This is a genomic window from Streptomyces sp. O3 (genome assembly GCF_054788135.1).
In genome coordinates this window covers 1-115343 of sequence record NZ_JBTVYK010000008.1, presented here as the reverse complement: position 1 = coordinate 115343, position 115343 = coordinate 1, and the positions used below count along the sequence as shown (strand labels likewise).

Sequence of the window (115343 nt, the reverse complement as noted above, 5' to 3'; positions counted from 1 at the left end):
CTCCGCCGTGGTCGTCGACGCCGGGCCCGACCCGGCGCTCGCCGACCGCTGCCTGCGCGCTCTGGGCGTCACCCGGATCTCGCTGGTCGTGCTCACACACTTTCACGCGGATCATGTGGCGGGGCTGCCGGGAGTGCTGAAGGGCCGTGCGGTCGGCGCGATCCAGGGCACGGTCGTTCAGAAACCGGCGGGACAGGCCGATTTCGTGCGCGCGCTGGCGGCGGGCCGGGGGATCCCGCTGACCAGCGCCAAGGCGGGGGAGCGCCGTCGTGTCGGCGCGCTGCGCTGGCAGGTGCTGTGGCCTCCGGCGCCCCCGTGGCCCGTTCCCGAGGACGCCAACGACGCGAGCGTCGCCCTTCTGGTGCGTGTGCAGGGCTTGACTCTGCTGTTGCCGGGCGACCTTGAGCCTCCCGCGCAGCGGGAACTGCTGCGGGCCGCTCCTGGGCTGGGGCCGGTCGACGTGCTGAAGGTCGCCCATCACGGGTCCGCGTACCAGGACCCCGAACTGCTGCGCCGGGTCCGGCCCCGGCTGGCCCTGATCTCCTGCGGCGCGGACAACTCCTACGGTCACCCCGCCCCCAGCACCCTGACCGCGCTCCGGGCCCAGGGCGCGGCCGTGCTGCGCACCGACACGGACGGTGCGATCGCGGTCACCGGCGCGGGAGCGGGGCTGCGCGCGATAGCACGGGGCTGAGACGCGATAGCGCGGGGCTGCGCGCGGTAGCGCGGGGCTGCGCGCGGTAGCACGGGGCTGCGCGCGGTAGCACGGGGCTGAGAGAAAATGGCCGTGTGAGTGATGTGAGGCATGTGCTGGTGCTCCCTGACCGTGACGGAGCCGAGGAGGCGGCGCGGGTCGTCGGCGAGCGCTTCGGGGTCGCCGATGAACCTCAGCTCGTCCGGGACGCGCTGGCCGGTGAGGACGACGCCGAGGACGCGCAGTGGCTGGTGGTGATCGAGGACCCGCGGGGGCGGCTGGACCCGGCGGAGCTGGACGAGTTCGCGGCCGAGTGGGACGGCTGGCGCGAGGAGCCGTAGGCCTGCGTTGTCAGTGGGGCGTGGGATGCTTGGCCGTGATGGCCAGGAAACCCGGAAACGACGACCCGCTTGCTCCTGTCACGCTTGCCGTGGGCCAGGAGGACCTGCTGCTCGACCGTGCCCTGCGGGAGGTGGTGACGGCCGCGCGCGCGGCCGACGCCGACACGGACGTGCGTGAGCTCACCCCCGACCAGCTGCGGCCCGGCACGCTCGCCGAGCTGACCAGTCCCTCGCTGTTCGCCGAGCGCAAGGTCGTCGCGGTGCGCAACGCCCAGGACCTGCCCGCCGACACCGTCAAGGATGTGAAGGCGTATCTCGGCGCGCCCGCGGATGAGATCACCCTGGTTCTGCTGCACGCTGGCGGGGCCAAGGGCAAGGGGCTCCTGGACGCCGCGCGCAAGGCGGGCGCCCGTGAGGTCGCCTGCCCGAAGATGACCAAGCCCGCCGACCGGCTCGCGTTCGTGCGCGGTGAGTTCCGCACGCTGGGGCGGTCGGCTACCGCGGAGGCCTGCCAGACCCTGGTCGAGGCGATCGGCAGCGATCTGCGGGAGCTGGCGTCCGCGGTCAGCCAGCTCACGGCGGATGTCGAGGGCACGATCGACGAGGCCGTCGTCGGCCGGTACTACACGGGGCGTGCCGAGGCTTCCAGCTTCACCGTCGCGGACCGGGCGGTGGAGGGCAGGGCGGCCGATGCGCTGGAGGCTCTGCGCTGGTCGTTGGCTACGGGGGTCGCGCCCGTGCTGATCACCAGTGCGCTGGCGCAGGGGGTGCGGGCCATCGGCAAGCTGTCTTCGGCTCGGGGTGGGCGGCCCGCTGACCTGGCGCGTGAACTGGGGATGCCGCCGTGGAAGATCGATCGGGTGCGGCAGCAGATGCGGGGGTGGACCCCGGACGGTGTCGCGGTCGCGTTGCGGGCTGTCGCGGAGGCCGATGCGGGGGTCAAGGGCGGGGGGGACGATCCGGAGTACGCCTTGGAGAAGGCCGTGGTCGCCATTGCCCGTGCCGCGCGGAGCCGCGACGTCCGCCGCTGAGCGTTCTGTCTCGTGGTGGGGCGGGGGTGGGGGGGGGGGTACGTGCTCACGGCGACTGGTTGCCCGGAAGCTGCGAACCGCGTGCTGCCCAGGTCACAGTCCCCGCTCCGCTCGCACCCCCCACCCCACCCCCTCACGCCCGAGGGCGGCTTTCCGTTGTGGGCATACGTTCCGCAAAGGCGGAACGGGTGGGCACAACCCCACCGACCCCGGTGACCGATCTCGCCTGGGCCGCAGGGCGACACCCTCCCCGGAGGGGGTACGGGGTAACCCGTGAGACCTGGGCCCGAAGGGCCCTGGGCATGCCGAAGCCCCGGCGGGGGGTTCTGGGGAAGAACGCCCGCCGGGGCTTCCGGTCAAGCTGGTTGGCCCGTACCCGCGTGGCGAACGCAGATCGCGTACGGACCGGGGTGCCGGTCGGGAGCGGATGAGAGGGCCCGCTGAGTCCCCACCGGCGATCAGATCGAGAGCTCAGCCCTTGAGGGAGGCAACCTTGGTAGCCAGCGCCGACTTCTTGTTGGCAGCCTGGTTCTTGTGGATGACACCCTTCGAGACGGCCTTGTCGAGCTGGCGGTTGGCGTCGCGGAGGGCCACGGTGGCCTTCTCGACGTCACCGGCGGCGGCAGCCTCGCGAGCCTTGCGGACAGCGGTCTTGAGCGAGGACTTGACGGCCTTGTTACGCAGGCGCGCCTTCTCGTTCGTCTTGATCCGCTTCATCTGGGACTTGATGTTCGCCACGAAAAGAGCCTTTACAGGTTCGATGATCTTGATGAGTGCCACGTCGCTTGAGAGGGCCACGAGGCACAGCTGCCCAGGCTACCAGTAGCGTTCTTGGCGGCCCAAACCGAGCGCCGGGCGCCGCTCATGGGACGATAGGGGCTACGTAATGATCCGAGGCTGCAGAGAGCTGCAGACGTTCTCAAGAATCAGGACCCTGCGTGCCCGCGACTCCTACCCACGTGCCCGAGCCGAGTCGGACCGACCCGGCGTTGATCCGCAACTTCTGCATCATCGCGCACATCGACCACGGCAAGTCCACGCTCGCCGACCGGATGCTTCAGCTGACCGGGGTGGTCGAGCAGCGGCAGATGCGTGCTCAGTACCTCGACCGAATGGATATCGAGCGCGAGCGCGGCATCACGATCAAGTCCCAGGCGGTCCGGCTGCCCTGGGCGCCCACCGAGGGTGAGGGCCGGGACACGACCCACATCCTCAACATGATCGACACTCCGGGCCACGTGGACTTCACGTACGAGGTGTCCCGCTCCCTCGCCGCCTGCGAGGGGACGATCCTGCTGGTCGACGCCGCCCAGGGGATCGAGGCCCAGACCCTCGCCAACCTGTATCTGGCGATGGAGAACGACCTCACGATCATTCCGGTGCTCAACAAGATCGACCTGCCGGCCGCCCAGCCGGAGAAGTTCTCGGAGGAGCTCGCCAATCTGATCGGCTGCCAGCCGGAGGACGTGCTGAAGGTCTCCGCGAAGACCGGTGTGGGCGTGGACGCGCTGCTTGACCGGGTAGTGCGGGACGTTCCGGCTCCGGTCGGTGTGGCGGACGCTCCGGCTCGCGCGATGATCTTCGACTCGGTCTATGACTCGTATCGCGGTGTGGTCACTTATGTCCGTGTTGTCGACGGGCAGCTCAACAAGCGTGAGCGCATCAAGATGATGTCTACTGGTGCGACTCATGAGCTGCTGGAGATCGGGACCAACTCGCCGGAGATGCTCCCGGCCGACGGTCTCGCCGTCGGTGAGGTCGGCTATCTGATCACCGGGGTGAAGGACGTACGGCAGTCCAAGGTCGGTGACACGATCACCAGTCTTTCCAAGGGTGCGACCGAACCGCTGGGCGGGTACAAGGACCCCAAGCCCATGGTGTTCTCGGGGCTGTACCCGCTGGACGGCTCGGAGTATCCGGACCTGCGCGAGGCCCTGGACAAGCTCCAGCTGAACGACGCCGCGCTGGTCTACGAGCCGGAGACCTCCGCGGCCCTCGGCTTCGGCTTCCGGGTGGGTTTCCTCGGGTTGCTGCACCTGGATGTCATCCGGGAGCGGCTGGAGCGGGAGTTCGGGCTCGACCTGATCGCCACGGCCCCCAACGTGGTCTATCGCGTGATCATGGAGGACGGCACCGAGCACACGGTCACCAACCCGAGCGAGTTCCCCGAGGGCAAGATCGACCAGGTGTACGAGCCGGTCGTGCGGGCCACCATTCTCGCCCCCAGCGAGTTCATCGGCTCGATCATGGAGCTCTGCCAGGGGCGTCGCGGTGTGCTGCTCGGCATGGACTATCTGTCCGAGGACCGGGTCGAGATCCGCTACACCCTGCCGCTCGCGGAGATCGTCTTCGACTTCTTCGACCAGCTGAAGTCAAAGACCCGCGGGTACGCCTCGCTGGACTACGAGCCCACCGGCGAGCAGAGCGCGTCGCTCGTCAAGGTCGACATCCTGCTGCACGGCGACAAGGTCGACGCCTTCTCGGCCGTCACCCACAAGGACCAGGCGTACGCGTACGGGGTGCGGCTGGTCGCCAAGCTCAGGGAACTCATCCCGCGCCAGGCCTTCGAGGTCCCGGTGCAGGCGGCGATCGGTTCGCGGGTCATCGCCCGCGAGACCATCCGGGCCATCCGCAAGGACGTGCTCGCCAAGTGCTACGGCGGCGACATCTCCCGTAAGCGGAAGCTCCTGGAGAAGCAGAAGGAGGGCAAGAAGCGGATGAAGATGGTCGGTTCCGTGGAGGTTCCGCAGGAGGCCTTCATCGCGGTGCTCTCCAGTGACGAGGGTGCGTCCAAGAAGAAGTAGGGCGTGAGGAATGTGTGACGGGCCTGCCGCGCTGACGCGCGGTGGGCCCGTCGGCTGTTCGGGGTTTGTGGAAAGTGACAGGTCGCGGCCTCTTACGCGTCGGGCGAACGGGCTCTACCCTGATCACTGCTCAAGGTTACTCGCCAGTTAAACAAGTGGCCGCAGTCGACTGCACTGCCGCGGGCCCGGAGGATGTTGTGAGCGACAGTCAGACTTTGATCGAGAACCGACCGCCCAGCGTCGCCACCCTGTTCCAGGAGCGGGTCGCGGCCACGCCGGACGGGGAGGCCTACCGCTATCCGGTGCCCCCGGCCTCGGGCGAGGGCCCGGACGACTGGAAGTCGCTGAGCTGGGCGCAGGCGGCCGAGCGGGTCTACGCCATCGCCGCCGGACTGATCGACCTCGGCGTCAGCCCCGAGGAGCGCGTCGCCCTCGCGTCCAACACCCGTGTGGAGTGGATTCTCGCCGACCTCGGCGTCCTGTGCGCGGGTGCGGCCACTACCACGGTTTATCCCTCGACCAACACCGAGGACTCCGCGTACATCCTCGCCGACTCCGGCAGCAGGGTGCTGATCGCCGAGGACGCCGAGCAGCTGGCCAAGGTGCGGGAGCGCCGCGCCGAGCTGCCCGAGATCCAGCACGTCGTGGTGATCGACGAGGCGGACGCCCAGGCGGCCGAGGGCGACCCGGAGGGCTGGGTGCTCTCGCTCGCCGAGCTGGAGACCCGCGGAGCGGCGTACCTCGAGAAGCACCCCGACGCCGTCAGCGAGCGGATCGCGGCGATCGCCAAGGACCAGCTCGCCACGCTGATCTACACCTCCGGCACCACCGGCAGGCCCAAGGGCGTCCGGCTGCCGCACGACAACTGGTCGTACATGGCCAAGGCGATCGCCGCGACCGGGCTGCTCGGGCCCGACGACGTGCAGTACCTCTGGCTGCCGCTCGCGCACGTCTTCGGCAAGGTCCTCACCTCGGGCCAGATCGAGATCGGCCACGTCACCGCCGTGGACGGCCGCATCGACAAGATCATCGAGAATCTGCCGGTGGTCCAGCCGACCTATATGGCGGCCGTGCCCCGCATCTTCGAGAAGGTGTACAACGGCGTCGCGGCCAAGGCGCGGGCCGGTGGCGGCGCCAAGTACAAGATCTTCAAGTGGGCCGCGGGCGTCGCCCGCGAGTACGCCCAGGTCTCGCAGGACAACTTCCGCCGCACCGGCTCGGCCTCGGTGCCGTTCGGGCTCTCCGCCAAGCACAAGGTCGCCGACACCCTCGTCTACGGCAAGCTGCGCGAGGCGTTCGGCGGGCGGCTGCGGGCCGCGGTCTCCGGCTCCGCCGCGCTCGCCCCGGACATCGGCTACTTCTTCTCCGGCGCCGGGATCCACATCCTGGAGGGGTACGGACTCACCGAGTCCAGCGCCGCCTCCTTCGTCAATCCGGGCGAGGCCTACCGCACCGGCACCGTCGGCAAGCCGCTGCCCGGCTGTGAGGTGCGGATCGCGGACGACGGCGAGATCCTGCTGCGCGGCCCCGGCATCATGCAGGGCTACCACGGGCTGCCCGAGAAGACCGCGGAGGTCCTGGAGCCGGACGGCTGGTTCCACACCGGCGACATCGGCGAGCTCTCCGCGGACGGCTATCTGCGCATCACCGACCGCAAGAAGGACCTCATCAAGACGTCCGGCGGCAAGTACGTCGCCCCCGCCGAGGTCGAGGGACAGTTCAAGGCCGTCTGCCCGTACGTCTCCAACATCCTGGTGCACGGCGCGGACCGGAACTTCTGCACCGCGCTGATCGCCCTCGACGAGCCGTCGGTCATGGGCTGGGCCGAGGAGCAGGGGCTCAGCGCCAAGACGTACGCCGACGTGGTGGCGGCGCCGGAGACGGTCGCCCTCATCGACGGCTATGTGCGGCAGCTCAACGAGGGGCTCCAGCGCTGGCAGACGATCAAGAAGTTCCGGCTGCTCCCGCGTGACCTCGACGTGGAGCACGGCGAGCTCACGCCCAGCCTTAAGCTGAAGCGTCCGGTCGTCGAGCGTGAGTACCGTGCGTTGATCGATGAGATGTACGCGGGTACGCGTGAGGACTGACTGACTGGCTGGCTGACGGTCTGGTCGGATCTCGGTGGGAGCGGTCCTGCGCGGGCCGCTCCCGCCGTGCCGGACAATGGGGGCATGCCCTCCGTACTGCCTGACGGCGAACCCGTGCCCGACGACGGGTCGCTGCCCGCATCCGCGCTGACCGGCGCCGCCGAGCGGCCCCTCGGGTTCTATCTGCACGTCCCGTACTGCGCGACCCGCTGCGGCTACTGCGACTTCAACACGTACACCGCCAGCGAGCTGCGCGGCACCGGCGGCGCGCTCGCCTCGCGCGACAACTACGCCTCGATCCTCGTCGAGGAGATCCGGCTCGCCCGCAAGGTGCTCGGCGACGACCCTCGCCCGGTGCGGACCGTCTTCGTCGGCGGCGGCACGCCGACGCTGCTCGCCGCGTCCGACCTGGTCGCGGCGCTCGGCGCGATCCGCGACGAGTTCGGACTCGCGGACGGCGCCGAGGTGACGACGGAGGCCAACCCCGAGTCCGTCGACCCCGCCTACCTCGCCGAGCTGCGCGCCGGAGGCTTCAACCGGATCTCCTTCGGGATGCAGAGCGCCCGGCAGCACGTGCTGAAGGTCCTGGACCGTACGCACACGCCGGGACGGCCCGAGGCCTGCGTCGCCGAGGCGCGCGCGGCCGGGTTCTCGCATGTCAACCTCGACCTGATCTACGGCACGCCGGGCGAGTCCGACGACGACTGGCGGGCGTCCCTGGACGCGGCCGTCGACGCCGGGCCCGACCATGTGTCGGCGTACGCCCTGATCGTCGAGGAGGGCACCCAGCTGGCCCGCCGCATCCGTCGCGGCGAGGTGCCGATGACGGACGACGACGTCCACGCGGACCGCTATCTGATCGCCGAGGAGACGCTGTCGCGGGCGGGCTTCTCCTGGTACGAGGTGTCCAACTGGGCCACCTCGGACGCCGGGCGCTGCCTGCACAACGAGCTGTACTGGCGCGGGGCCGACTGGTGGGGCGCGGGGCCCGGCGCGCACAGCCACGTGGGCGGGGTGCGGTGGTGGAACGTCAAGCATCCGGGCGCGTACGCGCAGGCGCTGGCCGAGGGGCGCTCGCCCGGAGCCGGACGCGAGGTGCTGCCGGACGAGGACCGGCGGGTCGAGCGGATCCTGCTGGAGCTGCGGCTCCGCGAGGGATGTCCGTTGACGTTGCTGCGAGCGGAGGGGCTGGCGGCGTCCCGGCGGGCGCTGGCGGACGGGCTGCTGGAGGCTTCCGCGTACGACGCCGGGCGCGCCGTCCTCACGCTGCGGGGGCGGCTGCTCGCGGACGCGGTGGTGCGGGACCTGGTCGACTGAGCGCCGCCGCCGCTCAGGGCGTCGGCGCTGTGACGAAGTCGATCAGTTCCTCGACGCGGCCCAGGAGCTGGGGTTCCAGGTCCTTGTAGGAGTGGACGGAGGAGAGGATCCGCTGCCACGCGGCCCCCGTGTTCGGCGGCCAGCCCAGCGCCGCGCACACCCCCGCCTTCCAGTCCTGCCCACGCGGCACCCGAGGCCATGCGTCGATACCCACCGACGAGGGCTTCACGGCCTCCCACACGTCGATGTACGGATGGCCGACGATCAGCGCGTGCTCGTGCGAGACGGCGGCCGCGATCCGGGACTCCTTGGAGCCGGGGACCAGGTGGTCGACCAGGACGCCGAGCCGCGCGTCGGGGCCGGGGGCGAACTCCGCGACGATCGCGGGCAGGTCGTCGACCCCCGACAGGTATTCGACGACGACGCCCTCGATCCGCAGGTCATCGCCCCACACCCGCTCCACCAGCTCCGCGTCATGGCGGCCCTCCACATAGATCCGCCCCGCGCGGGCGACTCGGGCCCGCGCGCCGGGCACGGCGACCGAGCCGGACGCCGTGCGGGCGGGGCGCGCCGGCGCGGCGGGGGAGGGACGGACCAGGGTGACCGCCTGGCCGTCCAGCAGGAAGCCGCGCGGTTCGAGCGGGAAGACCCGGTGCTTGCCGAAGCGGTCCTCCAGGGTGACCGTGCCCGCCTCACAGCGGACCACTGCGCCGCAGAAACCGGTGGCCGCCTCCTCGACCACCAGGTCGCGGTCGGCCGGGATCTCCGGGACGGCCTGCCGCTTCTTCCAGGGCGGGGTCAGATCGGGATGGTAGCTGCGCATTCGGACGACGATAGGAAGATCTCGGGGCCGCCGCTCACGACACGCCGAAGCGGGCCGCCAGCTCCTCGCGCTGCGCGCGGACAAAAGCCGCATCCACCACGGATCCATGGCCGGGTACATACAGCGCGTCCTCGCCGCCCAGCTCCAGGAGCCGGTCCAGGGCGTGCGGCCACCGCGTGGGCATCGCGTCGCGCCCCGCCTGCGGCGGACCCGACTCCTCCACCAGGTCGCCGCAGAAGACGATCTCCGGAGCGTCCGTGCCCTGGACCAGCACGGCCAGGTCGTGCCCGGTGTGTCCGGGGCCGACGTTCGCCAGCAGCACCCGCACCCCGCCCAGGTCCAGGGTCCACTCGGCGCACACCAGATGGTGCGGGCGCACCAGGAGGTCCACCGCCTCGGCCACACCGGGCCGGTCCGCGCCATGCCGTACCGCCTCCGCGAGAAGGTCGTCCCGGCCCTGGTCGAAGACCGCGTCGAGACCGACCGCCCCGTACACCTCGACGCCCGCGAAGGCCGCCGCGCCCAGCACATGGTCGAAGTGCGGGTGGGTCAGGGCGAGGTGGGTGACCCGGCGGTCGTCGCCCAGCAGCCGCTGGGTCTGCGCGCGCACCTCGGCGCCCTCGCGCAGCGTGGACCCCGCGTCAACCGCCAGAGCGGCCCTGTCACCCGCGACCAGGCCGACGGTGCAGTCCCAGATCGGCAGCCGCCGCCTGGCCACCGATGCGGACAGTCGCTCCCAGCCCGGCTCTTCCTGAGTCAACCCCATGGGGAGACGCTAACCCCAGGCAGCCGGGGCGGCACGGCACCAGACCCGACCGCCCTTGCCTGGCCGGTACCCGTCGGCCGTACACTGGCTGCGGGAATGTTGGCACTCGCCCGTGGTGAGTGCCAAGCGAAAGCCGTGACAGCGACCGGGGCGGGGCCGCGGGGGAAGACAACTGGAGGTGTGCGCGGATGCTCAGTGAACGAAGGCTCGAGGTGCTGCGCGCCATCGTCCAGGACTACGTCGGAACCGAGGAGCCGGTCGGCTCCAAGGCGCTCACCGAGCGGCACCACCTCGGGGTGTCGCCCGCGACCGTACGCAACGACATGGCCGCGCTGGAGGACGAGGGCTTCATCGCCCAGCCGCACACCAGCGCCGGGCGGATCCCGACGGACAAGGGCTACCGCCTGTTCGTCGACAAGCTCGCGGACGTCAAGCCGATGACCGCGCCCGAGCGGCGCGCCATCCAGAGCTTCCTGGATCACGCGGTGGACCTGGACGACGTCGTGGCCCGCACGGTCCGGCTGCTCGCGCAGCTGACCCGGCAGGTCGCGGTGGTGCAGTACCCCTCGCTGACCCGCTCGACGGTCCGCCATGTCGAACTGCTCGCGCTCGCGCCCGCCCGGCTGATGCTGGTGCTGATCACCGACACCGGCCGGGTCGAGCAGCGTCATGTGGACTGCCCCGCTCCGTTCGGCGAGGCCTCGCTCGCCGATCTGCGGGCCCGGCTCAACAGCCGGGTCGCCGGGCGCCGCTTCACGGACGTACCGCAGCTGGTGCAGGATCTGCCCGAGTCCTTCGAGGCGGAGGACCGCGGCACGGTCTCGACCGTGCTCTCCACCCTGCTGGAGACCCTGGTCGAGGAGACGGAGGAGCGCCTGGTCATCGGCGGCACCTCCAACCTCACCCGCTTCGGGCACGACTTCCCGCTCGTGATCCGGCCGGTGCTCGAGGCGCTTGAGGAGCAGGTCGTGCTCCTCAAGCTGCTCGGCGAGGCCAAGGATCCGGGCATGACCGTACGAATCGGGCATGAGAACGCCCATGAAGGCCTCAACTCCACGTCCGTCGTGTCGGTCGGCTACGGTTCGGGCGGCGAGGCAGTCGCCAAGCTCGGCGTGGTCGGACCGACCCGCATGGATTACCCCGGAACGATGGGAGCAGTACGCGCAGTGGCACGTTACGTCGGACAGATCCTGGCGGAGTCGTAAGTGGCCACGGACTACTACGCCGTACTCGGCGTGCGCCGCGACGCTTCCCAGGATGAGATCAAGAAGGCGTTCCGCAGGCTCGCGCGCGAGCTGCACCCGGACGTCAACCCCGATCCCAAGACGCAGGAGCGCTTCAAGGAGATCAACGCCGCGTACGAGGTGTTGTCGGACCCGCAGAAGAAGCAGGTCTACGACCTCGGCGGGGACCCGCTTTCGCAGGCGGGCGCCGGTGCTGGTGGCGCGGGCTTCGGAGCCGGTGGCTTCGGCAACTTCTCCGACATCATGGACGCGTTCTTCGGGGCCTCCTCCCAGCGCGGCCCGCGCTCGCGCACGCGGCGCGGCCAGGACGCGATGATCCGCCTTGAGGTCGAGCTCGACGAGGCGGCCTTCGGCACCACGAAGGACATCCAGGTCGACACCGCGACGGTGTGCTCGACCTGCTCTGGCGAGGGCGCGGCGCCCGGCACATCGGCGCAGACCTGCGACATGTGCCGCGGCCGCGGTGAGGTGTCGCAGGTCACCCGGTCCTTCCTGGGCCAGGTCATGACCTCGCGGCCGTGCCCCCAGTGCCAGGGCTTCGGCACGGTGGTGCCGACGCCGTGCCCGGAGTGCGCGGGCGACGGACGGGTGCGCTCGCGGCGCACCCTGACCGTGAAGATCCCGGCCGGTGTGGACAACGGCACCCGGATCCAGCTGGCGGGCGAGGGCGAGGTCGGCCCCGGCGGCGGCCCCGCCGGCGACCTCTACGTCGAGATCCACGAGCTGCCGCACCCGGTCTTCCAGCGGCGCGGCGACGATCTGCACTGCACGGTGACCATTCCGATGACGGCCGCCGCGCTCGGCACCAAGGTGCCGCTGGAGACCCTGGACGGCCTGGAGGAGATCGACATCAGGCCCGGCACCCAGTCCGGGCAGTCGGTCCCGCTGCACGGGCGGGGCGTCACGCATCTGCGCGGCGGCGGCCGGGGCGACCTCATCGTCCACGTCGAGGTGCTGACCCCGACCAAGCTCGACGCCGAGCAGGAACGCCTGCTGCGGGAACTGTCGGCCCTGCGCGGTGAGGAACGCCCGACGGGCCAGTTCCAGCCGGGGCAGCAGGGGCTGTTCTCGCGCCTGAAGGACGCCTTCAACGGGCGGTAGGCGCGGGGTTCGCGGTCGTTTCTCCTGGCCGGGGGCGATGCCTTCGACGAGGCCGGGGGAGGGGCGGAGCGTTCGATTCGGTGCTGTGTGGGGGACGTGGCACGATGCTGGCATGTCCTCCGCGCTGACCGATCTCTGCCGGTACCCGATCGTGCAGGCTCCCATGGCGGGCGGAGCCGCCGCCCCGCCGCTGGCGGGCGCGGTGTGCGAGGCCGGCGGCCTCGGCTTCCTCGCGGCCGGGTACAAGACCGCCGACGGCATGTACCAGGAGATCAAACAGCTGCGCGGGCTCACCGCGAGACCCTTCGGCGTCAACCTGTTCCTGCCGCAGCCCGACCAGGCCGACCCGGCCGCCGTCGAGGTCTACGCGGAACAGCTCGCGGGCGAGGCCACCTGGTACGAGACCCCGCTCGGCGACATCGCCGAAGGCGGACTCGACGACGGCTACGACGCCAAGCTCGCCATCCTCCTGGAGGACCCCGTACCGGTCGTGTCCTTCACCTTCGGCTGCCCGACCCGCGACGTGCTGGACGCCTTCGCGCGGGTCGGGACGTTCACCGTCGTGACGGTCACCACACCCGAGGAGGCGGCCGCCGCACAGTGGGCGGGCGCCGACGCGCTCTGCGTGCAGGGCATCGAGGCGGGCGGCCACCAGGGCACCCACCGCGACGTCCCCGAGGCCGACGGCGGCGGTATCGGGCTGCTCTCCCTGATCGCGCAGGTACGCGAGACCGTACAGCTGCCGCTCATCGCCACCGGCGGCCTGATGCGCGGCGCGCAGCTCGCCGGAGCCCTGGCGGCCGGCGCCGACGCGGCCCAGCTCGGCACCGCGTTCCTGGCCTGCCCGGAGTCCGGCGCGCACCCCCTGCACAAACAGGCCCTGACCAACCCGCTGTTCGTCCGCACCGAACTCACCCGCGCCTTCACCGGCCGCCCCGCCCGCGGCCTGGTCAACCGCTTCCTGCGGGAACACGGCCCCTACGCCCCGGCCGCGTACCCCCAGATACACCACCTGACCAGCGGCCTCCGCAAGACCGCCGCCCGCACCGGCGACGCGCAGGGCATGGCGCTGTGGGCCGGGCAGGGCCACCGCATGGCCCGCGAACTCCCGGCCGGCCGCCTCGTCGAGGTGCTGGCGTCCGAACTCGCGGCCGCCAAGGGGACCTTGACCGAAGGGAACGCGTCATGACGGCGCCGGTGTTCGTGGTGGACCAGGTGCCGGACGGGCCCGAATTCGTCCTGGACGGCCCCGAGGGGCGGCACGCCGTCTCGGTGAAGCGGCTGCGCCCCGGCGAGCACGTCGTCCTCACCGACGGCAGGGGCCGCTGGACCGAGGGCGTGGTGCGGGCCGCCGAAGGCAAGGACCGGCTCGTCGTGGCGGACCTGAGCGCCGCCGCCGACGAGCCCGAGCCCGCCCCCCGGATCACCGTCGTCCAGGCGCTCCCCAAGGGCGACCGCGGGGAACTCGCCGTGGAGACCATGACGGAGACCGGGGTCGACGCGATCGTGCCGTGGTCGGCGTCCCGCTGCATCACCCAGTGGAAGGGCGACCGCGGCCTGAAGGCGCTCGGCAAGTGGCGGGCCACCGCACGCGAGTCGGGCAAGCAGTCGCGTCGAGTGCGCTTCCCGGACGTCGCGGACGCCGCGACCACCAAGCAGGTCGCGGCGCTCCTCGCGCGGGCCGACCTCGCCGCCGTCCTGCACGAGGACCGCGACTGCGCCAGCGAGCCGCTGGCCACCGCCGAACTCCCCGCCTCCGGCGACATCGTGCTCGTGGTCGGACCTGAAGGAGGCGTGTCCCCCGAGGAGTTGGCGCTGTTCGCCGAGGCCGGGGCGCGACCGTACCGGCTGGGCCGCAGTGTCCTGCGCACCTCGACGGCGGGCACCGCGGCGACCGCACTCCTCCTGGGCCGCACCGGCCGCTGGGCGTAACCCGGTCGGCGACCACGCACGCGACGCGCGAGCGGCGACGCGCGAGCGGCGACGCGCGAAGCGAGCGAAACCACTGGCCGCCGCGCACGCCCGCTGCCTAGGGTGACCTCGTGACGCACCCTGCCTACCTCCGGTTTCCGCATATCCAGGGCGACTTGATCGCCTTCACCGCCGAAGACGACGTCTGGGTCGCGCCGCTCGGCGGCGGCCGGGCCTGGCGCGTCAGCGCCGACAACACCCCCGTGAACCACCCCAGGATCTCCCCGGACGGCACCCAGGTCGCCTGGACGTCGACCCGCGACGGCGCCCCCGAGGTCCACCTCGCGCCCGTCGACGGCGGCCCCGCCGAGCGGCTCACGCACTGGGGCAGCTGGAAGACCTCCGTACGCGGCTGGACCCGAGACGGCGAGGTGCTCGCCCTCACCACCCACGGGCAGGCCTCGCTGCGCCGCAGCTGGGCCCGCGCCGTCCCGCTGGACGGCGGACCCGCGGCCACCCTCCCGTACGGCCCGGTGGGCGGCGTGGCCCACGGGCCCGACGACCGGGTCCTCCTGCTGTCCGCCCCCATGGGGCGTGAGGCGGCCTACTGGAAGCGCTACCGCGGCGGCACCGCGGGCAAGCTCTGGACCGGCACAATCGGCACGACCGGCACGACCGGCGCAACCGGCGGGGACTTCACCCGGATACACGAAGACCTGGACGGGAACATCGAATACCCCCTGTGGGTCGCCGAGGGGGCCGCGGGCGGACGGATCGCGTTCCTCTCCGACCACGAGGGCGTCGGCGCCGTCTACTCGTCCCTGCCCGACGGCGCCGACCTGCGCCGCCACACCCCGGTCGACGGCTTCTACGCCCGGCACGCCGCCACCGACGGCACCCGCGTCGTCTACGCCTCCGCCGGTGAACTCTGGCTCCTGGACGACCTCGACGGCAGCGAACCCCGCCGCCTCGACCTCCGGCTCGGCGGCCAGCGCACCGACCTCCAGCCCCACCCCGTACGGCCCGCACGGCACCTCTCGGGCGCCGCCATGGACCACACCGGACGCGGCAGCGCCGTCTCCGTACGCGGCGGCGTCCACTGGGTCACCCACCGCGAGGGCCCCGCCCGCGTCCTCGCCGCCGAACCCGGCGTACGCGCCCGGCTGCCCCGCACCTTCCGCGTCGACGGCGACGAACACGTGGTGTGGGTGACGGACGCCGACGGCGAAGACGCCCTGGAGTTCGCCCCCGCCGCCGGCGTCGCCCCCGGCGCGTCCGTGCGCCGGGTCGCCGCCGGACAGCTCGGCCGCGTCCTGTCCCTGGCCGTCGCCCCGGACGGCAGCCGCGCCGCCGTCGCCGCGCACGACGGCCGCGTCCTGCTCGTCGAGCGCGAGACCGGCGACGTACGCGAAGTCGACCGCAGCGAACACGGCGACGCCACCGGCCTGGTCTTCTCGCCCGACTCCGCCTGGCTCGCCTGGTCGCACCCCGGACCCGACCCGCTGCGCCAGCTCAAACTCGCCAACGCCGCCGACCTGACCGTCACCGAGGCCACCCCGCTGCGCTTCTGCGACTTCTCGCCCGCCTTCACCCTGGACGGCAAACACCTCGCGTTCCTGTCGGCGCGCTCCTTCGACCCCGTCTACGACGAGCACGTCTTCGACCTGGCCTTCGTCGGCGGCAGCCGCCCGCACCTGATCACCCTGGCCGCCACCACCCCCTCGCCGTTCGGACCACAGCGCCACGGCCGCCCCTTCGACGCCTCCGACAAGAGCGGCGATCAAGCCGACGACGACACCCCGGCCACCCGCATCGACCGCGACGGACTGGCCGACCGCATCGTCCCGTTCCCCGTCGAAGCCGCCCGCTACACCTCGCTCCGGGCCGCCAAGGACGGCCTGCTGTGGCTGAGCCACCCGGTGCGCGGCGCACTCGGCGTCTCCCGCGCCACACCCGACGACCCCGGCCCCAACACCGTGCTCGAACGGTACGACCTGGCCCAGCGGAAGGCCGAGGAGATCGCCCCGGACGCCGACGACTTCTCCGTCAGCGGCGACGGCAAGCGCGTCCTGCTGCACACCGACGGCAAGGTCAGGGTGGTGCCCAGCGACCGCCGAGCGTCCGGCGACGACGACAGCGACGGCACCGTCACCGTCGACCTCTCCCGCATCCGGCAGGTCGTCGACCCCGCCGCCGAATGGCGTCAGATGTACGAGGAGAACGGCCGCATCATGCGCGACCACTTCTGGCGTCAGGACATGAGCGGCACCGACTGGACCGGCGTACTGGATCGCTACCGCCCCGTGCTCGACCGCGTCGCCACCCACGACGACCTGGTCGACCTGCTGTACGAGGTACACGGCGAACTGGGCACCTCACACGCCTATGTGATCCCCGCCGGCGGCGCGGGCGGCACGGCCCGCACCCGACAGGGCCTGCTCGGCGCCGACCTGTCCCGTCATGAGGACGGCCTGTGGCGGCTCGACCGCATCCTGCCGTCCGAGACCTCCGACCCGCACGCCCACTCGCCGCTGGCCGCGCCCGGCGTCGCGGTACGCGCCGGGGACGCCGTACTCGCCGTGGACGGCCGCCCGGTCGACCCGGTCACCGGCCCCGGACCCCTCCTGGTCGGCGCTGCGGGCAAGCCCGTCGAGCTGACCATCTCACCGTCCGGCGGCGGCGAGGTACGGCACGCCGTCGTCGTCCCGCTCGACGACGAGGAGCCGCTGCGCTACCACGCCTGGGTCGCCGACCGGCGCGCCTACGTCCACCAGATCTCCGACGGCCGCCTCGGCTATCTGCACATCCCCGACATGCAGGCGCCCGGCTGGGCCCAGATCCACCGGGACCTGCGCGTCGAGGTCGCCAAGGAAGGCCTCATCGTCGACGTACGCGAGAACCGCGGCGGCCACACCTCGCAGCTGGTCGTCGAGAAACTGGCCCGCCGCATCGTCGGCTGGGACCTGCCGCGCGGCATGGCGCCCTCCAGCTATCCGGCGGACGCGCCGCGCGGCCCGGTCGTCGCGGTCGCCAACGAGTTCTCCGGATCCGACGGCGACATCGTCAACGCGGCCATCAAGGCGCTCGGCATCGGCCCGGTCGTCGGCACCCGCACCTGGGGCGGCGTCGTCGGCATAGACAGCCGCTACCACCTGGTCGACGGCACCCTCGTCACCCAGCCCAAGTACGCGATCTGGCTGGAGGGCTACGGCTGGGGCGTCGAGAACCACGGCGTCGACCCGGACGTCGAGGTCGTCATGACCCCCCAGGACCATGTGGCCGGACGCGACCCCCAACTCGACGAGGCGGTCCGGATGGCGCTCGCCGTCCTCACCGAGAACCCGGCGAAGTCCCCGCCCAGCCTGCCCGAACTGGACTGACCGCCGGGCGCGTTCGCGGCGGGCGGGGTGGGTGCGGACGCCGTGCTCACCCCGCCACCGGATACAGCGCCCCCCGCCGCCCCTCCGGCGGGGCGAGCCATTCCACCTTCCGCGCCGTGTCGGTGCGCGGCTGCGGCGCGTGCAGCACGATCTGGCCCTGGACGCGGCGATCGTCCTGGCCGCGGCGGCGGCCGCGGCGTCGGTGGCGGTGGGCCTGCGAGGGCGCGGCGCGACGCGTGCGTAGGCGGGCGTGTAGGCGGGCGCGCGTGAGCGGGCGTCAGCCCCGGTCGAGCCGCAGCCGCTCCGACCTCGGCAGCCCTGCCACCACCAGATCGTAGGAGTCCTCGATGAGCTCCCGGACCATACGGGCCGGGAGCTCGGACACCGTCACCGTGTTCCAGTGCCGCTTGTTCAGGTGGTACCCCGGAACGATCGCGGGGTACTGGGCGCGCAGCCGGACCGCGTTCTCCGGCTCGCACTTGAGGGAGACCGTCAACGGCCGCCCGTCCAGCGCACTCAGCGCGAACATCTTGCCGCACACCTTGAAGACCGACGCCTCGGGCGTGAACGGGAACTCCTCCACCGCCGCGTTGAACGACAGACAGAACGCCTTGAGCTGCTCCGGTGTCACGCCTCGTCCTCCCCGGCCGCCGCCGAGTCGGCCGGCTCCACCAGCACGGTCATGATCTTGTTGCGGCGTCCGGCGGCGGCCTCCGCGGTCAGCCGCAGGGCCCGGCCGTCCGGCAGGTCGACCACGGTCGTGGCGCCCGCGATCGGCACCCGGCCCAGGGCCTTCGCCAGCAGCCCGCCGATCGTCTCCACATCCTCGTCGTCGAACGCCTCGACGCCGTACAGCTCACCGAGGTCCCCGATGTCGAGCCGCGAGGTCACCCGCAGCCGACCGCCCCCGAGCTCCTCGACCGGCGGCAGCTCACGGTCGTACTCGTCCGTGATCTCCCCGACGATCTCCTCCAGGATGTCCTCGATGGTGACGATCCCCGCGGTGCCGCCGTACTCGTCGATCACCACGGCCACGTGGTTGCGCTCCTGCTGCATCTCGCGCAGCAGGCCGCCCGCGTTCTTGGTGTCCGGCACGAAGGCCGCGGGCCGCATCACCGTGGAGACCAGTTCGGACTCGGACTCGCGGTTGATATGCGTCCGGCGGGCCAGGTCCTTCAGATACACGATGCCGACGACGTCGTCCTCGCTCTCGCCGGTGACCGGGATACGCGAGAAACCGGACCTGAGGGCGAGGGTGAGCGCCTGCCGGATCGTCTTGTAGCGCTCGATCGCGATCAGATCGGTGCGCGGCACCATCACCTCGCGCACCAGCGTGTCACCCAGCTCGAACACCGAGTGCACCATACGGCGCTCCTCGTCCTCGATCAGCGACTCCTGCTCCGCCAGGTCGACCATCGCCCGCAGCTCCGCCTCGGACGCGAACGGCCCCCGGCGGAAGCCCTTGCCGGGAGTGAGGGCGTTGCCGATGAGGATGAGCAGGGCCGGGACCGGGCCCATCACCCGAGCCAGCGGCAGCAGCACATACGCCGCGGCCGTGGCCGTGTTCAGCGGATGCTGGCGGCCGATCGTCCGTGGCGACACCCCCACCGCGACATACGACACCAGGACCATCACGGCGATCGCCACGGTCAGCGCCTGCCAGGTCTCGTCGAAACCCCGCAGACAGACATAGGTGACCAGGACCGCGGCCGCCATCTCGCAGCCGACCCGCGCCAGCAGCGCCACGTTCAGATAGCGGGTCGGGTCGGCCGCGACCTGCGCCAGCTTCGCGCTGCCGCGCCGCCCCGAGCGCACCGCCTCCTCGGCCCGGAAACTGGAGACCCGCGCCAGGCCCGCCTCCGCGCAGGAGGCGAGCCAGGCGACGACGACCAGCAGGACCGCGCCGAATACCAGTTGGGCGGTCACGACACGGTCGGGGCCGGGGACGGCCCGGTGATCCCCTGCTCCTGCCGCCATCCGTCGACGATCGCCGACTGAAGGCCGAACATCTCGGCCTTCTCGTCCGGCTCCTCATGGTCGTACCCGAGCAGGTGCAGTACCCCGTGGACGGTCAGCAGTTGCAGCTCCTCGTCCATGGAGTGCCCCGTCGGGGCCTCGCGGCCCTGCCGCTCGGCGACCTCCGGGCACAGCACGATGTCGCCGAGCAGCCCCTGCGGGGGCTCCTCGTCGTCCTTCAGCGGCGGACGCAGCTCGTCCATCGGGAAGGACATCACATCCGTGGGGCCCGGCAGGTCCATCCACTGGATGTGCAGCTGCTCCATCGCCTCGGCGTCCACCACGATCACCGAGAGCTCGGAGAGCGGGTGGATGCGCATCCGCGCCAGGGCGTAGCGCGCGACGTCGAGGATCGCCTGCTCGTCGACCTCGGTGCCGGATTCGTTGTTGACGTCGATCGACATGGTGCTTGCTGGTCTACTTCCGCTTGTGCGAGCCGTTCTCGGTGCCCTGCTCGCTGTCATACTTCTCGTACGCGTCGACAATACGGCCCACCAGCTTGTGCCGGACGACGTCGTGCGAGGTGAGCTGCGAGAAGTGCACGTCCTCCACACCCTCCAGGATGGCCCGCACCTGCCGCAGCCCGCTCTTGGTGCCGCCCGGCAGGTCGACCTGGGTGACGTCGCCCGTGATGACGATCTTCGAGTCGAATCCGAGCCGCGTCAGGAACATCTTCATCTGCTCGGGGCTGGTGTTCTGCGCCTCGTCCAGAATGATGAACGCGTCATTGAGGGTGTTGTGCGTCAGCAGGTAGTCCTGTGTGACGTACAGCGAGTCCTCGGCCGCGACCTGGATGCAGACCGTCTCCTCGCGCCCTGCGGGCTCGATGCTGTCGATGAAGCGCATCGGGCGACCACCACCTCCGGCGGCGTGGTACTTCTCGCGCTTGCGGGTGAGGCGGAAGGGCTCTACGCCTTCGGGGAGGCGGATGTCGATGCGATGCGCGTCGCGGCGGTGGTGCACGTCCCGGCCGTTGACCCGGCCAGGCTTCCGGCCCTCAGCAGCTCGGTGGCTCGTATACGCGATGCCGCCCAGTGACTGGACGAGTGCGATGACGTCGTCCCGGAGCAAGATCGACGTGGTCGAGAACTGGACTCGGCAGGTGCGATCCTTCTGCGTAACCGGGCCGCCGTCAGAGTCAAGCAGGCCTTGGAGTACCGAGAGGCGGACCTCGGGTGAATTGTACAGGTAATCGTCGGGGACGAACTTCGAGCAAGACCTGGTTCCCATCAGATCCAGGCTTCGCAGCACCCTGGTGACCGGGTTCACCACCGCGACTGATCCTGGGGCCTCGCCTGGCGCTGGCACGCGGTTGAGGAAGTAGTCATACCCACCCCGGTGGCGTACCGAGACTCCCGGAAGTGTGGCTTCCAGCGCCTTGGCCAACTCCGGGTCGTCCGTTGAGAAGGAGGGCGTGGTGGAGCCGGTCAGGCAACCGTCGCCGAGCAGCAGACCCAGCGCATACGGGTCCATGGGGACCTCGCGCTCCGGGAAGCGGACCGGCGCTGTAAGCAGCGGTAGCTCGTACCGGTGATAGTGCGCCGCCCGCAGGTTGCCGATCATCTCCTGGGTCTCCAGGACCCGCCACGGCTTGTCACGGCGCTTGTCGTCGCGCGTCCTGACCGTCCACAGGTGCTCGCCACAGCACAGGGTCCAGGAACCGTCCTGGGAGGACACCCGGTAGATGTCTCTCTCGCCCTGCGGGTAGACGCCCAGCACCGGGGTCGGCTCGCCGTTCGAGCCGATGACCAGGTCGCCGACCTGGAGGTCACCGATGGGGTGCCAGCCGACCGGGGTCAGGACGTTCGTGAAGCGCGGGTGCGCACGTCCCCTCATGTACGCCAGCGGCGCTACCTCGATGGTCCCCGCCGCCATCAGCCGCGGAATCGAGTCCGGGTCCAGCATGTCGTGCAGGGCGTCGTACAGCGGGCGCAGGTACGGGTCGATCTTCTCGTACAGGGTGCCGGGCAGGAAGCCGAGTCGCTCGCCCGCCTCGACCGCGGGGCGGGTCAGGATGATGCGGTTGACCTGCTTGGACTGGAGGGCCTGGACCGCCTTGGCCATCGCCAGGTAGGTCTTGCCCGTACCGGCCGGGCCGATGCCGAAGACGACCGTGTGCTGGTCGATGGCGTCGACGTACCGCTTCTGGTTGAGCGTCTTGGGGCGGATGGTGCGGCCGCGGGACGAGAGGATGTTCTGGGTGAGTACCTCGGCGGGGGTCTCTTCCGCGCCTTCGCCGTTCTCGCTCGCCCTGAGCATGGCGATCGAGCGTTCCACCGCGTCCTCCGTCATCGGCTGTCCGGTGCGGAGCACCAGCATCATCTCGTCGAACAAGCGCTGGAGGAGTACGACTTCGGTCGCCTCGCCCACCGCGCTGATCTCATTGCCCCGGACATGGATATCGACCGCGGGGAAGGCCTGCTCGATCACACGCAGCAACACGTCCCCGGAGCCCAGTACGGTCACCATGGGGTGCTTGGCCGGGACGGTGAAGTGGGCGCGTGACTGCCCCTGCGCTGGGTTGTTCGCCCCGTTGTTCCGGGTTGTGGGTGTCTGAGTCATGGGCTGGCCCTGGGCCTGCTCATCCTCCTCGGTGCGGGGTTCTGCCGCTCGACAGCCTTGCACTGCCAAGGGTACGACGCCCCGCTGACATCACCGAGGGGTTTTCCGGGCCGCCCTGGAGCGGCCCCTTCCGCCGGTCCGGCGGAAGGGGCTCGCGGAATCCGCAGGCCGCGGTCAGCGTGCGGCGCGGTTGACGGCCGAGATGACCGCCTTCAGCGACGCGCGCGTGGTGTTGCCGTCGATGCCGATGCCCCACAGGACCTTCTCGCCGATGGCGCATTCGATGTAGGCGGCGGCCTGCGCGGACGCGCCCTCGCTCATCGTGTGCTCCTGGTAGTCCAGCAGGCGTACGTCGATGCCGATGGCCTGCAGCGCGTCGAAGAACGCGGAGATCGGGCCGTTGCCGGTACCGGTCAGCACGACCTCCTGGCCGTCCACGACCGCGTCGGCGGTGAGCGTGTCGATGCCGTCCTGATCGGTGGTGGTCTGGCCGGAGCGCAGCTGTACGCGGCCCCAGGCGTTGTCCGGGTTGGGCAGGTACTCGTCCTGGAACGCGGACCAGATGGCGGCCGGGGTGACCTCGCCGCCCTCGGCGTCGGTCTTGGCCTGGATCAGCTTGGAGAACTCGATCTGCATGCGGCGCGGCAGGTCCAGCTTGTGGTCGTTCTTCAGGACGTACGCGACACCGCCCTTGCCGGACTGGGAGTTGACCCGGATCACGGCCTCGTAGGAGCGGCCCACGTCCTTGGGGTCGATCGGCAGGTACGGGACCGCCCACTCGATGGCGTCGACGGTCGTGCCCGCGGCCTCGGCGCGGGCGTCCATGGACTCGAAGCCCTTCTTGATGGCGTCCTGGTGGGAGCCGGAGAAGGCGGTGTAGACCAGGTCGCCCGCGTAGGGGTGGCGCGGGTGCACCGGCATCTGGTTGCAGTACTCGGCGCTGCGGCGGATCTCGTCGATGTCGGAGAAGTCGATCTCGGGGTCGACGCCCTGGCTGAACAGGTTCATGCCCAGGGTCACCAGGTCGACGTTGCCGGTGCGCTCGCCCTGCCCGAACAGGCAGCCCTCGATCCGGTCCGCGCCCGCCATGAGGGCCAGTTCGGCCGCCGCGACCGCCGTGCCGCGGTCGTTGTGCGGGTGCACGGACAGGCACACGTACGCACGGCGGGTCAGGTTGCGGGACATCCACTCGAACCGGTCCGCGTGCGTGGACGGCGTCGAACGCTCCACGGTCGCGGGCAGGTTGAGGATGATCTCGCGGCCGGGTCCGGGCTGCCAGACGTCGCAGACGGCCTCGCAGACCTCCAGGGCGAAGTCCAGCTCGGTGTCCGTGAAGATCTCCGGCGAGTACTGGTAGCCGAAGGTGGTGCGGTCGTCCAGCAGCTTCTCGGCGTACTCCATGACCAGCCGGGTGCCGTCCACGGCGATCTGCTTGACGGCGTCCCGCGAGCCGCGGAAGACGACCTCGCGCCAGACCGGCGCGGTGGCGTTGTACAGGTGCACGGTGGCGCGCTTGGCCCCGACCAGGGACTCCACGGTGCGCTCGATCAGCTCCTCGCGGGCCTGGGTCAGCACCGAGATCGTCACGTCGTCGGGGATCGCGTCGTCCTCGATGATGGAGCGTACGAAGTCGAAGTCGGTCTGCCCGGAGGAGGGGAAGCCGACTTCGATCTCCTTGTAGCCCATGCGCACCAGCAGGTCGAACATCTCCCGCTTGCGGGCCGGTGACATCGGGTCGATCAGGGCCTGGTTGCCGTCCCGCAGGTCGGTGGACAGCCAGCGCGGGGCCTTGGTGATGCGCTGGTCGGGCCAGGTGCGGTCGGGGATGTCCACGGCGTCATAGCCGCGGTACTTGTGGATCGGCATCCCGGAGGGCCGCTGGAGGTGCGTCGCGTTGGTGATGGGCGCGCGGCGGTCGGCAGGGTTCGACATGATGCGTAGGGCTCCTCGTGAGTCCGCTGGGGAACGGCCGACGGGTGCGGTGGAACACCGCAGCACCTCACTCCGCGGGGAGGGGGTCGGCCTACGACTACAGACCCTCGCCGCGGCAGCTAAGGAGAAGCAGCCCGAAACGCATGATGCGCCGCAGCCTAGCGGAGCCGCGCGATGTGCGCTGGCGTGTATCAGTATGCGGGACTACGGGCCGGTAACGGCCTGGTCGTGGCCTGTCTCACGCGCGGGGCGCGGGAGAGTTCCCGGACGGCCGTTCTGTCACTCTATTTCGGCAATCATGGTGGCAGGTAGTGACAGCCCTGTGACCCAGTGCCACTGTGCGTGCCATGACTGTTCACTGCACCATCGTGCCTCCGCATGTCCTCGACAAGCTGTCCCAGGCCGACGATCCCGCGCTGTCCGGACCCGCCCGGCGCACCCTGGAGCGCGACGCCCAGGAGCGCACCCACCGCCGGATGACGACCGTGGTCGGCTCGCCCGGCGCGGCGGGCGTGGTGCGGGCGGGCACCGGAGAGCGGCGGCCGTGCCGCACGATCCACGACGCCCGGAACAAGACGGAGCTGCCGGGCCGCAAGGTGCGCTCCGAGGGCGGCAAGCCCGGCAAGGACGCCACCGTCAACCGCGCGTACGCCGGTCTCGGCGCGACGTTCGAGCTGTTCCTGAAGGCCTACCAGTGCGACTCGATCGACGGCGGGGGCCTGCCGCTGATCGCGACCGTGCACTACGGCGTGGACTACGCCAACGCCTTCTGGAACGGCGAGCAGATGGTGTTCGGCGACGGCGACCGGGAGGTGTTCCTGGACTTCACCATCCCGGTCGACGTGATCGGCCACGAACTGACCCACGGCGTGACCCAGTACACCGCCAACCTCGCTTACTTCGGGCAGTCGGGCGCGCTGAACGAGTCCGTGTCCGACGTCTTCGGCTCGCTGATCAAGCAGTACACGCTCGGTCAGAGCGCGCAGGACGCGGACTGGCTGATCGGGGCCGGGCTGCTCGCCGAGCGGATCAACGGCAAGGCGCTGCGGTCCATGAAGGAGCCGGGCTCGGCCTACGACGATCCGCTGCTCGGCACGGACCCGCAGCCCGCGACCATGGACGACTACGTCCACACCGGCCGCGACAACGGCGGCGTGCACATCAACTCCGGCATCCCCAACCACGCCTTCTATCTGGTCGCCCGCGCGCTCGGCGGCTACGCCTGGGAGCGCGCGGGCCAGATCTGGTACGACGTGCTGTCCGGCGGCGTCCTGGAGGTCGACGCGGACTTCGAGGACTTCGCCAAGGCGTCCGTGGCCGCGGCGTGCGCCCGCTACGGCGAGGGCGAGGAGCAGCAGGCCGTACTCAAGGCGTGGTCGCGGGTCGGGGTGGCTACCGCCTGAGCCGGGCGGGCGGTAGACAGGGGTGATGCGTATCGATGTGTGCCGCACGGGTGGGTTCGCCGGTATCGACCGCCGCGCCGGAGTGGACACGGCGGGCCGCCCCGACGCGGCCCGCTGGCACGCCCTGGCCGAGCGGGCGTTGGCCGCGGCCGACGACACACCGCCCGTAGGGGTGCCGGACGGCTTCGGCTACCAGATCACCGTGGACGGCCGCACGGTCTACTGCGCGGACCCGCACCTCACCGAGGCGCAGCGCGAGCTGATCTCCCGAGTCCTGCGGGAGGGCGCGTGACTCAGAATCCCAGCTTGCGCAGTTGCTTCGGGTCGCGCTGCCAGTCCTTGGCGACCTTGACGTGCAGGTCCAGGAAGACCGGGGTGCCGAGCAGCGCCTCGATGTGCTTGCGGGACTTGGTGCCGACGTCCTTCAGACGCCTGCCCTTGGGGCCGATGATGATGCCCTTCTGGCTGGACCGCTCGATGTAGAGGTTCGCGTGGATGTCGAGCATCGGCTTGTCCGCCGGGCGGTCCGGGCGCGGCAGCATCTCCTCGACGACGACCGCGATGGAGTGCGGCAGCTCGTCCCGTACGCCCTCCAGGGCCGCCTCGCGGATCAGCTCGGCCACCATGACCTGCTCGGGCTCGTCCGTGAGGTCGCCCTCCGGGTAGAGCGGCGGGCTCTCCGGCAGCAGCGGCACGATCAGCTCGGCCAGCAGTTCCACCTGCTCGTCGCCGACCGCCGACACCGGGACGATCTCGGCCCACTCGAAGCCGAGCTCCTTGCCGAGCTGGTCGATCGCGACCAGCTGCTCGGCGAGCGTCTTGCTGTCGACCAGGTCGGTCTTGGTGACGATCGCGATCTTCGGGGACTTGCGGATGCCCGCGAGCTCCTTGGCGATGAAGCGGTCGCCGGGGCCGATCTTCTCGTTCGCCGGGAGGCAGAAGCCGATCACGTCGACCTCGGCCCAGGTGGTGCGGACGACGTCGTTGAGCCGCTCGCCCAGCAGGGTGCGCGGCTTGTGCAGACCGGGGGTGTCGACCAGCACCAGCTGGGCGTCCTCGCGGTGCACGATGCCCCGCACGGTGTGCCGGGTGGTCTGCGGCCGGTTCGACGTGATGGCGACCTTCGTGCCCACGAGGGCGTTGGTCAGGGTCGACTTGCCCGCGTTCGGCCGTCCGACGAAGCACGCGAAACCCGCGCGGTGCTCGTTCGCCTGCGGCTCGGGCCGGGTCGGGGAAGGTGCGCTCATGCGATCCATTGTCCCCGATCCGGGCCGCCCCGCCGACCAGGGTCCCGCCGGGCCCGCGCCCGCCGAGCAGGGCCCGGCGCGCTCAGCCCGCCGTCACGGTCTGGCGGACGGTTCCGTCGGGCGCGGCGAGGAGGACCGGGGTGTCCGCGCCGCCCAGGTCGCGCACCGCGGCGCGGTCCTCGTCCGCCACGGCATCGGCGGCGGAGACCACGGCCGCGGCCTCCAGCGAGGTCGCGCCGCTCGCCACCGCCATCGCGACCGCCGTCCGCAGCGCGCTCAGCTTCAGCGAGTCCAGGTCCACGCTGCCCGCCACATACGTACGCCCGGTCTCGTCCCGTACGGCCGCGCCTTCCGGCACGCCGTTGCGGGCCCGTGCGGAGCGGGCGAGGGTGACGATCTTCTGGTCCTCGGGGTCAAGCGGGGTGCTCTCGGTCATGCCCCGAGCATACGGATCACTCACCGGCCGCCGGGCGAGCACCCCACCACCGGATACCATGCGGCCTGAACCGCTCGACGCAAGTGATCGACCCAGCCGAGGGAGGCCACGCACATGGCCGGTGAGCCGCAGCCGGACTGCCTGTTCTGCAAGATCGTCGCGGGAGAGGTGCCGGCGACCGTCGTCCGGGAGACCGAGACGACCCTCGCCTTCCGGGACATCAACCCCCAGGCGCCGATCCATGTGCTGGTCATCCCCAAGGCGCACTACCCGGACGCGGCCGCGCTCGCCGCCGCCGAGCCGCCGCTCGCCGCCGACATACTGCGCGAGACGGGCGAGGTCGCCGCCGACGAGAAGATGGACAGCTACCGGGTGGTGTGCAACACCGGTTCGGGCGCGGGCCAGACCGTGTTCCACGCGCACGCCCACGTCCTGGGCGGCCGCGGGATGCAGTGGCCTCCGGGGTAACACGCCTTGTCGACACGTGAACTGGTGGTACTCGGCACCGCCAGCCAGGTCCCGACCCGGCACCGCAACCACAACGGCTATCTGCTGCGCTGGGACGGCGAGGGCATCCTCTTCGACCCCGGCGAGGGCACCCAGCGCCAGATGCTGCGCGCCGGGGTCGCCGCGCACGACGTCAACCGGATCTGTGTCACGCACTTCCACGGCGACCACTCGCTGGGCCTCGCCGGAGTGATCCAGCGGATCAACCTGGATCGGGTGCCGCACGAGGTCACCGCCCACTACCCGGCCAGCGGGCAGCGCTTCTTCGACCGCCTGCGGTACGCCACCGCCTACCGCGAGACGGCCGTGCTCAGCCAGGCCCCGGTCGCCGCCGACGGGGTGCTCGCGTCGACCGCCTCGTACACCCTGAGCGCGCACCGGCTGTCCCACCCGGTCGAGTCGTACGGCTACCGGCTCAGCGCGCCCGACGGGCGGCGGATGCTGCCCGAACTGCTCGCCCGGCACGGCATCCAGGGCCCGGACGTGGGCCGCCTCCAGCGCGACGGCGTGCTGAACGGCGTCACGCTCGACCAGGTCAGCGAGGCCAGGCGCGGCCAGCGGTTCGCGTTCGTGATGGACACCCGGCTGTGCGACGGCGTGTACGCGCTCGCCGACGGCTGCGACCTCCTGGTCATCGAGTCGACGTTTCTGGACCAGGACGCCCGGCTCGCCGCCGACCACGGCCATCTGACGGCCGGACAGGCGGCGGACGCGGCCCGGACCGCGGGCGTACGGCACCTGGTGCTGACGCACTTCTCGCAGCGCTACCCCGACCCCGCCGCGTTCGAGCGGCAGGCGCGCGCGGCCGGGTTCGACGGCGAGCTCACCGTCGCCTCCGACCTGCTGCGCGTCCCTCTGCCCAAGCGCGACTGAGCACGGGTGCGGCGGGTGCGGCGGGTCAGTCCGCCGCGCGGTCGAGGATGCGGGCCGCCACCGCCGGGGAGTCGACCAGCGGGTGCAGGGCCAGGGCCCGCAGCGCCGCGTCGCGCTCCTTGAACAGGGCCGCGTCGATCGCGGCCCGCTCGACCGCCTTGAGTTGCAGCATCAGCCCCAGCTCGGCCGCGCCCAGCGGGGCGCAGGGCAGCGGGCGGGCCCCGGCGGAGTCCACCTCGCAGACCGTCTCGACGATCGCGTCGGCGGGCAGCGCGGGGACTGTCGTGCCGTTGCGTACGTTGAGGATCAGGCGGGACGGCGTGCCCGTGGTCGGCGTATCCGTGGCCGGTGTGCCGGTGGTCGGCGTGCCCGTGGACAGCGCCCGCATCAGGGCGAGCGCCACCCGGTCGTAACCGCCGCCGTCCAGGTCGCAGCTGTCGCGCCGCCAACCCCCCGTGGCCGCGCGGCTGTCGGCCATATAGGTCTCCTCGCGCTCCAGGCGGGTCCGCTCCCACAGCTCGGCGGCCCGCGCGGGGTCGGCCGCGGCGGCGGCGAAGAAGTCGCCCTGCTGGTGGGCGAGGAACTCGCCGCGCGTCTCGTCGGCGGACGCCACCGACCGGAGCGTCTCCCGGCGGAAGTAGTAGTAGTGCAGATACTCGTTCGGGAGCGCGCCGAGCGCCCGCAGCCACTGAGCGCCGAACAGCTTGCCCTCCTCGAAGGACCCCAGGGCCGCGGAGTCCGCGAGCAGTCCGGGCAGCAGGTCCCGGCCGCCGTGCTCCAGGGTCCGCAGCCAGCCGAGGTGGTTGAGCCCCACATAGTCGTACGTCACCGCGTCCGGGTCGGCGCCCGCGGCGCGCGCCGCCCGGCGCACCAGGCCCACCGGCGAGTCGCAGATGCCGATGACCCGCTCGCCCAGCACCGAGGCCATCGCCTCGGTCACCATCCCGGCCGGGTTGGTGAAGTTGATGACCCAGGCGTCCGGGGCCAGCGCCGCGACGCGCTCGGCGATGCGCAGGGCCACCGGGATGGTGCGCAGCCCGTAGAGCACACCGCCCGCGCCGACGGTCTCCTGGCCGAGTACGCCCTCGGCCAGCGGGATCCGCTCGTCGCGCACCCGGCCCGCCGTGCCGCCGACGCGGATCGCGGAGAACACGAAGTCCGCGCCGCGCAGGGCGTCGTCGAGGTCCGCGGCGACCCGCACGGCCGGTCCTTCGGGCAGCGCGTCGAGCACCGCCCGGATCACGCCGACCCGCGCCGGGTCCGTGTCGTACAGCGTCAGCTCGGAGATCCCGGAACCCGCCAGCGCCCGGTACACCAGCGGCACCCGGAATCCTCCGCCGCCAAGAATCGTCAGCCTCATGCCGCGGAACGTACCCCAGGAGAGGCCGCCGGGGATGTCAGTCCCATAGGGCACACTGGCCAGACCAGAACCGAACGAGAGTCGCGGGACGGACCGGAGCGGACGGACAGGGACCGGACGGACAGGGAGCGGAGCGGACGGTGAGCACACACCACTCAGGGCGACCGGAGCGAAGGTCCTGTCTCGACCCGCTGAGCGGGTCGCGCGGCCCGGACGACCCCGCCTGGGACGTCTACCTCACCGGCACGGTCTTCCTGGACATCATCTTCACCGGCCTGGACAGCGCGCCGGTGCGGGGCACCGAGTCCTGGGCCCGCGGCATGGGGTCGAGCCCCGGCGGCGTCGCCAACATGGCGACCGCGCTGGCCCGGCTCGGGCTGCGCACCTCGCTGGCCGCGGCGTTCGGCGACGACCACTACGGCGAGTACTGCTGGGACGCCCTGGCCCAGGGCGAGGGCATCGACCTGGAGCTGTCCCGCACCGTGCCCGGCTGGCACTCCCCGGTCACGGTCTCGATGGCGTACGAGGGCGAGCGCACGATGGTCTCGCACGGCCACGAGCCGCCGCCGGTCGCGACGGCCCCGCAGTGCCCGCCCCGCGCGCGGGGCGCGGTGGCCTGCCTGACGCCCGGCGCGCCGGACGCGTGGATCGCCCAGGCCGCCCGCAAGGGGACCAGGATCTTCGCGGACGTCGGCTGGGACGAGAGCGGCCGCTGGGACCTGGCGGGCCTGCCCGACCTGGCGCACTGCGAGGCCTTCTTGCCCAACGCCCAGGAGGCCATGCGCTACACCGGCACGGACTGCCCGCGGGCCGCCGCGCGAGCGCTCACCGCGCACGTTCCGGTGGCGGTGGTCACGCTCGGCGCGGAGGGGGCGTACGCGGTGGACGGGCGGACCGGCGAGACCGCCGACGTCCCCGCGATCGCGGTCGAGGCGATGGACCCGACCGGTGCGGGGGACGTCTTCGTCGCGGGGTTCGTGACCGGCTCGCTCGCGGGCTGGCCGCTGGCCGACCGGCTGGCCTTCGCCGGGCTGACCGCCGCGCTGTCCGTCCAGGAGTTCGGCGGCTCGCTCTCCGCGCCCGGCTGGGCGGAGATCGCCGCGTGGTGGCGGCATGTCCAGTCGTACGACGACCAGGAGCCCGCCGCGCTGCGCCGGTACGCCTTCCTGGACGCCCTGCTTCCCGAGGTCGGCCAGGCCTGGCCGCTGCGGCGCGCGGTCCCGACGATCGGCTTCGGCCGCTTGGCGTGAGGCGTTGTCGCCACGTCCTCGTGCGGCAGGTCTCGGCCATCTGCTGCGCAAGGTGCTGACGGCACCTCACTCATGTGGCTAACATCACGCCAGCACGGCAACGTTGCCGAAGCGTTACGGGAGGTGTGGCGTGCTGCCAGTGAGGGGACTGACCGGCTGGAAACCGTACGTCTGGGGCACGCGCATCGCCTGGACGACCGTGGGCGACGGCGAGTTCTTCTGCCCTGGATGCGGCGGTGACCGCAACTACCGCCGCCGCACGGGCCGTCGCCGTCTCGTCCTGCTGGGCGTTCCGCTGCTGGTCCGCGGCAGCGCCGGGCCCGTCGTGGAATGCGCCGCCTGCCAGGGGCATTTCGACACCGACGTCCTGGACCATCCGACCAGTACCCGCTTCTCGGCGATGCTCAGGGACGCCGTGCACACCGTCGCTCTCGCCGTCCTCGCGGCGGGCGGCGCCACCTCGCGCACGGTACTCGCGTCCGCGGTCAGCACGGTCCGCTCCGCCGGGTACGACGACTGCACCGAGGACCAGCTGACCACCCTGATCGAGGCGCTCGCCGCCGACACCGGGCGGATCACCGGCCCCAGCGCGGGACCGGCGGCGCTCACCCTCGCCATCGAGCTGCACGAGGCGCTGGACCCGCTGGCCCCGCATCTCGCCCCGGAGGGCCGGGCGTCGATCCTCGGCCAGGCCGCGCGCATCGCCTTGGCCGACGGCCCGTACACGGCGGCCGAGCGCGAGGTGCTGGCCACGGTGGGCGGGGCGCTGCGCCTCGGCCGGGACGAGGTGTCCCGCGTACTGGCGTCCGGGCGCACACCGTCCTGAGCGGGGTCGCCGAAGGCATGGCCCCGGTCGACCTGTGCACGCGATCGCCGGGCAGACCCGGAGAGCGGGTCTGCCCGGCGACGGGGTGCGGCGACACCCAGGCGACGCCTGGGGCGGCGGTCAGCAGCCGATGAGGCGGGCCGCCAGGTAGGACTCGATCTGGTCGAGCGAGACGCGCTCCTGCTTCATCGTGTCGCGCTCGCGCACGGTGACCGCGTTGTCGTCCAGGGTGTCGAAGTCGACCGTGACGCAGAACGGCGTGCCGATCTCGTCCTGGCGGCGGTAGCGGCGGCCGATCGCGCCCGCGTCGTCGAACTCGATGTTCCAGTGCTGGCGCAGCGCGGTCGCCAGGCCCTTGGCCTTCGGGGACAGGTCGGGGTTGCGGGACAGCGGCAGCACCGCGACCTTGACCGGCGACAGCCGCGGGTCGAGGCGCAGCACGGTGCGCTTCTCCAGCTTGCCCTTGGCGTTGGGGGCCTCGTCCTCGATGTACGCGTCGAGCAGGAAGGCCAGCATGGAGCGGCCCAGGCCCGCCGCGGGCTCGATGACGTACGGGGTCCAGCGCTCGCCCGCCTCCTGGTCGAAGTAGGAGAGGTCCTGGCCGGAGGCCTTGGAGTGCGCGGACAGGTCGTAGTCCGTGCGGTTGGCGACGCCCTCCAGCTCGCCCCACTCGGAGCCGCCGAAGGCGAAGCGGTACTCGATGTCAGCGGTGCGCTTGGAGTAGTGCGAGAGCTTCTCGGCGGGGTGCTCGTACCACCGCATGTTCTCCTCGCGCAGGCCCAGGCCGGTGTACCAGTTCCAGCGCTGCTCCATCCAGTATTCCTGCCACTTCTCGTCCTCGCCCGGCTTGACGAAGAACTCCATCTCCATCTGCTCGAACTCGCGGGTGCGGAAGATGAAGTTGCCCGGAGTGATCTCGTTCCGGAAGGACTTGCCGATCTGGGCGATGCCGAACGGCGGCTTGCGGCGCGAAGTGGTCTGCACCTGGGTGAAGTTGGTGAAGATGCCCTGGGCGGTCTCGGGCCGCAGGTACGCGATCGAGCCGGAGTCCTGGGTCGGGCCCAGGTGGGTGGAGAGCAGGCCCGAGAACTGCTTGGGCTCGGTGAACTGGCCCTTGTTGCCGCAGTTGGGGCAGTTGACGTCGGCGAGGCCGTTCTCGGGGAGGCGCTTGTGCTTGGCCTCGTACGCCTCTTCGAGGTGGTCGGCGCGGAACCGCTTGTGGCACGCGGTGCACTCGGTGAGCGGGTCGGTGAAGGTCGCGACGTGGCCGGAGGCCTGCCAGACCTCGCTGGCCAGGATCACCGACGAGTCGAGGCCGACGACGTCCTCACGGGAGGTGACCATGTAGCGCCACCACTGGCGCTTGATGTTCTCCTTGAGCTCGACGCCCAGGGGGCCGTAGTCCCAGGCGGCGCGCTGGCCGCCGTAGATCTCACTACAGGGGAAAACGAAGCCACGGCGCTTGCTCAGGCTGACGATGGTGTCGATCTTGTCGGCGGCCACGGTGCTCTCTTCATTGCGACGGAACGGCAGCGAGGAATCAGGGTACCGGCGGCTGCACCCCCCGGATCAAATCCGTTCCTCGTATGGGCTGGTCTGACCCTTGTTGACAATCGTTTCCAAGTTAGTTGAAAATGAGTGTCATGAACGTACGCCGTCACCTCACCCGCTCCCGAATAGGGACCACCGCCGTCGCCGGGGCCGCCGCCCTCGGTCTGCTCACCCTGTCCGCCTGCGGCAGCTCGGACGCCGCGGACGGGGGCGACGGCAAGCTCGACGTCGTGGCGTCGTTCTATCCGATGCAGTTCCTGGCCGAGGAGATCGGCGGCGAGCACGTCGCCGTGAACTCCCTGACCAAGCCGGGCACCGAGCCGCACGACCTGGTGATCACCGCCAAGCAGACCGCCCAGCTCACCGAGGCGGACGTCGTGCTGTACCTCTCCGGGCTGCAGCCCGCCGTCGACGCGTCCGTCGAGCAGGCCGGGGTGAAGCACACCGTGGACGCCGCGAAGCTCACCGCGCTGGAGGACCACGGCGACGACGGCCACGGCCATGACCACGGCGAAGACGAGCACGCCGACGGCGAACATGCCGACGAGCATGCCGAAGGCGAGCACGCCGACGAGCACGCCGACGAGCACACGGACGACCACGCCGACCACGACCACGGCGGCGAGAGCGCCGACGGCGACCCCCACATCTGGCTCGACCCCGTCAAGTACGCCGAGGTCGCCCAGGGCGTCGGCAAGGCGCTGGCGAAGGCCGACCCGGACCACGCCGACGCCTACCAGACGAACACCGACAAGCTGGTCAAGAAGCTCGACGCGCTCAACACCGAGTTCCAGACCGGCCTGAAGGACACCGAGACCAAGACCTTCATCACCTCCCACAGCGCCTTCGGCTACCTCGCCGACCGCTACGGCCTCGACCAGGAGGGCATCGCGGGCCTCGACCCCGAGTCCGAGCCCAGCCCGGCCCGGATGAAGGAACTCCAGAAGACCGCCAAGGCCGAGAACGTCTCCACGGTGTTCTTCGAGACCCTCGCCAGCGACAAGATGGCCAAGACCCTCGCCGAGGACACCGGCCTGAAGACGGACGTGCTCGACCCTCTGGAGGGAATTACCGACCAGTCCCAGGGCGATGACTATTTCGAGGTCATGCGGGCCAACCTCACGGCCCTGGAGAAGGCACTCGGAGCCAAGTGACCCAGCAGCCAGCCGAAAGGTGCAGCCATGCCCACCGAGCGTGAGCCCGTCATAGCCCTGAGCGGGGCCACCGCCTCGCTCGGCTCGCGTCCCGTGCTGCGCGGCGTCGACCTCACCGTGTCCCGCGGTGAGGTGGTCGCGCTGCTCGGGGCCAACGGCTCGGGCAAGTCCACGGCCGTCCGTGCGGCCGTCGGCCAGGTCCCGCTCACCAGCGGCTCGGTCGAGCTGTTCGGGACGCCGTTGAAGCGCTACCGCGACTGGGCCCGCGTGGGCTACGTACCGCAGCGCACCACCGCCGTGTCCGGCGTCCCCGCGACGGTCCGCGAGGTCGTCTCCGCGGGCCGTCTGGCCCGTACGAGACTGCGCTGGCCGGGCCGCGCCGACCGCGCCGCCGTGCACCGTTCGCTGGAGCTGGTCGGCATGGCGGACCGCGCACGGGACTCCGTCAACGCGCTCTCCGGCGGCCAGCACCAGCGGGTGCTGATCGCCCGCGCGCTGGCCGGTGAGCCCGAGCTGCTGATCATGGACGAGCCGATGGCGGGCGTCGACCTGGCCAGCCAGGAGGTGCTCGCCGGAGCGCTCAGGGAACAGGTGGCCGCCGGTGTCACCGTCCTGCTCGTCCTGCACGAGCTGGGCGCGCTGGAGCCGCTCATCGACCGCGCCGTCGTACTCCGCGACGGCTGCGTCGTCCACGACGGGGCACCCCCCGAGGCGGTCGGCCAGCACGCGCTGCCCGGACACGACCACGTACACCCGCACGCGGCGCACGACGCCGAGCCGATCAGGACGGGCCTGCTGACGTAATGGACATCACGTAATGGACATCCTCGACTACGCCTTCATGCAGCGGGCCCTGATCGCGGCGACGCTGGTCGGCCTCACCGCGCCCGCCATCGGCACCTACCTGGTCCAGCGCCGCCAGGCGATCATGGGCGACGGCATCGGCCACGTGGCGATGACCGGCGTCGCGCTCGGCTTCCTGATGAGCACCAACCCGGTCTGGATGGCGACCCTGGTCGCGATCGTCGGCGCGGTCGGCATGGAGATGATCCGCTCCCGCGGCAAGACCAGCGGCGACGTCGCGCTCGCCATGCTCTTCTACGGCGGCATGGCGGGCGGCGTCATGATCATCAACCTCGCGCCGAACGGCTCGACCGCCAACCTGATCAGCTATCTCTTCGGCTCGATCACCACCGTCGCCCCCGAGGACATCACGGCGATCTGGATCCTGGCCGCCTTCGTGGTCGCGATCACCGTCGGCCTGCGCCGCCAGCTGTTCGCCGTCTGCCAGGACGAGGAGTTCGCTCGCGTCACCGGACTGCCGGTGCGGCTGCTCAACCTGCTGATCGCGGTCACCGCCGCGGTGACGGTCACGGTCGCCATGCGCATCGTCGGCCTGCTCCTGGTCAGCGCGATGATGGTGATCCCGGTCGCGGCCGCCCAGCGCGTCACCCGCGGCTTCACGGCGACCCTCGGCCTCGCCATGGCCATCGGCGTCACCGTGGCGCTCAGCGGCACCGTCACGACGTACTACGTGGAAGCCCCGTCCGGCGCGGCCATCGTGCTGCTCGCCATCGGCGTCTTCATGGTGCTCACGGCGGTGGCGGCGCCCCTGGCCAGACACCGGGCGCGGGCCGCCGCCGCGGCGGCGGAGGAGTGCACCCTTCCGGCCTCACGACCGGCCTCGGACGACGTCCGGGTCTGACCCGCGTACGGCCCCGAGTACGGGCTCCGACCGGAAGGCGTGCCTTACGCGGCTGACGGACCTGGCACAATGGCCCGGCAGCAGATGTGAGGAGGCAACGGTGACCACCGCTGGACCCCCAGTGCGCGGCCGATCGACCCGACAGCGTGCCGCGGTGGCGGCAGCACTCGACGAGGTGGACGAGTTCCGCAGCGCCCAGGAGCTGCACGACATGCTCAAACACCGAGGCGACTCGGTCGGCCTCACCACGGTGTACCGCACCCTGCAGTCGCTCGCCGACGCGGGCGAGGTGGACGTCCTGCGCACCAGCGAGGGCGAGTCCGTCTACCGCCGCTGCTCCACCGGCGAGCACCACCACCACCTGGTGTGCCGGGTCTGCGGCAAGGCGGCCGAGGTCGAGGGCCCGGCCGTGGAGGACTGGGCCGAGAGCATTGCCGCGGAGCACGGATACGTCAACGTGGCGCACACGGTCGAGGTCTTCGGCACCTGCGCGGAGTGCGCGGCCCAGGCGAAGTCCTGAGCCCGAGCCACGCACCGGCCCGCGGCTACGCGGGAGCCCGCGGCCGCGCGGGTTACTTCGCGCCGCTCGCGAGCTGCTCCTCGTTCGGGACCGCCCCTCCGAAGCGGCGGTCCCGCGACGCGTACTCCACGCAGGCGCGCCACAGGTCACGGCGGTCGAAGTCCGGCCACAGCACGTCCTGGTACACCATCTCGGCGTAACTGCTCTGCCAGAGCAGGAAGTTCGAAGTCCGCTGCTCGCCGCTCGGGCGCAGGAACAGATCCACGTCCGGCATGTCCGGGTAGTACAGGTACTTCTGGATCGTCTTCTCGGTGACCTTCGCCGGATCCAGCTTCCCCGCCGCCACATCGGCGGCCAGCTTCCGCGCGGCGTCCGCGAGCTCCGCGCGGCCCCCGTAGTTGACGCAGAAGTACAGCGTCATCGCGTCGTTCCGCGCGGTCTGCTCCTGGGCCACCTGCAACTCCTGGACCACGGACTTCCACAGCTTGGGCATCCGGCCCACCCAGCGGATCCGGATGCCCAGCTCGTCCATCTCGTCCCGGCGACGCCGGATCACGTCCCGGTTGAAGTTCATCAGGAAGCGCACCTCCTCGGGCGAGCGCTTCCAGTTCTCCGTCGAGAAGGCGTACAGGGAGAGGTTCTCGACGCCCAGCTCCAGACACCCCTTGAGGACGTCCAGCACCACGCCCTCGCCGACCTTGTGCCCCTCGGTGCGCGGCAGCCCGCGCTCCTTGGCCCAGCGGCCGTTGCCGTCCATGACCACCGCCACGTGGTTCGGGACGAGCTCCGCGGAGAGCTTCGGCGGCCGCGCGCCCGACGGGTGCGGCTCGGGTGCCTTGTACTCGCGGCGGGTGCGCCCCAGGATCCCGCGTCGTGCCATGTGGTCGTGTCTCCCTAGCTCGCTAGCTTTTCTCTACGTACCGCAGCGAGCGCAGCCCGCGCTCCAGGTGCCAGTGCAGATACGCCGACACCAGCCCGCTGCCCTCCCGCGCGTGCCGCGCCTCGCACCGGTCGGCGGTCTCCCAGTCCCCGGTCAGCAGCGCCCCGAGCAGGGCCACGGCCTCCGCAGAGGGTACGACGCTTCCGGGCGCCCGGCACTCCCCGCAGACGACACCGCCGGCGGCCACCGAGAAGAACCGATTCGGTCCGGGCATCCCGCACTTGGCGCAGGCGTCGAAGCTCGGCGCGTAGCCGTTGACGGCGAGCGACCGCAGCAGGAAGGCGTCCAGCACGAGACCCGGCGCGTGCTCGCCGCGCGCGAGCGTCCGCAGCCCGCCCACCAGCAGCAAGTACTGCTGTACCGCGGGCTCGCCCTCGTGGTCGGTGAACCGCTCGGCGGTCTCCAGCATCGCCGTGCCCGCGGTGTAGCGCGTGTAGTCGGCGACGATCCCACCGCCGTACGGAGCGATCGTCTCGCTCTGGGTGCACAGCGGCAGCCCGCGCCCGACGAGTTCGCTCCCGCGCGCGAAGAACTGCACGTCGACGTGCGAGAACGGCTCAAGCCGGGCCCCGAACTTGGACTTGGTGCGCCTGACCCCCCGCGCCACGGCCCTCACCCGCCCGTGCCCGCGCGTGAGCAGCGTGATGATCCGGTCCGCCTCGCCCAGCTTCTGGGTGCGCAGCACGACACCGTCGTCACGGAACAGGCTCATGGGGTCCATTGTCGCCGATGGTTCGCCGGGCCCGGCACACAGCGACCCCAGACGTCACCCGCCCCGGCCGGGTCAGTACCGTGACGGCGGACCGAGACCCACCGGACGACCGTGGGCGCATGACGGACAAGAGAAACGTGGGGGAACTCCGTGGTCAGTAGGCGTGGGCTGTTGAGCGGTGCGGGCATCGTGGGCGTCGGCGCGCTCACCGGAGTGCTGGGGAGCACGGGAACCGCCGTCGCGGACGCGCCGCTCGACACGCCCTACACCCCCGTCTCCGCGCCGCACCTGATGGAAGCCGAGCGCATGGTCCAGTACCAGCGGCTGCTCGCGGCGGGCTGGCTGCCGGGCGGCCTGGTCGGCCACTGGCCGCTCGACGGCGGCTACGCGGACCGGTCGGGCGGCGGGCGGACCCTCGCCCCCGGTTCCGGGGCGAGCTGGACCAGCAGGCGAGCCGGGGGCGAGCTGAGCCTGGACGGGACCTCCGGCGCGTACGCCGCGACCGCCTCGGTCCTCGACACCGCCGCGCCGTTCACCGTGTCGGCCTGGGTGCGGCTCGCGGACGACCCCGAGAGCCCGGCCAAGCCGGAGAACATCTACACCGCCGTCAGCCAGGACGGCGACACCACCAGCCGCTTCCTCCTCCAATACGAGCCGAACTCCCGCACCTGGGCGTTCAAGGTGCGCGACGCGGACCAGAGCACCAAGGTCACCGCCTTCGCCGCCGAACCCGCCGTGCTGGGCCGCTGGACCCACCTGGCCGGTGTGTGGGACGGCACCGAGATCCGGCTGTACGTCGACGGCGAGCTGAACGGCACCGCGGCCACCGCCGTCGGCTGGGCCGCGACACGGGGCTTCAACGTCGGCCGGGCCAAGTGGAACGGCTCCCCGGTCAACCGCTTCAAGGGCGCGGTCGACGACGTACGGGCCTACGACCGGGTGCTGAGCGCCGAGGAGATCGCCCTCGTCAGCGGCCGGACGGCCCGCGCCAACAACGTCTATCTGGTCGGCGCGCCGTCCCGCGTGGTGTGGGGCTCTCCCGGCGACCCGGTCGAGTGGGTCGCGCACTCCCGCTGCTCCTCGTTCCTGACCTGGGTGCTCAAGCACACCTACGGATGGGCCACGGACGACTACTTCCGGCAGTACTTCCAGGACCGCATCCCGGAGGCCGCCGACTTCCGCCAGGCGTTCACCGACGGCACGGCGGGCCCTCACTTCAAGCGCGTCACCAAGGTCGCCGATCTCCAGCCGGGCGACTTCGTCGCCGTGGACTACCTCGGGGCCAGCGAGACCGCGACCGGGCACATCGCGATGGTCCGCGAGATCAAGGGCGTGCACACCGGGTCGGTGAACTTCGACGGCGAGACCCAGTACGCCGTCGAGGTCGTCGACTGCACCTCCAACCCGCACGGCACATACAAGTACGCGACGTACGCCCCGTACCCCGACACCCGGATGACCGGCCTCGTCGACGAGGAGAACTTCGAGGGCGTGGGCATCGGGCACATGATGTTCTACGCCTCGGACGCGACCGGCGAGTTCTCCCGGTACCGCTGGAGCGTCAACAGCAGCGCCGCGCAGTCGCACACCGTGAGTGAGCGCCCGATCGCGGCGGCCCGGATCGTGTGAGTGCAAAAATGGGGGGCATGACCACGCTCGCCCCCCAGCCCGCCGCGCACTCCGCTCCCGCGCACTCCGCCGCCGCGCACCACGCCGCCCCGCTCGCCGTCGGCCCGCACACCGTGCGGCCGCCGGTGGTGCTCGCCCCCATGGCGGGGATCACGAACGCGCCGTTCCGGACCCTGTGCCGGGAGTTCTCCGGGGGCAAGGGGCTGTTCGTCAGCGAGATGATCACCACGCGGGCGCTGGTCGAGCGCAACGAGAAGACCATGCAGCTGATCCACTTCGACGAGAGCGAGCAGCCCCGCTCGATCCAGCTGTACGGCGTCGACCCGGTCACCGTCGGCAAGGCGGTCCGCATGATCGCGGAGGAGGACCTGGCCGACCACATCGACCTGAACTTCGGCTGCCCGGTCCCGAAGGTGACCAGGAAGGGCGGCGGCTCGGCGCTCCCGTACAAGCGGAACCTGCTGCGCTCGATCCTGCGCGAGGCCGTCAGCGGGGCCGGTGAGATCCCCGTCACCATGAAGATGCGCAAGGGGATCGACGACGATCACCTCACCTGCCTCGACGCCGGGCGGATAGCCGTCGAGGAGGGCGTCACGGCGATCGCGCTGCACGGCCGCACCGCCGCCCAGCACTACGGCGGCACGGCCGACTGGGACGCCATCGCGCGGCTCAAGGAGCACGTCCCGGAGATCCCGGTACTCGGGAACGGCGACATCTGGTCGGCGGGCGACGCCGTGCGGATGATGCGCGAGACCGGGTGCGACGGCGTGGTCGTGGGACGCGGCTGCCTGGGGCGGCCATGGCTCTTCGCGGACCTGGTGAACGCGTTCGAGCCGGGCGCGGCGACCGGGCCCGCCGCGCCCACGCTCCGGGAGGTCGCGGCCGTGATGGTGCGGCACGCGCAGCTGCTGGGGGAGTGGATCGGCGACGAGGCGCGCGGCGTGATCGATTTCCGCAAGCATGTCGCCTGGTATCTGAAGGGCTTCGCGGTCGGGTCCGAGATGCGCAAGCGGCTGGCGATCACCTCTTCGCTGGACGAACTCGACGCCGGGCTGCGCGAGCTGGACCTCGACCAGGCCTGGCCGGTGGGCGCGGACGGGCCCCGCGGGCGTACGTCGGGCAACAACCGGGTGGTGCTGCCGGACGGGTGGCTGAACGACCCGTACGACCACGCCGGGGTCAGTCCGGACGCCGAACTGGACACCTCCGGCGGCTGAGACCGCCGCCCGGCCGCCCGGCCCCGGCCGTCTGTCTCTTTCTTCCGGCGGAGGTGTGGTGTGGGCCATCACACGTTCACTCGCCGGACAGCTCTCCCAGGCGAACTGAAGCCAGCTTGTTCAGACAAGTTCCGAACAAGCGCCGCATGCTGCCGCTGGTGGTGCCGCCGATCGCGCTGGTCACCGGGATCACCACGGTGCTGCGCTGGGGCCCGGAGAAGCTGTCCCGCACTCCGCTCTACCAGACCTTCATCGGATAACTCCGAGGAGACCCCCGGCTTTAGCCGGGGGAGGAATCGGACTCCTGCGGAGCAGGACAACGAGCGAGGTTTCGCCCCCAGGGCGAAAGACCGTGCTCTGACCCGCAGGTTTGATCTTAATCAGTGATATCGCTAGCTTGTGAGCGTGACGGCGACGCATGTGAAGCGGGCGTTCAAGTACCGCTTCCATCCCACGGACGAGCAGGCAGCCGAGCTGTCGCGTACGTTCGGCTGCGTCCGCAAGGTCTACAACCTCGCCCTGGCCGCCCGCACCGAAGCGTGGACGCGGCAGGAACGGGTGAACTACAACGCCACCTCCGCGATGCTGACGGCGTGGAAGAAGACCGAGGAACTGGCGTTCCTGAACGACGTCTCCTCCGTGCCGCTCCAGCAGTGTCTTCGGCACTTGCAGACGGCGTTCACCAACTTCTTCGCCAAGCGGGCCAAGTACCCGCGCTTCAAGTCGAAGAAGAAGTCCCGCAAGAGTGCCGAGTACACCACCAGCGGATTCCGCTTCCGCGACGGCGAGCTGACCCTCGCGAAGATGAAGAACCCGCTGGACATCGTCTGGCACCGGCCGTTGCCCGAAGGGGCGTCGCCGACCACAGTGATCGTGTCGCAGGACACGGCAGGCCGCTGGTACGTGTCGATGCTGTGCGACGACGCCTCCGTCAAGGCGCTCCCCGCCAACGGCAACGCGGTCGGTGTCGACGTCGGCCTCGACCACCTTCTGACCCTCTCCACGGGCGAGAAGATCGCCAACCCCCGGCATGAGCGCCGTGACCGTGCCCGTCTTGCCCTCGCTCAGCGCAGGCTCGCGAAGAAGGCCAAGGGCGACGGAGCCAACCGGCGCAAGGCCCGGCGCAAGGCGGCCAAGGTCTACGCCCGGATCGCGGACCGTCGCCGTGACGGGCTGCACAAGCTGACCACTCGTCTCGTTCGTGAGAACCAAACGATCGTGATCGAGGACCTGACCGTGCGCAACATGGTCAAAAACCGGAGTCTGGCCCGCGCCATCAGCGACGCGGCGTGGTCGGAGTTCCGGAGCATGCTGGAGTACAAAGCGGCCTGGTACGGGCGGGAAGTGATCGCGGTCGACCGCTTCTTCCCCTCCTCCAGGCTGTGCTCCGCCTGCGGTGCCTTGCAGGGCAAGATGCCGCTCAACGTCCGCACGTGGACGTGCGACTGCGGCACGACCCACGACCGGGACGTGAACGCCGCGCAGAACCTTCTGGCCGCCGGACTGGCGGTGTCGGCCTGTGGAGCCGGTGTAAGACCTCAACGGAGCACTCCGGGCGGGCAGTCGGCAATGAAGCAGGAAGCTTCCCGGCGCGAGCCGAGAAGCCCCCGCCTTTAGGCGGGGGAGTGTCACCGCCGTCCAGGACGAACGCTTCCCGCTCGTCCTGGTCTTCGCCTACACGGTGCTGGCGCTGCCGTTCGTCTACCGCTCGCTGGACGCCGGGCTGCGCGCCATCGACGTGCCGACCCTGGTGGAGGCCGCCCGCAACTGCGGCGCGAGCTGGCCGTATGTGGTGATGCGGGTGATCCTGCCCAACCTGCGCGCCGCGCTCGCCGGGGCCGCGTTCCTGACGCTGGCCCTGGTGATCGTGGAGTTCACCATCGCGGCGCTGCTCGGCTACGAGCCCTTCGCGGTGTGGATCGTGACGATCTCCGGCGCGCAGGCGCGGATGTCGGTGGCGGTGTCCGTACTCAGTCTCTTGATCACATGGGCGCTGCTGCTGGTCCTCTCGCGCGCGGGGACCGGCGCGAAGGCCGGGTCCGCCGTGTCTTCCGTGCCCGCGTCCAGCAAGGAGTCGTAAACACATGTCGGCATCAGCGACAGAGGTGAAGGGGCGGGCCGCAGGGTCCGCCGAGACCGCCGAGACCGATGGGACTCGCCTGGCCGGCGGCGGCGCGCGCGTGGAGTTCCGGGGGCTGCGCCGGGAGTTCGGCTCCCGGGTCGTCGCGCTCGACGGCCTGGACCTCACCGTCGAGCCCGGCGAACTGCTCGCGCTGCTCGGCCCGTCCGGCTGCGGCAAGACCACCGCACTGCGGGTCGTCGCCGGGTTCGAGGCGCCGGACGCGGGCGAGGTCCTGGTCGACGGCGCGGACATCACCAAGGTGCCCGCCAACCGGCGCGACGCGGGCATGGTCTTCCAGTCGTACAGCCTCTTCCCCAACCTCAGCGCCCGCGACAACGTCGCCTTCGGCATGCGGGTCCGCAAGGTCCCCGCCGCCCAGCGCGCCGCCCGCGCCGCTGAACTCCTCGAACTGGTCGGGCTGCCCGAGCACGGCGACCGCTACCCGCACCAGATGTCCGGCGGCCAGCAGCAGCGCGTCGCGCTGGCCCGCGCGCTCGCGCTCCAGCCGCGCGTACTGCTCCTGGACGAGCCGCTGTCCGCGCTGGACGCCAAGGTGCGGCTCGCGCTGCGCGAGGAGATCCGGCGGCTGCAGCTCTCGCTCGGCATCACGACGGTCTTCGTGACCCACGACCAGGAGGAGGCCCTGTCCATGGCGGACCGGGTCGCCGTCCTCAACGCCGGGCGGGTGGAGCAGTGCGCGCCGCCCGCCGAGCTGTACGAGCGGCCCGCCACGGCCTTCGTCGCCGAGTTCGTCGGCACCATGAACCGGCTGCCGGGGCGGATGACGGGCACGGGCACGGGTACGGGCACGGACACGGACACGGGCCGGGGCACGGTCGCGGTCGCGGGCGTCGAGCGGCCGGTGGAGGGGGCCGCCCCCGAGGGCTCGGGCCGCGCGGTGGACGTCCTCGTACGGCCCGAGAACGTCACCGCCGCCGCCGATCCCGACGGGGACGCCACCGTGGTCTCGGCGTCCTTCTTCGGCTCGGTCACCCGAGTGCTGCTCGACCTGCCGGACGGGACGCCGGTCAAGGCGGACCTGCCGTCGCGGGACGCGGGGGACCTGGTGGCCGGGGCGCGGGCGCGCGTGGGGCTGGCCGAACAGCCGGTCCTGGTCGTCCCGCGCGAAGGTCCGGATGGTGAAATCCGGCCGCTCCGCGCAGCGTGATTCTCGCCACCCCTGATAGGTGACTCGCTCAGATGAGCGCTATTGGGGTGGCTGTACTTCCCAAAGGGGTGGCACCCGGTGCCACCCCTTTTGAGTTCAAGAAATGAATTCACATATGAGGTAACTCCGCTCATCTGAGCGAATCCCCAGGTCTACGAGGGTTGACCCTTCAGATAGTGAAAGCGGCGCGCCGGGTCTCCGTACTGCTGAGTTACTTTCGATCTGCTGGCGGACGAGTGGTTACGGCCGTATGACCCACAAGTGGCCGTACCCAGACGCCTTCGATCTGGGTACATTCCTCGCCGTCAGGGCAGCCACCCGAGTCCTCGAGGAGTCGAGACCCGTGTCGGAAAACAAAGATCGCCACGCAGTGAAGTTCGTCTACGACTTCACCGAGGGCAACCGCGACCTCAAGGACCTCCTCGGCGGCAAGGGCGCGAACCTCGCCGAGATGACCAACCTGGGTCTCCCGGTGCCCCCCGGCTTCACCATCACCACCGAGGCCTGCAAGGAGTACCTCGCCAGCGGCGAGGAGCCCGCGCCGCTGCGGGACGAGGTGAGCGCTCACCTGAGCGCGCTCGAGCAGACGATGGGCAAGAAGCTCGGCCAGGCCGACAACCCGCTGCTGGTATCCGTACGCTCCGGCGCCAAGTTCTCGATGCCGGGCATGATGGACACCGTCCTGAACATCGGCCTCTCCGACAAGTCGGTGGTCGGCCTGACCAAGCAGTCCGGCGACGAGCGCTTCGCCTGGGACTCCTACCGCCGACTCATCCAGATGTTCGGCAAGACCGTCCTCGGCGTGGACGGCGACCTCTTCGAGGAAGCGCTCGAAGAGGCCAAGCACGCCAAGAAGGTCACCAGCGACGTCGACCTGGCGGCCGCCGACCTCAAGAAGCTGGTCAAGCAGTTCAAGAAGATCGTCGCCAACGAGGCGGGCCGCGACTTCCCGCAGGAGCCTCGCGAGCAGCTCGACCTCGCGATCCGCTCGGTCTTCGACTCCTGGAACACCGACCGCGCCAAGCTCTACCGCCGCCAGGAGCGCATCCCCGGCGACCTCGGCACGGCCGTCAACGTCTGCTCCATGGTCTTCGGCAACCTCGGCCCCGACTCCGGCACCGGCGTCGCCTTCACCCGCGACCCGGCCAGCGGCCAGCAGGGCGTCTACGGCGACTACCTGCAGAACGCGCAGGGCGAGGACGTCGTCGCCGGCATCCGCAACACCGTGCCGCTCGCCGACCTCGAGGCGATCGACAAGAAGTCGTACACCGAGCTGATGCAGATCATGGAGACGCTCGAGACGCACTACAAGGACCTGTGCGACATCGAGTTCACCATCGAGCGCGGCCAGCTCTGGATGCTCCAGACCCGCGTCGGCAAGCGCACCGCGGCCGCCGCCTTCCGCATCGCCACCCAGCTCGTGGACCAGGGCCTGATCGGCGAGGCCGAGGCGCTCCAGCGAGTGAACGGCGCGCAGCTCGCACAGCTGATGTTCCCGCGCTTCGACGAGAGCGCCAAGGTCGAGAAGATCGGCCGCGGCATCGCCGCCTCGCCGGGCGCCGCCGTCGGCAAGGCCGTCTTCGACTCGTACACCGCCATCAAGTGGTCGCGCTCCGGCGAGAAGGTCATCCTGATCCGCCGCGAGACCAACCCCGACGACCTGGACGGCATGATCGCCGCCGAGGGCATCCTCACCTCGCGCGGCGGCAAGACCTCGCACGCCGCCGTGGTGGCCCGCGGCATGGGCAAGACCTGCGTCTGCGGCGCCGAGGACCTCGAAGTCGACACCAAGCGGCGGCGGCTGACCACCCACGACGGGGTCGCGATCGAGGAGGGCGACGTCGTCTCGATCGACGGCTCCACCGGCAAGGTCTACGCCGGTGAGGTCCCGGTCGTGCCGTCGCCGGTCGTCGAGTACTTCGAGGGCCGGATGCACGCGGGCGCCGACGACGCCGACGAACTGGTCCAGGCCGTGCACCGGATCATGGCGTACGCGGACCGGGTGCGGCGCCTTCGGGTACGGGCCAACGCCGACAACGCCGAGGACGCGCTGCGCGCCCGCCGCTTCGGGGCGCAGGGCATCGGCCTGTGCCGCACCGAGCACATGTTCCTCGGCGAGCGCCGCGAGATGGTCGAGAAGCTGATCCTCGCCGACACCGAGGCCGAGCGCGAAGAGGCGCTGAAGGAGCTGCTGCCGCTCCAGAAGAAGGACTTCGTCGAGCTGTTCGAGGCCATGGACGGGCTGCCCGTCACCGTACGGCTGCTCGACCCGCCGCTGCACGAGTTCCTGCCCGACATCACCGAGCTGTCGGTGCGCGTCGCGCTCGCCGAGTCCCGCAAGGACCCCAACGAGAACGACCTGCGGCTCCTCCAGGCCGTGCACCGGCTGCACGAGCAGAACCCGATGCTGGGCCTGCGCGGCGTCCGGCTCGGCCTGGTCATCCCCGGCCTGTTCACCATGCAGGTACGGGCCATCGCCGAGGCCGCCGCCGAGCGGGCGAACGCCAAGGGCGACCCGCGCGCCGAGATCATGATCCCGCTGGTCGGCACGGTCCAGGAGCTGGAGATCGTCCGCGACGAGGCCGAGCAGGTCATCGCCGAGGTCCAGCAGGCCACCGGCGTCGACCTCAAGCTGAAGCTCGGCACCATGATCGAGCTGCCGCGCGCCGCGCTCACCGCCGGACAGATCGCCGAGGCCGCGGAGTTCTTCTCCTTCGGCACCAACGACCTGACCCAGACCGTGTGGGGCTTCAGCCGCGACGACGTCGAGGCCTCGTTCTTCACCGCCTACCTGGAGAAGGGCATCTTCGGGGTCTCGCCGTTCGAGACCATCGACAAGGACGGCGTCGGCTCGCTGGTCCGCAACGCCGTACGCGACGGCCGGGCCACCCGCCCGGACCTGAAGCTCGGCGTCTGCGGTGAGCACGGCGGCGACCCGGAGTCGGTGCACTTCTTCCACGAGGTGGGGCTCGACTACGTCTCCTGCTCGCCGTTCCGGATCCCGGTGGCGCGCCTGGAGGCGGGCCGCGCCGCCGCCGAGGCGAAGGGCAGCGACAGCCGCTGACCCGACGGGCCGCTGGACGGCCCCCCCGAACACCGGGGCTGCCGCTGGTCCCCGACCCTCACCGATCGGCGGCGGCCCCGGCCCTCAGAGAGGGGGCGCCCTGTGCGGGGGCGCCCCCTCTGTCATGCCCGCTCTGTGCTCTGTCGTGCCTGTCGTGCTTGGCGGGCCGGTCAGGCCGCGGAGCCTCCGTCGACGACCAGTTCCGTGCCGACGACCGAACCGGCCTCGGGGGACGCGAGATAGAGCACGGCCGCCGCGACCTCGTCCGCGCCCGCGACCCGGCCCAGCGGGTTCAGCGTCTTGATCCGCTCGGCGCGCTCGGCCTCCGTCTCGCCGGGGAGCAGCGACATCGGGCCGTCGGACGCGCCGGGGCTCACCGCGTTGACGCGTACGCCGTCCCCGATGTGGTCGAGGGCCGCGGCGCGGGTCAGCGCGGAGACCGCGGCCTTGGAGGTGAGGTACGCGGCGGCGTTCGGGATGCGCAGATGAGCGCCGAGGTTGGAGGAGATGTTGACGATCACGCCGCCGCCGGAGGCCCGCATCTCGTTGATCTCGTGCTTCATGGCCAGCCAGACGCCCGTCACGTTGGTCCGCAGGACCGTGTCCCAGTCCTCCTCGCTGACGTCGGCCACGGGCACGGCGCCGCGCAGCACCCCGGCGTTGTTGACCGCGATGTCGAGCGCGCCGAAACGGGTGACGGTCTCCCGGACGAGTGTCCGTACGTCCGCCGCGCGCGTGACGTCGGCGGTGACGGCGGCGGCCTCGCCGCCCGCCTGATCGATCAGGGCGACGGTCGCGTCGAGTGCCGCCGCGGTACGCCCGGCGACGACGACGCGCGCACCCTCGGCGGCGAAGGCGAGCGCGATGGCCCGGCCGAGACCGGAACCGCCGCCGGTGACGAGGACGGCCTTGCCGAAGAAGCGGGCGTGGGGGGTGTGGGGCGTGTGGGGCATGGTGAACTCCTATGTGTGGTGAGTGAATTAGGCAGGTGACGGGTGACGGGGGAGCGGCAGGGCGCTCGGGCCGCGGTCAGCGGTGGCCGCGCGGAGTCAGGGCCGTGGCGCCCAGTACGGCGAAGAGCACCGCGGCCGCGCCGAGGCTCGCCGCGTCCCCGCCCAGCGCGATCAGCGCCGCGAACAGCACGGTCGCGCCGAGTTCCATGGCGGTGTTGAGTACGCCGCCCGCGAGCCCCGCGTCCGACGGCGTGACGTCCGAGGTGGCCAGTACCGCCGCCCCCGCGAAGGACAGCGCGCCCCCGGCCGCCAGCAGCACCAGGCCGGGCAGCACGCCGTACGCGTAGGGCGTCCGGGCGCTGAACCCGGCGGCGGCCAGCAGCGCGAGCCCGGCGGCGGCGACGCCGAGCCCGGCCCCGGCCGCGGCCGGGGCTCCGTACCGCCCGATCAGCGGGCCCGCGGCCCGCCCCGAGCCGAGCAGCGCGACGGCGAACGGGACGAACGCGGCCGAGGTCTGGAGCGCGGACCAGTTCCGCTCGTCCTGGAGGTGGAGCGAGAACAGGACGAAGGAGCTGGCGGTTCCGGCGGCGGTGAGCCCGGTGGCGGCCAGGCCGAGCGCACGCCGCCGCACGCGGGCGAAGCCGGGCGGCAACAGCGGGTCGGCGACCCGCCGTTCGACCCGGAGGAACGCGGCGACCAGGACCGCCCCGACCGTCAGCGGGACCAGCACACGGGCCGAGCTCCACGCGTACGCGTCGGTCGCGACGAGCCCGTAACTGGCCGCCGTGATCCCTCCGGTGACCAGTGCGGCCCCCGGCAGGTCCAGGGCGCGTCCGGGGCCGGGCGCGGTCGGCGGCAGCAGCCGGGGCGTGAGCGCCAGGGCGAGCGCCGCGACCGCCAGCGGCACTGCGAAGGCCAGCCGCCACGACCACAGCGCCGAGATCACCCCGGCGAGGAGATTGCCCGTGGTGGCGCCGAGCACGGAGAGACCGCCCCAGGTGGCCATGGCCCTGCCGTACGCAGCCGGGGACGGGAAGACCGTCCGCAGCACCGCCATCGCGCCGGGCGCGACCAGCGCCGCGCCCACTCCCTGCGCGAAGCGCGCCCCGAGCAGGGCCTCGTACGACGGGGCCAGCGGCGCGGCGGCGGACGCGGCCCCGAAGAGGAGCAGCCCGGCGGTGAACGCCCGGCGTCCGCCGTACCGGTCGGCGATCCGCCCGCCGAGCAGCAGCAGCCCGGCGAAGGTCAGCCCGTACGCGGCGCTGAGCAGGATCAGGTCACCCCGGCCGAGCCCGAACTCGCGGCCGATGCGGGGCAGCGGCACGGCGAGGGCGGCGAGCGTGTAGATCAGCGTGACCTGCACGGTGCCGAGCAGCGCGAACGCGGCGGCGGCGGTCGGCCGCGGTGGCGCCGCGGTCTCCTGGTCTGTGGCTGCTGCCCTCATGTATCCCCTCATTATTGACCATTCGTTCCAGAATTTGGGCAGAGAAAGGCACCGCACCGAGGTGCGTCTGTTCTGGTCAGTCCAGCAGCGTCAGAGCCTGTTCGGCCGCGTCCCGTACGCGCGCCGGGTCGTCCGACGCCTTGCCGACCACCCGGATTCCCTGGAGCAGTACGAGCAGCATCCGCGCCAGGGCGAGCGGGTCCCGGTCGCCGGGGAGCTCGCCCTGCGCCTGGGCCCGTACCAGCGCGGCGCGCAGCGGGGTCTCCACGTGGTCCCAGCTGATCTCGACGCGGCGGGCCGCGGCGGGGTCGTGCGGGGCCAGTTCGGCCGCGGTGTTGGTGACGAAGCAGCCGTTCAGGCGCACCCCGTCGGTGCTGGCCTCGGCGGCGAAGCGGCGCACCACCGCGCGCACGGCGGGCAGCACGGGCCCCGGCTGGGAGAGCTCGTCGAGCAGGATCGGGTCGCGGGTCCGCGCGTACCGGTCCATGGCCTTCAGGTACAGCTCGCGCTTGTTCCCGAAGGTCGCGTACAGGCTGGCGCGCCCGATGCCGAGGTGCTCCACGAGGTCCGCCATCGACGTCGCCTCGTAACCGCGCCGCCAGAACAGCTCGAGGGCCGACTGGAGCGCGGCCTCCGGATCGAATTCCTTGGTTCTGGCCACGGAGGTCACTCTAGGGCTATCTGGAACGACTGGTCAATATTCGGTGGGGTGTCGTAGTGTCGCGATCATGCCGGACATATCCCTGACCACGGTCGTTGTGCTGTGCCTCGCCGCCCTGGCGGCCGGATGGATCGACGCCGTGGTGGGAGGCGGGGGTCTGGTGCTGCTTCCCGCGCTGCTGCTGGGACTGCCGGGCGGCGCCCCGCCCGCGTACGCGCTCGGCACCAACAAGGCGGTGGCGATCGTCGGCACCACGGGCGCGGCCGTGACCTTCGCCCGGAAGACCTCCCTGGAGGTGCGGACCGCGGTGCGCATCGGCCTCGCGGCGCTCGCCGGGTCGATGGTCGGGGCGTTCTTCGCCGCGGGGATCAGCCAGGACGTCCTGCGCCCCATGATCATGGTGGTGCTGCTCGGCGTGCTCGCCTTCGTCATGCTGAAGCCGACGTTCGGGTCCACGGCCGTCGCGGGGCCGCCGACCGTGCGGCGGGTGCTCGCCGCGATCGTCCTCGCGGGGCTGGGGATGGGCTTCTACGACGGGCTGTTCGGGCCCGGCACCGGGACCTTCCTGGTGCTGACGCTGTCCGCGGTGCTGCATATGGACCTGGTGCACGCGTCCGCGACGGCCAAGATCGTCAATGTGTGCACCAATCTGGGCGCGCTCGCGATGTTCTCCTACCAGGGCACGGTGTACTGGCGACTCGCGGTGCTGATGGCGGCGTTCAACCTGGTGGGCGGCATGACCGGGGCGCGGATGGCGCTCAAGCGGGGGAGCGGGTTCGTGCGCGGGGTGCTGGTGGTGGTCGTCGTGTCGCTGGTGGGGAAGCTGGCGTACGAGCAGTGGCTGGGATGAGCGGGCCCGGCGGGCGGCCGGGGGCTCAGCGGGCGGCCGGGGGCCGACGGGAGGCCGGGGCCCGACGGCGGCCGGGGCCCGACGGCGGCCGGGGCTCAGCGGGTGGCGGTGAGGTGGGCGAAGACCACGACGTTGCCCAGGTAGCCGGTCTCCTTCGAGTAGCCGCCGCCGCAGGTGATGACCCGCAGCTCGGGGCGGTTCGCGGCGCCGTACACCTTCTCGTCCGGGAAGGCGCGGCTGTCGTAGACCTCGACGGCGTCCACGGTGAACACCGCGGTTCTGCCGTCCGCGCGGGGGATCTCGATGGTGTGGCCCTTCTTGGCGGCCCCCAGCGAGTAGAAGACGGCGGGGCCCCGCGCGTTGTCGACGTGCCCGGCGACGATGGCGGTGCCCCGCTCGCCCGGCGATGTGCCCGCCTCGTACCACCCGGCGAGCTCGGGGCGTTCGGGGGGCGGCGCGTTCAGGCCGCCGTCGGCGTTCAGGCCGAGGCCGGTGAGCGGGGCGTCGACCCGCAGGGCGGGGATGCGTATCCGCTTCGGCGCGGACGGGGCCAGCGCGGGGGCCGCGCCGTCCTCCGCCGCCTCCGCTGAGCCGCTCGCGGGGCGGTCGGCGGCCTGGGCGGCGGAGGGCTGCGGGGGCGCGTGGGTGACGGCGCCGTTCTGCAGCAGCCAGATGCCCGAGCACAGGGCGGCGACGGTGACGGCCCCTATGGTGGCGCTGACGGCCCTGCGGGCGCCGCGCGGCTGCGGGTGCGGGTGGCTGAGTGGCGGCTGGCCGGGCGGCGTTCTGTGCGCAGGGTGCATGGAGGTCCCCTCGGGTGCGGCGCCCGTGCCCCGTCCCCCTTCGGGCCGTGTGCGGCTGCGGGCTCGAAGGGGGCGGGGGAGGCGGTACCGGTGGACAGCGGAGGATGTCCGGTCAGATCCCGTCGCCTCTCGCGCGGCGATGCAGGAGCCAGGTACCGCCCGCGGCGGCGACGGCCAGTGCCGCCACGCCCGCCGCGGTCTTCAGCGGGTCGGGGCCGAGGGCGCCGCCGACCCCTGTCTTCACATGCCCCTTCGGGGCCACCTGTTCCCTGGCGGTGAGGGTGACCACCAGATCGCCCGACACCTCCCGGCCGCTGGCGCACTTCGCGCGGATCAAGTACGTGCCGGGGGACGCCGAGCTCGGGACCTTGAACTGCCCGACCGCGTCCTCCCGGTGAGTGCTGGGCGCGAGCTTGAACGCGCCCGCGCCGACCGCGCTCGCGTCGCCCGCCGCCGTGCCGCCCGAGCCGCAGGCGGTGGTGTTCGCCGTCACCTCGGTGCCGGGCGTCGTACTGGACGGAAAGATCTCCAGGGCGGCCGGGTCCGCCGCCAGCGCGGGGGCGGCCGCCAGCAGGCCCGAGGCGGCGGCGAGCACGGTACCGGTCAGCAGGCGGGTGGCGGTGCCCATGGGTGATCCCTCCGTCAGGGCGAGGCCCGCGACACCCCCAGTGCCGCTGACTCGGTCGCGCCCTTGTCACCGAGGTAACCGGGCATCGCCGGACCGCGCCTGTCGATACGACGTCAGAAAGCCGCTCAGCGAGCGGTTTCTGACCCACCCCAGGGGACGTCGCAGCAGGTCATCGGCGCGTTGACGGAAAGAAGCCGAAGAGCGGCGGGCACGGCTGTGAACGGGTGACCGGCGGCTCGCGGCGTCGGCCGGGGAAATCGGGAGCACTCGACGCTTGACCTCAACCAAAGTCGAGGTGTGAGTCTCCAGTCATGACAACAGTTGCCGAACACCCCACCGTTGCCCCTGCCCACACCGACGCCGCCGCCCCGCTGCGGGTGGCCGTGATCCTCGGGTCCAACCGCGAAGGCCGATTCGGCCCGGTCATCGCCGACTGGCTCCTCTCCCGGATCCGGGAACGCGCCGACTTCCACGTGGACCTGATCGACCCGGCCGAGGCCGAACTGCCCACCTCCTTCGCGCGCTCACCGCAGGCACGGTCCGCGCTCGGCGAGATCACGCCGAAGCTCGCCGCCGCCGACGCCTTCGTCGTCCTCACCCCCGAGTACAACCACTCCTTCCCGGCCGCGCTGAAGAACCTCATCGACTGGCACCGCGGCGAGTGGCAGGCCAAGCCGGTCGCCTTCGTCTCCTACGGCGGAATCTCCGGCGGGCTGCGCGCGGTGGAGCAGCTGCGGCAGGTCTTCGCCGAGCTGCACTCGGTCACCGTCCGGGACACGGTCTCCTTCCACAACGCGGGCGCGCACTTCGACGCCGACGGCAGGCACCGGGACCCGGCCGGAGCCGACGCGGCCGCCAAGACGATGCTGGACCAGCTCGACTGGTGGGCCCGCGCCCTCCGCGACGCGAAGGCGGTCCGCCCCTACGGGGCCTAGCCCCTGTCCGCCGGACCGCTGTCGGCCGGGGTCCCTCACAATCGACGGTGGACCCCGGCCGGGCGGCCGCGGGACGACGACCGGCTGAGAGGACTGGCTGTGCAGACAGCGTTCACCGTGCTGACGGTGCTCACGACGACAGACGCCGCGGAGAAGGCGGAGGCCATCGCCCGCGGGGCGGTGGACGCGCGGCTCGCCGCCTGCGCCCAGATCTCGGGTCCCGTCACCTCCGTCTACCGCTGGAACGGCGGCATCGAGACCGACGAAGAGTGGCAGGTGCTGCTCAAGACGACCGCGGAGCGCTACCCCGAGCTGGAGGAGTGGATCACCGAGGCCCACGACTACGACACCCCGGAGATCATCGCCACCCCCGTCCTGCGCGGCAGCGCGGCCTACCTGGACTGGGTGGTCCAGGAGACCGCGCGGTGACGCGGCTCCCCTTCTTCGTCTACGGCACCCTGCGCCCCGGCGCCCGCAACCACGAGCCGCTCCTGCGCGGCCGACTGGCGTCCGCCGAACCGGGACGGCTCCCGGACACCGTGCTGTACGAGGGCCCCGGCTACCCGTACGCCGTCGAGGAACCCGGCAGCGGCGCCGTGGTGCACGGCGAGCTGCTCACCGTGCGGCCCGCGTCCTACCCCGCCCTCCTGCGGTCCCTCGACCGCCTGGAGGACTACGCCCCCGGCGCTCCCGGCAACCTCTACGAACGGGTCGCCAGGGACGTCACCCGAGTGTCCGACGGGGAGCCGGTCCGGGCCTGGGTCTATGTCGCCCCCGCCCCGGTGGCCCGCACCCTGCGGACCACGGGAACCCGCGTCCGGGGCGGCGACTGGCTCGCCCGCCGCCCCAGCGACTGACACCGCCGCCCGGCATCGCCACACCCGACTGCGCCCACTACGTTAAGTGACGGGTCTGACAACGCCCCGCCCTCGCCCGACCCGACCCCGCCCCGTCTAGTGTCAGTGCATGGCAGGTACGCACGACACCACCGACACCAACCCCCCGCACGCCACGGCCTACGACGCCACGGCCTACGACGCCGCGGCCGTCGAGCGCTGGGCGCCCGAGCCCGACAAGCGACCGGGCCGCACCGCCTTCCAGCGTGACCGTGCCCGCGTGCTGCACTCCGCCGCGCTGCGCCGCCTGGCGGGCAAGACCCAGGTGGTCACGCCCGGTGCCAGCAGCCTCGCCTGGGACGCCAGCCCCCGCACCCGGCTGACCCACTCCCTGGAGTGCGCCCAAGTCGGCCGCGAGCTGGGCGCGGCACTCGGCTGCGACCCGGACCTGGTGGAGGCCTCCTGCCTCTCCCACGACATGGGCCACCCCCCGTTCGGACACAACGGCGAACAGGCGCTCAACGAGTTCGCCGAGGACTGCGGCGGCTTCGAGGGCAACGCCCAGTCACTGCGCCTGCTCACCCGGATCGAGCCCAAACGCTTCGTCCGCTCCCCGGAGACCGGCGAACCGGCCAGCGTCGGACTCAACCTCACCCGCGCCGCCCTGGACGCCGCGACCAAGTACCCCTGGCCGCGCGGCGGCCACCCCACCGACCCGAAATCAGCCAAGTTCGGCGTCTACGAGGACGACCTGCCGGTCTTCGGCTGGGTCCGCGCGGACGCCCCCACGGGGCGCACCTGCTTCGAGGCCCAGGTCATGGACTGGTCCGACGATGTGGCGTACTCCGTGCACGACGTCGAGGACGGACTGCACGCGGGCCACCTCGACCCCAACTGCCTGCACGCCGAGACCGAGCGCCAGGCCGTCTTCGCCGTCGCCATCGGGCGGTACGTGCCCGACGACACCGACCCCGCCGAACTCGCCGAGGCCCTGGACCGCCTCCTGGACCAGGAGTGGTGGCCGCACGGCTACGACGGTTCCGCCGTCGCCCAGGCCCGCCTCAAGGACGCCACCAGCCAGCTGATCGGCCGCTTCTGCCTGGCCGCCGAGGCCGCCACCCGCGCCGCCTACGGCACCGGACGCCTCACCCGTTACGCCGCCGAACTCGTCGTCCCGCGCGAGACCCGCCAGGAATGCGCCGTACTCAAGGCCGTCGCCGACCGCTACGTCATGCAGCGCGACGAACAGGAACGGCTCCGCGCCGACCAGCGCGTCATCATCGCCGAACTGGCCGCGGCGCTCACCGCGCGCGCCCCGCACGGCCTGGACCCGCAGTTCCGCGCCCTGTTCGCCGACGCGCCCGACGACCAGGCCCGCAAGCGGGTGATCGTCGATCAGATCGCCGCGCTCACCGACGCGTCGGCGCGCTCCCTGCACGCCCGGCTGACCGGACCGCGCCCCTGAGAGCCTGTCCGCGCACCCCCGCCCGCGCTCTGAGCCCGCGCGAAGACGCGCCCCCGAGGCCGCGAGAACCCGTGCCCGCGCTGTCAGTGCCCCATGATGTGATCGAGTCAGGAACAGATCCTGCCTCTTCCCGCGGCAGCCGGTGTGCGGGACGCTCACAAGGGCAAGTGGCTGGCAGGGCGGCAGGGCCGTACAGCGCCAAGGCGACGCGGACGCGTCCGCCGACGCGGTGCGGCAAGGCGTAAGGAGGCACCAAGTGGTCGACGCGGACCAGACATTCGTCATCGTCGGAGGCGGACTCGCCGGGGCGAAGGCGGCCGAAACCCTGCGCGCGGAAGGATTCACCGGCCGCGTGATACTGATCTGCGACGAACGAGACCACCCCTACGAACGCCCGCCCCTGTCCAAGGGCTACCTCCTCGGCAAGGAGGAGCGCGACAGCGTCTTCGTCCACGAAGCGGGCTGGTACGCGCGCGCGGACGTCGAACTGCACCTCGGCCAGCCCGCCGTCGCCATCGACCGCGATGCTAAGGCGGTACGCCTCGGCGACGGCACCGCGGTCCGCTACGACAAGCTGCTGCTCGCCACCGGCGCCGAACCCCGCCGCCTGGACATCCCCGGCACCGAACTGGCCGGGGTGCACCACCTGCGCCGCCTCGCGCACGCCGAGCGGCTGCGCGGCGTGCTGGCCTCGCTCGGCCGGGACAACGGCCACCTGGTCATCGCGGGCGCGGGCTGGATCGGCCTGGAGGTCGCCGCCGCGGCCCGTGAGTACGGCGCCGAGGTCACCGTGGTCGAGCCGGAGCCGACCCCGCTGCACGCGGTCGTCGGGCCCGAGGTGGGCCGTCTCTTCGCCGACCTGCACCGGGACCACGGCGTCCGCTTCCACTTCGGCGCCAGGCTCACCGAGATCACCGGCCAGGACGGCATGGTGCTGGCCGCCCGCACGGACGACGGCGACGAGCACCCCGCGCACGACGTACTCGCCGCGATCGGCGCCGCCCCCCGCACCGCACTCGCCGAAGCCGCGGGCCTGACCCTGGCCGACCGGGCGCACGGCGGCGGCGTCGCGGTCGACGCCTCACTCAGGACCAGCGACCCGGACATCTACGCGGCGGGCGACGTGGCGGCCGCCCGGCACCCGCTCTACGACCACCGGCTCCGCGTCGAGCACTGGGCCAACGCGCTGAACAGCGGCCCCGCCGCGGCCCGTGCCATGCTCGGCCAGGAGGTGACCTACGACCGCGTCCCGTACTTCTTCTCCGACCAGTACGACGTGGGCCTCGAGTTCTCCGGCTGGGCGCCGCCGGGCGCGTACGACCAGGTGCTCATCCGCGGCGACGCCGGAAAGCGCGAGTTCATCGCCTTCTGGCTGGCCGACGGCAGGGTGCTGGCCGGGATGAACGTCAACGTGTGGGACGTCACAGCCCCCATCCAGCAACTCATCCGCACCGGCGCCCGCCCGGCCCCCGAGCAGCTGGCCGACCCCACAGTCCCCCTGACCTCTCTTCTTTGCGGCTGAACCGCCGCCGCTCTCGCGGACCTGGTTGGTCGCCGTTGTGGTCGCTCAATTGATGGTTGCTCGACAGGGGTGGGGGAGAAAGGGGTGTCGGGGGCGGCCGTAGACTGGCCGCGTGGCTGGCAGGATCAACGACGAGGACGTGAAGGCGGTACGGGACGCGGTCCCGATCGACGCCGTGGTGTCCGAGTACCTCCAGCTGCGCAACGCCGGCGGCGGCAACCTCAAGGGCCTGTGCCCCTTCCACGACGAGAAGTCCCCCTCCTTCCAGGTCAGCCCGAGCAAGGGTCTCTTCCACTGCTTCGGCTGCCAGGAAGGCGGCGACACGATCGCCTTCGTGATGAAGATCGACCACCTCTCCTTCTCGGAGACGGTCGAGCGCCTCGCCGCCACCGCGGGCATCACGCTGCGCTACGAGGAGGGCGGATACAACCCCGCCCACCAGCGCGGCGAGCGCATCCGCCTGGTCGAGGCCCACAAGATCGCCGCGCGGTTCTACATCGACCAGCTGGAGAGCCCCGAAGCCGAGATCGGCCGGAAGTTCCTGGCCGAACGCGGCTTCGACCAGGCCGCCGCCGCGCACTTCGGGGTCGGCTACAGCCCGGCGGGCTGGGACCACCTCACCCGCTTCCTGCGCGGCAAGGGCTTCACCGACAAGGAGCTGGTGCTCTCCGGGCTCTCCCAGGAAGGCCGACGCGGCCCGATCGACCGCTTCCGCGGCCGTCTCATGTGGCCGATCCGGGACATCGCGGGCGAGGTCGTCGGCTTCGGCGCGCGCAAGCTCCGCGAGGACGACAACGGCCCGAAGTACCTCAACACCCCCGAGACCGCGATCTACAAGAAATCCCAGGTCCTGTACGGCATCGACCTGGCCAAGAAGGAGATCGCCAGGACCAGCCGCGCCGTGGTCGTCGAGGGCTACACGGACGTCATGGCCTGCCACCTCGCCGGGGTCACCACCGCCATCGCCACCTGCGGCACGGCCTTCGGCGGCGACCACATCAAGATCCTGCGCCGCCTCCTCATGGACCACGCGACGGCCGAGGTGATCTTCACCTTCGACGGCGACGCGGCCGGTCAGAAGGCCGCCCTGCGCGCCTTCGAGGACGACCAGAAGTTCGCCGCCGAGACCTCCATCGCGATCACTCCGGGCGGGATGGACCCCTGCGACCTGCGCCTCGCCGAGGGCGACGGCGCGGTGAGCGACCTGGTCGAGTCCCGTACCCCGCTCTTCGAGTTCGCCATCCGGCAGGTCGTCAAGCGCCACAACCTGGACACCCCGGCCGGGCGGGCCGCCGCGCTCGACGAGGCCGCGCCGATCGTCGCCCACATCAAGAACGTCGCCATCCAGCACGAGTCCGCCGTCCAGCTCGCCGGGATGCTCGGCATCCTGGACACCCAGTTCGTGGTCAAGCGGGTCGGCCAGCTGGCCCGCTGGGCCCGCGACCGCGGCGGCCGCGGCCCCGCCCAGACGGCGTCCCGCGGACCGCGGCCCGCGTACACCGAGGCCCCGCGGCCGCAGCCGGCCCCCGGCGGCCCCGCGCTCAACCTGCGCAGCCCCGCCCACCGCACCGAGCGCGAGCTGCTCAAGCTCGCCCTCCAGCGCCCGGACCTGGTCTCCCCGGCCTTCGACGCGTACGGCGTCGACGAATTCACCGCGCCGCCGTACGCCGCCGTACGCCAGGCCATCGAGCAGGCGGGCGGCGCCGAGCAGGGCGTCCAGGACGCCCCCGGCTATCTCGCCCAGGTCCGCGAGGTCGCCCCCGACGACACCGTGCGCGCGATGGTCACCGAGCTGGCCGTCGAGGCGCTCCTGCACAAGAAGGCCGACGAGGCGTACGCGGGGGAGCAGCTGGTGAAGGTCCGGCTGCGCGCGGTCGACCGCCGGGTCCAGGATCTGCACGGCGCTCTCGCCCGGCTCGGCGCGAGCGCCGACCCCGGACAACTGGCCGCCGTACAGAACGAGTTGTGGGTGCTCCAGCAGTACCGGCAGGCACTCCAGGTGCGGGGCGCCGCGGCGCTCTGAGCGCCGTCGTACGCCCCCGGATCACCCGATGGTGGGGTTTCGCGCGCGGATAACCGGGCGGTAACGGCCTGGACTCAAAAAGTCACCGCACGCCCCTCGTGGCGGAGATGTGTCGTACCCCACACTGGGGGCGGTGCCTGAGTCCTCGGAGCGCGGCCGGCCCACCGAGTGTGGACCCGACACCCCCGCGAATCCGCTCATCGATGACGGGACGGACGGCGGCGCGGCCGCTTTCCCCGTTCCGCTGCCGCACGCCCCCGAACCGGCAGCGATCACCCTGGAGGTCGCCCCCGTGCAGACCCAGACCCAGATCCAGACCCCACCGCAGACGAGCACTCGCACGCTGCTCAAGCCCGGCGACGAACCCGCCGCCGAGACCGCGAACGCGACCACTTCCGCGTCCGCGTCCGCCGCCGCTGCCTCCGCCGTCGCGACCGCTGACGCCCAGGGCGTCGGCGCGGATGTGATCACCGCCGTACCCCCGCAGAGCCGGGCCGTCCACCACCCCGAGATCGACCCGGCCCGCGCGACGCCGCCCGACGCGCCCGAAGGACCCGACGCATCCGACGCATCCGAGCCCGCCGACCTGCCCGACGCGCCGGAACAGCCCGGACGCCGCACTCGCCCCGACACCTCCGGGCCGTCCTCCGACCTGTTCCGCCAGTACCTGCGCGAGATCGGCAGGATCCCGCTGCTCACCGCCGCCGAAGAGGTCGAGCTCGCCCGCCGCGTAGAGGCCGGTCTCTTCGCCGAGGAGAAGCTCGCCAGGCTCGAGGGCACCTCCGACCCCGACTCCCAGCTCGCCCTCGACCTCGACCGGCTCGTGGTCATGGGCCGGATGGCCAAGCGCCGTCTGATCGAGGCCAACCTGCGCTTGGTCGTCTCGGTCGCCAAACGCTACGTGGGCCGCGGGCTGACCATGCTCGACCTGGTCCAGGAGGGCAACCTCGGCCTGATCAGAGCAGTGGAGAAGTTCGACTACGCCCGCGGCTACAAGTTCTCGACGTACGCCACCTGGTGGATCCGGCAGGCCATGTCCCGCGCGCTCGCCGACCAGGCCCGCACCATCCGCGTCCCGGTCCACGTCGTCGAACTGATCAACCGCGTGGTCCGGGTCCAGCGCCGCATGCTCCAGGAGCGCGGCTACGAACCCACCCCCGACGAGGTCGCCGGTCACCTCGACCTGTCACAGGAGCGGGTCAGCGAGGTGCTCAGGCTCGCCCAGGAACCCGTCTCGCTGCACGCGCCCGTCGGCGAGGAGGACGACGTCGCACTCGGCGACCTCATCGAGGACGGCGACGCCGCGTCCCCCGTGGAGTCCGCCGCCTTCCTCCTGCTGCGCGAGCACCTGGAAGCGGTCCTCTCCACCCTCGGCGAACGCGAACGCAAGGTCGTCCAGCTCCGCTACGGCCTGGCGGACGGCCGCCCGCGCACCCTGGAGGAGATCGGCCGGATCTTCGGCGTCACCCGCGAACGCATCCGTCAGATCGAGTCCAAGACCCTGAACAAACTCCGCGACCACGCGTTCGCCGACCAACTCCGCGGCTACCTGGACTAGCGGCTACCTGGACTAGTCGACATCGACATCGACCGCCGCCTCCGCGAACTGCGCCTTGTACAGGCGGGCGTACGCGCCGCCCGCCTCAAGGAGGGTCTCGTGGGTGCCCTGTTCCACGATCGCGCCGTCCTCCATGACCAGGATCGTGTCCGCGTCCCGGATCGTGGAGAGCCGGTGGGCGATCACGAACGACGTACGGCCGTGCGACAGCCGGGCCATGGCCTTCTGAATGAGGACCTCGGTGCGGGTGTCGACCGAGCTGGTCGCCTCGTCCAGGACCAGGATCACCGGGTCGGACAGAAACGCCCGCGCGATCGTGATCAACTGCTTCTCCCCGGCGCTGACCCCCGTGCCCTCGTCGTCGATCACGGTGTCGTAGCCGTCCGGCAGCGTACGGATGAACCGGTCCGCGTGCGCGGCCCGCGCGGCCTCCTCGACGTCCGCGCGCGAGGCCCCCTCCGCCCCGTACGCGATGTTCTCCGCGATCGTGCCGCCGAACAGCCAGGTGTCCTGGAGCACCATCCCGATCCGGGACCGCAGCTCGTCCCGCGACATGGCGGAGATGTCCACGTCGTCCAGCCGGATCCGGCCGCCCGTGACGTCGTAGAACCGCATCAGCAGATTCACCAGAGTGGTCTTGCCCGCCCCGGTCGGGCCGACGATCGCGACCGTGTGGCCGGGCTCGACGGCCAGCGACAGATCCTCGATCAGCGGCTTGTCCGGCTCGTACCGGAAGGCCACCCGCTCCAGCGCGACCCTGCCCAGGGCCGCCGTAGGACGCGCCCCCGGCACCGGGTCCGCGTCCTGCTCCTCCGCGTCCAGGATCTCGAAGACCCGCTCGGCGGACGCCACGCCGGACTGCACCAGGTTCGCCATCGACGCGACCTGCGTCAGCGGCATCGAGAACTGCCGCGAGTACTGGATGAAGGCCTGGACGTCGCCGATGGTCAGCGAACCGGACGCGACCCGCAGTCCGCCCACCACGGCCACCAGCACATAGTTCAGGTTCGAGACGAAGAACATCAGCGGCTGCATCATCCCGCTGTTGAACTGCGCCCGGAAACCGGCCTGGTACAGCGCCTCGTTCTGCTCGGCGAAGGCCTTCGCCGACTCCTCCTGCCGCCCGAACACCTTCACCAGGGCGTGCCCGGTGTACATCTCCTCGATGTGCGCGTTCAGCTCGCCGGTGGACTTCCACTGCTGTACGAAGTGCGGCTGCGAGCGCTTGCCGACCCGAGTGGCGACCATGTACGACAGCGGCACCGTCACCAGCGCCACCAGGGCCAGCAGCGGCGAGATCCAGAACATCATCACCAGCACGCCGATGATCGTCAGCAGCGAGTTCACCAGCTGGCCCAGGGTCTGCTGAAGGTTCTGGCCGATGTTGTCGATGTCGTTGGTGGCCCGGCTGAGCACCTCGCCGCGCTGCCGCCGGTCGAAGTACGACAGCGGCAGCCGCGACAGCTTCGCCTGGACGTCCTCGCGCAGCCGGAACACCGTGCGGTTGATCGCCCGGTTGGACAGCCGCGTCGCGACCGCCATCAACAGCCCGGCCACCAGGAACACCCCGACCGCCAGGCCGAGCACCCGGCCCACCGCGCCGAAGTCGATGCCCTGCCCCGGAGTGAAGTCCATCCCGGACAGCATGTCGGCGACGCCGCCGTCGCCGCCCTCGCGCGTCTGGTCGATGACCTCCTGCCGGGAGGCGTCGCCCGGCATGTCACGCCCGACGATCCCGGCGAACACCAGGTCGGTCGCCCGGCCCAGGAGCATCGGCCCGACCACCGAGAACGCGACGCTGAGCACTCCGGCCAGCAGCATCGCGTACACGGTGAGACGCTCGGGGCCGAACTGCGCGAGCAGCCGCTTCCCGGAGCCCTTGAAGTCGATCGAGCGCTGGTCGGGGCCGCCGCCGGCCGCCATCCGCGCCGCCATCGGGCTGGACATCAGGCAGCCTCCGCTTCCGTCAGCTGAGAGAGGACGATCTCCCGATAGGTCTCGTTGCCGTCCATCAGCTCGTGATGGCGTCCGCTGCCGACCACCCGGCCCTCGTCCAGGACCACGATCCGGTCGGCGTCCCGGATGGTGGAGATCCGCTGGGCCACGATCACCACCGTCGCCTGGGCGGTCTCGCGCGCCAGGGCGGCCCGCAGCGCCGCGTCCGTCGCGTAGTCCAGCGCCGAGAACGAGTCGTCGAACAGATAGATCTCGGGCCGCTGCACCAGCGTCCGGGCGATCGCCAGCCGCTGCCGCTGGCCGCCCGACACGTTCGTACCGCCCTGCGAGACCGGCGCGTCCAGACCGCCGTCGAGCCGCTCCACGAACTCCAGGGCCTGCGCCACCTCCAGCGCGCCCAGCAGCTCCGCGTCGGTGGCGTCCGGATTGCCGTAGCGCAGATTGCTCGCCACCGTGCCGGAGAACAGATACGGCTTCTGCGGCACCAGACCCACCGTCCGCGCCAGCGTCACCGGATCGAGCTCACGCACGTCCACGCCGTTCACCAGCACCTGCCCCGACGTCGCGTCGATCAGCCGCGGCACCAGGTGCAGCAGCGTGGACTTCCCGCTTCCGGTGGAGCCGATCACCGCGGTCGTCTCACCGGGCCCGGCCACCACGTCGACGCCCGTGAGCACCGGCTCCTCGGCGCCCGGATAACAGAACCCGGCCCCCCGGATCTCCAGCTGACCGCGCCGCCGCAGCTCCCGTACCGGCTCACTCGGCGGGACCACACTCGACGACGTGTCCAGGACCTCCACGATGCGCTCGGCGCAGACCTCGGCGCGCGGCACCATCATGAACATGAAGGTGGCCATCATCACGGACATCACGATCTGCATCAGATAGGCCAGGAACGCGGTCAGCGCCCCGATCTCCATCCCCCCGCCGTCGATCCGGTGCGCGCCGAACCAGACCACCGCGATCGAGGAGATGTTGACCACCGTCATGACGATCGGGAACATCAGCGCGAGCAGCCGCCCGCTCCCCAGCGACACCTCGGTCAGCTCGCTGTTGGCGCCCTTGAAGCGCTCCTTCTCGTACGCGTCGCGGACGAAGGCACGGATCACGCGGTTGCCGGTGATCTGCTCCCGCAGCACCCGGTTCACCGTGTCCAGGCGCTCCTGCATCAGACGGAACAGCGGCCGCAGCCGACGCACGATCAGGCTCACCGAGATGCCGAGCAGCGGCACCACCGCGACCAGCACCGAGGACAGCCGCACATCCAGACTGAGCGCCATGACGATGCCGCCCACGCACATGATCGGCGCCGACACCATCAGCGTGAACGCCATCAGCACCAGCATCTGCACCTGCTGGACGTCATTGGTCGACCGGGTGATCAGCGTGGGCGCCCCGAAGTGGCCGACCTCCCGCGCGGAGAACGACTGCACCCGGTCGAAGACCGCGGCCCGTACGTCCCGGCCCAGGGCCGCGGCGGTCCGCGCGCCGTAGAAGACGGCGCCGATGCTGCAGACCACCTGGACGACCGTCACCGCGATCATCACCGCGCCGAAGCCGAGGATGTAGCCGGTGTCGCCCTTCACCACGCCGTTGTCGATGATCGCGGCGTTCAGAGTGGGCAGATACAGCGTGGCGCACGTCTGCAGGAACTGCAGGAGCACCAGTAACCCGATGGCCTTCTGGTACGGAGCGAGGTGGGTCCGCAGAAGTCGTATGAGCACGCGCTACCTATCGCAGTCGCCGGAGCCGGTCTCTCCCATCCTGCGACACGCGCCGACCCGAACCCAACGAAATACCGGGATCCCGCAAGGCCGGGGTCCCGGCAACACAGGGATTCCCGCGAGGCCGGGGTCCCCGTGAGGCCGGGGTCCCGGCGGGCGGCCGGGACCCCCGACCGCCCTACTGCCAGGCTCAGCTGAAAGCCCCTGGATGGGCCTGCTCCCGCACCGCCACGTACTGCTGCCGCACCGCCTGCCCCACCGCCAGCTCGTCACCCGGCTCGAAGACCTGCCCCGCCGCCCCCTGCCAGACAGGCGGAACATGCGGAGCCAGCGCCCCCTGCGAGACGCCGAGCGCCCAGGCCGCCTGCCGCGCCGCGCCGATCGCCGCGTAGTCGGCGGGCTGCGGTACGACGACGGGCGCGCCGAACAGCATCGGTGCCGCGGCCCGCACCGCGGGCAGCTCCGCCGCCGCGCCGAGCAGGAACACCCGGCGCACCTCGACGCCGCGCCCGCGCAGCACGTCCAGCGCGTCCGCGAGCGAGCAGAGCATGCCCTCGAACGCCGCCCGCGCCAGATGCTCCGGCTTCATCGACTCACGCCGCAGCCCGCTCAGGGTGCCCGCGGTGTGCGGCAGCCGCGGGGTGCGCTCGCCCTCCAGATACGGCAGCAGCACCAGGCCGTGCGAGCCGGGCGTCGACTTCAGCGCCAGCGCGGACAGCCCCTCAAGATCGGTGCCCAGCAGGTCGGCGGCGCCGCGCAGCGCCCGTACGGCGTTCAGCGTGTGCACCACCGGCAGCTGCATCCCGGTCGCGTCCGCCAGCGAGGTGATCATCCCGCTGGGGTCGGGCAGCGCCTCGTGGTGCACCGCCATCACCGAACCCGACGCACCGAGCGAGACGACCGCGTCACCCGCGCCGATGCCGAGCCCGAAGGCCGCGGCCATCGTCTCGCCGGTACCCGCCGAGATCAGCAGCCCCTCCGGGGTGGTCCCGGCGGCCTCGGCCGGACCGAGCACATCGGGCAGCGCCGCCTGCTGCCCGAGCGCCAGCTCCACCAGATCGGGACGGTACGCGCCGGTCGTCGCCGACCAGTAGCCGGTGCCGGACGCGCCCCCGCGGTCGGCGGTCTGCCGCGCCGGACGGCCCAGCAACTGCCACACCAGCCAGTCGTGCGCCTGCAGCAGCGCGGCGGTGCGCTGGGCCGCGTCCGGCTCGGCCCGCGCCAGCCACCGCAGCTTGGCCACCGGCTGCGCCGCCTGCGGTACGCAGCCCACGGCCTCGGCCCAGGCCTGCCGCCCGCCCAGCGCGTCGACCAGCTCCGCCGCGGCGACCTGAGCCCGCTTGTCACTCCCGGCCATCGCGGGACGCACGGCATCGCTCCGCGCGTCCAGCGGCACGACCGCGTTCTGCTGCGCCGAGACCCCGATGGCCTGCACGCCCTCGAGCAGCCCCCCGCTGGCGGCCTCGCCCAGCGAGCGCAGCCAGGCCTGCGGATCGACGTCCGACGGACGCCCTTCGAGCGGATGCGGCGCGTAGCCCTGCTTCAGTACGGCACCGGTGTCGGTGTCGCAGACGATGATGCGTGTGAAGTCGGACGAGCTGTCCAGACCGGCGACTATCCCCATGCGAAGAGTCTGCCCTACGCCAGGGCGCCGCCCGCCTCAGGTGTTACTCGTCCCCCAGTCGTCCTCCTCGCCTTGCTCCCGCCGGGTCTTCTCACGCAGCGTGCGCACCCGCTCGGCGACCGAGTCGGGCATCCGGTCCCCGACCCTGTCGCTCACCGACGAGAACGCCTTGCCCGCGAACTGGCGTCCGCCTTGGGCCGCGGACTCCGCCGCGTTCCGCACCGCCGGGTTCTGCGCGAGCTCGCGGGCGGACTTGCGCAGCTGCTCGTAGCGCTCCCGCCCCGCTCGGGTCCCGACGACGTATCCGATGGCCAGTCCGGCGACGAACGCGAGCTTGTACCGCATGGCTGCCACCCTTCCCTTCCGTCCGGTCGTTCGCTCCTTGCCGCGCCGCCCGCCGGAACCGATTGGCGGAGCACCCCCCTGCTTGCGCTAATGTATGTGTCGCAGCGAGCGCACGCCGCCTGGGAAGCCCCAGGTAGGTGAGCTTGCTGCAACGAGGCGTTCCCCTGTAGCTCAATTGGCAGAGCAGCCGGCTGTTAACCGGCAGGTTACTGGTTCGAGTCCAGTCGGGGGAGCTCGGTCTCCTGTAGCTCAATTGGCAGAGCAGCCGGCTGTTAACCGGCAGGTTACTGGTTCGAGTCCAGTCGGGAGAGCTGCGAAAAGGACCCCTCAGGGGTCCTTTTTCATGCCTGAGGGAACCGCGCGGGCGTCAGCGCGGTCCTCATGGTCGTGCAGAGCCGACCATCCGACGCGAGAGATCGTATGAGCGGCTATGCTGCGGCAGACGGCGCGCACACATGTGCGCGACACGCCGCTAAGGGGCGGTAGCTCAGCCGGTTAGAGCAGCGGACTCATAATCCGTCGGCCGTGGGTTCGAGTCCCACCCGCCCCACCATCGGTTTCTTGTTGCAGAAACGTTCTACCTTCAGGCTCCGGCACTTCGCTCGGCTTCGACCGGGCGGGGGCCGGGCCGGTCCGGGACCAGACGTACGTGCGAGCGCCGGTACGCCCCACGCGCGCGAAGCGACTCACGCCCTGACCGACCCGCGGTACGCGGCCGAGGACCGAGCGGCAGCCGTCAGAGCTGCTCAGCGCGGTAGCGGGTCCTTCCGCCCGTAGTTCTCCCATGTGGCGAGCACGGTGAGTGCGTCGCGAGAGACGATCCCCGCAGGTGCGGGGGCGACCTGCTCCACCCCGCCCACGGCAAGGGCTGCACCGGACGATCCCCGCGGGTGCGGGGGCGACTCTCAAACGTACGGCGGCGGAGTCTGACGCCCCGGACGATCCCCGCGGGTGCGGGGGCGACTACCTGAGGTTGATCAACTACCTCAGCTGTCTCGGACGATCCCCGCGGGTGCGGGGGCGACGTCACGGCGCGCTCCTCGGCTCCGCCACCGCCCGGACGATCCCCGCGGGTGCGGGGGCGACCCCAGGAACGCCTCAAGGCCGGTCTGCCCCGCCGGACGATCCCCGCGGGTGCGGGGGCGACTTCCTGTTCGGAACCCTTGAGGGAGTAGTGGAAGGACGATCCCCGCGGGTGCGGGGGCGACAAGGTGATCGGCTCCGGCATCGACGACCCGGACGGACGATCCCCGCGGGTGCGGGGGCGACGCTTGTAGAGCTCTGCAATGGGATTTCCCCGCGGGACGATCCCCGCGGGTGCGGGGGCGACCGCGCTCCTGCCACGCGTACCGTTCTGCGGCCAGGACGATCCCCGCGGGTGCGGGGGCGACCTGGTCAGTCCCAGTCGGATGCAGTTCGCGCGCCGGACGATCCCCGCGGGTGCGGGGGCGACAGCGGCAATGGGTCGTTGGGGGCGAGTGCGTCCGGACGATCCCCGCGGGTGCGGGGGCGACCAGGATGTCTCGCTGACGCGGAGTGGTGACAGCGGACGATCCCCGCGGGTGCGGGGGCGACGTGTAAGTCCCTTCTGCCGCTAGGGCGCAGGCGGGACGATCCCCGCGGGTGCGGGGGCGACTCCTCTCGAACTCGTTCATCAGATCACTCCAGCCGGACGATCCCCGCGGGTGCGGGGGCGACGTGTCCTTCGTCCGTCGACGGCCATAGAGCGGGGGACGATCCCCGCGGGTGCGGGGGCGACGTCCGCGCTGCGGATGAACGAGACGACGGCGGCGGACGATCCCCGCGGGTGCGGGGGCGACCGAGGAGGCGATGTGGCTGAAGACTGCGGTCCGGGACGATCCCCGCGGGTGCGGGGGCGACGCTTGTTGACCTGCGGTGTTAGGGCGCTGGGGTGGCGATTTTCATCGGTTGGAATTGGGGTGGGGGTGGGATGGCGTACTCCTGTGGGGCGTTGGGGGGCGTCGTTGTCAGTGGGTGTCTCTATGGTGGGCTGCTCATGGGAATCCTAGTGCCGACGGTGGTGACGAGGTGGGTCAAGAGAGCTGTGTGCTCCGGTGGTTAGGGGTGCTCTGGGGCAAGTCGGCGGAGAAGGCCGGGGGGAAGAAGAATCTGCTTCTGTCTCATATGCTGGATACGGCTGCGGTTGCCGAGTGCATGTGGGACGGCTTTCTGGCGCCGTCCACGCGGCGTCTCCTGGACGAGGCCGCGGGTGGACCGGGCAGGGGGAGGGCGTTCTTCGCGTGGCTCTGCGGGGTTCACGACATCGGTAAGGCCACGCCCGCTTTTCAGCGCCTTTGGCCACTCGGCGCGGCGGAGGTTCGGGCTGCTGGTCTCACGTGGTCCGAGGCTGCGATCACGAACGTGAAGTGGCGGCACGATCGTGCTGGGGGCTTCGTGCTGCGTGGCCTGCTCCGAGACGCTGGCTGGCCGGACGAGCAAGTGGACTGGGTGTGGCCGCTGGTGGCTGGCCATCACGGGAGAGTCCCGACCGCGGGGAGTCTGCGCCCGTCGCCAAAGGGGCGCAAGCAGTTGGAAGGCGACGCGAAATGGGCTGAGGCGCGCCAAGCCCTCACGGCACGCCTCAGCGAAGAGCTGGGCTTCTCCGGAGCCAGGGAGACCGCTCCCACACGGGTGCCGACTAGGGCCGCGCAGCTGCACCTCAGCGGCCTGATCGTGATGGCGGACTGGATCGCCAGCGATGAGCGGCACTTCACGGGCGTCGATGAGCTGGGGAAGGTCGGACTCGCGGCCGCTCGTGGTCGAGCCGCGCGCGCCTGGAAGGCGTTGGGCCTCCGGGGTGGGTGGGGGCGTCTTGCGGAGCCTGGGCCGACGGCGTTCTCCGAGCGTTTCGGGCATGAGCCCCGCGCGTCGCAGTCGATGGTGCTCGAGGCTGCGCGTGGCATGGAGGCTCCGGGACTGCTCGTGGTAGAGGCGCCGATGGGTGAGGGCAAGACGAAGGCGGCTCTGCTGGCCGCGGAGATCCTGGCCGCTCGTTTCGGTGCCGATGGGGTCTTCGTAGGGATGCCGACCCAGGCCACGTGCGATCCCATGTTCACCCAGACGCGGCGGTGGGTCGGGGCGCTCGACACCGAACTGGCCTCCCAGGTGGCGTTGCTCCATGGGAAGCGCATGTTCAACAAGGAGTGGAAGAAACTCCTCGACGGTGAGGGCGGCGTCGACGAATGGTTCGGTGGTGTCGACGAATACGGCGACTGCCTGGCGGATGACCCCTATCACTCGCCCGGTGCCGTGGGGGACAGCACGCCCCGCCATGTGCACCTGGGCGCGAGCGGCCCGGCGACTTGGTACCTCGGGGCCAAGCGCGGACTGCTGTGCCCGTTTGTCGTGGGGACGATCGACCAGCTCTTGTACGCGGCCACCCGGTCCAAGCACGTCATGCTGCGGATGGCCGGACTCGCGGGCAAGGTCGTGGTCCTCGACGAGGTACATGCCGCGGACGTATACATGTCGCAGTTCCTGAAGGAGGCTCTGCGCTGGCTCGGCCAAGCGGGTGTGCCCGTCGTGCTGCTGTCCGCGACGCTTCCGCCGGCGCAGCGGAAGGAACTGGTCGATGCGTACCTCGCGGGCGCGGGCGCGGGTATGGGTATGGGCGCGGATGCCAATGGTGGTGACACGCCTGATGTGCCTATGGACCTGCCTGGCTATCCACACGTCACGGCGGCCTCCGTGGGACCGGACGACGGTCGGCCGCAGATCGCAAGCGCCCAGTGTCGCAGCTGGCGTGACGATCTGAACGTAGCGGTCCGGCTTCTGCCGGAACCCGTACCCGAGCCGGGCGCCGAACCCGAGGAGAGACAGAAAAAGCAGGACCTCGCCGACGCTTCCGTCACCGCCTACCTCCGGTCGGAACTCGCCGAGGGCGGATGCGCCCTGGTGATCCGTAACACGGTGGGACGTGCGCAGAGCCTGTACCAGAGACTGCGCGCGGAGTTCGAGGGCGACGTGCGACTCCTGCACGGCCGTATCGCAGTGGGCGACCGCGCGGACAGGACGGAGGCGTGCCTGCGCCTTCTCGGACCGGGAGGGCGGGAGGGCGAGCAGCACGAGCAGTACGAGCAGCACGAGCGGCGCGCGCGTCCGCGACTGGTCGTGGTTGCCACTCAGCTTGCCGAGCAGTCCTTCGACGCGGACGCTGACCTGTTGGTGACAGACATCGCCCCTGTCGACCTGCTCCTACAGAGGATCGGCCGTCTCCACCGGCACGACGGCGTGCTGAGGCCCGACCGGCTTGCCTCTCCCCAAGTGGTTATCACCGGTTTCGCCTCGGCAGAGGAAGCGCAGGCAACCCCCCGAGCCCTGCACGATGGTGCGGATGCCGTTCTTGACGGCCCTCCGCCCCGATTCCTGCCGGCTTCCGTGTTCCTCTACGGGGACTTCCTGCTGCTTCGGGCCGCCGCGTTGGTCCGGGAGGCCGCGCAGGCAGGGGAAGGCTGGGCCATCCCGAGCCAGGTGCCCGCGCTCGTTGCCACCGGCTACCGCGACGACGAGTCGGCGGTACCTCCGAAGTGGCGGGACGCGGAGCACGAGGCGCGGCAGACCTGGGAGTCCGAACAGGCGGAACGGGCCGACAAGGCATCCCCCTTCCTCCTCACCAGCCGGGCGGACATCGGAGCGAGCACGCTTGCCGGACTGCACTACGCCTCTGGCGCCAGCGGCGAGGACCCCGGCCTGGAGCTGATGGTCCGAGATGGGGAACAGAGCGCCGAGGTCGTCCTCGTCAGGCATCAGGGAGGCGTCTACCGAACTCTGAAGGGCAGAGCGCTCACGGCCAACGGCGACGTCTCCGAAGATCTGCTTGACGATGTCCTGGCGGGAACGGTGCGGCTGCCCAGCCAGTACACGAAGGGGGCCGAGGAACTGCCGCCGCTACCAGGATGGATCGGGCACCCCAGGCTGCGTTATTGCTCGGCCCTGGTGCTGGACGAGCAGAGCTCTGCCTCCCTGGCGGACCGCCGTCTCCGCTACGACGACGAACTCGGCGTCGTGGAGCTGAAAGTCTGACCGCAGCCGCAGGTCGGGCGTGGTCGAGAACACCGTCCTCGACCACGCCCAGCCTCCCCGCGGACGCGGGGGCGACATGCCCGAGCTCTGAGGATCGAGACACGAGAACGGGCCATCCCCGGTCGCGTGTTCGCGCACGAGACTTTCCGGGGCCGAGCCGAATTCTTGCATTCGCCTGCGGGACGGGCTCCCTGCGTGTCAGTCTCACAAGACAAGAGAACTTAGAGGAGCTGATGGCGATCAACCTCTTAGACCATCCGTGGCTCGCGGCCTCGCGGGCGGCGGTGAGCGGGAACGGCGGGGCAGCCGCCGCACAGCCCGTGGTGGGCGGCCTGGAACTGATCCTGAACGCCCACGAGTTCAGCGACATCACCGTGGACCTGCCCACGCAGAAACCCGCGATCTACCGCCAGCTGCTGCTGCCGTTCGTCGTGGACGCCCTGGGATGGCCCGACAGAAGCGAGTGGCTGGCCAGCATGAGCGCGGGGCGGTTCTCGGCTGAACAGCGGGAGAAACTGTCCGCCTACGCCGAGCGGTACCGGGACCGCTTCGATCTGTTCCGCCCCGAAGACCCGTTCGCCCAAGTGCCGGGCCTGCGCACCGAGAAGAACGAGACGAAGGGGGCGGCGCTGCTCGTAGCGACCGCCGCGAGCGGCAATAACGTGCCTCTCTTCGCTTCGAGGACAGAGGCCGATCCGCTGCCGTTGCCCCCGGCGGAGGCCGCCCGCTGGCTGCTCCACACCCAGTGCTGGGACACCGCCGCCATCAAGACCGGCGTGGCAGGCGACCCGAAGGCGACCAAAGGCAAGACCGCGGGCAATCCCACCTCGCCTCTGGGACAGCTGGGCGTCATCATGCCCACGGGCCGCACGGTCTTCGAAACCATCTGGCTGAACATCCCCTTTGGGCGTACCCCCTTGCCGGACGACCTACCCCAGTGGCGGCGGCGTGCCATGGACGGCGACCCGGCGAAGGATCTGTCCTGCGCCACCCCTGTATGGCAGCAGCGCCGCCCGCAGGGGCTCCTCGATCTGTGGACGTGGCAGGCCCGGCGTATTCGCCTCTTCCCGGAGGAGAACCCCGAAGGGACGCGGGTCATGCGGGTCATCGTGGCGGCCGGAGACCGGCTCAGTGCCGTTCCGGACGAGGAGACCCACACCGCGTGGCGCATCGAGACGCCAACCGGCCGCCAGAAGCGGCAGAAGCGCCAGGGGAGCCGCGCGGCGGCCCCGCCTCCCTTCCGGCCTCGGCGGCACCAGCCAGGCAAGGCGGGATGGCGGGGGATGGAGGCCTTCCTGGCCGTGGCACGGGAGGAGCGGGAGGCGACCGAGTCTCGCGCCGGATTCGTCACCAGCCGCCTCCTCGACCAGCTCCGTGAGGTGACCGAGGACCTTCCCGAGAGCTTCCGGCTACAGCTGGAACTCACCGGGATCGCCTACGGGAACCAGTCGGCGGTGATCGAAGACATCTACTCCGACTCCATCCCGCTCCCCGTCGTAGCCCTGGACCCCGACGGCATCGTCTACGGCGCGCTCCTGGAGGCCGCGGACCAGGCGGAACAGCTGGCCAACGCCGTCAACACCCTCTCCGCGGATCTACGCCGTGCCGCAGGGACCGACCCCATTCCCTGGGACAAGGGCCAGCGGCCGGGGGAGACGCTGCTGCATGCCCTGGACCCCTTCATGCGGCGGCTTCTCGCGGGGCTGAGCGCTGTCGACCAGGACTTCGACATGTGCGAAAGAGGGCTCCTGGCCTGGGAACAGTGCGCCGCACGCGAGTCATGGCGGGTGGCGCGGCGCCTCCTCGCCGAGGCGCCTCCGGGGGCCTTCTCCGGCCGGACCGTGGAGAAAGACGGCAAGGAGCGCACCTACCGTCTCGCGACCGCCGAACGCGGCTTCCGGAGCCGCCTCACCGCCGTACTGCCGCGCCGCGCCGCCGAAGCCTAGGGGACGGACGCCCGGCTGACGTTCGGGGCGGGCGAGGCCCGTTCCCGACCGCGTCGCCCACTCATGCATCCAAGGACTCCACATGTCTGCATCACCCGAACCATCCGCACCAGGGCCGGACGAGAACAAGGCTCCGGGTTCCACCACCAGCGGCAGCAGCTCCCAGAAGCCGGGCACTCACGGCCCCTATTTCTGGCAACAGTTGGTCAACGACAAGGGCCAGTGGCGGACCGACCCCGTAAGTCATGCGCAGAGGAAGCCGGCAGGGGAAGACCTGGCCGTGTTCCGCGCGGGTCTCGACCGTCGGGCGGGCGAGGTCCTGCCGTTGTTCCGCTACTACGCCACACCCACCGACGGGAAGAGCACCGTCGAACTGGAGGCGGAGCACGCTGCCCTGGCTCTCTACGGTCTCCACCAGCAGAGCACGTCACACCCGATGCACAAGCCGGGCGTCAGCCTCGGTACCGCGTTGCTCGGGCTGCGGCGGAGCGGCCGCTTCAGCGAGGAGGCCGTGGACCGGAGGGTAGAGGCCGCGGCGAACACCACGTCGGTTGACGCGTTGCGGTACCGCCTCCGAGGGCTGGTGACGCAGCTTCGCGTCGTGGGACAGCCTCTGGACTACTCCCGTCTGGTACGCGACATCAACCGGTGGCACCGGCCCTCCTCCCGACAGATCGTTCGCCGTCGCTGGGGTCTGGACTACTACGCCTGGCACCCGGCTCCGGATCAGAAAGCCCCCGCGAACGGGCCCTCGGACGGGCCCTCGGACGGCTCGGACTGATCCAGCCGTCCTCCCATGGCCCAACCGTCACTGAGCGGTACGGCAGAACACCGCCCAGCCTCAGAAACTCACCGGCTGACGAGCCGCCGCCGCGCCCACCGGGCACCAGCCATTCCCCGCACAGACCACATCGGAGATCAGCCATGCCGCAGCCGCGCATCTACATCGACCTGCACATCCTGCAGACCGTTCCCCCCGCCAACCTCAATCGCGACGACCAGGGCAACCCCAAGGAAGCGGTCTTCGGCGGAGTACGCCGTTCCCGTGTCTCCTCCCAGGCGTGGAAGCGCGCCACCCGCCTCCACTTCGAGGAGCGCGTTCCGAAGCAGGACCTGGCCCTGAGGACCCGTCGAGTCCTCATGTCCCTGACCGAGCGGATCACCGACCGCACCGATCTCGACGAGGAAGCCGCCGCCCGGCTGGCCGCGGCGCTCCTCGTCCCCCTGGACATCACCTCGGGGAAGAAGGAGGGCGACACGGCCTACCTCTTCTTCTTCGGCAGGCGTCAGCTCGACGCCGTCGCCGCCCTCGTCACGGACCGGGCAGCCGAGCTCTCCGCCCTGGACGACAAGGATCTGGCGGAGGAGATCAAGAAGCTGTCCGTGCAGGAGAAGTTCCGCACCGGCCATCCCATGGACGTGGCGCTCTTCGGCCGGATGGTCGCCGACATCCCGGCCCTCAACGTCGATGCCGCCACACAGGTGGCCCATGCCCTGTCGACCCACGAAACGGCCCTGGAGTTCGACTACTTCACGGCAGTGGACGACCGCGTCACGGAAACCAAGGAGACCGGCGCCGGAATGATCGGCACCATCGGCTTCAACTCCGCCACCCTCTACCGCTACGCCACCCTCGGCCTGCACCAGCTCCTGGAGAACCTCTCCGACAGCGACGCCGCGCTCTCGGCCGTCGAAGAGTTCGTCACCTCCTTCGCGCTCTCCGTTCCCAGCGGATACAAGAACTCCTTCGCGCATCGCACCAGGCCCAGCCTCGTCGCCGTCGTCGTCCGCGAGGACCAGCCCGTCAACCTGGTCTCCGCGTTCGAAGAGCCCGTCACCGTTCCCTCGGGCATCGCCGCGGCCTCCGCCCAGCGCCTCGCCCAGGAGTACGACCGCTCAGCCTCTGTCTGGGGCGACGCCCCCGCCTTCACGGCCGCCTGCCACACCTTCGACCCCGAAGCCGGACCAACGGCGGAAGACCTGCGGAAGGCCTTCGGCGACCCCCGCACCTTCCCCGAGATCCTGAGCGGCCTGCGCGGCCACCTCAGCAGCACGCTCAAGGAGAAGTCCACCCGATGACCGGCCACAACGCACAGCGACCGGCACGGCAGTCGGCACGGCAGCCGGTACGGCAGCCGGTACGGCGACCGGCGCGGCAGACGTCCGACGCGGAAGCCGTTCTCGTGCTGCGGCTGGCGGGCCCCATGCAGTCCTGGGGCAGCGGCGCCGTCAACCGCCGCGCAACCCTTCCCCACCCCACGAAGTCCGGTGTCATCGGCCTCCTCGCCGCCGCCAGCGGCCGGGCCCGCCAGGACGACATCAGCGACCTGACGCCGCTGACGCTGGGCGTTCGCGTCGATCAGCCCGGAACCCTGCTGCGCGACTACCACACAGTGAGCGACTACCGCGGACGACCGCTGCTCCAGGCGGGTGTGAACGCGAAGGGCGTGCAGAAGCCGACCGCACCGGCGAAGCACACCCACGTCACGACCCGCTACTACCTCCAGGACGCCGTGTTCGTCGTCGCCGTCGCCGGTCCCAGGGAACTGCTGACCAGCCTCGAACAAGCCGTACGCGCCCCCGCGTTCCCGCTCGCCCTCGGCCGCCGCGCCTGCCCGCCCACCCAGCCCCTGTCCCTGGGCCTGCACGAGGGCGACCTCAGCCGCGTACTCCGCGAGACGCCCTGGCAGGCCCCGGCATGGGCGCGCACACAACACGCCAAGCGCCGCGGCCGGGACGCCGAGACCGGCAAGTTCCGGTATCCGGCGCGCATCGACCTCTCGGCCACTCTCGAAGACGTCGACGGCGACGACGCCGTCGACGATGTCCCCGTCTCCTTCGACCCTCACGCCCGGTCCTTTGCCAGCCGCCGCGTCCGCCACGAGACACTCAGCGTGCCCACCGGCACACCGCCCCCCGGCACCGTTCTCGAGAGCGATACCGACGACAGCGACGACAGCACCACCGAGCACGACCCCTTCGCCCTCCTGGGCTGGTGACCGCCATGACCTACCTCTCCCGTATCCGCATCAACCCCCTGCGCACCGAAAGCCGGAAGCTCCTCGCCAACCCCCGCGCCATGCACGGCGCCGTCGTAGGCGGAGTTCCCGACCTGTCCGACGAGCAGCGGATCCTCTGGCGCCTGGACTCGGACAATCCCTACCGGCCGCACCTCCTCGTCCTCACCCCATCGGTGCCGGACTGGACGCAGCTCGTCCAAGACGCGGGCTGGCCCAATGCGGACGGAGCGCACGTCCTCACCCGCGACTACACCCCCCTGCTCCACCAAATCGCCACCGGCCGGGAGTTCGCCTTCCGCCTCACCGCCAACCCGGTCGAGAACACCAAGGAGCCGCTCAGCCTCACCCCGGCCCAGAAGACCAGGCTCGCGGAGCACGAACCGGGCAAGAAGATGCGCGGATTCCGCATGAGCCACCGGACAGCGGCAGCTCAACTCACCTGGTTCCTGAAGCGAACCGAACGCTGGGGCTTCAGCGTCCCCGCGGCGCGCACCGACCCGCCCGCGCCCGGCCTGGACGCGTCCGCTGCCCCCGAGGGCGAGCACCCGCGCGAGGTCCGTATCACCGCACGGCAGCGCTTCTCCTTCGCGAAGAAGAAGAACGGCCCGCGCGTCACCTTCCACGGCGTCACCTTCGAGGGACGCCTCACCATCACGGACACGAAGGCCTTCCACGCCTCCCTGCTCAACGGCCTCGGCCCGTCCAAGGCGTACGGCTGCGGCCTGCTCACTCTCGCACCGCTCAGCAGCGAGGAGCGGTGAGCGTGGCCGACATCTGGTGGAAGGCGGACCCCCACGACCTGCACCGCATCGTGGACCGGGTGTCCAGCCTGTACGTCGAGCGGAGCCATCTCGACCGCGACGAGAACGCCGTGGTCATCGTCAACCGACGGGAAACCGTCCGAGTCCCCGCCGCGCTGATCGCTGTCGTCCTGCTTGGCCCGGGGACGCGCGTCACACACGGCGCCGTGCGGCTGCTCGCCGACTCCGGTACGACCGTGTGCTGGGTCGGCGAACAGGGAGTGCGCATGTACGCGGCTGGTCTCGGACCGAGCCGCGGCAGTGACCTGCTCCAGCGGCAGGCGTGGCTGGTCACCCGCCCCAAGGAGCGCCTCAACGTGGCCCGCGCCATGTACGCCATGCGCTTCCCCTGCGAGGACGTTTCGCAGGCCACCATGCAGCAGCTCCGCGGCCGCGAGGGAGCACGCATCCGCAAGCTCTATCGGGAGCACTCCCGTCGGACGTCCGTGCCGTGGGACGGGCGTGTCTACAAAGCCGGAGACGCCTTCGCCGCGGGGGACGATCTCAACCGCCTGCTGTCCGCGGCCAACGCGGCGCTCTACGGCATCTGCCACGCCGTGATCACCGGTCTCGGCGCGAGCCCCGGCCTCGGTTTCGTCCATACGGGTTCGGCCATCTCCTTCGTCCTGGACATCGCCGACCTCTACAAGGCCCAGCACACCATCCCCCTCGCCTTCGACCTGGCGGCCGAGGGACTCACCGGCGAACGGGACGCCCGAGTCGGCCTCCGCGACCAGATAGCCGAAGCCAAGCTGCTCAGCCGCATCGTCAGCGACGTCAAAACCCTGCTCACACCTGCCGGATCCGCCGACGCCGACGCCGACAGCCCGGAGACCACCAGGCTCTGGGACGAGCGGAACGGAGACGTACCGGCCGGTGTGAACTGGGCCCACCACGCACCAGCAGACGACCACGACGTTCCGACACCGCAGCCCCAACCGGCACCCTCCACCGACATGGACGGCCAGCACATCGCCATCATCGGCCCCGAGTTCCCGGAACCCCCTCCACAAGAGCAGAAGCCATGACCGTCATCGTCCTGATCGCCGCGCCTCCGGGCCTACGCGGCCACCTCACACGCTGGATGGTCGAAGTCAACGCCGGCGTCTTCGTCGGCAACCCCAGCCGCCGCGTCCGCGACCGCCTCTGGGAACTCCTGGCCGCCCGAATCGGCGACGGCCAAGCCGTCCTCGTCGAACCCGCCTCCAACGAACAAGGCTGGGCCGTCCGAACAGCAGGCGAAGACCGCTGGCGCCCCGTCGACTACGACGGCCTCATCCTCTCCGCCCGCAACCGCCACGAGTACCGAACCCCCAACCCCGATTCCAACTAAACAAAATCAGCCCCCCACCCCGATAAACACCCAGGTCAAGAAGCGTGGCCCCCGCACCCGCGGGGATGGTCCGCCGAAGGGGTTCGCCACGCTTTGCGGATGGCTGTGGCCCCCGCACCCGCGGGGATGGTCCGTGCGGCCGTGAGTTCGCCGTGGGCGGGCGGCTGTGGCCCCCGCACCCGCGGGGATGGTCCCTCAATGGAACCTTCGTGCAGTTGCGCCACAACGTGGCCCCCGCACCCGCGGGGATGGTCCGTGCCTGAGGACCACGACCCAAGCCGCCTCGTCGTGGCCCCCGCACCCGCGGGGATGGTCCGCCCCGGTGTCGGCGCGGCAACGACGGGGGTACGTGGACCCCGCAATGGGGTTCACCCCACGGCTCGGCGGGATCGGACTGAGACGACGCCGTCGACTGTCGCGCACATGCGTTCGATGGTGGGGGCCGTGCTTCTGAACGGCAGCCGCCCGCCGAGCTTCACCCGACCGTCGCGCACGTCGACCGTGAAGGCCGCGGGATCGAGGCCCAGCGTGTCGCCGAGTACGTCTTCAACGATCTCCTTGCGGATGTCCTCGTCCGAGCGGAGGAAGATCGCCAACAGGTCACGGCGGCTCACGATGCCCACCAGACGGTCCTCCTCGTCGACGACGACGAGCCGCTTGACGCCCTGGACCTCCATCAGCCGGGCCGCCTCGACCACGGACCACGCCGGGCGGGCGCAGACGGCCGGTGCCGACATCAGCTCCTCCGCCCGCGTACCCTCAGCCTTCGCACGCTGCCAGGCCTCCAGGTCCGGAACCGGCGGCTGATCGCCGGGCGCGGCATCCTGGTCGGCGGTCTTGCGGAGCAGGTCTCCTTCCGAGACGACCCCGAGGACGTGGCCCTCGGGGTCCACCACGGGTACCGCGGTGACACGGTGGGCGGAGAGGGCCTGAGCGATCTCCTTGAACGGTGCGTTCGCGTGGACGCTCACCACCTCACGGGTCATGAGCTCTCCGATTCTGCGATGCCGCATCACCGGCTCCTTCCGTCAACGGTCAGTCGAGTGGTGCAGCGCGACCACTCCGTCGACGGAGCGGCACAGCCGGTCGATCACCGCGATGTCGGCGTGTTCCCGCGCGCTGTGCGTCAGGGGCACCACCCCGTCCTCGACGGCGACGTGGACGGCGTCGGACGGGAGCGCCAAGGTCCTCGTCAGCACGTCGCGCTCGATCTCCTCGCGGATGACGGAGTCACGGCGCAGGAACGGCCGGAGCAGGTCGCTGCGGCTGACGATGCCGACGAGGCGCCCGGTGTCGTCCGTCACGGGTAGGTGTTTCACGCTGTTGCGGCGCATCGTGCGGGCGGCCTCGACGAGATTCCAGTCTGGACGCGCCACGATGGCCGGTGACGTCATCAGCTCGGCCGCGGTCTCCGCGTCGGGCGGTGGCCGCCGGGCACCGGCCCACCGGCCCTCCAGGTCGGGGAGCTCGGAGGCGGCCCGTAGCAGATCGCCTTCCGAGACCACGCCCAAGAGGCGCCGGGCCTCGTCGACGACCGGGACCGCCGAGACGGCGTGGTCGGCGAACAGCCGGGCGATGGCCTTGAACGATGTCGCCGGAGCAGCGGTGACGACCTTGTGTGTCATCACCTCGGAGATAGTGCGGTGCTGCATGGCCGACCTCCTTGCCGGAAGCCCCGCGCTGGCCGCGCTGTCCACGCTCGTCGGTACGCGGAGTGCGACGGCAGTGCCGAACGGTCCCGATCCGGGACTGGTCGCCCCATGGCGGTGGCCCGGCTGCACGTCGGCGCCGCCCCGGTGTGACGACGAGCCGTCGTCACACCGGACCCGAACGGCCCTCGCCCCAGCCCTCGGTCCGTGCTTCCCTGGAAGTGAGGAGGGACCCGCTTCCAGCGGCGTGGGGAAGCGGCCACCGAGCCGCGCACCGCGCACTCAGGATCCACGAGAAGTGGATGGGTCTCTCCTCCCGTCGCGTCCGCCCCATCGATCGAGCGTTCCGTCGCCCCGCGACGCTGACCACGCCGGGCCCGCACGGACCGCTACCAGGGACCGAACGGCCCTACCCCGCTCTCCCGCCCGGCGTGAATGTGGCAGCAAACCAACTCGCACCCGAAAGGGGTGGGGGCCATGAATAGGCAGCCCCTCGTGGTCGGAGTCGACGGTTCCGACGCCAGCCTCTCGGCGGCCGACTGGGCCGCCGCCGAGGCCGTACGGCTGGATCTCCCCCTGCGCATCCTGTACGCCAGTGCGTGGGAGTGGTATGAGGGACCCGTCGTACCGGCCTGGGGCGTGGGTTCCCGGCCCGCTGGCCAGGCGCTCTCCGAGCGCATCACGACCAAGGCCGTCGAACGCGTCCGGGCCCGCGCGCCGGGCCTCACGGCCACCGCGGAGGTTCGCCCCGAAGGGGCGGTCGACGCTCTGCTTGAGGAGGGACGCTCGGCTGAGGCCGTCGTCGTCGGATCTCGGGGGCACGGGGAGCTCGCCGGGCTGCTTCTCGGTTCCGTCAGTCTCGCCGTGGCCGCCCGTTCCCACTGCCCTGTCATCGTGGTGCGGGGCGACCAGCAGGCACTGGAGGCACGCCACGAGCGCGTTCTGCTCGGCATCGGCGACCATGACGTCGACTCGTCCGCCGTCGACTTCGCCTTCCGGGAGGCGGCCGCGCGCGACTGCGAGCTCGACGTCGTCCGGGCCTGGCGGGGTCCGGTACCCGAACCGCCGTACAGCCCGATGCTTTTCAGCAGCTCCATCGGACATGAGGAGGGGCGGGCGGCCGAACTCCTTGAGAAGGCCGTCGAGACAGCGGCGCATGCCCATCCCGGAGTACGGCTCCGGCGCACCACAGCCGAAGGACCGGCGCGCAAGGTACTCGTCGAGCGGTCGGCCGCCGCCGACCTGCTGATCGTGGGGGCACGGCGTCGGCACGCCCTCGTCGGCATGGAGTTGGGACGGGTCGCCCATCGAGTCCTGCACCATGCTGCCTGCCCGGTGGCCGTCGTCCCGCAGCACTCCCGCGTATCGATCGAGGGAGAGCCGCGCTGACCAAGTCTGCCCTCCCCGCACGGCGACGTGGGACGCCGGGTCGTCGCGCGAGGTGACCGGCTCGGTTCAGCCAGGGCTGGAGTGTCTGCCCGGAAACGGGCGCGGCGAGCGCTGGTGTGCGCGGCGTATCGGCAGCCGGGGTCCTGGTCCCGGCTGCCGTCGGCCGCGGGCACTCCGTCATGGGTCCGGGTCCCACTCCACAGACTGCCGCACGGCCCACGGACTGTCGCACGGCGGCTCCGAACGGACCGGCCGGCCCCACTGGTTGACCCTCTCGGCACTCGGGCGTGTCGGCCCACGGGCGGCAGGGTGGAGGTATGACGAAGCCCCGGAGAGGTGAGCACGATGCAGCGCATCCGGATCAGCCGCCGCCCCCAGCAGCCCCGTCGGCCACGCCCTCTCGATCTGCGAACGCCCTCCGGGCACCCGCTCCGGTACTGAGACGGGGGCGGAGCCGCCCAGTGCTCGTCTGCCTAAGCGGCTCGCGTCGAGGCCTGCGGGCTCTCGTCAACAGGGACCGCGACCGTGCACGGTGCCCGATGCGCACCGTGTCCGTGAGTGCCGTGTTCCTGTGAAGCGCGGACCGCCACCCCGGCGGGCCGAGGCACGGGCGCGAGCGTGGAGGCGTCTGGTCGACCGTGTCGTGGGGGCACGGCGGCAATGGTCGGCATGTTGACAGCCTGAGCACTGTCCCTGGCCGCGGCGGGGCCGTCGTACGACGCCTGCGCCAGGCCTGCGCCAGGTCACCGTCCGCACGCCGGCCGACCGGGCGGCTGAGTGGGCGGTCGTCGAGCCTCACTGGTCGCGAGGCCGTCGTGTCCGGGCCCGACGATGTCTGACCGGCCGTCCGCCGGGGGCCGGGAAGGACGGGCGAGCGCCGTGCTCCATCGGGTAGCGCCGTGCTCCATCGGGTGCCGTGCTCCACTCCGGCGGCACCGCCCCAGGACGCGACCGGTCCGGGCGCGTCACCGTGGCGTGAGTCGGCACCGTACGTCCACCACCCCCGGCACAGTCCAGGCGAGCCGCTCGGCGAGCGGGATCAGAGAGGCGTCGCGGACCTGACCGGACAGGGTCACGACGCCTTCCGTGACCAGAACGCTCACGTCCGTGCGGGAGAGCGGGAAGACCGGCTCGACGACTTCGGAACGTACCTCCGCCGCGAGGTCGTCGTCCCGCCGCAGGAAGACCTTGAGCAGGTCGGCGCGGCTCACGATGCCGTGCAGGGCACCGCTCGCGTCGACGACGGGGAGTCGTTTGATCCGGCGCGTGGCCATCAGGCGCGCGGCGCGGGGGAGCGAGGCGTCCGGGCGGATCGTGACGGCCGGGGCGGTCATCAGGTCCTCGGCCCGCACAGAGTCGGCCTTCGCGGTGGCGTTGAGGCGGCGCAGCCGCTCGAACAGGCCGGGGCGGTGCTCGTGGAACTCCTCTTTGGGCAGCAGATCCGCCTCCGAGACGATGCCGATGACGCGGGCCTCGCCTTCGACGACCGGCAGGGCGCTGACCTTCCACCGCTCCATCGCCGCCACGATCTCCTTGAAGGACGCGCCGGGTGCGACCGCGACGACCTGGTGCGTCATCACATCGGCGACGGTGTTCGGGCGCACAGACACGGTTTTTTCCTCAGCGGGCGTCGGCGAGTGGTGCGTGGGTGGTGTCGGGGTCATGACGCGCCTCCTTCGGTCTCCCCGCTCAGCGGATCAGAACGGCCTCACCGGAGCGGGGAACGACGGTCGTCCAGCCCAGTTCGCGGTCGATGCGGTCGCGCAAGGCCTCGGACGCCTCGTCCTCGCCGTGGACGAGGTACGTGGTGTGGGGCGGTGGCGCCGAACGCAGCCAGTCAAGGATCTGGTCCGCGTCCGCGTGGGCCGAGAAATGCGGGATGTCGGCGATCTCGGCGCGCACCGGCGTGTAGTCGCCGAACATTTTTAGGGCGCGTGCCCCGTCCACGAGGTCGCGGGCCCTGGTGCCGGCGGCGGCGAACCCGACCACGGCTACCGCGTTGCGCGGATCGGGAAGCAGCCGGTGCAGATGGTGCAGAACACGGCCGCCGGTCGCCATCCCCGCGGAGGAGACGATCACGGCCGGGCCCTCGACGTGGTTGATCTCGATCGACTCTGCGACGGTGCGGGCGGCCTGGAACGGATCCGGGCGCAGCGCACGCTCGCCCCAGGCCAGCACCTCCGGCCTGAGCTGCGAGGAATGGGCGCGCACGGCGGCGCGGTACACGTCGAGGGCCGCCAGCGCCATGGGGCTGTCCACGAACACCGGGACGGCGGCCGGGAGGAGTCCGTCACGGCGCAGGGCGGCCAGTTCGTGCAGGACGACCTCGGTACGGTCGAGGGCGAAGGCGGGGACGACCACGGTTCCGCCGCGGGCGAGGGTCCGTGAGAGGACACCGGCGAAGGCCGAGCGGCCCGCCGACGGGTCATGGGCACGGTTCCCGTACGTGGATTCCATCAGGAGCACGTCGGCACCCGTGAACGGCTCCGGCGGCAGCAGCAGGGGATGACCCGGACGGCCCAGGTCCCCCGAGACCGCGAGGACGTGTCCGTCTTCCATGGTCAGCCGGGCCCAGGCCGAGCCGAGGATGTGCCCGGCCCGGTGCAGTGTCAGCCGTACTCCGGCCATGACCTCCACGTCGGCCCCGAACGAGACCGGGTCGAAGAACGCGAGGGCCTTCTCCACGTCGCCCTCGTCGTAGAGGGGTTTGGCCGGACGGTGCTTCGACCAGCCGCGCTCGTTGGCGTGCTGGGCCGCCTCCATCTGCAGCCGGGCGCTGTCGCGCAGCACGATCCCGGCCAGGCGCGCGGTGTCCGCGGTGGCCAGGACCGGTCCCCGGAACCCGTAGCGGACCAGCCGGGGCAAATAGCCGCAGTGGTCGAGATGGGCATGGGTGACGATCACGGCGTGGATATCGGCGGGGTCGCGCGGCGGCCGCTCCCAGTTGCGTCGCCTCAGGTCCGCGAAGCCTTGGAAGAGACCACAGTCGACGAGGATCCGGGCGTGATCGCTCTCGACCAGGAACTTGCTGCCGGTGACCGTGCGCACGCCGCCCAGGAAGCTGAGCAGCGCTGCACGTCGTTTTGTGGAACGCGGGGTCGTCCGGGACATGGCCGGCCCTCCTCGGTGCGAGGTCAGTGGTGGGCCACGACGGCGACAGGCGCGGTGCAGTGGTGTATCACCGTGTGGGTGACGGAGCCGATATGGGCGCCCAGCGGGGACCGGCGGCCGCGTCGGCCGACGACCACCAGATCCGCGTCGGCGGCGCTCCGCACCAGCAAGGAGGAGGGCGCGCCGATGGGCGTCTGCGCGACGACCGGCACCGAAGGGTGCTTCCGCCGCCAGGGAGCCAGGGCGTCCCCGAGGCCGCGGGCGACGCCGGGGGCCAGGTCCTGCTCGACTCCTACGAGAATGGAGGCCTCACGAACGAGCGGTGGGAGCGACCATCCGTAGAGTGCTCGCAGCCGGCTGCCGCGCCGTGCGGCCTCCTCGAACGCGAAGTCCAGGAGTGGGTCGCAGGTCTGGCGGATGTCGACGCCGACGACTACGTCTCGGCAGGATTCCTCCGTACCGCCCTGATCCTGACTCGGAGCGGCTGGTACCCGTACAAGAACGACTGGCGACTCGGACGCGGTGATCGCCTTCATGGCGACGGATCCGAGGACGAAGCCCATGACGCGGCCCAGCCCGCGGGAGCCCAGCACGAGAAGGTCGGCTTCGGCTGCCTCGGCGGCCAGAGCCTCCGCCGGCGGCGCTGGCAACTGTCGTGTGGTGACTTTCAGAGACGGGTGACGTCGCCGCAGTCGTTGCGCGACGTCGGACAGAAGCCGGTGGGCCTCACGTCGTTGCTCGTAGCCGAAGGGTCCGGGATCGTCCGTCCAGCCGGGCCGCTCGTCCGCGTGTACGAGGCGCAGCGGCGCCTCCCGCAACAGCGCTTCCCGTGCCGCCCATTCGGCGGCGGCGGCGCTTTCGGACGAGCCGTCCAGGCCAGCGGTTACCTGGCGGGTCATGGCTGCTGACCTCCTTCGTGCCGCTCGCGCGGCCACGGCTCCAGAGTCCGGCGCGGCATCCCGTCGAGGAAGGGCCGAGCGGTCCCCTGACCTGCCCCATGCGTCCCGCGCGCCGGACGGTCCCTGGGCTCAGTCGGCTGACCGGCCTGGCGACGGCCTTCGCCGACCGCGCCGCGCCGCCGCTCCCGCGTCGTGGCTATCCGTACGGGCGCCGGCGGTGGGGCCGTGGAGGGCCTCCATGTCACCGTAGGCCGCGATCATCAGTTGACGGCCGAGGTCTTGGAGGGCACGACTCGCCGACAGTTCGTCGCCGATCTCCGGCACAGCCCCGTCGACGGGGCTGCAGTGGGCGACGCCCTGGCCGGTGACCACGGTGGTTCCCGTGTCCAGCACGACGCGGGCCTTCGTAGTCCTGTCCTTCTCGAACAGGTAGAGCCGGATCCGCCACTCGGCTGTGTGCGTCATGACCCTCCTCCGTTCGGTTGCCTCGTGTCTCCAGTCCACAGGGGTCGGACGCGGTCCCGAAGGGGCCGAACAGGGAGCACTCGGGGGCCGAAAAGCCCCGCGCCGCGGCCTGACGGACGAACGGACCACGCGGAAGGGACCAGTCGGTCCTGCCGCGTCGGGCTCCCTGTGCGTAGCGTGCTGACCAGAGCCGGTCGCAGGCGCGGTCGACGGCCGGCGCCTGGGACACAGACCCGTGGAGGAGCCATGACATCCGAGCGGATACATCCGGTCGTCTTCGGCGTCGACGCTTTGGACCAGGATGCCGCCCTGGCCTGGGCGGCGGACGAGGCCGCCCGTCGCGGGGCGCCCCTGCGACTGGTCCACGCGGTGCTGCCGGTGACCCATCACGTGCGCGGCGTCGAGGAGACCGCGCATCACAAGGCCCTGCGTCGGCTGGGGGACGCGGTGCTCGACAAGGCCACGGCACGTGCTCACGAACGGCAGCCGCGTCTTGAGGTCACGACGTACGTCACGGATGCCAATCCCGCGCAGGCGCTGGTGCGGCAGTCCGCACACGCGGGGCTGGTGGTCCTAGGCTCGCGGCGGCTGGGCAGGCTGGCGGAGGTGCTCAGCGCGGCTTCCACGACGGTCCCCGTGAGCGCGAACGCCGTCTGCCCGGTGGCCGTGGTTCCGGAGACCGAGCGCACGGTGGCGGATCCCCCGTATCTCGTCGTCGGAGTGGACGGCAGTCCGTCGGCGGACGCGGCACTGGACCACGCCCTGGAACAGGCCGCCTCGTGCCGCGCCTCGGTACACGCGGTGTGGGCGTGGCGGCCTCCGTTGCTGGGATTCGCCGACGAGCATGCCGTGATCGACTCGTGCCGTAGGCAATTGGACGAAGCGATCGCGAGACGGCCGACGGCCTGTCGGGAGGTGCCGTTGAGCCGTGCGGTCCTGCGAGGGCATCCGGTGGACGTACTGGCCGAGGCCGCCGAACACGCCCTCGCCGTGGTCGTCGGCCGCCGTGGCCGGGAGGGGTTCACGGGCATGCGGCTCGGCTCCGTTCCGCACGGTTTGCTGCATAGGGCCGCCTGCCCGGTGGTCACCGTGCCCCTGCCCGCCCGCCCGCACGCACGCTGACCGGCACCGGATCGACCGCTGGCTAGAGGAAGTCGAGTACTTCGGTGGCCGGTCTGCGGGGTGTGGCCCGTCCGGCGGGACCGTATCCGAGCCGGATGATCATGTGCACGTAGCCCGTGCCCGACAGCGGATCACGCGCCATCGTCCGTAGCTCCGGCCATTCCAACGGCTGGGAGATCACCGAAGTGGCCAGCCCGTCCACAGTGGCCTGGAGCAGTACGCGTTGCATGGCCTGCCCTGCCCGCAGCCAGTCAGCGGGCCGGTCGTCCCTGGTTCCGAGGAGCACGATTTGAGGTTGCTCCTCGAAGCGCGCCGACTCACGGGACGCGGTGCGCGGCGATGTGCGGAAATCCCGTATGGGCGTGTTCACCCCGTACTGCCGGGGACCCAGGGCGTACGGCGGGATGCCCTCGGTCAGTGCGGCGCCGCCCTCGGCGCGCACCCAAGAGGCGAGTTCGGCTCGCAGTTTCTTGTCCATGGCCTCGAACCGCGCGGAGTCGTGTACGAGGGCGAGCACGGTGTCCGCGTGCCACGGGCCGGGTACGGTCAGTCGACAGCCTTCGAGGACGGCGGCTGAGCGTAGTCCGTCGAGGATGGCCTGCGGGACGCGCTCGTCGGAGTAGGGGAAGCGACTGGTGTGCCGACGTCGCAGCGCAGGCCAGAGCGGGGCCAGATCGTCGGCCACACCGAGTTCGGTGAGCTCGTGGAGCGTCACCTGGGCGAGGAGCCACGGACGGTCCGCGTCCGGCAGGTGTCGTACGGACGCGCCCAGGCTCTGACGAGCCGCCCCCACTCTCAGGTTGAACACGGCGGCGGCGCACCCCAGGTGGAGTCCGCGGTGCTGTGGGTCGGCGAGTGGCAGGGTGCGGTCCGGGTCGCCGTGCACCTCGATCGTGTCGCTTCCGACCCGGTGCGCGAAGCGCCATGGCTGAGTGTTGTTCATCGACGGAGCGGTCACCGCGTCCTCGACGAGCGAGGTCACGAGGGCCCGGTCAGGGTGGAGGGCCATGGGCCGTCGCCTCCCGAGGCAGAGGTATTCGCTGTGGTCTCGCCTTCCACTCTCCCCGCGACGGGCAGCCTCGGAACAGGGCCGAACGGGTCCCGGCCGACGCCCCGCGGCGGCCGTCGGGCCCGGTGAGAACGGCCGCTACCACACCCGCGCCGAGGTGACTCCCTCGAGGGCTCGGCATACTGTGAGAACGGTGCCCTCGCATGCTCGAGAGACCGGAGGCCGTCATGGGCGCGACCCCTCACGACACGCCGCGGCCGGGAATGCCCCGGCTGCGGATGGACGAACGACTCGACGAGCTCCAGTCCCGGATCGGAGAGATACAGGGCACCCGAGACCGCCTCCTGGGGCTGCTGGAGGCGGTGATGTCGGTCGGGCGGAGGCTCGACCTGCCGCAGGTGCTGCAGGGCATCGTCGAGGCCGCGGTGTCGCTCGTGGACGCGGAGTACGGTGCGCTCGGCGTGATCGGCGACGACCGCAAGCTCGTCGAGTTCGTGCCCGTCGGGGTCGACGACGAGACGCGGAAGCGCATCGGCAGCCTTCCCGTCGGCCACGGGCTGCTCGGCGAGCTGATCCGCCACCCCGAGCCGCTTCGGCTTGACGAGTTGTCGCACCACCCCGCCTCGTACGGATTCCCGCCCCACCACCCGCCGATGCACTCCTTCCTCGGCGTGCCCATCCGGGTCGGCGACGAGGCGTTCGGCAACCTCTACCTCACGGAGAAGCACGGTGGCGCCCATTTCGACGAGGAGGACCAGGCCGTCGTCCAGACTCTCGCCGCCGCGGCCGGAGTCGCCGTCGAGAACGCCCGACTCTTCTCCGAGGCACGCCTGCGCCAGCGGTGGCTGGCCGCGAGCGCCGACTTCACCAGCGCCCTGCTCTCGGGCGACGAGGAATCCCATGTCCTTGAGGGGATGTTGCAGCAGGCCGTCGACATCACCGGCGCGGACATGGGTGTCTTCTACTTCGTGGGCGAGCAGGGCGAGCTGCGGGGATCCATCGCGCTGGGCACGAACGCCGACGTTCACCGCGGGTTCGTGCTGCCGAGCAGTGAGGGCACCCTGGTGGCGGCGGCCCTCGCCGCCGACGGCCTGGTCGTGGTCGCGGACGTGGAGCACGATGAACGGGTGACCGTGCAGCCGGAACGCTGGAAGGGCTTCGGCCCGGCCGTCGCCGTCACTCTCGGAACGAAGGAACGCCTGAGCGGCGTGCTGATGCTCGCCAGGACTCGGGACCGTCCGCTGTTCTCCTCGGCCGAGACCACTCCGCTGCCCGGATTCGCCGGACAGACGGCCCTGGCGCTCGAACTCGCCGACCGTCGTCGCGACGCCGAGCAGGTGACCCTCCTGGAGGACCGCGATCGGATCGCCCGTGACCTGCACGATCTGGCGATTCAGCGGCTCTTCGCCACGGGAATGACCATTCAGAGCGCGCAGCGCTTCATCGAGCATCCGAAAGCCTCCGAGCGGCTCGCCCGTGCCGTCGACGACCTGGACGCCACCATCAAGATCATCCGGTCTACCATCTTCGGCCTGCGGGAGCGCGACGCCTTCGACCTGCCGCAGCGGCTACGGATCCGGGCCGTCCACGCCGTCGACGAGGCGGCGGCGGCCCTCGGATTCGCCCCCGCGCTGCGGATGGAAGGCCTCGTCGACACCGACGTGCCAGCGGAGACCGCGGACGAGGTGATCGCGGTCATCGGAGAAGCACTCACGAACGTGGCCCGCCACGCGCGGGCGCGCCACGTGGACGTCGCCGTCGTCGTCTCCGCCGAGGGAGTCCTGACCCTGACCGTGGACGACGACGGCGTCGGCATCCCCGAAGGCGGCAGGCGCAGCGGCCTGAAGAACCTCGCCGAACGCGCCGAACGCCTCGGCGGCGAGCTGTCGCTGGCGCGGCGCGAACCGTCCGGCACCCGGCTGGAGTGGCGGGTCCCGCTGCGCTGACCTCCTGGGCAGACTCAGTTGGGCGGTGCGCCATGCCCACGACGGTCATGCGCCTGCCCGTGCGCTTGCCCGTGAACCTGCTCGTGCGCCTGGGCGACGATCACCGCGGCCTGCACCCGGCGGGCGACGCCGAGCTTGCCCAAGAGCCGTGAGATGTGGTTCTTGACCGTCTTCTCCGACAGGTACAGACGGTGGGCGATCTCCTGATTGGTCAGCCCCTCGCCGATCAGGTCGATCACCGCGCGCTCGCGCTCTGTGAGCGCCGCCAGGCGTTCGTCCTCCGGCGGCTTCCCGGCTTGAGGATCGCGCAGGGTGCGCATGAGCCTGGCGGTGGTGGCCGGGTCCAGCATCGACGCTCCGGTAGCCACGGTGCGTACCGCGGCGACCAGATCGGACCCCTTGATCTGTTTGAGGACGTACCCGGCGGCCCCGGCCATGATCGCGTCGACGAGGGCGTCCTCGTCGTCGAATGAGGTCAGCATGAGACAGGCGAGTGCGGGCATCCGGGAGCGCAGCTCGCGGCATACGGAGATGCCGTCCCCGTCGGGCAGCCGTACGTCGAGGACGGCGACGTCCGGCCGGAGCGCGGGACCGCGCGCCAGGGCCTGCTCGGCGGTCGACGCCTCCCCGACCACCTCCATGTCGGATTCGTCGCCGATCAGGTCGCGGATGCCCCGCCGTACGACCTCGTGATCGTCCACGAGGAAGACTCGGGTGATTGCCGCAGGTTCCTCGGTCATGCCAGACCCCCGGTCGTCGGCAGGGCTATCCGCCCTGCCCGTGCTTCCATTGTCTACGGCGGCCCCAGTCGCGCACATGACGGCAGGGGCGGCTCAGGCCGCCTCGGCACCGGTCTCGCCGAGGGCGATCCGGACGTCGGGTCCTCCTGAGGCGAGCGGGGCACGGGTTACCGACCGCCGCCGTGTGGGGCGTACACCCACGAACAGCCGACCAGCCCACCCGCTCACCCACTCCGGCGTGATCGATGACCGCGGGCCGCCTGCCGGGCACCCGTACGACCCGTACGACGAACGCGATCGTTCCAGCGCGGACGGTCATTCGAGGCCTCCTCGTCGGAGTCTGCCACCAGTCTGCTCCGGACCGCCGCTTCACGAAGGGGCCGAACGGTCCCTCTGGAGGCCCACTCGGTTCCCGCCTGCCAGGCGCTGCCACGGGCGCTGAGTCGCGACCCTGCCCATGACCCGTGCCTTGCGCCTACGCTGGCCAGGACGGCTACGCCACCAGGGGGCACGCATGGATCTGCCAGACGAGCTCAGCACCGGTGAACGCATCAGGGTCCTGCGGGAGTCGCGTGGCATGACTCGCCCAACCCTGGCCCATCTCTGCGGGCGCGGGCCGGACTGGCTCAAGAAGATCGAGACAGGCGAACGTGAACTTCGTTCCCACACACTGCTGTTGCGCCTCGGTGTCGCGCTCCAAGTCTCCGACCTGTCCGCCATCACCGGAACGGCCGAGGGCATGGGGCAGTCAGTCCCGCTCGGCAGGCTGAACCACCCCGCCATGCCCGAGATCTGGACGGCGGTCATGAACCGCAGTCTGGCCGCGCCGACCACGGGCCCCACTGAACCAGCGGTCCTGCAAGGCCGCGTCGACCAGACATGGCGTCTGTGGCACACCTCCGACTACAATCGGACGGAAGTGGGGGCGCTGCTGCCCGGACTCATCCGCGACGGCGAAACCGCCGTACGGACTCTGGACAACGATCAGCGCCGCGCCGCGCTGGTTGCGCTGTCTGACGTCTACCGACTCACCGGCCAGGCCACCGCGTACGTCGCCCCCGCCGAACTGGCGTGGGTCGTCGCCGACCGTGCCCTTTCCGCGGCGCAGGACGCCGACCAGCCCGCGGCCATAGCCGCTGCCGCATGGAACATGGGCAACATCCTGCGCGAGACCAGCTACCCGGAAGAGGCACTGCGCGTCGTCACCGAAGCCGCTGATCTCATCCGGCCCCACCTTGATGGCGGCCCCGACGACTGGCGCGGCGTCTACGGCGCACTCCAACTCCACGCCGCCGTCACTGTCGCGCGCGAAGGTCGCGAGGGCGACGCGTGGCGGTACTGGGACAAGGGCGACCAGGTCGCCAAATCGCTTCCAGGCTCGTACGTCCACCTGTCCACGGTGTTCGGCCGGGCCAACGTCGACTTTCACGCCGTCAGCATCGCGACCGATCTTCGCAAGGCGCAGAAGGCCCTCGGACTCGCCGACGACCTTGACCCTGACGTCATGCCCTCCCGTGAGCGTCGCGCCCGCTTGTGGGTTGAGGTGGCCCGCGGACATCTTCAGCGCGGCGACCGGACCGCGGCTCTGCACGTCATGCAGATGGCCCATCAGATCGGTGCCGAGACCGTGACCTACACCCCGTCGGCCCGCGTCGTCGCCGCTGATCTGTGGCGCTCGGCACCACGTGCCATGCGCAAGGACGCGGGTCGCCTGGCAGAGGCCGTTGGCGTAGCCACCCACTGACCAGGGGGACAGGCCGGGATAGGGGGACGGACTGTCCCCCTTCTCTGTTGCGCGGGCCCTTACGGTGACGCACCCAACTTCGCGTCTACCGAACGAGGTCACGCATGAATCCGGGCACCCGATTGCACGCCTCGACTCGTCATCATGAGCAGCCCACCAGCGACAGCATCACGGGAGGAAGGCGCGTTTCACTGGCCCTGTACGCCGTCGACGAGCATCGCGCCGACGGCGATCTCGCCCTGTCATGCGCCGACGCTGAGTCGCTGCTCGCCTCGCTCCTTGCGGTACTGGGCACCACCACGCGTGCGCTGCAACGGCGTTGGCGTTGGCGTCGGCGTCTGGCCCTGGTGCTTGCGGCTGACTACGGGATTGATCTCGACACGCGGGTTCTGCACTCGGCGGGGGTGGCCTGATGGGCACCGCATCGTGCTGCGGCGGGTGCGGCAGCGCCGAGGGGCCGCACGCGACCGTCACCGGTGAGACCGGCGGGCAGACGCGTCACTGGTTGCTGTGTCAGGCGTGCGCGGGCAGCAGCGTCGCCCCTGCTGTTGTGCGGCGGTCGGTGCCGCAGTTCTGCGTACGGTGCGACCGGGTGACCGACGACCCGGTCGTGGTCGACGTGGTGCACCAGAACTCCGGGCCCGGCTACACCCTGTACGCCTGCCCCGCCTGCGCCGAACGCCTGCCCATCGCCCGCTACGCCGGGGGTGACCGGTGAACGCCCCGAAGGCCACGGATACGACGTGGTTCTCAGCGGAGTGCAAGGTCGCGCAGCGCCCGGAGTACACGGGCCTGCACAGCGAGTGCCGCCAGACCGAAGACGTGCCCATGCCCCACGGCACGGGCGTGCTGCTGGTGCACCGCTGCCCGTGCCCGTGCCACGGACCGATCAACGGAGGCGCACGGTGAACGGAGGGCACGCGGTCACCGTGCCCACTCGTGACCGCGGACAGTGGGTCACTGTCGTCGTCGGCGGTGATCCTATGGTTGCTTCGCTTGGTGAGGCGACCGTGCGCCTGTGGGGCGGTCGGTTTGGCGTCAGGTCAGTAGCGCGGCGACCTGTTGGCGGGCTTGGTGCAGCCAGGCGGCTCGGGTTTCTTCGGGGGAGTCGGAGACGGTGCGGAATACGGTGCGGCGGATGTCGGTGACGCCGGTGTACGGCAGGACGCAGGCGGTCCAGATGCGGGCCAGTGGGTCGCCGAACTCGGTGTGCTCGCGTGGGGCGGGTGTGTCGGAGGTGTTCAGGATGAGTGCGCGGGTGGCCTTGAGCAGGCCGGTGGGCTCGCCGTCCGCGGTGCCGAGTTTGTAGGCGACGCCTGGTGTGAGTACACGTTGTATCCAGCCGGTGAGGATGGCGGGTGGCATGCCCCACCAGTTCGGGTGGATGAACACCAGTGCGTCGAGGGTGGCTACTTCGGCCCGGTGTTGTTCTACTCCGGCGTCGTGGCTGGCGGTCGCCGATACGGTCTCCGTCTCGTCGGCCGACAGTACGGGGGCGAATCCCTCGGCGCAGAGGTCGTGGGCGAGGACGTCGCAGCCCCGGTCGCGCAGTTCTTCCCGGACGGTGTCGAAAACGGCGTGGTTGAAGCTGCCCGGCCGCGGGTGTGCCAGGTAGACCCCTATGCGCATGGAATGTCCCCCGTCATCGATGTCAAGTGGTGTCTTCGGTGGGTGTGGGCGGGGCGGGGTACGGCGGTCGTCCGGCCGCCGTACCCCGGCCTCCCGCCCGGACTGCCCCGCCCCGTCCCGTCAGGCCGTCAGGCCGTCAGGCGTCGATGATCACCGGGATGATCAGCGGCTTGCGGCGGTGGGTGCGGAAGGCCCAGTTCGCCACCGCGCGGGCGATCAGCTGCTCCAGCTGGTGTGCGTCGCCGACGCCCTCCTCGGCCGCGGCCGCGAGGGTCTTCTCGATCACCGGGATGACCGGCTCGAAGGTGGCGTCGTCGTGGACGAAGCCGCGGGCCAGGAAGTCCGGGGCCTCGGCCAGCGCCCCGGTGTCGGCGTCCACGATCGCGACGACCGTGACGACGCCCTCCTCGGCCAGGGTGAGCCGGTCCTTGAGGGATGCCTCGGTGGCGCCGCCGACCGTCATCCCGTCCACGTACACGTTGCCCGCGGGCACCTTGCCGGTGATGGACGCCCGGCCGTCGACCAGGTCGACCACCACGCCGTCCTCCGCGATGACCACGCGGTCCGGGTCGACCCCGGTCTTGACCGCCAGGTCGGCGTTGGCCTTCAGGTGCTTCCACTCGCCGTGCACCGGCATCACGTTGCGCGGCTTGACGATGTTGTAGCAGTAGACGAGCTCGCCCGCGCTGGCGTGGCCGGAGACGTGCACCTTGGCGTTGCCCTTGTGGACGACGTTCGCGCCCCAGCGGGTCAGGCCGTTGATCACCCGGTAGATGGCCGTCTCGTTGCCGGGGATCAGGGAGCTGGCCATCAGGACGGTGTCGCCCTTGCCGATACGGATCATGTGGTCCCGGTTGGCCATCCGGGACAGCGCGGCCATCGGCTCGCCCTGCGACCCGGTGCAGACCAGGGTGATCTTGTGGTCGGGCAGCTTCTCCAGTTCCTTGAGGCTGACGATCAGACCCGAAGGCACCTTCAGATAGCCGAGCTCGCGGGCGATGCCCATGTTGCGGACCATCGAGCGGCCTACGAAGGCGACCTTGCGGCCGTGCTCGTGCGCCGCGTCGAGCACCTGCTGGATACGGTGCACATGGCTGGCGAAGCTGGACACGATGACCCGGCGGGGAGCGGTGCGCATCACCTCCTGGATCGCCGGGTTCAGATCCACCTCGGAGGTGGTGAAGCCGGGCACCTCGGCGTTGGTGGAGTCGGTCAGGAAGAGGTCGACGCCCTCCTCGCCGAGCCGGGCGAACGCGCGCAGATCCGTGATGCGCTCGTCCAGCGGGAACTGGTCCATCTTGAAGTCGCCCGTATGCAGCACCATCCCGGCGCCGGTACGCAGCGCCACGGCGAGGCCGTCCGGGATGGAGTGGTTGACCGCGACGAACTCGCAGTCGAAGGGGCCGAACCCGCGCCGGTCGCCCTCGCGCACCCGGACCGTACGCGGTTTGATGCCGTGCTCCTTGAGCTTGGCCTCCAGGAACGCCAGCGTCAGCTTCGACGCGACGACTGGGATGTCCCGCCGCTCGCGCAGGAGATACGGCACACCGCCGATGTGGTCCTCGTGACCGTGGGTCAGGACGATCGCGACGACGTCGTCGAGACGGTCCCGGATCGAGGTGAAGTCCGGCAGGATCACGTCGACGCCCGGCTGGTGCTCCTCGGGGAACAGCACCCCGCAGTCGACGATCAGCAGCTTGCCGTCGTACTCGAACACGGTCATGTTGCGGCCGATCTCCCCGAGGCCGCCGAGGGCGACCACCCGCAGGCCTCCTTCGGGCAGGGGAGGGGCGGCTTTCAGCTCTGGATGCGGATGACTCATACCGTGACGCTACCGGAGGGGCTCGAGGGTGACACGTTGCGGGTGCGAAGCTCTGGGTGTCGTGGGTGTCGTGGGTGTCGTGGGTGTCGTGGGTGTCGTGGGTGTCGTGGGTGTCGTGGGTGCTGTGCGTGTCGTGGGTGTCATAGGGGTGCCTGCCAGGTGATGGTGTCGTCCGTGCCGCCGTCAGCGGTCACCGTCAGGCGGACTCCGGCGCGCCCGTCGCCGAGGGTGACGGTCGCGTCGACCGTGATCTCGATCCCGGAGACCGGCGGGCGTCGCGCGGCCTCGGCGGCGAGCGCCTTGCGCAGTGCGGCCAGGAGACGGTCCGCGGTGCGGCCGCTGACGCGGGTGTCCACCGGGCCGGTGAAGTGCGTGGACGGTGTCAGGCCCGTTGCCGACGCCGCGGTGGCCGCTTCGCGCAGGACCTTGCAGCGGAGGCTGGCCGGGGCCTCGGCGGGCTGCTGTTGCAGGGCGAAGATCGTGGTGCGTACCTCCTGGACCGTGGACTCCAGCTCGTCGACCGCCGTGCCGATGGCCCCCGCCACCTCCGGGTCCTCGGCCCTGCGCCGGGTGGACTCCAGCATCATGCCGGTGGCGAACAGGCGCTGGATGACCAGGTCGTGCAGATCGCGGGCGATACGGTCGCGGTCCTCGAGCACCGCGAGCCGCTGGCGGCTCTCGCGGCTGTCCGCCAGGACGAGCGCGAGCGCCGCCTGCGCGGCGAACTGCCCGGCCAGCAGGCGCTCCACGGCCGTGTAGCGGCGGGCGCCACGGGTACGGGGCAGGGCCAGGGTGCCGATCAGGCGGCCCCCGCTCTGCAGCGGCAGCAGCATGCTCGGGCCGAACCGCGACCGTACCGGCGTCGTCATCCGGGGGTCGGTCGCCGAGTCGTCCACGAACACCGGTTCGCCGCCGAGCAGCTGTTTGAGCACCGGGCTGCCGGGGGCGATGGCGGTGCCGACCAGGGCGCCCGGATCGTCGTGCGTGGAGGCGGTGACGATCTCCATCCCGCCGTCCGGCGTGGGCTGCAGGATCACCCCGGCGCTGGCGTCCGCGAGCTTTCTCGCCTCTTCGGCGACCACCGTCAGCGGGTCGGATGGGTCCGATTCACCTGATTCACCTGATTCACCCGGTTCGCTTGATGGGCCTGACTGAGCGGACGTGCCGGATCCGCCGGAGAGCAGGGCCGTGGTGACGGCCGCCGTTCCGGCGATCCACCGCTGCCGCTGCCGGGCCGTCTCGTACAGCAGGGCGTTGCCGATCGCGATGCCCGCCTGCGCGGCCAGCACTCGTACCAGCCGCTCGTCGTCGGCGGTGAAGGGCCCGCCGCGCTTCTCGGTCAGATAGAGGACTCCGAAGACCTCGGAGCGGACCAGGACCGGGACCCCGAGGAAGCTGTGCGTCTCGGGGTGGCCGTCGGGGACTGGGCAGGAGCGCGCGTCGGCGGTCAGGTCGGCGATGCGCAGGGGCTTCGGGTCGTTGACCAGCGCGCCGATCACCCCTGTGTCTGCGCACGGCAGGCGGCCGACGCGGGTGCGGGCCGCCTCGTCCGCGCCCGAGGTGAGCAGGTCGGTGAGCCGGTGGCTCCCGGCCTGGTCGTCCGGGTCGATGACGCCCAGCGCGCCGTACGACGCGTCCGTCAGCTCCGTCGCGGCGTTCACCACGTGCCGCAGCGTGGCCCGCAGTTCGAGGTCCGTGCCGACGCCGAGCACCGCGTCCAGCAGCGGCGGCCCGTACGTTCCCTCCGGCCCCGACGGCTTCTTTGGCCCGCACCGCCCCTCCGGCCCCTCCGGCCCCTCCTGCCTCGGTGGTCCTTCCGGCTCCGGTCGTTCCTCCCGCCCCGCGGGCGGTGGCCGGGTGCCGGTGTCGTCGTCCGGCGTCACGTGGGTTCCCGGTCGCCGCCGGGCGGTCCCGCGGCCATCAGTCGGCCAGCGGGTCCAGATGCATCGGCTCGATCCGGCCCTCCAGCATCGCGCCGAGCCCCAGTACGGAGCAGACGTCGGGCCGCTCCGCGATGTGCACCGGCATCCCGGTGGCCTTGCGCAGCATCTGGTCGAGCCCCGGAAGCCGCGCGCTGCCGCCGACCATCATGATCCCCCGGTCGACCAGGTCCGCCACCAGGTCGGGCGGGCAGTCCCGCAGCACCCGGCCGATGCCGTCGAGCACCGCCGTCAGCGGGGTGTGGATGGCCTCCCGTACGGCGGCCGTGCGCACCTGCACCGAGCGGGCCAGGCCGGTGGCGACGTCCCGGCCGTGGATCTCCGTGGACTCGGGGCCCTGCGGGGTCAGCCCGTTGCCGCTGAGCGCGAGTTGCAGCGGCCGTACCGACTGGCTGGGCAGCATCAGCTCGTGGTGCTGGCGCAGATGCTGCACCACGGCGTGGTCGATCGCGTCGCCGCCCACCGGGATCCGGTCGGCTGTCACGATCGCCCCCATCGAGAGCACCGCCACCTGCGTGGTCGCCGCGCCGCACACGATGATCATCGTGGCTTCCGGCCGCTCCACCGGCAGCCCGCAGCCGACCGCCGCCGCGATCAGCGTGTCCACCAGCTCGACGCGGTGCGCGCCCAGGCCGATCAGGGTCTCGGACGTGGCCCGCTGCGCGAGCGGATCGGCGTCGTGCGGGACACAGGCGGCGGCTCTCAGCCGTGGCTTGCGGCGCAGCGTACGGCGGAGCTTCTCGCCGATCAGGTGCCGCAGCATGCGCTGGGCCATCTCGATGTCGATCACGGTGCCGCCGGACACCGGCCGTACGACGCGGATGTAGGCGGGGGTGCGGCCGGTCATCTTCTCGGCGAACTCGCCGACCGCGATCAGGGCGCCGGTACGGGTGTTGACCGCGGCGACGCTCGGCTCGTCGACGACCAGGCCCGCGCCCTTCACGAACACCCGAGTCCTGGCGGCCCCCAGGTCGACGGCGAGATGGCAGCGACGCAGCTGATCGATGCTGGCGGTCATGGCAGATCCTCCCGAGAGCGCAGACCGTGCGGAGCCGCCGGGCGGCGGCCCTCTTGCCATCGTGCGCGCGCGGCGTGCGATGCGCGCGCTGGAGTGTGCCGGGCGGGGTGCCGCCGCACGGGTGGTCCGATGCGGCGGCACCCCGCCGGCCCTGCCGGACGCGCTGTTACGATCCCGTGTGACTGGAACGACTTCGGGAAACGGTCCTGACAGGGCGTCGGAGGCCGCTGCCACCGCCGCTGACACCGCCACCGATGCCACTGACGCCGCCGACTCCGCTGATACCGCCGACACCCCGGTCATATCGGGGTCGGGCAGGAAGCCGCGCGTCCTGGCCGACCTGACCCCGCTGCGCACCTCGCTCGACTACCGGCGGCTGTGGATCGGCCACACCGTCTCCTGGCTCGGCCAGGCGATGACCGCGCTCGCGGTCTCCCTCCAGGTGTACGACATCACCGGGTCCAGCTTCTCCGTCGGCCTCGTCGGCCTGTGCGCACTGGTGCCGCTGGTCGTGTTCGGGCTGTACGGCGGCGCCATCGCCGACAGTGTGGACCGCCGGAAGCTGGGTCTGGCCAGCTCGGCGGGGCTCTGCGCGCTCTCGGTGCTGCTGGCGGGCGCGGCGTTCGCCGGGTTCCACCGGGTGTGGCTGCTCTACACGATCGTGGCCCTCCAGGCGATGTGCGGCGCCCTCAACTCCCCGGCCAGGACCTCGATGGTCCCCCGGCTGCTGCCGCCCGAACAGCTGCCCGCGGCGAACGCGCTGCACACCGTGACCACCACGTCCGGCGCGATGCTGGGGCCGATGCTCGGCGGGCTCGTCGTCGGCTACTGGGGCTACCAGGCCGCGTACCTGATCGACGCGGTCGCCTTCACCGCCGCGCTGTACGCGATGTGGCGGCTGCCCTCGATGCTGCCGCAGCGCGCCGAGGGGGCTCCGGCGGGGCGGGCGTCGGTCCTGGACGGGCTGCGCTTCCTGGCCACCCGGCCGAACATCCGGATGACCTTCTTCACGGACATGTGCGCCATGGTGCTCGCCCACCCGCGCGCGCTGTTCCCCGCGATCGCCGTCGTCTGGTTCGGCGGCGACGCGAAGACGACCGGCCTGCTGGTCGCGGCCCCCGCGATGGGGGCTCTGCTCGGCGGGGTGTTCTCCGGGTGGCTCGGCCGCGTCCAGCGGCACGGTCTGGCGATCCTGATCGCGGTCGCCGGGTGGGGCGCCGCGATCGCGGTCTTCGGGCTCACCCGGAATCTGTGGCTCGGGTTGTTCTTCCTAGCGGTCGCGGGGTGCGCGGACACCGTTTCGATGGTGTTCCGCTCGACGATGCTGCAGGCGGCGACCCCGGACGAGATGCGCGGGCGGCTTCAGGGCGTCTTCATCGTGGTCGTCGCGGGCGGCCCGCGGCTCGGCGACTTCCTGGCCGGATCCGTGGCCGACCTGACCTCGCCGCGGGTGACGGTGGTGGGCGGCGGCGTGGCGTGCGTGGTCGCGGTGGGCCTGCTGGCCCTGCGGTGGCGCAACTTCGCCAGATACGACGCACGCTCCCCGGAGGCCTGAGCACCGGGGCGGCGGGCGGCGGCCCTGGGCGCGCGGTCCCGATCGCGCGCGGTCCCGGCCTCAGGCGCGCGAAGGCACGGGCGGGCGCGCCCGCCCCGCGCAACGGACGCGGCCCTTCCGGGGGCTTGGTCTCAGCCCCCGGAAGACGGTGTCCGCGTGCGGGTGCGGGTGCGGGTGCGGGTGCGGGTGCGCGTGAGCGTGCGGGGCGGGGTCAGGTCACGGGGTCACCAGGCCGCGTACGACGCCGAGCTCGACCAGGTCCTGGGGACGCGGGCGAAGGTCGTCGGCCGTCGCCTGGATCTGGGACGCGTCGCGCTTGAGGATGGCCGCCGCGAGCTCCGGGGCGATGACGGAGAAGTAGCTGTCCGGCGTCGCCCAGGTGTTGCCGGGCGCCGCGAGCGCCAGCGCGCCGCCGGAGCCGCCCTCGCCGATGACCAGCGTGGTCACCGGCACCGAGCAGTCGGCGACCGCCGCGAACAGGTCGGCGATCGCCGCGCCCGCGCCCGCCCGCTCCGCCTCCGCGTCGTTCGCCGCGCCGGGCGTGTCGACCAGGGTCAGCACCGGGATGCGCAGCCGCTCCGCGAGCCGGACCAGCCGGGCCGCGGTGCGGTAACCCGCGGGCCTGGTCGCGGCGCCGGTCTGCGCCGCGTACGCGACCGTCCGGCCGTCGCGCCGCCCGAAGCCGCACAGCATCCCCGGATCGACCCCGCCGCAGCGGTCGCCCTGGACGGCGGCGCGCTCGGTGAAGTACGCGTCCAGATAGGCCCCGGCGCGCGGGCGCTCGGGGGCGCGGGCCCGCAGCACCGCCTCCCAGCCCGTGGCGGGCAGATCCGCGCGGCCGAGCGCGGCGGGCGGCTCCGCTGGCGCGGGCACGACGCCCGGCGCCGCGCCCGACGCGAGCAGCGTCAGCCGCAGGGCCAGGGCCGCGCGCAGCTCCTCCTGCCGTACGACGGCGTCGACGTGGCCCGCCGCGTACTGGGCCCCGGCGGTGTACGCCTCTGGGTCGGCGTCGGCCGGGCGGACGCGGGAGCCCGCGAAGCCGACCTGCGCGCCGCGCAGCGCGAGTACGGTGTCGGCCCCGGCGCCCAGCGTGGCCCAGCCGCCCCCGGTGGCCGGGTCGCGCAGTACGGCGATCTGCGGCAGACCGGCCGCCCGGTTCAGCGCCGACTGCCGGGCGACCCGCTGGAGTTGGGCCAGCGCCCGCATGCCCTCCTGCATCCGGCTGCCGCCCGTCGCGATCAGCGAGACCACGGGCAGCCGGTGCTCGCGCGCGTATGTGTAGGCCGCTTCCAGCCGGTCGCCGGTGCGCTCGCCGAGCGAGCCGCCGAGGAAGCCGAACTCGAACGAGATCAACACCAGGGAGCGGCCCGCGAGTTCCGCCGTGCCGCAGACGACGGACTCCCGCTCGCCGGTGCGCTCCCCGGCCCGGCCGCGCGCGTCGCCGTAGCCCGGCCAGTCGAGCGGCCCGTTCTCCTCGCGGACGCCGTCGGCGCGCTCCGGCGCCGGGAACTCGGCGAACGCGTCGGTGACTTCGGCGATCGCCTCGCGGGCCGTCTGACGGTCAGCCATCGAGACCACCGGTCCCGTCCGTGGCGGCGGTGCCGTCCATGGCAGCGATCCCGTCCGTGGCGGCGGTCCCGTCCGTGGCGGCGGAGCCGTCCAGCTCCCGCTTCATGACCTTGCCCAGGTCGTTGCGCGGCAGCGCGGTGAGCACCCGCACCACGCGGGGGCGCTTGTGCGGGGCGAGCTGGGCGGCCACCTGCCGGGCCAACTCCTCGGCCTGGGGCGGGCGTTCCGGATCCGCGGGGACGATCCACGCGACGATCCGCTCGCCCAGGTCGGGGTCCGGCTCGCCGGTCACGGCGGCCTCCCGTACGTCCGGGTGCGCGAGGAGTACGTTCTCGATCTCGCCCGCGCCGATCTTGTAGCCGCCGCTCTTGATGAGGTCGGTGGCCTTGCGCCCCACAAGGCGCACCGAGCCGTCCCGGTCCAAGGCCGCCATGTCGCCCGTACGGAACCAGCCGTCGGCGGTGAACGCCTCGGCGGTCGCGTCCGGCCGGTTCAGATACTCGGTGAACAGGTTCGGGCCACGTACCTGGACCTCCCCGATGGCCTCGGGGCCGGCGGCGAGGGCGTCGCCCGCCTCGTCGACCAGCCGCAGCTCGACCCCGCGCAGCGGCACCCCCACGGTCCCGGCGCGGGCCTCGCCGTCCACGCGCACGCTGGCCCTGGAAGAACACAGCATGAGCGTCTCGGTCATGCCGTACCGCTCGATGACGCGCCGCCCGGTGGCGGCCCTGATCCGCTCGTGGTCGGGTACGGGCAGCGCCGCCGACCCGGAGACCAGCAGCCGCGCCCCGGACAGCGCCTTGGCCAGTGCGGTGCCGCTGCCGCCCCCGCTACCGCCGCTGTCGTCGCCGTCGAGGGATTCGGCGATGCGGTGGTACATGGTCGGCACGCCGAACAGCATCGTGCCGCCGTCCGCCAGCTCCCGCGCCACGCCGTCGGTGCTGAACCGCCCCAGATGGCGTACCTCGCCGCCGCGCCGCAGCGGCCCCAGCACGCCGAGGATCAGCCCGTGCACATGGAACAGCGGCAGCCCGTGCACGAGGACGTCGTCGGCCGTCCACCGCCAGGCGTCCGCGAGCGCGTCCAGGGTCGCGGCGATGGCGCGGCGCGGCAGGACGACGCCCTTGGGCGGGCCGGTGGTGCCGGAGGTGTAGACGACGAGGGCGGGGGCCTCCGGGCCCGGCCCGGCGGGGAGTTCGGCAGCGGATCCGGCGGGGCGTGCGGTGGCCCGGCCGTCCCCGTGGCCTCCGGTCCCGTCGGCCGTGACCGTGACCTTGACATCCAGGCGCTCCAACGCCCTGAGCTGCTCCGGCAGTTCGTCGTCCGGGCCCGCCAGTACGGTCGTCGGCGCGCTGTCGGCCAGGATGTGCGCCAGCTCCCGCTCGCCGGTCTTCGGGTTCAGCGGTACGGCGGGCACCCCGGCCAGCAGCGCGGCCACCACGCCGACGGCGGTCTCCAGCGTGGGCGTGGCCCACACGGCGACCCGGCGCGCCGGGCGCAGCGCCGCGGCCAGCGCCCCGGCCGCGGCGGCGAGTTCGGCATAGCTCAGCGCGCGTGCGCCGAAGCGCAGCGCACGCCGGTCGCCGCCGGTGGCGAGCGCCGGGAACAGAGGGCGGGGGAGCGTGCTCAAGGACGTACTCCTCGTCTACTCATGCGGACGTGCGGGCCCCGCCATTCTCCCGGTCCCGCCCTGTCAGTCAGCGGCCCCCTCCTCGTAGGGGAAGCGGGCGAGCGGGGCGTCACGCTGGAAGAAGGTCTTGGCGCGGATCATCGCCCGCTCGTCGTCGCGCACCTGGCCCGGCCGTGAGCCGTTGCCGAGCAGCACCCCGCCGAAGCGCATCCGCAGATACGCGGCCGAGTGGTGCAGGGTGGTCGCCAGCGCGTCGGCGACGACCTCCTCGCGGTGCGCCATGGCCGTCACGCCCCACAGGGTGCGGCCCGCCATCCGCTTCTTGAAGTCGAGCCCCGGCACCGCGAGCCAGCCCGACCAGTAGTCGAGGTAGCGCTTGGTCTGCGCGGAGAGCGTGTACCAGTACAGGGGCGAGGCGATGACGATGTCGGTGGCCGCCAGCGTGGCCCGCCGCAGCTCCTCCTCGGTCTCGCCGCCCAACTGGGCGCCGGTCTCGTGCCGTCCGTCCTGGAAGTCGGGCAGCGCCAGCTCGTTCAGGTTCACCCACCGCTGCGGCACGTCCGTCGGCAGCTGTTCGGCGGCCGCGCGGGCGAGTGCCTCGGTGTTGCCGTCGGGGCGGGAACTGCCGAGGACGAAGAGGAAGGAGCGGTCGGCGGCGGCTCGGCCGTCGGCGGGTATGGCGGAAGAGGTCATGGCTCACTCTCGTAGTCATCGTGGATATCGCTCGCGGAATGCCCGCTCGCCAGGCGACGTTAACCCTTCACATTGATGGCAAGGTCAAGAGCGCGAGTGCGCGAGAGGGAGCAGTGCGGCACATGCTGATCGGTGAGTTGTCCCGGCGTACCGGAGTCAGTCCCCGGCTGCTGCGCTACTACGAGGAGCAGGGGCTGCTCGAGGTCCAGCGCGGCCCGAACGGATACCGCGAGTACGACGACGAGGCGCTGGTCGCCGTGCGCAAGGTGCGCGCCCTGCTGGACGCGGGCCTGTCCACCGAGCTGATCCGCTGGGTGCTGCCGTGCACCCGCGGCGAGCAGCCGGGGTTCGACTGGTGCGCGGACCTGCGGGCGGTGCTGGACCGGGAGCTGGCGGTCACGGATCAGGCGATCGAGGACCTACGACGGCGTCGCAGCACCCTCGCCGGATACCTGACCGGCTCCTGAGCCTTTGGGGCGGCGGCCGTCCGGGAGGAAGAGGACCGAGTTGACGTAGCGGGGGCCGGGGAAGGGGAGCACCCTGCGGAGCAGCCCGTACCGCACCACATGCGCCGTACGGGCCTGGTGGGACTCCAGGTCGAAGGCGTCCAGCGGGATCCAGCGGTCCGCGGGCAGCACCCAGCCGCGGTAGCCGTGCTCGGCGAGCAGCTCGATCACCGGGGCCACCGGCTGGATGCGGGCCTCCAACTCGACGATCAGGGCCGGGCGGTCCCGGTCGAGCAGCCGCGCCGCGCCGCGCAGCACGGGCAGTTCGTTGCCGTCCACGTCGATCTTGATGAAGTCGACGTCACGCAGGTCGAGCCCGTCCAGCGTGACGCAGCGGACGGCCACGGCGCGGGCGTGCAGGTCCCGGCGCACCAGCGAGGAGACCCCGCGCTCGCCGTGGTCGCCCGGCGGCAGCCACAGCTGCGCGGTGCCCGGCTCGTCCGACGCGGCCGCCTGGAGCACCTGGAGGTTGTACGGGGCGGCGGCCCGGATCGTACGGGCGAGCCGCGGCACCGGCTCGACGGTGATCACCCGCCGGGCGCGCCGGGCCAGACGGCGCGACCACGGCCCGTACCAGCCGCCGACGTCGACCGCCGTACCGCAGTCGCGCGGGCAGTAGTCGGCGAGCCGGGCCAGTTCGGGCTCGAAGCGCGGATACAGGAAGGCGGCCGCCGCGCCGATCAGCCGGGGCGGCAGGAGCGGTGCGATACGCGCGGCGATCGTCATGACAGGCCCGGCCCGGCGGTCTCGGCTTCCGTGGTCCCGGCTTCGGGTTCGGCTTCGGCTTCGGCTTCGGAGGTCGCGAGGGCCCCGGCCTCGGCGGTCCCGACGCGCTTCAGCAGACTCTCGTGCTCGTCGTCGGCGACCTGCTCGCCGGACGACGGCAGGAGCTGCGGAACGCCGTCGACGATCGGGTAACGGCGGCGCAGCCGGGGGTTGTAGAGGATGTTCTCCGGCGCGAGGAGGTGCAGCGTGCCCTTGTCGAGCGGGCAGGCCAGGATCTTCAGCAGTGGGTCGTCAGGATTCATGGCTGGTCAGCTCCTTGCTGGGTGGGTCGGGTTGGGAGTCGTGCCGGGGCAGCGCCAGCAGCACCGACACGGCCAGGGCGGTGCCCGCCAGGCGCAGCGTGAGCCGCAGCGGGTCGTCGGGCAGCGCCTCGTCGAAGGCGAACGTGCCGAGCGCGGTGGTGAACAGGGCGCTGACCGTCGTACAGACGGGCACGATCAGCGAGGCGCGGGAGCGCTGTAGCGCCGCCTGCGACATGATCATCCCGAACACGCCGGTGAACATCAGCAGATAGGGGTACGGCGAAGCCAGCACCGAGCGGAGCGTGCCGGGGATGTCGGACGCCTGGAGGTGGCTGGACACGCCCTTGATGGCGAGCGAGCTCACCCCGTACAGGAGCCCCAGCGCGACGCCGTACTCGACCCCGCTGGTCGGCAGCCGGTGGCGCTGGTTCCTGGCCCGGCGGTCGGCGGCCGCGTACAGCCACAGGCCCCCGGCCAGCGACGGCACGCAGATCAGCAGGATCACCGCGGTGGGCGCGTACTGGCTGACCGCGTCGGCGTCCTCGCGCAGCGAGAGGACGACCATCAGCAGCGCGGCCAGGATCGCCGCGATCGCGTATTTCTCGCGGCCCGACGTCTGTTCGCCGAGCAGCCTCGACGACAGCAGGACGAGCAGGACCAGACCGGATACGGAGATGCCCTGCGCGGCCGCGATCGGCAGTGTGCGGAACACGGCGAGCTGGGCCCCGAACCCGGCGGCCAGCGCCAGCGCCCCGCCGAGCCACAGCGGGGTGCGCAGCACGTGCCGCAGCAGCACCAGGGGCCGCCGTGTCGACAGCGTGGGCAGCGTGGTCAGCGCCCGCTTCTCCAGGACGAAGCCCACGCTGTACAGCGTGTTCGCCAGCAGAGCGGCCGCTACCCCCCACCACACGGTCAGGTCCTTCGCGCGTGAACGAGCAGGATCGATGCGGCACTTGGCCGTGCGCAGGCCAACCGGTCCAGGGCGCGCAGCGGGCGCGGCACACCGTGGAAGGGCGCGCCCGCGACCCGTACCACCTCGAAGCCCGAGGCGGTGAGGAACTCGCGCAGCGCGCGGGCGGTGTAGAGCCGCAGGTGGCCCACCACCTCGGTGCCCGGACGGCCGTGGATGCCGCGCAGGCTGACCTCCGAGAAGACCGGCTGCACCCCGGCGAGGAGCAGGGCACGGTTGTACCAGGCGGCCAGGTTCGGCGTGGACAGCATGAGATGGCCCCTGGGCTTCAGGACGCGGCGCAGCTCGTCCAGGGCGCTGTCCGGGTCGACCAGATGCTCGATGACCTCGCTGAACAGCACGGCGTCCGCCGAGCCGTCCGCCAACGGCAGCCCGCCGTCGGTGAGTTCGCCGCGCACGACATGGGTCATATGGGTCTGGGCGCGCTTCAGCGCGTCCTGGGACCAGTCGACGCCGATCACCCGGTGGCCCGCGAGCAGCGGTGCGGCGGTCCTGGCGGCGGTGCCGTCCCCGCAGCCGACGTCCAGGACGGTGGCGGGCGTGGCACCCGCCGGGCCGAGCGCCTGGGCGAGCATCCGGGCCTGGCGGAGGCTGCGGGCGTCGCCGGACGCCACGGGGACGGCCGGGTCTTCGTAGAAGTCGCGCAGTCCGTTCTTGGGGGGTGCGGTGGTCATGGCGTCCCCTCGGCCGGAAGGCCAGTGGTGTGCGGTTCGGTGGTGCCTGGTTCGGTGGTGCCTGGTTCGGTGCTGCCTGGTTCGGTGGTGCCTGGTTCGGTGGTGCCTGGTTCGGTGGTGTCCGGGAGCGCGGTGGCGTTGAGGTAGCGCTCGAACAGGTCGCGCAGCCGGACCCCGTCGCCGTGGCTGAGGAGCCGCTTGGACCAGCGCAGGGTGAGGTGCAGCCGACCGCCGGTGGCCGCCGTGGTCACCGTCAGGCCGCGCGGCACGTGCGCGGGCGCGGAGAACCAGACCGCCTTGGCGCGGCCCGCGTCGCCGAAGTCCAGCGGGTACGGGATGCGGCCGATGTTGCTGAGCAGCGTCGTCGACATCCACGGGCCCGCCGCCACGCGCAGCCCGCGGGTGACCGCGGCCCGCCAGGCGACGGGCAGCACCGGCGCGGTGAGCAGCGTCGCGCCATGGCCGAGCTGCGGGCGGCTGAGCGCCTTGAGCGCGCGGGTGCGCTCACAGGTGCGGCGCAGCAGCTCCCGTACGCGGTCCGGCGACACCTCTTCGGTGCTCCAGCCCCGGCCCCGGCTCTGGCCGTGGTCCAGTTCGGCGGCGGTGAAGGGGACTTCCATCAGCCGGGTGCCGTTGCCGATGGGCATGTCCGTGCCCCGGCTGCGGTCGTCCACGGGCATGGTGATCCGCATCGGGCGGGCCGGGCGGCCGTGTTCGCGGTTCCAGTGCGCGAGGGTCAGCGCGGTGGCGACCATCAGCTGGTCGTTGACGGTGTACGGGACGCCTTTCGGGCGGTGCGGCACCGGGAGTTCGGCCTGAAGCATGCCGTTGCCCGGCTTGCCCTCGGGTGTGCCGGGGGCGATATGCGCGGGCCTGGCCCAGCCGCTGGGCATGGGCACGGCGTCCCCGGCCGCCCCGTCGGCCGCCTTGGGGGTGCGGGGCGGCCGGGTCCGGGGCGCGGCGGGCGCGTTGTCCCGGCCGCCGTAGAGCTCGGCGGCGGTGGCCAGGACCCGCATACAGGCGGGGCCGTCCAGGGCGGTGTGGTTGTTGACCAGGATGAGCGCGCAGCCGTCCGGGTCGTCGGGGTTGTCGACCACTTCCAGGCGGACGGGCGGCGACGCCGACAGCGGCGGCGCCTGGCTCAGGGCGCGCTCGCGGGCCTCCTTGAGCGCGTGCGGGCCCGGCGGCGGGAAGTGCACGGTCTCGCCGTCGGGGCCCGGCGTCAGCTCCCACTCGTAGCGCCGGTGGTACCAGCGGCCCGGCGCCTGGCGCATCAGGATGCGCGGATGCCGGGCCAGCGCCTCGTTGAACGCCTCGCGCAGGCGCGCCGGGTCCGGGCGGCCCGGCAGGTGGACCTCGATGTGCACGGTGTCCGGCTCCCGCTCCTGGAGGCAGTGCCGGGTCACCTCGTCCACCACGGGAAACGGCACCCGCGCCCCGGGCACCGGAGTGCCAGGGCGCGGGGCCGAGTGCTGTACGGCTGTCACCGTCGCGCCTCCCGGAGGTGACCGGGGAGTGCGTGCCCCCCGCGGTCCTGGGGGGCGGGGGCCGAGGCCGGACGGTTCACTGGTCGCTGCCTTCTCTCGGGTCGCGGGGAGGGGCTTCGGACGGTGGAGCGTCGGACGGAGAGGTACCGGACGGAGAGGTGTCCGCCGCGGACGCGCCGGACGCGCCGGACGGGGCTTCCTCCGGGGCGGACTTACGCAGCGAGAACTGCGTGGTCGCCGGGTCGTCCGGAGCCGGAGCCGGAGCCGGGACCTGCGGGCCCGGCTCAGCCGGTGCGGGCGCCGGTCCCGCGTCGGGCGCGGCCGACGTCGTACCCGGCGCGTGCGGGCCGAGCGGCAGTGTGGACCCGGCGGGCACCGGGGCCGGCGCCGGGGTCACCGACGGCGCGGGCCGCTCCTCGTCGGGCGTCCGGGGCGTCTCCTCGCGCCCGGTCACCAGCGCCGCGAACAGCGCGATCAGGGCCAGCACCTGGGCCGTCGGCGAGAACGCGCCCGCGCCTTCGGACACCGCCTCACCCGCGCCGACCGCGGCGGCGACACCCGCCCCGGTCATCGCCACGAGCGCGATCGGCACCAGCAGCGCGCGCCGCCACCAGGCCACCGCCGCGAGCGCCGGAACCAGCAGCCCGAACGGCCCGGAGATCAGCACACCGATGACGGTGAGCACCACGGTGCCCAGGACCAGCCCAGGAGCGGGCGGCGTCGGCGCGGGCCCGTCGGCGTTCCCCGCGTTCTCCGCGTTCTCCTCGTTCCGGCGGTACAGCAGCAGGCCGAGCAGGAGCAGCACCGCGACGCCGCCGCTGATCAGCGCCGCCTCGTACACCTGGGCGGGCCGGTACTCCAGCTTGATCGTGCCGCCCTCGCCCTCGGGGATCAGCCAGCCCTGCTGCCAGCCGTCGAGCCGCAGCGAGATCAGCTCCTCGCCGTTGAGGGTGGCCCGCCAGCCGTCGTTGGCGTTCTCGTACATCGTCAGATACGAGGCGTCGCCCGCGCCGACGGTCAGTGTACGGCGGTCGCCCGCCCAGTCGCGGACCTTCACGTCACGGTCGGCGGCCGCGTCGGCGGATGCGTCGGCGGATGCGGCGCCGGACGTGGCGTCGGAGGCGGTCGCCAGGCCCGCGCCCCGCGTCAGCGTGATGTCCGTGATCATCAGCGGGCCCTCGTCGACCGCGGCCACCAGGTGGGTGCCCGCGTCCAGCGAGACCTCGGCGTCCGGGTCCCCGGTGCGGCTCTCCGGGTCGGTGCACAGCGTCAGCTCGACGGGCCTGCGCTGCGTGAGGTCGGCCACCGTGCCCGTGGCGCTGGTGCGGTACGTCGTCCCGCCGATGGAGACCTCCGGGCCCGCGTCGCACGCGACCTCGAAGCGGCGCTCCGGGTCGGGCTGCGGGGTCCGGTGGTCCTGCTCGGTTCCGGACAGCGCCGGGACGTGCACCTCGGTGAGGCCCACCGGCAGCTGCAGCTCCTCGTCCGCGAGGGAGTTGTGCAGCGTCAGCGGCGCGGACTCGGTGATCGTGATGTCCATGCGGTCGGTGGTGATCGGCTCGAACCGCGCGATGCCGTTCTCGTCGACGCCCGCGACGACCGCCCCGTCCGGGGAGCTGATCTCGACCTTCCGCGGCTTGGTCGACAGGCCCCCGGCGGCGGCGAACACGATCTCGCCGACCGGCTGCTTGTCGGGCCAGCTCAGATGCAGCACCGCGCTGTCCCCGGCGATCCACGCCGTGGTCAGGTCGCCGTCGGTGAGGTTGCGCGGCGAGACGTTCGGGCCGAGCCCGGCCGTGGAGTCGGCGGTCACCGTGAGCCGCTTGTCCTGCTCGGGCGCGACGCCGTACAGCAGCTCGTCCAGCTCGGAGCCCGGCACCGGCAGGGCGCTCGCCTTGAAGGCGTACGCGTCCGGGCCCTCGCCGGAGTCCTTGGTGGTGAACTGCCGGTGCAGGCCCGTCTCGGCGGCGTTCGGGCCGAGGCCGCCGGGGTCGGCGGCGCGGTGCATCGAGTACACCGTCGACTCGGCCTCGACGCCCTCCGCGTCCTTGGGCAGCTCCAGCACCCGGTTCACCGTGACGTCCGGGACGGTGATCTCGGCGAACCCGGCGCCGGACAGTCCGGGCCGTGCCTCCTCGACCTCCAGGATGGTGAGCTTCAGCCAGGAGGCCTCGCCCTCGGGGGCCTTGATCTCCTGCGGGGTGCCGCCTGGCAGCAGATCGCTGACGACCCCCTTCTTGCTCCGGTCGGTCTGCACGCGCACCTTGGTGGGTGCGGCCCGTACCTGGTCCTGTGCCAGCGGGACGACCGACAGGGTGGCCGGGATGTCCGTCTTCTCGTCGAAGTCGACCCGCACCCACTGGCCTTCGGGCTCGCCCGCGCTGCCTTCGGCCCAGGCGGTGCCGCCGTCGCCGTCGAAGGCGTTCACCGGGTCGTACTGCGGCAGGTGGAACAGCCAGTTTCCGCTGGAGGACGCGGTCACCGACGCGGCGCCGTCGACGACGGCCGTCGTCTGGTGCTCCACCCCCTCGTTGGGCAGGATCTGCAGCGGTTCCTCGCCCGGATTCTGCACGCTCCCGCTGTGGTTCTTCTCGTCCTTCGTGTACGTGTACGAGGTGTTGGAGTTGACCAGCCCGAAGCGGGTGTCGGCGCGCCGCATCCCGTCGCCCACGGCGAGCAGCGAAGGCTTCCCGAGGCCCGGCGTGTGGTCGCCGGTGAGCACCGCCGGACGGTCCCGCATCGCCGGGTCGGCGGACAGCGGAAGCAGTGCCTCCGGGCCGCCGCTGACCACGGCCGTGTCGGCGACCGGCTGCACCCCGACCTGGCCGGGGCGGCGGGCCTGGTCGCCCGGCCGGTAGATCTCGACCGCCTGCTGGCGCGGGTAGAGGCCCTGCACCTGGATCGGGGTCTTGTCCGCGATCCGGCCGCCGGTCATCTCCGGGCCGAAGCCCTCGATCCGCTCGTACCCGGACGCCTCCAGCGTCCGCTTCACGGTCGCGGTCGGTACGTAGCCGACCTGGTCCGGGTCGAGGTCGTTGCGTACGACGACGAAGTGCAGCCCGGAGCGGCTCAGATAGTCCTGGAGTCCCGGCACCGCGGAGCCGGTCAGCAGCGCCTGCTCGACGGCGTCCATCGCGCGCCGGTTGCCCGGAGTGCCGAACGGCACGTAGTCGCGCTGCGCCCAGCGCGAGTCGGCGAGCACGTCGAGCGGCTGATCGATCGGGGAGCCCCAGGTGTAGATGCCGTGCGCGGTGGCCGGGACCACCAGGGCACGCGAGTCGGGGGAGTACTTCTTCAACCAGGCCGCGGTCTCCTCCCAGTGTCCGGGCAGCTCCTTGAAGGAACCCGGCTGGAGGATCGACCCGTTGACGTACGGCAGCGCGAGGCCGGGTATCACCAGCAGCGCCGCGACCGCGGGCACGAACCGGCGGCCCGGCACCGGGCGGGCGCCGCGCCGCTCGGCGACCACGGCCACCAGGTGGATCAGCCCGAACGCGAGCGCCAGGGCGAGCCCGGTCTGGAACTTGTAGATGTTGCGGAACGGCACCAGCCAGCCGTCCAGCCAGCCCTGCACCGCCGAGTGGAACAGCCCGCCGAACGTGCCGCCGTACCCGGCGAGCGTGATCAGCGCGACGGTCGCGACGGTCAGCACCAGCCAGCGGCGCTCCGGCAGATCGCGCCGGGCCAGGCCCGCCAGGCCGAAGGCCGCGGCCAGCGCCGAGCCCAGGACGGCCACGGCGGCGGTGGCGACGGTCCAGCCCGCGGGCAGCCAGGCCTCGCCGAAGTTCAGATACGCCACCCAGTTACCGGCGCCGCGCAGCGCCTCGGTCGCCGACATGGTGTCGGTCGTGGTCTTCGCGGACTCGACGTACGGCAGGAAGTTCTCGCCGTACAGGCCCTGGATCAGCAGCGGCACGACCCACCAGGCGGTGGCGAGCAGCACGCCCGGCACCCACCAGACGATCAGCTTGCGCTTGCGGGGGCCGTTCGGCCGGGACAGCAGATACAGCGCGACCGGCAGCAGCGACGCCAGCACCGACGCCGCGTTGACGCCGCCCATGAACGGGATCAGCGCGGCCGAGCGCAGCGCCGCGACCCGCGCGCTCACCTTGTCGTTGGTGAGCGGCAGCAGCACCCACGGCAGCACCGCGCCGGGCAGCGCGGCCGCCGACGTGGAGCCGATGACGATGCTGTACGTCGGCCACAGCGCGTACGCCGCGGCGCCCAGCAGCCGGGCGGGCGAGCTGCCGATGTTCAGCCGCTCGGCCAGCCGCATCGCGCCCCAGAACGCGGTCGCCACGATCAGCGACATCCACAGCCGCTCCGCCAGCCACACCGGCAGCCGCACCAGGTCGGCCAGGTAGTAGAACGGCAGCGACGGGAAGGCGTAGCCGATGTACTGGTTGGTGAGCCCGCCGAATCCGCCCTCGTTCTGCCAGAGCTGGCCGAGCTGGCCGAGGAACTTTCCGGGGTCGAGCGCGACCCCGAGCTTGGTCTCGAACGTCATCCGCCCCGGCGACACGGCCAGGAACAGCACGAACACCACGGCCCAGAACCCCAGCAGCCACCGCCGCGACCGGGGCCCGTCAGGGGGCGGCCCCTGCGCGGGACCCCCCGTCGGGACAGGTGCCTGGGGTGGCAACTGAGGGGTCGTCTGGACCGTGGTCATGGACACCGCCGAAGAATGAGAAGGAGATTCCAGGTCGCGAACTCGCGAAGACCCGGCACTCTGGTGACGGCAGCGGCCAGGAACGGCCAGTACCGGGAGCGTGCCGACACGACGGTGACGTCGTCGCGGGACCGCACCTGTCGCAGGGTGGGACCGATGTGGATGGCGTGCAGGTTCTCGCCGAGTGTGTGCTTGGGGGGACGGCCGGTGCGCCGCCGGTAGCGGGCTGTCGCCCGGTCGGCGCCGAGGTAGTGCCAAGGGGCCCACTCGTGGCCGCCCCAGGGCGAGTACCAGTTGGTGAAGGAGACGTAGATCAGCCCGCCGGGCCGGGTGACCCGCACCATCTCGCTGAGGAAGGTCGCCGGGTCGTCCACGTGCTCCAGGACGTTGGAGGAGAAGGCGACGTCGGCGACGCCGTCCGCGAGGGGCAGCAGATAGCCGTCGGCCCGCACGGCCGCGGTGCCGGAGCCGGCGCCCCGTACGCTGATCTCCCGCTCGTCCGGCTCGAAGAGGTAGCACTGCGCGCCGCGGCGGCGGAACTCCTCGGTGAAGTAACCGCCGCCGCCGCCGATGTCGACGACGACCTTGCCGTTCAGACGCTCATGGCGCTCGACCTGGTCGGCGGCGTCTCGGGCGAGCAGCGAGTAGCAGTACTCGGGGTTCTGCTGCTCCTGCATGAAGGCGCGGAACAGCGCGATGGAGCGGCGCAGCGACGGGTCCCTGAAGCGGCCGGAGAACCGGCCGGGGCGAAGGGCCCGCGCGGCCGTGTTCGTCGGCCGAGGCCGGGACCGCGAGGCGTCCGGCGCGGTCGCGGACGCCCGCCGCGCGGCGCCCGCTCGCCGGGGGCCGCGGCGCGCGCGTCCCCGTCTTCGAGGAGGTGCTCGACGCCGTACGGGCACCGCTCCAGGCCGAGATCA

At 71.7% G+C, this 115343-nt stretch carries 94 protein-coding genes, 3 tRNA genes, 5 pseudogenes and 2 CRISPR repeat arrays (1 of these 104 running past the window's edge); of the genes and pseudogenes, 56 read left to right on the top strand and 46 right to left on the bottom strand.

The features are described 5' to 3' along the window. The 3 genes from ACX6XY_RS06780 to holA form a co-directional block, all read left to right on the top strand. Positions 1–694, top strand: the end of a protein-coding gene (locus tag ACX6XY_RS06780; RefSeq protein WP_460327468.1) for a ComEC/Rec2 family competence protein. The gene continues 1814 nt to the left of window position 1, outside the view; 694 of the gene's 2508 nt are visible here — the last part of the coding sequence; its start codon lies off the left edge, out of view; its stop codon occupies positions 692–694. Between the two features lie 95 nt (positions 695–789). Next, positions 790–1035: a hypothetical protein gene (locus tag ACX6XY_RS06775; RefSeq protein ID WP_460327466.1), complete on the top strand. Its 246-nt coding sequence runs from the start codon at positions 790–792 to the stop codon at positions 1033–1035. A gap of 38 nt (positions 1036–1073) precedes the next feature. Beyond that, complete coding sequence (gene holA, locus ACX6XY_RS06770; protein ID WP_460327464.1) at positions 1074–2066, top strand: DNA polymerase III subunit delta; 993 nt, start codon at positions 1074–1076, stop codon at positions 2064–2066. Positions 2067–2537: 471 nt separating this feature from the next. Here the strand turns inward: holA and rpsT are convergent, their stop codons facing one another. Next, positions 2538–2804 carry a 30S ribosomal protein S20 gene (rpsT, locus tag ACX6XY_RS06765; RefSeq protein WP_460327462.1) on the bottom strand — a complete coding sequence of 89 codons (267 nt, stop codon included), beginning with the start codon at positions 2802–2804 and terminating at the stop codon, positions 2538–2540. A gap of 200 nt (positions 2805–3004) precedes the next feature. Here rpsT and lepA point away from each other — a divergent pair, with 200 nt between their 5' ends. From lepA to hemW, 3 genes are all read left to right on the top strand, one after another. Next, complete coding sequence (lepA, locus tag ACX6XY_RS06760; RefSeq protein ID WP_460327459.1) at positions 3005–4870, top strand: translation elongation factor 4; 1866 nt, start codon at positions 3005–3007, stop codon at positions 4868–4870. A 197-nt stretch (positions 4871–5067) separates the two neighbouring features. Continuing rightward, complete coding sequence (locus ACX6XY_RS06755) at positions 5068–6957, top strand: AMP-dependent synthetase/ligase (RefSeq protein WP_460327457.1); 1890 nt, start codon at positions 5068–5070, stop codon at positions 6955–6957. Positions 6958–7041: 84 nt separating this feature from the next. Further along, positions 7042–8274 carry a radical SAM family heme chaperone HemW gene (hemW, locus tag ACX6XY_RS06750; protein ID WP_460327455.1) on the top strand — a complete coding sequence of 411 codons (1233 nt, stop codon included), beginning with the start codon at positions 7042–7044 and terminating at the stop codon, positions 8272–8274. 13 nt (positions 8275–8287) lie between these two features. Here hemW and ACX6XY_RS06745 read toward each other — a convergent pair whose 3' ends face one another. Then, positions 8288–9097 (bottom strand): DUF3097 domain-containing protein, encoded by an 810-nt coding sequence (locus ACX6XY_RS06745; protein ID WP_460327453.1) that lies wholly within the window; start codon positions 9095–9097, stop codon positions 8288–8290. Between the two features lie 34 nt (positions 9098–9131). Further along, complete coding sequence (locus ACX6XY_RS06740; RefSeq protein WP_460327451.1) at positions 9132–9863, bottom strand: MBL fold metallo-hydrolase; 732 nt, start codon at positions 9861–9863, stop codon at positions 9132–9134. 188 nt (positions 9864–10051) lie between these two features. Here ACX6XY_RS06740 and hrcA point away from each other — a divergent pair, with 188 nt between their 5' ends. From hrcA to ACX6XY_RS06715, 5 genes are all read left to right on the top strand, one after another. Beyond that, a complete protein-coding gene (gene hrcA, locus ACX6XY_RS06735; RefSeq protein ID WP_460327449.1) occupies positions 10052–11068 on the top strand; it encodes a heat-inducible transcriptional repressor HrcA in 1017 nt (338 codons plus the stop codon). Beyond that, a complete protein-coding gene (gene dnaJ, locus ACX6XY_RS06730; RefSeq protein ID WP_460327447.1) occupies positions 11069–12208 on the top strand; it encodes a molecular chaperone DnaJ in 1140 nt (379 codons plus the stop codon). Between the two features lie 112 nt (positions 12209–12320). Next, a complete protein-coding gene (locus ACX6XY_RS06725; protein WP_460327445.1) occupies positions 12321–13397 on the top strand; it encodes a nitronate monooxygenase in 1077 nt (358 codons plus the stop codon). Then, positions 13394–14140 (top strand): 16S rRNA (uracil(1498)-N(3))-methyltransferase, encoded by a 747-nt coding sequence (locus tag ACX6XY_RS06720; RefSeq protein ID WP_460327443.1) that lies wholly within the window; start codon positions 13394–13396, stop codon positions 14138–14140. The genes ACX6XY_RS06725 and ACX6XY_RS06720 overlap by 4 nt, the downstream gene beginning before the upstream one ends. A gap of 110 nt (positions 14141–14250) precedes the next feature. Then, on the top strand, positions 14251–17499 hold the full coding sequence (locus ACX6XY_RS06715; protein WP_460327441.1) for a S41 family peptidase: 3249 nt from the start codon (positions 14251–14253) through the stop codon (positions 17497–17499). Between the two features lie 46 nt (positions 17500–17545). Here ACX6XY_RS06715 and ACX6XY_RS06710 read toward each other — a convergent pair. The 6 genes and pseudogenes from ACX6XY_RS06710 to leuA all read right to left on the bottom strand — a co-directional run. Further along, positions 17546–17650 (bottom strand): annotated as a pseudogene (locus ACX6XY_RS06710) (XRE family transcriptional regulator); the annotation flags it as partial. A gap of 126 nt (positions 17651–17776) precedes the next feature. Further along, the gene (locus ACX6XY_RS06705; RefSeq protein WP_460327439.1) at positions 17777–18130 is read right to left on the bottom strand and encodes an MmcQ/YjbR family DNA-binding protein; all 354 of its coding nucleotides are present in this window, start codon (positions 18128–18130) and stop codon (positions 17777–17779) included. After that, complete coding sequence (locus ACX6XY_RS06700; RefSeq protein WP_460327497.1) at positions 18127–19425, bottom strand: hemolysin family protein; 1299 nt, start codon at positions 19423–19425, stop codon at positions 18127–18129. Before ACX6XY_RS06700 ends, ACX6XY_RS06705 begins: the two co-directional genes overlap by 4 nt. Next, positions 19422–19919 (bottom strand): rRNA maturation RNase YbeY, encoded by a 498-nt coding sequence (ybeY, locus tag ACX6XY_RS06695; protein WP_460327437.1) that lies wholly within the window; start codon positions 19917–19919, stop codon positions 19422–19424. The genes ACX6XY_RS06700 and ybeY overlap by 4 nt, the downstream gene beginning before the upstream one ends. 13 nt (positions 19920–19932) lie before the next feature. Continuing rightward, on the bottom strand, positions 19933–22077 hold the full coding sequence (locus tag ACX6XY_RS06690; protein ID WP_460327435.1) for a PhoH family protein: 2145 nt from the start codon (positions 22075–22077) through the stop codon (positions 19933–19935). Positions 22078–22251: 174 nt separating this feature from the next. Next, positions 22252–24009, bottom strand: a complete 1758-nt coding sequence (gene leuA, locus ACX6XY_RS06685) for a 2-isopropylmalate synthase (protein ID WP_460327433.1) — start codon at positions 24007–24009, stop codon at positions 22252–22254. A 347-nt stretch (positions 24010–24356) separates the two neighbouring features. Between leuA and ACX6XY_RS06680 the strand changes: the two genes are divergently transcribed. Both ACX6XY_RS06680 and ACX6XY_RS06675 read left to right on the top strand, forming a co-directional pair. Beyond that, positions 24357–25412 (top strand): M4 family metallopeptidase, encoded by a 1056-nt coding sequence (locus ACX6XY_RS06680; RefSeq protein ID WP_460327431.1) that lies wholly within the window; start codon positions 24357–24359, stop codon positions 25410–25412. 25 nt (positions 25413–25437) lie between these two features. After that, positions 25438–25704, top strand: a complete 267-nt coding sequence (locus ACX6XY_RS06675; protein WP_460327429.1) for a protealysin inhibitor emfourin — start codon at positions 25438–25440, stop codon at positions 25702–25704. A 1-nt stretch (position 25705) separates the two neighbouring features. Here the strand turns inward: ACX6XY_RS06675 and era are convergent, their stop codons facing one another. Beyond that, a complete protein-coding gene (gene era / locus ACX6XY_RS06670) occupies positions 25706–26659 on the bottom strand; it encodes a GTPase Era (RefSeq protein WP_460327426.1) in 954 nt (317 codons plus the stop codon). 82 nt (positions 26660–26741) lie between these two features. Next, positions 26742–27095, bottom strand: coding sequence for a cytidine deaminase (locus tag ACX6XY_RS06665; protein ID WP_460327424.1), 354 nt, complete (start codon positions 27093–27095; stop codon positions 26742–26744). 114 nt (positions 27096–27209) lie between these two features. Between ACX6XY_RS06665 and ACX6XY_RS06660 the strand changes: the two genes are divergently transcribed. After that, positions 27210–27563 carry a histidine triad nucleotide-binding protein gene (locus tag ACX6XY_RS06660; RefSeq protein ID WP_460327422.1) on the top strand — a complete coding sequence of 118 codons (354 nt, stop codon included), beginning with the start codon at positions 27210–27212 and terminating at the stop codon, positions 27561–27563. Between the two features lie 6 nt (positions 27564–27569). Continuing rightward, positions 27570–28475 (top strand): ribonuclease Z, encoded by a 906-nt coding sequence (locus tag ACX6XY_RS06655; RefSeq protein WP_460327420.1) that lies wholly within the window; start codon positions 27570–27572, stop codon positions 28473–28475. A gap of 25 nt (positions 28476–28500) precedes the next feature. Here the strand turns inward: ACX6XY_RS06655 and ACX6XY_RS06650 are convergent, their stop codons facing one another. After that, positions 28501–29835 (bottom strand): family 4 glycosyl hydrolase, encoded by a 1335-nt coding sequence (locus ACX6XY_RS06650; protein WP_460327418.1) that lies wholly within the window; start codon positions 29833–29835, stop codon positions 28501–28503. A 140-nt stretch (positions 29836–29975) separates the two neighbouring features. On the opposite strand from ACX6XY_RS06650, the gene ACX6XY_RS06645 reads away from it, so the two are divergent. Both ACX6XY_RS06645 and ACX6XY_RS06640 read left to right on the top strand, forming a co-directional pair. Next, on the top strand, positions 29976–31085 hold the full coding sequence (locus ACX6XY_RS06645) for a carbohydrate kinase family protein (protein WP_460327416.1): 1110 nt from the start codon (positions 29976–29978) through the stop codon (positions 31083–31085). Between the two features lie 130 nt (positions 31086–31215). Beyond that, on the top strand, positions 31216–31911 hold the full coding sequence (locus ACX6XY_RS06640; protein ID WP_460327414.1) for a tellurite resistance TerB family protein: 696 nt from the start codon (positions 31216–31218) through the stop codon (positions 31909–31911). Positions 31912–32031: 120 nt separating this feature from the next. Here the strand turns inward: ACX6XY_RS06640 and ACX6XY_RS06635 are convergent, their stop codons facing one another. Beyond that, the gene (locus ACX6XY_RS06635) at positions 32032–33414 is read right to left on the bottom strand and encodes a glycine--tRNA ligase (RefSeq protein WP_460327412.1); all 1383 of its coding nucleotides are present in this window, start codon (positions 33412–33414) and stop codon (positions 32032–32034) included. A 140-nt stretch (positions 33415–33554) separates the two neighbouring features. On the opposite strand from ACX6XY_RS06635, the gene ACX6XY_RS06630 reads away from it, so the two are divergent. The 4 genes from ACX6XY_RS06630 to ACX6XY_RS06615 all read left to right on the top strand — a co-directional run bounded on the left by ACX6XY_RS06630 (position 33555) and on the right by ACX6XY_RS06615 (position 36841). After that, positions 33555–34616, top strand: coding sequence for a metal ABC transporter substrate-binding protein (locus ACX6XY_RS06630; RefSeq protein ID WP_460327410.1), 1062 nt, complete (start codon positions 33555–33557; stop codon positions 34614–34616). A gap of 27 nt (positions 34617–34643) precedes the next feature. Beyond that, positions 34644–35420 (top strand): metal ABC transporter ATP-binding protein, encoded by a 777-nt coding sequence (locus ACX6XY_RS06625; protein ID WP_460327408.1) that lies wholly within the window; start codon positions 34644–34646, stop codon positions 35418–35420. 13 nt (positions 35421–35433) lie between these two features. Further along, on the top strand, positions 35434–36321 hold the full coding sequence (locus ACX6XY_RS06620; protein WP_460327406.1) for a metal ABC transporter permease: 888 nt from the start codon (positions 35434–35436) through the stop codon (positions 36319–36321). 100 nt (positions 36322–36421) lie between these two features. Then, the gene (locus tag ACX6XY_RS06615; protein ID WP_460327404.1) at positions 36422–36841 is read left to right on the top strand and encodes a Fur family transcriptional regulator; all 420 of its coding nucleotides are present in this window, start codon (positions 36422–36424) and stop codon (positions 36839–36841) included. A gap of 52 nt (positions 36842–36893) precedes the next feature. Here the strand turns inward: ACX6XY_RS06615 and ACX6XY_RS06610 are convergent, their stop codons facing one another. Beyond that, the gene (locus tag ACX6XY_RS06610; protein WP_460327402.1) at positions 36894–37721 is read right to left on the bottom strand and encodes an isoprenyl transferase; all 828 of its coding nucleotides are present in this window, start codon (positions 37719–37721) and stop codon (positions 36894–36896) included. A gap of 22 nt (positions 37722–37743) precedes the next feature. Then, positions 37744–38493 (bottom strand): DNA repair protein RecO, encoded by a 750-nt coding sequence (gene recO / locus ACX6XY_RS06605; RefSeq protein WP_460327400.1) that lies wholly within the window; start codon positions 38491–38493, stop codon positions 37744–37746. A gap of 150 nt (positions 38494–38643) precedes the next feature. Between recO and ACX6XY_RS06600 the strand changes: the two genes are divergently transcribed. The 7 genes and pseudogenes from ACX6XY_RS06600 (at position 38644) to ppdK (ending at position 47693) form a co-directional block, all read left to right on the top strand. Beyond that, positions 38644–40122, top strand: a complete 1479-nt coding sequence (locus ACX6XY_RS06600) for a LamG domain-containing protein (protein ID WP_460327398.1) — start codon at positions 38644–38646, stop codon at positions 40120–40122. A 17-nt stretch (positions 40123–40139) separates the two neighbouring features. Further along, the gene (gene dusB / locus ACX6XY_RS06595; protein WP_460327396.1) at positions 40140–41339 is read left to right on the top strand and encodes a tRNA dihydrouridine synthase DusB; all 1200 of its coding nucleotides are present in this window, start codon (positions 40140–40142) and stop codon (positions 41337–41339) included. Positions 41340–41485: 146 nt separating this feature from the next. Then, a pseudogene (locus ACX6XY_RS06590) lies at positions 41486–41593 on the top strand (ABC transporter permease); the annotation flags it as partial. A gap of 151 nt (positions 41594–41744) precedes the next feature. Then, on the top strand, positions 41745–42956 hold the full coding sequence (locus ACX6XY_RS06585; protein ID WP_460327394.1) for an RNA-guided endonuclease InsQ/TnpB family protein: 1212 nt from the start codon (positions 41745–41747) through the stop codon (positions 42954–42956). Between the two features lie 16 nt (positions 42957–42972). After that, positions 42973–43419 (top strand): annotated as a pseudogene (locus ACX6XY_RS06580) (ABC transporter permease); the annotation flags it as partial. A 4-nt stretch (positions 43420–43423) separates the two neighbouring features. After that, positions 43424–44629 (top strand): ABC transporter ATP-binding protein, encoded by a 1206-nt coding sequence (locus ACX6XY_RS06575; RefSeq protein WP_460327392.1) that lies wholly within the window; start codon positions 43424–43426, stop codon positions 44627–44629. 343 nt (positions 44630–44972) lie between these two features. After that, positions 44973–47693, top strand: coding sequence for a pyruvate, phosphate dikinase (gene ppdK / locus ACX6XY_RS06570; protein ID WP_460327390.1), 2721 nt, complete (start codon positions 44973–44975; stop codon positions 47691–47693). A 170-nt stretch (positions 47694–47863) separates the two neighbouring features. Here the strand turns inward: ppdK and ACX6XY_RS06565 are convergent, their stop codons facing one another. The 3 genes from ACX6XY_RS06565 to ACX6XY_RS06555 all read right to left on the bottom strand — a co-directional run bounded on the left by ACX6XY_RS06565 (position 47864) and on the right by ACX6XY_RS06555 (position 50751). Further along, positions 47864–48646 carry an SDR family NAD(P)-dependent oxidoreductase gene (locus tag ACX6XY_RS06565; RefSeq protein ID WP_460327388.1) on the bottom strand — a complete coding sequence of 261 codons (783 nt, stop codon included), beginning with the start codon at positions 48644–48646 and terminating at the stop codon, positions 47864–47866. Positions 48647–48722: 76 nt separating this feature from the next. Further along, a complete protein-coding gene (locus ACX6XY_RS06560) occupies positions 48723–50090 on the bottom strand; it encodes an MFS transporter (RefSeq protein WP_460327386.1) in 1368 nt (455 codons plus the stop codon). Between the two features lie 76 nt (positions 50091–50166). Then, positions 50167–50751: a TetR/AcrR family transcriptional regulator gene (locus ACX6XY_RS06555; RefSeq protein ID WP_460327385.1), complete on the bottom strand. Its 585-nt coding sequence runs from the start codon at positions 50749–50751 to the stop codon at positions 50167–50169. Positions 50752–50818: 67 nt separating this feature from the next. On the opposite strand from ACX6XY_RS06555, the gene ACX6XY_RS06550 reads away from it, so the two are divergent. Further along, positions 50819–51601: a sulfite exporter TauE/SafE family protein gene (locus ACX6XY_RS06550; RefSeq protein WP_460327383.1), complete on the top strand. Its 783-nt coding sequence runs from the start codon at positions 50819–50821 to the stop codon at positions 51599–51601. A 95-nt stretch (positions 51602–51696) separates the two neighbouring features. Here the strand turns inward: ACX6XY_RS06550 and ACX6XY_RS06545 are convergent, their stop codons facing one another. Continuing rightward, positions 51697–52404, bottom strand: a complete 708-nt coding sequence (locus tag ACX6XY_RS06545; protein WP_460327381.1) for a class F sortase — start codon at positions 52402–52404, stop codon at positions 51697–51699. Between the two features lie 112 nt (positions 52405–52516). Then, complete coding sequence (locus tag ACX6XY_RS06540) at positions 52517–53032, bottom strand: hypothetical protein (protein WP_460327379.1); 516 nt, start codon at positions 53030–53032, stop codon at positions 52517–52519. A 311-nt stretch (positions 53033–53343) separates the two neighbouring features. Here ACX6XY_RS06540 and ACX6XY_RS06535 point away from each other — a divergent pair, with 311 nt between their 5' ends. The 7 genes from ACX6XY_RS06535 (at position 53344) to ACX6XY_RS06505 (ending at position 61371) form a co-directional block, all read left to right on the top strand. Beyond that, positions 53344–53967 carry an NADPH-dependent FMN reductase gene (locus tag ACX6XY_RS06535; RefSeq protein WP_460327378.1) on the top strand — a complete coding sequence of 208 codons (624 nt, stop codon included), beginning with the start codon at positions 53344–53346 and terminating at the stop codon, positions 53965–53967. A gap of 99 nt (positions 53968–54066) precedes the next feature. Beyond that, the gene (gene cutA / locus ACX6XY_RS06530) at positions 54067–54396 is read left to right on the top strand and encodes a divalent-cation tolerance protein CutA (RefSeq protein WP_460327375.1); all 330 of its coding nucleotides are present in this window, start codon (positions 54067–54069) and stop codon (positions 54394–54396) included. Next, positions 54393–54824 (top strand): gamma-glutamylcyclotransferase family protein, encoded by a 432-nt coding sequence (locus tag ACX6XY_RS06525; RefSeq protein WP_460327373.1) that lies wholly within the window; start codon positions 54393–54395, stop codon positions 54822–54824. The genes cutA and ACX6XY_RS06525 overlap by 4 nt, the downstream gene beginning before the upstream one ends. A 109-nt stretch (positions 54825–54933) precedes the next feature. Beyond that, positions 54934–56268: a deoxyguanosinetriphosphate triphosphohydrolase gene (locus ACX6XY_RS06520; protein ID WP_460327371.1), complete on the top strand. Its 1335-nt coding sequence runs from the start codon at positions 54934–54936 to the stop codon at positions 56266–56268. Between the two features lie 256 nt (positions 56269–56524). After that, positions 56525–57790: an NAD(P)/FAD-dependent oxidoreductase gene (locus ACX6XY_RS06515; protein WP_460327369.1), complete on the top strand. Its 1266-nt coding sequence runs from the start codon at positions 56525–56527 to the stop codon at positions 57788–57790. 112 nt (positions 57791–57902) lie between these two features. Then, positions 57903–59813 carry a DNA primase gene (gene dnaG, locus ACX6XY_RS06510; RefSeq protein ID WP_460327367.1) on the top strand — a complete coding sequence of 637 codons (1911 nt, stop codon included), beginning with the start codon at positions 57903–57905 and terminating at the stop codon, positions 59811–59813. Positions 59814–59946: 133 nt separating this feature from the next. Further along, complete coding sequence (locus ACX6XY_RS06505) at positions 59947–61371, top strand: RNA polymerase sigma factor (RefSeq protein WP_460327365.1); 1425 nt, start codon at positions 59947–59949, stop codon at positions 61369–61371. Positions 61372–61383: 12 nt separating this feature from the next. Here ACX6XY_RS06505 and ACX6XY_RS06500 read toward each other — a convergent pair whose 3' ends face one another. From ACX6XY_RS06500 to ACX6XY_RS06485, 4 genes are all read right to left on the bottom strand, one after another. Next, the gene (locus ACX6XY_RS06500; RefSeq protein ID WP_460327363.1) at positions 61384–63318 is read right to left on the bottom strand and encodes an ABC transporter ATP-binding protein; all 1935 of its coding nucleotides are present in this window, start codon (positions 63316–63318) and stop codon (positions 61384–61386) included. Further along, on the bottom strand, positions 63318–65051 hold the full coding sequence (locus ACX6XY_RS06495; protein ID WP_460327361.1) for an ABC transporter ATP-binding protein: 1734 nt from the start codon (positions 65049–65051) through the stop codon (positions 63318–63320). Before ACX6XY_RS06495 ends, ACX6XY_RS06500 begins: the two co-directional genes overlap by 1 nt. A 190-nt stretch (positions 65052–65241) precedes the next feature. Then, entirely contained in the window at positions 65242–66675 is a 1434-nt protein-coding gene (locus ACX6XY_RS06490; RefSeq protein ID WP_460327359.1) for a xylulokinase, read from the bottom strand. A 36-nt stretch (positions 66676–66711) separates the two neighbouring features. After that, positions 66712–67020, bottom strand: a complete 309-nt coding sequence (locus tag ACX6XY_RS06485; RefSeq protein WP_460327358.1) for a YtxH domain-containing protein — start codon at positions 67018–67020, stop codon at positions 66712–66714. Positions 67021–67180: 160 nt separating this feature from the next. On the opposite strand from ACX6XY_RS06485, the gene ACX6XY_RS06480 reads away from it, so the two are divergent. From ACX6XY_RS06480 to cas2e, 11 genes are all read left to right on the top strand, one after another. Further along, a tRNA-Asn gene (locus ACX6XY_RS06480) sits at positions 67181–67253 on the top strand. 5 nt (positions 67254–67258) lie between these two features. Continuing rightward, positions 67259–67331, top strand: a tRNA-Asn gene (locus ACX6XY_RS06475). Between the two features lie 165 nt (positions 67332–67496). Continuing rightward, a tRNA-Ile gene (locus tag ACX6XY_RS06470) sits at positions 67497–67573 on the top strand. A gap of 261 nt (positions 67574–67834) precedes the next feature. Further along, positions 67835–68901: direct repeats of the CRISPR family, unit length 28 nt; unit sequence GGACGATCCCCGCGGGTGCGGGGGCGAC. Positions 68902–69105: 204 nt separating this feature from the next. Then, positions 69106–72063, top strand: a complete 2958-nt coding sequence (gene cas3, locus ACX6XY_RS06465; protein ID WP_460327356.1) for a CRISPR-associated helicase Cas3' — start codon at positions 69106–69108, stop codon at positions 72061–72063. A 233-nt stretch (positions 72064–72296) separates the two neighbouring features. Beyond that, on the top strand, positions 72297–74009 hold the full coding sequence (gene casA, locus ACX6XY_RS06460) for a type I-E CRISPR-associated protein Cse1/CasA (protein WP_460327354.1): 1713 nt from the start codon (positions 72297–72299) through the stop codon (positions 74007–74009). A gap of 82 nt (positions 74010–74091) precedes the next feature. Continuing rightward, positions 74092–74790 (top strand): type I-E CRISPR-associated protein Cse2/CasB, encoded by a 699-nt coding sequence (gene casB / locus ACX6XY_RS06455; protein ID WP_460327352.1) that lies wholly within the window; start codon positions 74092–74094, stop codon positions 74788–74790. Between the two features lie 143 nt (positions 74791–74933). Beyond that, positions 74934–76088: a type I-E CRISPR-associated protein Cas7/Cse4/CasC gene (cas7e, locus tag ACX6XY_RS06450; protein WP_460327350.1), complete on the top strand. Its 1155-nt coding sequence runs from the start codon at positions 74934–74936 to the stop codon at positions 76086–76088. Between the two features lie 125 nt (positions 76089–76213). Continuing rightward, the gene (gene cas5e / locus ACX6XY_RS06445; protein ID WP_460327495.1) at positions 76214–77008 is read left to right on the top strand and encodes a type I-E CRISPR-associated protein Cas5/CasD; all 795 of its coding nucleotides are present in this window, start codon (positions 76214–76216) and stop codon (positions 77006–77008) included. Between the two features lie 5 nt (positions 77009–77013). After that, on the top strand, positions 77014–77790 hold the full coding sequence (cas6e, locus tag ACX6XY_RS06440; RefSeq protein ID WP_460327493.1) for a type I-E CRISPR-associated protein Cas6/Cse3/CasE: 777 nt from the start codon (positions 77014–77016) through the stop codon (positions 77788–77790). 2 nt (positions 77791–77792) lie between these two features. Then, positions 77793–78857, top strand: a complete 1065-nt coding sequence (cas1e, locus tag ACX6XY_RS06435; protein WP_460327348.1) for a type I-E CRISPR-associated endonuclease Cas1e — start codon at positions 77793–77795, stop codon at positions 78855–78857. Then, complete coding sequence (cas2e, locus tag ACX6XY_RS06430) at positions 78854–79162, top strand: type I-E CRISPR-associated endoribonuclease Cas2e (RefSeq protein ID WP_460327346.1); 309 nt, start codon at positions 78854–78856, stop codon at positions 79160–79162. Before cas1e ends, cas2e begins: the two co-directional genes overlap by 4 nt. 44 nt (positions 79163–79206) lie before the next feature. Next, positions 79207–79478: direct repeats of the CRISPR family, unit length 28 nt; unit sequence GTGGCCCCCGCACCCGCGGGGATGGTCC. A gap of 52 nt (positions 79479–79530) precedes the next feature. On the opposite strand, the gene ACX6XY_RS06425 is transcribed toward cas2e, so the two are convergent. Continuing rightward, on the bottom strand, positions 79531–80175 hold the full coding sequence (locus ACX6XY_RS06425) for a CBS domain-containing protein (RefSeq protein ID WP_460327344.1): 645 nt from the start codon (positions 80173–80175) through the stop codon (positions 79531–79533). Positions 80176–80190: 15 nt separating this feature from the next. Further along, positions 80191–80814 carry a CBS domain-containing protein gene (locus ACX6XY_RS06420; protein WP_460327342.1) on the bottom strand — a complete coding sequence of 208 codons (624 nt, stop codon included), beginning with the start codon at positions 80812–80814 and terminating at the stop codon, positions 80191–80193. A 474-nt stretch (positions 80815–81288) separates the two neighbouring features. Here ACX6XY_RS06420 and ACX6XY_RS06415 point away from each other — a divergent pair, with 474 nt between their 5' ends. Next, positions 81289–82200, top strand: coding sequence for a universal stress protein (locus ACX6XY_RS06415; protein WP_460327340.1), 912 nt, complete (start codon positions 81289–81291; stop codon positions 82198–82200). Between the two features lie 965 nt (positions 82201–83165). Here the strand turns inward: ACX6XY_RS06415 and ACX6XY_RS06410 are convergent. The 4 genes from ACX6XY_RS06410 to ACX6XY_RS06395 form a co-directional block, all read right to left on the bottom strand. Then, the gene (locus ACX6XY_RS06410) at positions 83166–83777 is read right to left on the bottom strand and encodes a CBS domain-containing protein (protein WP_460327491.1); all 612 of its coding nucleotides are present in this window, start codon (positions 83775–83777) and stop codon (positions 83166–83168) included. 112 nt (positions 83778–83889) lie between these two features. Then, complete coding sequence (locus ACX6XY_RS06405; protein ID WP_460327338.1) at positions 83890–85311, bottom strand: MBL fold metallo-hydrolase RNA specificity domain-containing protein; 1422 nt, start codon at positions 85309–85311, stop codon at positions 83890–83892. Between the two features lie 23 nt (positions 85312–85334). Further along, positions 85335–86210 carry a universal stress protein gene (locus ACX6XY_RS06400; RefSeq protein ID WP_460327336.1) on the bottom strand — a complete coding sequence of 292 codons (876 nt, stop codon included), beginning with the start codon at positions 86208–86210 and terminating at the stop codon, positions 85335–85337. A 129-nt stretch (positions 86211–86339) separates the two neighbouring features. Beyond that, positions 86340–86675 (bottom strand): dsRBD fold-containing protein, encoded by a 336-nt coding sequence (locus tag ACX6XY_RS06395; RefSeq protein WP_460327334.1) that lies wholly within the window; start codon positions 86673–86675, stop codon positions 86340–86342. A gap of 246 nt (positions 86676–86921) precedes the next feature. On the opposite strand from ACX6XY_RS06395, the gene ACX6XY_RS06390 reads away from it, so the two are divergent. Further along, positions 86922–87797, top strand: a complete 876-nt coding sequence (locus tag ACX6XY_RS06390; RefSeq protein ID WP_460327332.1) for a universal stress protein — start codon at positions 86922–86924, stop codon at positions 87795–87797. A gap of 22 nt (positions 87798–87819) precedes the next feature. Here the strand turns inward: ACX6XY_RS06390 and ACX6XY_RS06385 are convergent, their stop codons facing one another. Continuing rightward, complete coding sequence (locus tag ACX6XY_RS06385; protein WP_460327329.1) at positions 87820–88806, bottom strand: Acg family FMN-binding oxidoreductase; 987 nt, start codon at positions 88804–88806, stop codon at positions 87820–87822. 203 nt (positions 88807–89009) lie between these two features. Here ACX6XY_RS06385 and ACX6XY_RS06380 point away from each other — a divergent pair, with 203 nt between their 5' ends. Then, a complete protein-coding gene (locus ACX6XY_RS06380; protein WP_460327327.1) occupies positions 89010–90752 on the top strand; it encodes a sensor histidine kinase in 1743 nt (580 codons plus the stop codon). 14 nt (positions 90753–90766) lie between these two features. On the opposite strand, the gene ACX6XY_RS06375 is transcribed toward ACX6XY_RS06380, so the two are convergent. Next, on the bottom strand, positions 90767–91492 hold the full coding sequence (locus ACX6XY_RS06375; RefSeq protein WP_460327325.1) for a response regulator: 726 nt from the start codon (positions 91490–91492) through the stop codon (positions 90767–90769). A gap of 514 nt (positions 91493–92006) precedes the next feature. On the opposite strand from ACX6XY_RS06375, the gene ACX6XY_RS06370 reads away from it, so the two are divergent. The 3 genes from ACX6XY_RS06370 to ACX6XY_RS06360 all read left to right on the top strand — a co-directional run bounded on the left by ACX6XY_RS06370 (position 92007) and on the right by ACX6XY_RS06360 (position 93954). Then, a complete protein-coding gene (locus ACX6XY_RS06370; protein ID WP_460327323.1) occupies positions 92007–93236 on the top strand; it encodes a helix-turn-helix domain-containing protein in 1230 nt (409 codons plus the stop codon). A 104-nt stretch (positions 93237–93340) separates the two neighbouring features. Further along, positions 93341–93649 (top strand): hypothetical protein, encoded by a 309-nt coding sequence (locus ACX6XY_RS06365; protein ID WP_460327320.1) that lies wholly within the window; start codon positions 93341–93343, stop codon positions 93647–93649. Then, positions 93649–93954, top strand: coding sequence for a hypothetical protein (locus ACX6XY_RS06360; RefSeq protein ID WP_460327319.1), 306 nt, complete (start codon positions 93649–93651; stop codon positions 93952–93954). Before ACX6XY_RS06365 ends, ACX6XY_RS06360 begins: the two co-directional genes overlap by 1 nt. Before the next feature lie 320 nt (positions 93955–94274). Here the strand turns inward: ACX6XY_RS06360 and ACX6XY_RS06355 are convergent, their stop codons facing one another. The 4 genes from ACX6XY_RS06355 to mreB form a co-directional block, all read right to left on the bottom strand. Next, entirely contained in the window at positions 94275–94865 is a 591-nt protein-coding gene (locus ACX6XY_RS06355) for an NAD(P)H-dependent oxidoreductase (protein ID WP_460327317.1), read from the bottom strand. 136 nt (positions 94866–95001) lie between these two features. Then, a complete protein-coding gene (locus ACX6XY_RS06350; protein ID WP_460327314.1) occupies positions 95002–96687 on the bottom strand; it encodes a ribonuclease J in 1686 nt (561 codons plus the stop codon). Positions 96688–96827: 140 nt separating this feature from the next. After that, a complete protein-coding gene (locus ACX6XY_RS06345) occupies positions 96828–98399 on the bottom strand; it encodes a GAF domain-containing protein (protein ID WP_460327489.1) in 1572 nt (523 codons plus the stop codon). A gap of 208 nt (positions 98400–98607) precedes the next feature. Further along, the gene (mreB, locus tag ACX6XY_RS06340) at positions 98608–99645 is read right to left on the bottom strand and encodes a rod shape-determining protein MreB (protein ID WP_460327312.1); all 1038 of its coding nucleotides are present in this window, start codon (positions 99643–99645) and stop codon (positions 98608–98610) included. A 301-nt stretch (positions 99646–99946) separates the two neighbouring features. Here mreB and ACX6XY_RS06335 point away from each other — a divergent pair, with 301 nt between their 5' ends. Continuing rightward, complete coding sequence (locus tag ACX6XY_RS06335; RefSeq protein ID WP_460327487.1) at positions 99947–101200, top strand: MFS transporter; 1254 nt, start codon at positions 99947–99949, stop codon at positions 101198–101200. Positions 101201–101416: 216 nt separating this feature from the next. Here the strand turns inward: ACX6XY_RS06335 and ACX6XY_RS06330 are convergent, their stop codons facing one another. From ACX6XY_RS06330 to ACX6XY_RS06320, 3 genes are all read right to left on the bottom strand, one after another. Further along, the gene (locus ACX6XY_RS06330) at positions 101417–102769 is read right to left on the bottom strand and encodes a carboxyl transferase domain-containing protein (RefSeq protein WP_460327310.1); all 1353 of its coding nucleotides are present in this window, start codon (positions 102767–102769) and stop codon (positions 101417–101419) included. Further along, a complete protein-coding gene (locus ACX6XY_RS06325; RefSeq protein ID WP_460327308.1) occupies positions 102762–104399 on the bottom strand; it encodes an acyl-CoA synthetase in 1638 nt (545 codons plus the stop codon). The genes ACX6XY_RS06330 and ACX6XY_RS06325 overlap by 8 nt, the downstream gene beginning before the upstream one ends. A 63-nt stretch (positions 104400–104462) precedes the next feature. After that, complete coding sequence (locus ACX6XY_RS06320; RefSeq protein WP_460327306.1) at positions 104463–105092, bottom strand: flavodoxin family protein; 630 nt, start codon at positions 105090–105092, stop codon at positions 104463–104465. A gap of 122 nt (positions 105093–105214) precedes the next feature. Between ACX6XY_RS06320 and ACX6XY_RS06315 the strand changes: the two genes are divergently transcribed. Then, on the top strand, positions 105215–105559 hold the full coding sequence (locus ACX6XY_RS06315) for a MerR family transcriptional regulator (protein ID WP_460327303.1): 345 nt from the start codon (positions 105215–105217) through the stop codon (positions 105557–105559). Here the strand turns inward: ACX6XY_RS06315 and ACX6XY_RS06310 are convergent. From ACX6XY_RS06310 to ACX6XY_RS06280, 7 genes and pseudogenes are all read right to left on the bottom strand, one after another. Further along, a complete protein-coding gene (locus tag ACX6XY_RS06310) occupies positions 105512–106324 on the bottom strand; it encodes an FkbM family methyltransferase (protein WP_460327301.1) in 813 nt (270 codons plus the stop codon). The two genes, ACX6XY_RS06315 and ACX6XY_RS06310, sit on opposite strands and share 48 nt — an antisense overlap. Before the next feature lie 101 nt (positions 106325–106425). Next, positions 106426–106626, bottom strand: a pseudogene (locus tag ACX6XY_RS06305) (Trm112 family protein); the annotation flags it as partial. Further along, positions 106616–107536, bottom strand: a complete 921-nt coding sequence (locus ACX6XY_RS06300; RefSeq protein WP_460327299.1) for a hypothetical protein — start codon at positions 107534–107536, stop codon at positions 106616–106618. The gene ACX6XY_RS06300 and the pseudogene ACX6XY_RS06305, both read right to left, overlap by 11 nt. A 2-nt stretch (positions 107537–107538) precedes the next feature. Then, positions 107539–108270, bottom strand: coding sequence for a class I SAM-dependent methyltransferase (locus ACX6XY_RS06295; protein ID WP_460327296.1), 732 nt, complete (start codon positions 108268–108270; stop codon positions 107539–107541). After that, positions 108267–109757 carry a condensation protein gene (locus tag ACX6XY_RS06290; RefSeq protein WP_460327295.1) on the bottom strand — a complete coding sequence of 497 codons (1491 nt, stop codon included), beginning with the start codon at positions 109755–109757 and terminating at the stop codon, positions 108267–108269. The genes ACX6XY_RS06295 and ACX6XY_RS06290 overlap by 4 nt, the downstream gene beginning before the upstream one ends. A gap of 76 nt (positions 109758–109833) precedes the next feature. Then, a complete protein-coding gene (locus tag ACX6XY_RS06285) occupies positions 109834–114426 on the bottom strand; it encodes an alpha-(1->3)-arabinofuranosyltransferase (RefSeq protein ID WP_460327485.1) in 4593 nt (1530 codons plus the stop codon). Then, positions 114423–115103: a class I SAM-dependent methyltransferase gene (locus ACX6XY_RS06280; RefSeq protein ID WP_460327293.1), complete on the bottom strand. Its 681-nt coding sequence runs from the start codon at positions 115101–115103 to the stop codon at positions 114423–114425. The genes ACX6XY_RS06285 and ACX6XY_RS06280 overlap by 4 nt, the downstream gene beginning before the upstream one ends. A gap of 158 nt (positions 115104–115261) precedes the next feature. On the opposite strand from ACX6XY_RS06280, the pseudogene ACX6XY_RS06275 reads away from it, so the two are divergent. Further along, a pseudogene (locus tag ACX6XY_RS06275) lies at positions 115262–115343 on the top strand (glycerophosphodiester phosphodiesterase); the annotation flags it as partial.

Excerpts from the sequence above, each read along its gene's own strand:
- holA (WP_460327464.1), top strand. The coding sequence starts at position 1,074 with ATGGCCAGGAAACCCGGAAACGACGACCCGCTTGCTCCTGTCACGCTT.
- hemW (WP_460327455.1), top strand. The coding sequence starts at position 7,042 with ATGCCCTCCGTACTGCCTGACGGCGAACCCGTGCCCGACGACGGGTCG.
- ACX6XY_RS06745 (WP_460327453.1), bottom strand. The coding sequence starts at position 9,097 with ATGCGCAGCTACCATCCCGATCTGACCCCGCCCTGGAAGAAGCGGCAG.
- ACX6XY_RS06740 (WP_460327451.1), bottom strand. The coding sequence starts at position 9,863 with ATGGGGTTGACTCAGGAAGAGCCGGGCTGGGAGCGACTGTCCGCATCG.
- hrcA (WP_460327449.1), top strand. The coding sequence starts at position 10,052 with ATGCTCAGTGAACGAAGGCTCGAGGTGCTGCGCGCCATCGTCCAGGAC.
- ACX6XY_RS06725 (WP_460327445.1), top strand. The coding sequence starts at position 12,321 with ATGTCCTCCGCGCTGACCGATCTCTGCCGGTACCCGATCGTGCAGGCT.
- ACX6XY_RS06720 (WP_460327443.1), top strand. The coding sequence starts at position 13,394 with ATGACGGCGCCGGTGTTCGTGGTGGACCAGGTGCCGGACGGGCCCGAA.
- ybeY (WP_460327437.1), bottom strand. The coding sequence starts at position 19,919 with ATGTCGATCGACGTCAACAACGAATCCGGCACCGAGGTCGACGAGCAG.
- ACX6XY_RS06690 (WP_460327435.1), bottom strand. The coding sequence starts at position 22,077 with ATGACTCAGACACCCACAACCCGGAACAACGGGGCGAACAACCCAGCG.
- leuA (WP_460327433.1), bottom strand. The coding sequence starts at position 24,009 with ATGTCGAACCCTGCCGACCGCCGCGCGCCCATCACCAACGCGACGCAC.
- ACX6XY_RS06680 (WP_460327431.1), top strand. The coding sequence starts at position 24,357 with ATGACTGTTCACTGCACCATCGTGCCTCCGCATGTCCTCGACAAGCTG.
- ACX6XY_RS06675 (WP_460327429.1), top strand. The coding sequence starts at position 25,438 with ATGCGTATCGATGTGTGCCGCACGGGTGGGTTCGCCGGTATCGACCGC.
- era (WP_460327426.1), bottom strand. The coding sequence starts at position 26,659 with ATGAGCGCACCTTCCCCGACCCGGCCCGAGCCGCAGGCGAACGAGCAC.
- ACX6XY_RS06665 (WP_460327424.1), bottom strand. The coding sequence starts at position 27,095 with ATGACCGAGAGCACCCCGCTTGACCCCGAGGACCAGAAGATCGTCACC.
- ACX6XY_RS06660 (WP_460327422.1), top strand. The coding sequence starts at position 27,210 with ATGGCCGGTGAGCCGCAGCCGGACTGCCTGTTCTGCAAGATCGTCGCG.
- ACX6XY_RS06650 (WP_460327418.1), bottom strand. The coding sequence starts at position 29,835 with ATGAGGCTGACGATTCTTGGCGGCGGAGGATTCCGGGTGCCGCTGGTG.
- ACX6XY_RS06630 (WP_460327410.1), top strand. The coding sequence starts at position 33,555 with ATGAACGTACGCCGTCACCTCACCCGCTCCCGAATAGGGACCACCGCC.
- ACX6XY_RS06625 (WP_460327408.1), top strand. The coding sequence starts at position 34,644 with ATGCCCACCGAGCGTGAGCCCGTCATAGCCCTGAGCGGGGCCACCGCC.
- ACX6XY_RS06620 (WP_460327406.1), top strand. The coding sequence starts at position 35,434 with ATGGACATCCTCGACTACGCCTTCATGCAGCGGGCCCTGATCGCGGCG.
- ACX6XY_RS06610 (WP_460327402.1), bottom strand. The coding sequence starts at position 37,721 with ATGGCACGACGCGGGATCCTGGGGCGCACCCGCCGCGAGTACAAGGCA.
- recO (WP_460327400.1), bottom strand. The coding sequence starts at position 38,493 with ATGAGCCTGTTCCGTGACGACGGTGTCGTGCTGCGCACCCAGAAGCTG.
- dusB (WP_460327396.1), top strand. The coding sequence starts at position 40,140 with ATGACCACGCTCGCCCCCCAGCCCGCCGCGCACTCCGCTCCCGCGCAC.
- ACX6XY_RS06575 (WP_460327392.1), top strand. The coding sequence starts at position 43,424 with ATGTCGGCATCAGCGACAGAGGTGAAGGGGCGGGCCGCAGGGTCCGCC.
- ACX6XY_RS06565 (WP_460327388.1), bottom strand. The coding sequence starts at position 48,646 with ATGCCCCACACGCCCCACACCCCCCACGCCCGCTTCTTCGGCAAGGCC.
- ACX6XY_RS06560 (WP_460327386.1), bottom strand. The coding sequence starts at position 50,090 with ATGAGGGCAGCAGCCACAGACCAGGAGACCGCGGCGCCACCGCGGCCG.
- ACX6XY_RS06550 (WP_460327383.1), top strand. The coding sequence starts at position 50,819 with ATGCCGGACATATCCCTGACCACGGTCGTTGTGCTGTGCCTCGCCGCC.
- ACX6XY_RS06545 (WP_460327381.1), bottom strand. The coding sequence starts at position 52,404 with ATGCACCCTGCGCACAGAACGCCGCCCGGCCAGCCGCCACTCAGCCAC.
- ACX6XY_RS06540 (WP_460327379.1), bottom strand. The coding sequence starts at position 53,032 with ATGGGCACCGCCACCCGCCTGCTGACCGGTACCGTGCTCGCCGCCGCC.
- ACX6XY_RS06535 (WP_460327378.1), top strand. The coding sequence starts at position 53,344 with ATGACAACAGTTGCCGAACACCCCACCGTTGCCCCTGCCCACACCGAC.
- ACX6XY_RS06520 (WP_460327371.1), top strand. The coding sequence starts at position 54,934 with ATGGCAGGTACGCACGACACCACCGACACCAACCCCCCGCACGCCACG.
- ACX6XY_RS06500 (WP_460327363.1), bottom strand. The coding sequence starts at position 63,318 with ATGTCCAGCCCGATGGCGGCGCGGATGGCGGCCGGCGGCGGCCCCGAC.
- ACX6XY_RS06490 (WP_460327359.1), bottom strand. The coding sequence starts at position 66,675 with ATGGGGATAGTCGCCGGTCTGGACAGCTCGTCCGACTTCACACGCATC.
- ACX6XY_RS06485 (WP_460327358.1), bottom strand. The coding sequence starts at position 67,020 with ATGCGGTACAAGCTCGCGTTCGTCGCCGGACTGGCCATCGGATACGTC.
- casA (WP_460327354.1), top strand. The coding sequence starts at position 72,297 with ATGGCGATCAACCTCTTAGACCATCCGTGGCTCGCGGCCTCGCGGGCG.
- casB (WP_460327352.1), top strand. The coding sequence starts at position 74,092 with ATGTCTGCATCACCCGAACCATCCGCACCAGGGCCGGACGAGAACAAG.
- cas7e (WP_460327350.1), top strand. The coding sequence starts at position 74,934 with ATGCCGCAGCCGCGCATCTACATCGACCTGCACATCCTGCAGACCGTT.
- cas5e (WP_460327495.1), top strand. The coding sequence starts at position 76,214 with ATGCAGTCCTGGGGCAGCGGCGCCGTCAACCGCCGCGCAACCCTTCCC.
- cas6e (WP_460327493.1), top strand. The coding sequence starts at position 77,014 with ATGACCTACCTCTCCCGTATCCGCATCAACCCCCTGCGCACCGAAAGC.
- cas2e (WP_460327346.1), top strand. The coding sequence starts at position 78,854 with ATGACCGTCATCGTCCTGATCGCCGCGCCTCCGGGCCTACGCGGCCAC.
- ACX6XY_RS06425 (WP_460327344.1), bottom strand. The coding sequence starts at position 80,175 with ATGCGGCATCGCAGAATCGGAGAGCTCATGACCCGTGAGGTGGTGAGC.
- ACX6XY_RS06420 (WP_460327342.1), bottom strand. The coding sequence starts at position 80,814 with ATGCAGCACCGCACTATCTCCGAGGTGATGACACACAAGGTCGTCACC.
- ACX6XY_RS06415 (WP_460327340.1), top strand. The coding sequence starts at position 81,289 with ATGAATAGGCAGCCCCTCGTGGTCGGAGTCGACGGTTCCGACGCCAGC.
- ACX6XY_RS06410 (WP_460327491.1), bottom strand. The coding sequence starts at position 83,777 with ATGACGCACCAGGTCGTCGCGGTCGCACCCGGCGCGTCCTTCAAGGAG.
- ACX6XY_RS06405 (WP_460327338.1), bottom strand. The coding sequence starts at position 85,311 with ATGTCCCGGACGACCCCGCGTTCCACAAAACGACGTGCAGCGCTGCTC.
- ACX6XY_RS06400 (WP_460327336.1), bottom strand. The coding sequence starts at position 86,210 with ATGACCCGCCAGGTAACCGCTGGCCTGGACGGCTCGTCCGAAAGCGCC.
- ACX6XY_RS06395 (WP_460327334.1), bottom strand. The coding sequence starts at position 86,675 with ATGACGCACACAGCCGAGTGGCGGATCCGGCTCTACCTGTTCGAGAAG.
- ACX6XY_RS06390 (WP_460327332.1), top strand. The coding sequence starts at position 86,922 with ATGACATCCGAGCGGATACATCCGGTCGTCTTCGGCGTCGACGCTTTG.
- ACX6XY_RS06385 (WP_460327329.1), bottom strand. The coding sequence starts at position 88,806 with ATGGCCCTCCACCCTGACCGGGCCCTCGTGACCTCGCTCGTCGAGGAC.
- ACX6XY_RS06380 (WP_460327327.1), top strand. The coding sequence starts at position 89,010 with ATGCTCGAGAGACCGGAGGCCGTCATGGGCGCGACCCCTCACGACACG.
- ACX6XY_RS06375 (WP_460327325.1), bottom strand. The coding sequence starts at position 91,492 with ATGACCGAGGAACCTGCGGCAATCACCCGAGTCTTCCTCGTGGACGAT.
- ACX6XY_RS06370 (WP_460327323.1), top strand. The coding sequence starts at position 92,007 with ATGGATCTGCCAGACGAGCTCAGCACCGGTGAACGCATCAGGGTCCTG.
- ACX6XY_RS06365 (WP_460327320.1), top strand. The coding sequence starts at position 93,341 with ATGAATCCGGGCACCCGATTGCACGCCTCGACTCGTCATCATGAGCAG.
- ACX6XY_RS06360 (WP_460327319.1), top strand. The coding sequence starts at position 93,649 with ATGGGCACCGCATCGTGCTGCGGCGGGTGCGGCAGCGCCGAGGGGCCG.
- ACX6XY_RS06355 (WP_460327317.1), bottom strand. The coding sequence starts at position 94,865 with ATGCGCATAGGGGTCTACCTGGCACACCCGCGGCCGGGCAGCTTCAAC.
- ACX6XY_RS06350 (WP_460327314.1), bottom strand. The coding sequence starts at position 96,687 with ATGAGTCATCCGCATCCAGAGCTGAAAGCCGCCCCTCCCCTGCCCGAA.
- mreB (WP_460327312.1), bottom strand. The coding sequence starts at position 99,645 with ATGACCGCCAGCATCGATCAGCTGCGTCGCTGCCATCTCGCCGTCGAC.
- ACX6XY_RS06330 (WP_460327310.1), bottom strand. The coding sequence starts at position 102,769 with ATGGCTGACCGTCAGACGGCCCGCGAGGCGATCGCCGAAGTCACCGAC.
- ACX6XY_RS06320 (WP_460327306.1), bottom strand. The coding sequence starts at position 105,092 with ATGACCTCTTCCGCCATACCCGCCGACGGCCGAGCCGCCGCCGACCGC.
- ACX6XY_RS06315 (WP_460327303.1), top strand. The coding sequence starts at position 105,215 with ATGCTGATCGGTGAGTTGTCCCGGCGTACCGGAGTCAGTCCCCGGCTG.
- ACX6XY_RS06310 (WP_460327301.1), bottom strand. The coding sequence starts at position 106,324 with ATGACGATCGCCGCGCGTATCGCACCGCTCCTGCCGCCCCGGCTGATC.
- ACX6XY_RS06295 (WP_460327296.1), bottom strand. The coding sequence starts at position 108,270 with ATGACCACCGCACCCCCCAAGAACGGACTGCGCGACTTCTACGAAGAC.
- ACX6XY_RS06285 (WP_460327485.1), bottom strand. The coding sequence starts at position 114,426 with ATGACCACGGTCCAGACGACCCCTCAGTTGCCACCCCAGGCACCTGTC.
- ACX6XY_RS06280 (WP_460327293.1), bottom strand. The coding sequence starts at position 115,103 with ATGCAGGAGCAGCAGAACCCCGAGTACTGCTACTCGCTGCTCGCCCGA.